75 protein-coding genes, 1 tRNA gene and 2 pseudogenes are annotated in these 90,430 nt (G+C 63.5%); 42 read left to right on the top strand and 36 right to left on the bottom strand.

Annotation, left to right across the window (positions count from 1 at the left end; translation table 11 throughout):
• Positions 1-311 precede the first annotated feature (311 nt).
• Positions 312-1,499, top strand: coding sequence for a Na+/H+ antiporter NhaA (gene nhaA, locus NKH38_RS23120; RefSeq protein WP_023713557.1), 1,188 nt, complete (start codon positions 312-314; stop codon positions 1,497-1,499).
• 52 nt (positions 1,500-1,551) lie between these two features.
• Here nhaA and NKH38_RS23115 read toward each other — a convergent pair whose 3' ends face one another.
• Entirely contained in the window at positions 1,552-2,052 is a 501-nt protein-coding gene (locus NKH38_RS23115; RefSeq protein ID WP_023713558.1) for an MmcB family DNA repair protein, read from the bottom strand.
• A 662-nt stretch (positions 2,053-2,714) separates the two neighbouring features.
• Positions 2,715-3,134, bottom strand: a complete 420-nt coding sequence (cueR, locus tag NKH38_RS23110; protein ID WP_023703112.1) for a Cu(I)-responsive transcriptional regulator — start codon at positions 3,132-3,134, stop codon at positions 2,715-2,717.
• A gap of 238 nt (positions 3,135-3,372) precedes the next feature.
• Here cueR and NKH38_RS23105 point away from each other — a divergent pair, with 238 nt between their 5' ends.
• Complete coding sequence (locus NKH38_RS23105; protein ID WP_023692663.1) at positions 3,373-3,990, top strand: L,D-transpeptidase; 618 nt, start codon at positions 3,373-3,375, stop codon at positions 3,988-3,990.
• Between the two features lie 182 nt (positions 3,991-4,172).
• On the opposite strand, the gene NKH38_RS23100 is transcribed toward NKH38_RS23105, so the two are convergent.
• The 6 genes from NKH38_RS23100 to NKH38_RS23075 all read right to left on the bottom strand — a co-directional run bounded on the left by NKH38_RS23100 (position 4,173) and on the right by NKH38_RS23075 (position 12,132).
• Positions 4,173-4,742, bottom strand: coding sequence for a NifU family protein (locus NKH38_RS23100; protein ID WP_023685140.1), 570 nt, complete (start codon positions 4,740-4,742; stop codon positions 4,173-4,175).
• A gap of 201 nt (positions 4,743-4,943) precedes the next feature.
• The gene (locus tag NKH38_RS23095; RefSeq protein ID WP_023672856.1) at positions 4,944-5,435 is read right to left on the bottom strand and encodes a universal stress protein; all 492 of its coding nucleotides are present in this window, start codon (positions 5,433-5,435) and stop codon (positions 4,944-4,946) included.
• Between the two features lie 101 nt (positions 5,436-5,536).
• Positions 5,537-6,604, bottom strand: coding sequence for a tryptophan--tRNA ligase (gene trpS / locus NKH38_RS23090; protein ID WP_023672858.1), 1,068 nt, complete (start codon positions 6,602-6,604; stop codon positions 5,537-5,539).
• Between the two features lie 172 nt (positions 6,605-6,776).
• On the bottom strand, positions 6,777-8,384 hold the full coding sequence (gene murJ / locus NKH38_RS23085) for a murein biosynthesis integral membrane protein MurJ (RefSeq protein ID WP_352763686.1): 1,608 nt from the start codon (positions 8,382-8,384) through the stop codon (positions 6,777-6,779).
• A 76-nt stretch (positions 8,385-8,460) separates the two neighbouring features.
• A complete protein-coding gene (locus tag NKH38_RS23080) occupies positions 8,461-11,256 on the bottom strand; it encodes a [protein-PII] uridylyltransferase (protein WP_352763683.1) in 2,796 nt (931 codons plus the stop codon).
• Positions 11,257-11,289: 33 nt separating this feature from the next.
• Positions 11,290-12,132, bottom strand: a complete 843-nt coding sequence (locus tag NKH38_RS23075) for a glycosyltransferase family 25 protein (RefSeq protein WP_023685136.1) — start codon at positions 12,130-12,132, stop codon at positions 11,290-11,292.
• Positions 12,133-12,308: 176 nt separating this feature from the next.
• Here NKH38_RS23075 and NKH38_RS23070 point away from each other — a divergent pair, with 176 nt between their 5' ends.
• The 4 genes from NKH38_RS23070 to NKH38_RS23055 all read left to right on the top strand — a co-directional run bounded on the left by NKH38_RS23070 (position 12,309) and on the right by NKH38_RS23055 (position 16,999).
• Positions 12,309-14,822: a heavy metal translocating P-type ATPase gene (locus NKH38_RS23070; protein WP_023715571.1), complete on the top strand. Its 2,514-nt coding sequence runs from the start codon at positions 12,309-12,311 to the stop codon at positions 14,820-14,822.
• A gap of 43 nt (positions 14,823-14,865) precedes the next feature.
• Positions 14,866-15,249, top strand: coding sequence for a CopM family metallochaperone (gene copM / locus NKH38_RS23065; protein ID WP_352545555.1), 384 nt, complete (start codon positions 14,866-14,868; stop codon positions 15,247-15,249).
• Between the two features lie 96 nt (positions 15,250-15,345).
• On the top strand, positions 15,346-16,191 hold the full coding sequence (locus NKH38_RS23060; protein WP_352763676.1) for an aldo/keto reductase: 846 nt from the start codon (positions 15,346-15,348) through the stop codon (positions 16,189-16,191).
• A gap of 52 nt (positions 16,192-16,243) precedes the next feature.
• A complete protein-coding gene (locus NKH38_RS23055; RefSeq protein WP_352763673.1) occupies positions 16,244-16,999 on the top strand; it encodes an MBL fold metallo-hydrolase in 756 nt (251 codons plus the stop codon).
• Positions 17,000-17,003: 4 nt separating this feature from the next.
• Here the strand turns inward: NKH38_RS23055 and NKH38_RS23050 are convergent, their stop codons facing one another.
• The 3 genes from NKH38_RS23050 to mutS all read right to left on the bottom strand — a co-directional run bounded on the left by NKH38_RS23050 (position 17,004) and on the right by mutS (position 20,892).
• Complete coding sequence (locus NKH38_RS23050; protein ID WP_352763670.1) at positions 17,004-17,558, bottom strand: TetR/AcrR family transcriptional regulator; 555 nt, start codon at positions 17,556-17,558, stop codon at positions 17,004-17,006.
• Between the two features lie 66 nt (positions 17,559-17,624).
• Positions 17,625-18,089 carry a nuclear transport factor 2 family protein gene (locus NKH38_RS23045; RefSeq protein ID WP_023729603.1) on the bottom strand — a complete coding sequence of 155 codons (465 nt, stop codon included), beginning with the start codon at positions 18,087-18,089 and terminating at the stop codon, positions 17,625-17,627.
• Positions 18,090-18,162: 73 nt separating this feature from the next.
• Positions 18,163-20,892: a DNA mismatch repair protein MutS gene (gene mutS, locus NKH38_RS23040; RefSeq protein WP_352763666.1), complete on the bottom strand. Its 2,730-nt coding sequence runs from the start codon at positions 20,890-20,892 to the stop codon at positions 18,163-18,165.
• 165 nt (positions 20,893-21,057) lie between these two features.
• Here mutS and NKH38_RS23035 point away from each other — a divergent pair, with 165 nt between their 5' ends.
• The 3 genes from NKH38_RS23035 to NKH38_RS23025 all read left to right on the top strand — a co-directional run bounded on the left by NKH38_RS23035 (position 21,058) and on the right by NKH38_RS23025 (position 25,860).
• Complete coding sequence (locus NKH38_RS23035) at positions 21,058-22,239, top strand: glycosyltransferase family protein (protein WP_352763663.1); 1,182 nt, start codon at positions 21,058-21,060, stop codon at positions 22,237-22,239.
• Positions 22,240-22,382: 143 nt separating this feature from the next.
• The gene (locus NKH38_RS23030) at positions 22,383-24,662 is read left to right on the top strand and encodes an NADP-dependent malic enzyme (protein WP_023745223.1); all 2,280 of its coding nucleotides are present in this window, start codon (positions 22,383-22,385) and stop codon (positions 24,660-24,662) included.
• A gap of 124 nt (positions 24,663-24,786) precedes the next feature.
• Positions 24,787-25,860 (top strand): GGDEF domain-containing protein, encoded by a 1,074-nt coding sequence (locus tag NKH38_RS23025; protein WP_023746643.1) that lies wholly within the window; start codon positions 24,787-24,789, stop codon positions 25,858-25,860.
• A 71-nt stretch (positions 25,861-25,931) separates the two neighbouring features.
• On the opposite strand, the gene NKH38_RS23020 is transcribed toward NKH38_RS23025, so the two are convergent.
• Positions 25,932-26,924: an adenosine kinase gene (locus NKH38_RS23020; RefSeq protein WP_023823800.1), complete on the bottom strand. Its 993-nt coding sequence runs from the start codon at positions 26,922-26,924 to the stop codon at positions 25,932-25,934.
• A gap of 215 nt (positions 26,925-27,139) precedes the next feature.
• Here NKH38_RS23020 and NKH38_RS23015 point away from each other — a divergent pair.
• Together NKH38_RS23015 and NKH38_RS23010 are read left to right on the top strand one after the other, a co-directional pair.
• A pseudogene (locus NKH38_RS23015) lies at positions 27,140-28,041 on the top strand (DMT family transporter).
• A 198-nt stretch (positions 28,042-28,239) separates the two neighbouring features.
• The gene (locus tag NKH38_RS23010; RefSeq protein WP_352763657.1) at positions 28,240-28,941 is read left to right on the top strand and encodes a sulfate transporter family protein; all 702 of its coding nucleotides are present in this window, start codon (positions 28,240-28,242) and stop codon (positions 28,939-28,941) included.
• Between the two features lie 5 nt (positions 28,942-28,946).
• Here NKH38_RS23010 and NKH38_RS23005 read toward each other — a convergent pair whose 3' ends face one another.
• From NKH38_RS23005 to NKH38_RS22980, 6 genes are all read right to left on the bottom strand, one after another.
• On the bottom strand, positions 28,947-29,945 hold the full coding sequence (locus NKH38_RS23005; RefSeq protein ID WP_352763654.1) for a proline racemase family protein: 999 nt from the start codon (positions 29,943-29,945) through the stop codon (positions 28,947-28,949).
• Positions 29,946-29,958: 13 nt separating this feature from the next.
• A complete protein-coding gene (locus NKH38_RS23000; protein ID WP_352763651.1) occupies positions 29,959-30,762 on the bottom strand; it encodes an isocitrate lyase/PEP mutase family protein in 804 nt (267 codons plus the stop codon).
• Positions 30,763-30,838: 76 nt separating this feature from the next.
• The gene (locus tag NKH38_RS22995) at positions 30,839-31,657 is read right to left on the bottom strand and encodes a hypothetical protein (protein ID WP_245264494.1); all 819 of its coding nucleotides are present in this window, start codon (positions 31,655-31,657) and stop codon (positions 30,839-30,841) included.
• A gap of 176 nt (positions 31,658-31,833) precedes the next feature.
• A complete protein-coding gene (locus tag NKH38_RS22990; protein ID WP_023729595.1) occupies positions 31,834-32,493 on the bottom strand; it encodes an HAD family hydrolase in 660 nt (219 codons plus the stop codon).
• 1 nt (position 32,494) lies between these two features.
• Positions 32,495-32,980, bottom strand: coding sequence for a dUTP diphosphatase (gene dut / locus NKH38_RS22985; RefSeq protein ID WP_023672879.1), 486 nt, complete (start codon positions 32,978-32,980; stop codon positions 32,495-32,497).
• An 85-nt stretch (positions 32,981-33,065) separates the two neighbouring features.
• Positions 33,066-33,536 carry an Lrp/AsnC family transcriptional regulator gene (locus NKH38_RS22980; RefSeq protein ID WP_023672880.1) on the bottom strand — a complete coding sequence of 157 codons (471 nt, stop codon included), beginning with the start codon at positions 33,534-33,536 and terminating at the stop codon, positions 33,066-33,068.
• 113 nt (positions 33,537-33,649) lie between these two features.
• Here NKH38_RS22980 and NKH38_RS22975 point away from each other — a divergent pair, with 113 nt between their 5' ends.
• From NKH38_RS22975 to NKH38_RS22965, 3 genes are all read left to right on the top strand, one after another.
• Positions 33,650-33,904, top strand: coding sequence for a DUF6356 family protein (locus tag NKH38_RS22975; protein ID WP_023685117.1), 255 nt, complete (start codon positions 33,650-33,652; stop codon positions 33,902-33,904).
• A 15-nt stretch (positions 33,905-33,919) separates the two neighbouring features.
• On the top strand, positions 33,920-34,714 hold the full coding sequence (locus tag NKH38_RS22970) for a class II glutamine amidotransferase (RefSeq protein WP_023685116.1): 795 nt from the start codon (positions 33,920-33,922) through the stop codon (positions 34,712-34,714).
• Positions 34,715-35,015: 301 nt separating this feature from the next.
• A complete protein-coding gene (locus NKH38_RS22965; RefSeq protein ID WP_023729594.1) occupies positions 35,016-36,389 on the top strand; it encodes an amidase in 1,374 nt (457 codons plus the stop codon).
• On the opposite strand, the gene NKH38_RS22960 is transcribed toward NKH38_RS22965, so the two are convergent.
• On the bottom strand, positions 36,383-37,456 hold the full coding sequence (locus NKH38_RS22960) for an NAD(P)/FAD-dependent oxidoreductase (protein WP_352763642.1): 1,074 nt from the start codon (positions 37,454-37,456) through the stop codon (positions 36,383-36,385). The genes NKH38_RS22965 and NKH38_RS22960 overlap by 7 nt on opposite strands.
• A gap of 138 nt (positions 37,457-37,594) precedes the next feature.
• Here NKH38_RS22960 and NKH38_RS22955 point away from each other — a divergent pair, with 138 nt between their 5' ends.
• Positions 37,595-39,187 carry a peptide chain release factor 3 gene (locus NKH38_RS22955; protein ID WP_023685113.1) on the top strand — a complete coding sequence of 531 codons (1,593 nt, stop codon included), beginning with the start codon at positions 37,595-37,597 and terminating at the stop codon, positions 39,185-39,187.
• Between the two features lie 177 nt (positions 39,188-39,364).
• On the opposite strand, the gene NKH38_RS22950 is transcribed toward NKH38_RS22955, so the two are convergent.
• Complete coding sequence (locus tag NKH38_RS22950) at positions 39,365-39,835, bottom strand: VOC family protein (RefSeq protein ID WP_023685112.1); 471 nt, start codon at positions 39,833-39,835, stop codon at positions 39,365-39,367.
• Positions 39,836-40,105: 270 nt separating this feature from the next.
• Here NKH38_RS22950 and ilvD point away from each other — a divergent pair, with 270 nt between their 5' ends.
• Complete coding sequence (gene ilvD, locus NKH38_RS22945; RefSeq protein WP_352763637.1) at positions 40,106-41,950, top strand: dihydroxy-acid dehydratase; 1,845 nt, start codon at positions 40,106-40,108, stop codon at positions 41,948-41,950.
• Positions 41,951-42,016: 66 nt separating this feature from the next.
• Here ilvD and NKH38_RS22940 read toward each other — a convergent pair whose 3' ends face one another.
• On the bottom strand, positions 42,017-43,774 hold the full coding sequence (locus NKH38_RS22940) for an ABC transporter ATP-binding protein (RefSeq protein ID WP_023685110.1): 1,758 nt from the start codon (positions 43,772-43,774) through the stop codon (positions 42,017-42,019).
• A gap of 175 nt (positions 43,775-43,949) precedes the next feature.
• Between NKH38_RS22940 and NKH38_RS22935 the strand changes: the two genes are divergently transcribed.
• A complete protein-coding gene (locus NKH38_RS22935) occupies positions 43,950-45,230 on the top strand; it encodes an amidohydrolase family protein (RefSeq protein ID WP_023692642.1) in 1,281 nt (426 codons plus the stop codon).
• Positions 45,231-45,302: 72 nt separating this feature from the next.
• Positions 45,303-46,226: a DMT family transporter gene (locus NKH38_RS22930; RefSeq protein ID WP_023692641.1), complete on the top strand. Its 924-nt coding sequence runs from the start codon at positions 45,303-45,305 to the stop codon at positions 46,224-46,226.
• 1 nt (position 46,227) lies between these two features.
• Here the strand turns inward: NKH38_RS22930 and NKH38_RS22925 are convergent, their stop codons facing one another.
• Positions 46,228-47,130: a phosphotransferase family protein gene (locus tag NKH38_RS22925; protein ID WP_023692640.1), complete on the bottom strand. Its 903-nt coding sequence runs from the start codon at positions 47,128-47,130 to the stop codon at positions 46,228-46,230.
• 106 nt (positions 47,131-47,236) lie between these two features.
• On the opposite strand from NKH38_RS22925, the gene NKH38_RS22920 reads away from it, so the two are divergent.
• Positions 47,237-47,869, top strand: a complete 633-nt coding sequence (locus tag NKH38_RS22920) for a class I SAM-dependent DNA methyltransferase (protein ID WP_023692639.1) — start codon at positions 47,237-47,239, stop codon at positions 47,867-47,869.
• Between the two features lie 12 nt (positions 47,870-47,881).
• Here the strand turns inward: NKH38_RS22920 and NKH38_RS22915 are convergent, their stop codons facing one another.
• Positions 47,882-50,335: a GcvT family protein gene (locus tag NKH38_RS22915; RefSeq protein ID WP_352763631.1), complete on the bottom strand. Its 2,454-nt coding sequence runs from the start codon at positions 50,333-50,335 to the stop codon at positions 47,882-47,884.
• Complete coding sequence (locus NKH38_RS22910; RefSeq protein ID WP_352763628.1) at positions 50,332-51,216, bottom strand: phosphotransferase; 885 nt, start codon at positions 51,214-51,216, stop codon at positions 50,332-50,334. The genes NKH38_RS22915 and NKH38_RS22910 overlap by 4 nt, the downstream gene beginning before the upstream one ends.
• 420 nt (positions 51,217-51,636) lie before the next feature.
• On the opposite strand from NKH38_RS22910, the gene NKH38_RS22905 reads away from it, so the two are divergent.
• The 10 genes from NKH38_RS22905 to NKH38_RS22860 all read left to right on the top strand — a co-directional run bounded on the left by NKH38_RS22905 (position 51,637) and on the right by NKH38_RS22860 (position 61,373).
• Positions 51,637-52,401, top strand: a complete 765-nt coding sequence (locus NKH38_RS22905; protein ID WP_023685103.1) for a DeoR/GlpR family DNA-binding transcription regulator — start codon at positions 51,637-51,639, stop codon at positions 52,399-52,401.
• 157 nt (positions 52,402-52,558) lie between these two features.
• Entirely contained in the window at positions 52,559-52,744 is a 186-nt protein-coding gene (locus tag NKH38_RS22900; protein WP_352763624.1) for a hypothetical protein, read from the top strand.
• 55 nt (positions 52,745-52,799) lie between these two features.
• Positions 52,800-53,411 (top strand): DedA family protein, encoded by a 612-nt coding sequence (locus NKH38_RS22895; RefSeq protein ID WP_023692634.1) that lies wholly within the window; start codon positions 52,800-52,802, stop codon positions 53,409-53,411.
• An 80-nt stretch (positions 53,412-53,491) separates the two neighbouring features.
• A complete protein-coding gene (locus NKH38_RS22890; RefSeq protein ID WP_023673412.1) occupies positions 53,492-54,403 on the top strand; it encodes a LysR family transcriptional regulator in 912 nt (303 codons plus the stop codon).
• A 211-nt stretch (positions 54,404-54,614) separates the two neighbouring features.
• Positions 54,615-55,769 (top strand): ABC transporter substrate-binding protein, encoded by a 1,155-nt coding sequence (locus NKH38_RS22885; protein WP_023692632.1) that lies wholly within the window; start codon positions 54,615-54,617, stop codon positions 55,767-55,769.
• A 210-nt stretch (positions 55,770-55,979) separates the two neighbouring features.
• Positions 55,980-56,978 carry an ABC transporter ATP-binding protein gene (locus tag NKH38_RS22880; RefSeq protein WP_023692631.1) on the top strand — a complete coding sequence of 333 codons (999 nt, stop codon included), beginning with the start codon at positions 55,980-55,982 and terminating at the stop codon, positions 56,976-56,978.
• Between the two features lie 220 nt (positions 56,979-57,198).
• Positions 57,199-58,164 (top strand): ABC transporter permease, encoded by a 966-nt coding sequence (locus NKH38_RS22875; RefSeq protein WP_023692630.1) that lies wholly within the window; start codon positions 57,199-57,201, stop codon positions 58,162-58,164.
• The gene (locus NKH38_RS22870; RefSeq protein WP_023673416.1) at positions 58,154-58,969 is read left to right on the top strand and encodes an ABC transporter permease; all 816 of its coding nucleotides are present in this window, start codon (positions 58,154-58,156) and stop codon (positions 58,967-58,969) included. The genes NKH38_RS22875 and NKH38_RS22870 overlap by 11 nt, the downstream gene beginning before the upstream one ends.
• 105 nt (positions 58,970-59,074) lie before the next feature.
• A complete protein-coding gene (locus tag NKH38_RS22865; RefSeq protein ID WP_352763616.1) occupies positions 59,075-60,502 on the top strand; it encodes a gamma-aminobutyraldehyde dehydrogenase in 1,428 nt (475 codons plus the stop codon).
• A 154-nt stretch (positions 60,503-60,656) separates the two neighbouring features.
• Complete coding sequence (locus NKH38_RS22860) at positions 60,657-61,373, top strand: hypothetical protein (protein WP_352763613.1); 717 nt, start codon at positions 60,657-60,659, stop codon at positions 61,371-61,373.
• Here the strand turns inward: NKH38_RS22860 and NKH38_RS22855 are convergent.
• A pseudogene (locus NKH38_RS22855) lies at positions 61,301-61,747 on the bottom strand (SAM-dependent methyltransferase); the annotation flags it as partial. The gene NKH38_RS22860 and the pseudogene NKH38_RS22855 sit on opposite strands and share 73 nt — an antisense overlap.
• 105 nt (positions 61,748-61,852) lie before the next feature.
• Between NKH38_RS22855 and NKH38_RS22850 the strand changes: the two are divergent.
• Positions 61,853-62,863, top strand: a complete 1,011-nt coding sequence (locus NKH38_RS22850) for a ligase-associated DNA damage response exonuclease (protein WP_023731394.1) — start codon at positions 61,853-61,855, stop codon at positions 62,861-62,863.
• A 239-nt stretch (positions 62,864-63,102) separates the two neighbouring features.
• A complete protein-coding gene (locus NKH38_RS22845; RefSeq protein ID WP_023731392.1) occupies positions 63,103-64,701 on the top strand; it encodes a cisplatin damage response ATP-dependent DNA ligase in 1,599 nt (532 codons plus the stop codon).
• Between the two features lie 7 nt (positions 64,702-64,708).
• Here the strand turns inward: NKH38_RS22845 and NKH38_RS22840 are convergent, their stop codons facing one another.
• Positions 64,709-65,932, bottom strand: coding sequence for a hypothetical protein (locus NKH38_RS22840; RefSeq protein WP_023731391.1), 1,224 nt, complete (start codon positions 65,930-65,932; stop codon positions 64,709-64,711).
• Between the two features lie 353 nt (positions 65,933-66,285).
• Here NKH38_RS22840 and NKH38_RS22835 point away from each other — a divergent pair.
• From NKH38_RS22835 to NKH38_RS22810, 6 genes are all read left to right on the top strand, one after another.
• Positions 66,286-66,361, top strand: a tRNA-Thr gene (locus NKH38_RS22835).
• Between the two features lie 492 nt (positions 66,362-66,853).
• A complete protein-coding gene (locus NKH38_RS22830; RefSeq protein ID WP_023682045.1) occupies positions 66,854-67,042 on the top strand; it encodes a hypothetical protein in 189 nt (62 codons plus the stop codon).
• Positions 67,042-68,223 (top strand): acyltransferase family protein, encoded by a 1,182-nt coding sequence (locus NKH38_RS22825; protein WP_352763608.1) that lies wholly within the window; start codon positions 67,042-67,044, stop codon positions 68,221-68,223. Before NKH38_RS22830 ends, NKH38_RS22825 begins: the two co-directional genes overlap by 1 nt.
• Entirely contained in the window at positions 68,220-69,332 is a 1,113-nt protein-coding gene (locus tag NKH38_RS22820; RefSeq protein ID WP_023669498.1) for a glycosyltransferase family 2 protein, read from the top strand. The genes NKH38_RS22825 and NKH38_RS22820 overlap by 4 nt, the downstream gene beginning before the upstream one ends.
• Positions 69,329-70,375 (top strand): glycosyltransferase family 2 protein, encoded by a 1,047-nt coding sequence (locus tag NKH38_RS22815; RefSeq protein ID WP_352763604.1) that lies wholly within the window; start codon positions 69,329-69,331, stop codon positions 70,373-70,375. The genes NKH38_RS22820 and NKH38_RS22815 overlap by 4 nt, the downstream gene beginning before the upstream one ends.
• On the top strand, positions 70,375-72,171 hold the full coding sequence (locus tag NKH38_RS22810; RefSeq protein WP_352763601.1) for an ABC transporter ATP-binding protein: 1,797 nt from the start codon (positions 70,375-70,377) through the stop codon (positions 72,169-72,171). Before NKH38_RS22815 ends, NKH38_RS22810 begins: the two co-directional genes overlap by 1 nt.
• Positions 72,172-72,294: 123 nt before the next feature.
• Here NKH38_RS22810 and NKH38_RS22805 read toward each other — a convergent pair whose 3' ends face one another.
• From NKH38_RS22805 to NKH38_RS22785, 5 genes are read right to left on the bottom strand one after another with little or no spacing between them, the layout of a single operon-like run.
• Positions 72,295-73,125, bottom strand: a complete 831-nt coding sequence (locus NKH38_RS22805) for a dipeptide ABC transporter ATP-binding protein (RefSeq protein WP_023682050.1) — start codon at positions 73,123-73,125, stop codon at positions 72,295-72,297.
• Complete coding sequence (locus NKH38_RS22800) at positions 73,125-73,970, bottom strand: ABC transporter ATP-binding protein (protein ID WP_081839785.1); 846 nt, start codon at positions 73,968-73,970, stop codon at positions 73,125-73,127. Before NKH38_RS22800 ends, NKH38_RS22805 begins: the two co-directional genes overlap by 1 nt.
• Positions 73,970-74,854 (bottom strand): ABC transporter permease subunit, encoded by an 885-nt coding sequence (locus tag NKH38_RS22795; RefSeq protein WP_050485757.1) that lies wholly within the window; start codon positions 74,852-74,854, stop codon positions 73,970-73,972. The genes NKH38_RS22800 and NKH38_RS22795 overlap by 1 nt, the downstream gene beginning before the upstream one ends.
• A 26-nt stretch (positions 74,855-74,880) precedes the next feature.
• Positions 74,881-75,888, bottom strand: coding sequence for an ABC transporter permease subunit (locus NKH38_RS22790; RefSeq protein WP_023669492.1), 1,008 nt, complete (start codon positions 75,886-75,888; stop codon positions 74,881-74,883).
• A gap of 47 nt (positions 75,889-75,935) precedes the next feature.
• Entirely contained in the window at positions 75,936-77,534 is a 1,599-nt protein-coding gene (locus NKH38_RS22785) for an ABC transporter substrate-binding protein (protein ID WP_023669491.1), read from the bottom strand.
• 476 nt (positions 77,535-78,010) lie between these two features.
• On the opposite strand from NKH38_RS22785, the gene NKH38_RS22780 reads away from it, so the two are divergent.
• Positions 78,011-80,002 carry a long-chain fatty acid--CoA ligase gene (locus NKH38_RS22780; RefSeq protein ID WP_352763594.1) on the top strand — a complete coding sequence of 664 codons (1,992 nt, stop codon included), beginning with the start codon at positions 78,011-78,013 and terminating at the stop codon, positions 80,000-80,002.
• Between the two features lie 29 nt (positions 80,003-80,031).
• Entirely contained in the window at positions 80,032-80,739 is a 708-nt protein-coding gene (locus tag NKH38_RS22775; protein WP_352763591.1) for a class I SAM-dependent methyltransferase, read from the top strand.
• Between the two features lie 84 nt (positions 80,740-80,823).
• Here NKH38_RS22775 and NKH38_RS22770 read toward each other — a convergent pair whose 3' ends face one another.
• The 3 genes from NKH38_RS22770 to pgi form a co-directional block, all read right to left on the bottom strand.
• Entirely contained in the window at positions 80,824-81,045 is a 222-nt protein-coding gene (locus tag NKH38_RS22770) for a hypothetical protein (protein WP_155923253.1), read from the bottom strand.
• A gap of 69 nt (positions 81,046-81,114) precedes the next feature.
• Entirely contained in the window at positions 81,115-81,846 is a 732-nt protein-coding gene (locus tag NKH38_RS22765; RefSeq protein ID WP_352763587.1) for an HAD family hydrolase, read from the bottom strand.
• The gene (gene pgi, locus NKH38_RS22760) at positions 81,843-83,486 is read right to left on the bottom strand and encodes a glucose-6-phosphate isomerase (RefSeq protein ID WP_502896641.1); all 1,644 of its coding nucleotides are present in this window, start codon (positions 83,484-83,486) and stop codon (positions 81,843-81,845) included. Before pgi ends, NKH38_RS22765 begins: the two co-directional genes overlap by 4 nt.
• Positions 83,487-83,912: 426 nt before the next feature.
• On the opposite strand from pgi, the gene pdxR reads away from it, so the two are divergent.
• Together pdxR and NKH38_RS22750 are read left to right on the top strand one after the other, a co-directional pair.
• Positions 83,913-85,406 (top strand): MocR-like pyridoxine biosynthesis transcription factor PdxR, encoded by a 1,494-nt coding sequence (pdxR, locus tag NKH38_RS22755; RefSeq protein ID WP_023669484.1) that lies wholly within the window; start codon positions 83,913-83,915, stop codon positions 85,404-85,406.
• A 205-nt stretch (positions 85,407-85,611) separates the two neighbouring features.
• A complete protein-coding gene (locus tag NKH38_RS22750) occupies positions 85,612-87,231 on the top strand; it encodes a trimethylamine methyltransferase family protein (protein ID WP_352763584.1) in 1,620 nt (539 codons plus the stop codon).
• Positions 87,232-87,248: 17 nt separating this feature from the next.
• Here NKH38_RS22750 and NKH38_RS22745 read toward each other — a convergent pair whose 3' ends face one another.
• Positions 87,249-87,647: a hypothetical protein gene (locus NKH38_RS22745; protein ID WP_352763581.1), complete on the bottom strand. Its 399-nt coding sequence runs from the start codon at positions 87,645-87,647 to the stop codon at positions 87,249-87,251.
• 140 nt (positions 87,648-87,787) lie between these two features.
• The gene (locus NKH38_RS22740) at positions 87,788-89,593 is read right to left on the bottom strand and encodes an IlvD/Edd family dehydratase (protein ID WP_023821502.1); all 1,806 of its coding nucleotides are present in this window, start codon (positions 89,591-89,593) and stop codon (positions 87,788-87,790) included.
• Between the two features lie 143 nt (positions 89,594-89,736).
• On the opposite strand from NKH38_RS22740, the gene NKH38_RS22735 reads away from it, so the two are divergent.
• Positions 89,737-90,195, top strand: a complete 459-nt coding sequence (locus NKH38_RS22735) for an SRPBCC family protein (protein WP_023696771.1) — start codon at positions 89,737-89,739, stop codon at positions 90,193-90,195.
• Positions 90,196-90,430: the final 235 nt, after the last annotated feature.

Below are 90,430 nucleotides of genomic sequence, written 5' to 3'. Positions count from 1 at the left end.
ATGCCAGTCTCTCGTCAAACCATCGCCGGTCCTCCCGGCGAAGGAGAAAACTGTCACCCATGCTATCGGTCCATTCTGTTACCTATCTATCCGGTTCGGACACTGCCTCTTTCTCCCCGTCGCTATGTGGGGAGTTGAGGAATGGTCCGCGAAGCGGACGAAAAGCCAACTGCTTGGCTTTTCGAATGACGAACGTCCGGCAGGACAATGAGGGGCGGCGCCAACGCTGGAAACAGTTGCGCTTGCCGTGCCATCGACCTTTGCCCATCATCGGCAATAACGCCGCCGGAAAACCCGGCAACGGAGCACAGATGCGCGACAAGCAGCCGAAATCCATCCTTCGCGAATTCCTCGACGGCGAGGCGGCGGGCGGCATCATCCTTATGGTTGCGGCAGCCCTTGCGCTGATCGTCGCCAATTCACCATTGGCCGAAACCTATTTCGCCGCTCTCCACGCCTATCTCGGCCCGCTCAGCGTGTCGCACTGGATCAATGATGGGCTGATGGCGGTGTTCTTCCTGCTGGTCGGCCTCGAGATCAAGCGCGAGATGCTCGACGGTCAGCTCTCGACCTGGCCGCGCCGCGTGCTGCCGGGCGTCGCCGCCGCCGGCGGCATGCTGGTTCCCGCACTCGTCTATGTCGCCATCAACCGCAACAACGCCGCCGCGCTCTCCGGCTGGGCGATCCCGACCGCCACCGACATCGCCTTTGCGCTCGGCGTGCTGTCGCTGCTCGGCAACCGCGTGCCGGCGTCGCTCAAGATCTTTCTCACCGCGCTCGCCATCATCGACGATCTCGGCGCCGTCATCATCATCGCCATCTTCTACACAAGCGGCCTATCGCTGGCCTATCTCGGTGCGGCCTTCGCCGTCATCGTGGTGCTCATCGTGCTCAACCGCATGCGGGTGACGAGGCTGACGCCCTACCTCGTGCTCGGCGCCGTGCTGTGGGTGCTGGTTCTGAAATCGGGCGTGCATGCCACGCTGGCCGGCGTCGCGCTGGCTCTCACCATTCCGCTGAAAATCTCTGCCGATAGCGGCCACGATCTCAACCATTCGCCGTTGCACCGGCTCGAACACGGCCTGCACAAGATCGTGCCCTTCGTCGTCATCCCGATCTTCGGCTTTGCCAATGCCGGCGTGTCGCTGGCCGGCCTCAGCGCCGCAGTCCTGGTCGAGCCGCTGACGCTCGGCGTTGCCGCCGGCCTGGTGCTGGGGAAGCTGGCCGGCGTCTTCGGCTCGTCCGCGCTTGCCATCCGGCTCGGCTTCGCCGACCTGCCGGTCAATGCCGGCTGGCTGCACATGATCGGCATTTCGCTGCTCTGCGGCATCGGCTTCACCATGAGCCTGTTCATCGGCCTGCTTGCCTTTGCCAACGACATGGCGCTGCAGGACGCCGTCAAGGTCGGCATCCTGGCGGGCTCGTTCGTTGCAGCGCTGCTGGGGGCAACCGTGCTGTTGGTGGCGCCAGCTGCGGGGGCGGAGGAAGAGGTGGAGTAGGTGTTCTTGGGTTCCTCGCCCCACTTCGTGGGGCGAGGAACTTGAGCTTCGTCTACTCGCTCTCCCCCGCCAGCGCCGGCACCGCCACACCCGCCAGCTCCGCCGCCAGCAGCCGCGCCGCACCCGCCCGTGCAATGCGCAGCATCAGCGCCTTGCGCGTTGCTGCGGCCATGCGGTGCTCGGGCGCCTCGCGCAAAATCTCGGCGCCGTAGCCGTCGGACAGGATGAAGCCGCATTCCTCCGGAAAAATATCCGAGGGCACGCCGGGATGCGTGGCGAAGAAGAAGCGGTCGGAGTGCAGCCGGTAATCAGGCCATTTGCGGTCGACGCGAAAATCCTCGATCGAGGATTTGATCTCGATGATCCAGATGTCGCCCTGCCTGGTCAGCGCCACAAGGTCGGCGCGCCGCCCGGTGGCCAGCGACAGTTCGGGCAGCACATGCATGCCCATTTGCATCAACAGCCTCTGCACGCCGCGCCGCACCAGCATGGCGCGTTCGGACTGGCGGCCGTCGATGAGGGGATTGAGGGGAATCGGCGAAATGATCGGCATGGCAGCCACCATGCCAGATTTTGTTCACGGTTTGAACCCTGTGTGCCATGGCGATGTATGATTGACAAACCATAGGCGAATTTTCTCTCGCAATGATAAGAAGCACGGTCCTTGGCACGAGGGGAGACATCATGGGATTTTGGGATTCATCAACCGGCTTTTTCCCGCGACCGAAGAATTGCGCCGGTACTCAGTGACCGCAGGTCCCTATTCATTCATGTTTCTGGTGAAGCGCATCCCAGCCGAAAACCAGAAATTCGTACGCTTCCGCCTCAGCCATATGGGAGCGGTCCAGGATAGTTGCACATTCAGCGTCGAGGAGTTCGGTTCCCTCGTTGATGCCGTCCTGAAGATAAAGGCAGAGCTAGATGACCCACTGCTCACTAGCGCTACCCAGCCGTAGGGGAATGGCGGCGATTATACGGTTGACATAACTGAGGCTACAACTTGATCCGAGCGCCTTCCGCGATCGCACCATATCTGTATTGGCGCGGTCTGGTATTGCTCCGGAACGCCCCTGCGTCCGCCGATCAACTTCCGTTCTTAGCTATAAGGCGGCCGGACTAAAGTCTTGCGCCGTGAACGCAAAGGTCTGATGTAACCGCTTTGGTTCCGTTCTTGTCCCTTGGACGTTCCCGTATTTTAGTCAGTCGAGATACTACTTATATGGCCGAAGCCGGCCTGTTCTCGAGCAGCGCAGCCCCCGCAATATCATCCAAAATCGGGCAGTCCGGCCGGTCGTCACCATGGCAGGCCTGGATCAGCGTCTGCAAGGTCGTGCGCATCGACTGCAGCTCGCGCACCTTCTCCTCGATGGCGCTGACATGGGCGGCGGCAATCTCGCGCACATCGTGGCTGGCGCGGCTGCGGTCCCGGTAGAGCGCCATCAGCTGCCGGCAATCGTCGATTGAAAAGCCGAGGTTGCGAGCGCGGCGCAGGAAGGCTAGCCGATGGATGTCGTCGCTGGAATAATCGCGATAGCCATTGCCGGCGCGCGCCGGGGCGATCAGGCCGATCTCTTCATAGTAGCGGATGGTCTTGGCCGGCAGGCCGGACCGCGCCGCGGCATCGCCTACATTCATTGTGATTCCTCGATGTGGTTCCCTGATTCTAGGCTATCCGACAGGACCGACCATTGTTTTTCCTTCACAATCCCGTGAGTCCTGTTGCCGAAATGCCATAGTTGCCGGCTTACCGGCACGTAAGCTCCTGCATATAGGCATCGCGCGCTTGGCAAGCAAAGCAAATGCCAGCATGAATGATTTCAGGAAAAGCGGCCGTAACGTGTCGCGACATCTTGGCGGGGCATCGGACCATTTCATGCGCATGAAGTCATTTGCAATCGTCGCCGCACTTGCGTTGTCGGCCGCGATCTCGGGTTGCAGCACGATCGGCTCGCAACTGTTCACCAACAACTACGGTTCGGTGAACGATGCAGGCTACCAACTGCCGCGCATCCCGATCGAGAGGGTGCCGCTGAAGTACCACCGGCAAGAGGTGAACTACGACACCTCGGAAAAGCCGGGCACCATCGTCGTCGATACCCAGAACAAGTTTCTCTACTTCGTCGAAGGCGACGGCCGGGCGATCCGCTACGGCATCGGCGTCGGCCGCGAAGGCTTTGAATGGCACGGGACCGCCCATATCGCGCTGAAGCGCGAATGGCCGACCTGGACGCCGCCGCGGCAGATGATCCAGCGCCAGCCGGAGCTAGCCAAGTTCGCGAGCGGCATGGAGCCGGGCTTGAAGAACCCGCTCGGCGCGCGCGCCATGTATCTGTTCAACAAGGGCGGTGATATGGGCTACCGCCTGCACGGCAGTCCGGAATGGAATTCGATCGGCAAGGCGATGTCGTCAGGCTGCATCCGGCTGATGAACCAGGACATCATCGACCTCTACGACCGCACGTCGGTCGGCGCCAAGGTCATCGTGATGTAGGACCATGATCCGGAACCGAGGTCCACGAAAGCGAAAAGTGGAACCGGTTTTCGGGAAGATCATGGTCAAAATAGGCGTTACCCTTCGTACGCGGACCGTCTAGGCAACAACGGACGTCCAAAACAGAAAACCGGGCAATCTGGCCCGGTTTTTTGTTGCTCGCTCGAATGCGTGAAGGGGTCTTAGGAGACCTGCTCGACCTGCTGTACTTCCGGCACGAAGTGGCGGAGCAGGTTCTGGATGCCGTGCTTCAGCGTCGCCGTCGAGGACGGGCAGCCGGCGCAGGCGCCCTTCATGTGCAGGAACACGGTGCCGTTCTCGAAGCCGCGGAAGGTGATGTCGCCGCCATCCTGGGCAACCGCCGGGCGCACCCTGGTGTCGAGCAGTTCCTTGATGGTGATGACCAGTTGCTCATCGGCCTTGTCGTAGAATTCGCCGGTCTGGCTGGTCTCGGCGGCGGGGCCGGCGTTGACCATCACGGGCGCGCCCGACATGAAATGCTCCATGATGGCGCCGAGGATGGCCGGCTTCAGGTGCTGCCAGTCCGGGCCGTCCTTGGTCACGGTGATGAAGTCATAGCCGAAGAAGACGCCGGTCACGCCGGGGATCTCGAACAGGCGGCCGGCCAGCGGCGAGGCGCTGGCTGCACTGTCGGCGTCGCGGAAATCGGCGGTGCCTTCGACAAGCACTTCCTTGCCGGGCAGGAACTTCAGCGTTGCCGGGTTCGGCGTCGATTCGGTCTGGATGAACATGGCCGTCTCCGTGCCCCAGTCGGGCAGCTAGTTTGGAATAGTTCTAAATAGGCTCAATCGGCTGTACATTCAAGCGAAACGCGTCGCTCAAAATGGCTGGCTGGCGGAATGTTTTTGCTGGCTGGGAATGAATCCCGCGCGGGCTATAAATCCAGGATCGTGATGTTATCCGAAACCGCTTCACACTTCCGGCATCACTCTCTATGCGAGGCTGTCGATCTCCTCGTCAGACAGGTTCTGCGGCACCACTGTGACCGGAATAGGGAAGGCGGCGCCCTTGCCGGCAACAGCCCCGACCAGCGGCCCGGGTCCTTCCTTGCCGGCACCTGCCGCCAGCACCAGGATGGCGATGTCCTGGTCTTCCTCGATCAGCTTGTGGATCTCCTCGGTCGGCTTGCCTTCGCGCACCACCATCTCGGGCTCGATGCCGAGCTTCTGGCGCACCTTGTTGGCGTAGCCGTCGAGTGCCGCGCGTGCCGTGGCATTGGCTTCCTCGCGCATGATCTTCTCGACGCCCAGCCAGTGCTGAAAGTCGTCCGGTGTGATGATGTAGAGCAGCACCAGCGTGCCGCTGGTGCTCTGCGCCCGCTTGGAGGCGTACGCGACGGCGCGCTCGCACTCCGGCGTGTCGTCGATGATCGTCAGGAATTTCCTGCGATGGCCGGCTTCGCGACTGAGGCGTTTGGAGACCATGTCTATCTACTCGATGTTTTCGGCCGCAATCTGCCACCGCGACAGACCGGCGGCAAGCCGCCGGCCTTGGGCCAGAATGGTGCGGTGCACTGACGGTAGGATCAGCCCTGCAACAGGCCGATAATGTCGCGTACCGTCTTCATGGTGGTCTCAGCCAGCGCGCCGGCGCGTTCGCCGCCGTCTCTCAGCACCGCGTCGACATAGGCGCGGTCGCCCTCGATACGGCGCATCTCGCCGGCGATCGGCGCCAGTTTTTCCACAGCAAGGTCGGCGAGCGCCGGCTTGAACACGGAAAACTGCTGGCCGCCGAATTCCTTCAGCACGTCCGCCTTCGACATCTCGGCCAGCCCGGCATAGATGCCGACCAGGTTTTCCGCTTCCGGGCGGCTTTCCAGTCCGTCGACTTCGCTTGGCAACGCTTCCGGGTCGGTCTTGGCCTTGCGGATCTTCTTCGAGATGGTGTCGGCATCGTCGGTCAAATTGATGCGCGACAGGTCGGACGGGTCCGACTTCGACATTTTCTTCGAACCGTCGCGCAGGCTCATGATGCGCGCCGCCGGCCCGCCGATCACCGGTTCGGTTATCGGGAAGAACCCGTTTACCGTCTCCTCGCCAACCTGCATCTCGACGCCGACGCCAAGACTGGCGATGCGGCTCGAAAAATCATTATTGAACTTTTGCGCGATGTCGCGGGTCAGCTCCAGATGCTGCTTTTGGTCCTCGCCCACCGGCACATGGGTCGCGCGGTAGAGCAGGATGTCGGCCGCCATCAGCGAGGGATAGGCAAGCAGGCCCAGCGAGGCGTTCTCGCGGTCCTTGCCGGCCTTGTCCTTGAACTGCGTCATCTTGTTCATCCAGCCGATGCGCGCCACGCAATTGAAAATCCAGGCAAGCTCGGCATGCTGCATCACCCGCGACTGGTTGAAGACGATGTGCTTCTTCGGGTCGATGCCGGAGGCGAGGAAGGCGGCGGTGATCGAGCGGGTCTGGTCGGCGAGGTCGTCATGGACGAGTTGTGCCGTCAGCGAATGCAGGTCGACGACGCAATAGATGCAGTCTGACGTGTCCTGCAGGGCGACGAATTTCTTGATGGCGCCGAGATAGTTGCCGAGATGCAGATTGCCGGTCGGCTGTACCCCGGAAAAGACGAGCTGTTTGAAGGCGGTCATGGGTTCCTCATGGCTTGTGGAGGGCCGTATAAGCGTGATTCCGAAAAGTTGCAGACTTTTCGGAGCCAATCACGCGGCTGGAAACCGCGCCCGGCGAAAGTCTTTCGACGGCGCGCTTATGGACGAAGGGGCGGAGAGGATCAAGACCGGTGTTGCTGTTAGCTCGCCCGGACTATTCGTCCAGATCGGCGTTTGGCGCTGGCGCCGCTGCCTTGCCCGAGCCGCGTTTCACATTGCGCCGGATCATTCCGAAATCGGCGCCGCCGGTGGCGAAAGCCGTGACGAAGTAGAGCAGCGCCCCGCCGGCTACCAATGAGAGAAGCGTTACGGCCTTGATCACCAGTGGCGAGCCGGGGCCGAGCCTGATGGCCAGCCAGTGCTCGGCGAAATAGAGTGCTGTCGCCATCACCGCCGCCGACAGCACAAGACGCGGAATGCGCTTCAGCAGCGGCGCGTCGCGGCCCCAATGGCCGCGCCGGATCAGGACGGCGAGCAGCATCACCGCGTTGACCCAGCCGGCGACGGCCGAGGCTACCGCAATGCCGGGCGCGCCCATTTTCGGGAACAGCGTCAGCGCGGTGATCACGTTCACGCCGACCGAGATGGCGGCGAACATCATCGGCGTGCGCGTGTCCTCGCGGGCGAAATAGCCGGGGGTGAAGGCCTTGATCAGCACGAAGGCCGGCAGGCCGAGGCCAAAGATCGCCAGGATCGCCGCCACCGTCGGCGTCGAGCCGGTGGCGGCGAAGGCGCCGCGCTCATAAACCAGCCGCACGATCGGCTCCGCCATTACCCAAAGGGCCGCCGCCGCCGGCAAGGTCATGAACAGCGTGAACTCGACCGAGCGGTTCTGCAGATTGGCCGCCTCGACCAGATTGCCCGATTTCAGCGCCCGCGACAGCTCCGGCAACAGCACGATGGCCACCGCGACGCCGACGACGCCGAGCGGCAGCTGGTAGATGCGGTCGGCGTAAGCAAGCGAGGACACGGCGCTGTCCTGCGCCGACGCGATCGCCGTGCCGATCAGCTGGTTGATCTGGGTGATGCCGCCGGTGATCGCCGCCGGCAGCGCCAGGATCAGCAGGCGCTTGATGTTGGGCGTCATCTTCGGCCGGCGAAAGCCGACGGCGATGCCGGCATTGCGCACCGCCACCCAGACGATGGCAAGCTGCACCAGCCCCGCCGCCAGCACGCCCCAGGACAGGCTGAAACCGACCTCACGGGCATCCATGCCGTGGTACCAGGCGTAGCCGAGCACGCTGATCAGGATGATGTTGAGGAAAGCCGGCGCCACGGCAGCCGCGAAATAGCGGCGCAGCGAATTCAGCATGCCGGCCATCATCGCTGCGAGCGACATGCAGATGAGATACGGGAACATGATCGTCGCCAGCAGGACGGTCGTCTCGAATTTGCCCGGCGTGTCGGCAAAGCCCGGCGCCACGAGATAGCGCACGATCAGCGGCATCGCCAATTCCATGACGATGGTCAGCGCCAGAAGTGCGGTGAACAGGACGCCGAACACTTCCTCCGAAAAACGCTTGGCGCCGTCGGTGCCGTGAGTCTCGATCTCCTTGGCAAACAGCGGCACGAAAGCGGCGTTGAAGGCGCCTTCGGCAAACAGCCGGCGAAACGTGTTGGGAAACTGAAAGGCGGCGTTGAAGGCGTCCGCCACCGGCCCGGTGCCGAGTGCGGCCGCCATCAGCATTTCGCGGCCAAAGCCAAGGGCGCGGCTCATCAGCGTGCCGGACGCAACCGTGGCGAATTTCTTGACGAGGCTCATGCGCGGGGAGATTGCCTGGATGATTGGGACAAAGGGGATGATTGGGACAAAGGGGGTGATTGGGACAAAGTGATGGTCACTCGGCCGCCGCCTTGGTCTTGCCGCCGCGCTCCGGGACAACGCCTTCAAGTGCCGCGATCAGCCTTGTGTGGATGGCGGCGGTGCGCGCCGGATTGTCGATCTTCTGCCCCGTCAGGTCGGTGACATAGAAAGTGTCGATCACCTTCTCGCCGAAGGTGGTGATGTGGGCCGAGGCGATGTCGAGCGAGAGATCGGACAACGCACTGGTGATTTCCGACAACAGCCCAGGCCGGTCCAGTCCCTCGACCTCGATCACCGAAAACCGGTTCGACAGCGTGTTGCGGATTTCGGCGCGCGGCGGAATCTTGAACACCTTGGCGCCGCGCCGCGGCCGGGTGCGCTTCTCGATCATCTCCGGCAACCAGCTCTTGCCCGACAGCACGTCCTCGATCAGCCGGCCGACGCGCTCGGCGCGACGGCGCTCATCCTCGTCGCGGTCGAATTCCCGTGAGATCAGGATGATGTCCAGCGCGCGGCCGTCGGACGTGGTGAATATCTGCGCGTCGACGATGTTGCCGCCGGCGCCGGCACAGGCGCCGGCAATAACCGAAAGCAGGCGCGGATGATCCTGCGCCAGCACGGTGATCTCGGTCACCGCCTCGAATTGGTGCGTCCTGACCACGGTGGCGAGCTTCTTGCCTGCCGCGTCGGCTTCGCGGATGAATTCGGCATGACGCAGCTGATCGGGGAGGTCGACCGTCAGCAGATAGTTCTCGTAATGCAGGCCGACATAGCGCTTGCGGGCCTTGTCCGGCCAATCGGCCAGCGCCTCGGCCAGCCGCTCGCGCGCCGCCGCCGTCCGCTTGGCGCGCGACACTTCCGAGAAGCCGCCGGTCAAAAGCAGTTCGGTCTCGTAGTAGAGCGTGCGCAGGAGCTGGCCCTTCCAGCCGTTCCACACGCCCGGCCCGACACCCCTGATGTCGCAGACGGTCAGGATCAACAGCATTTTCAGCCGCTCGACCGATTGCACGATCGAGGCGAAATCCTCGATCGTCTTGCGGTCGTTGAGGTCGCGCGTCTGCGCCGTCATCGACATCACCAGATGGTTCTCGACCAGCCAAGCGACGGTCTCGGTGTCGGCGGCCGACAGCCCCATATGCGGGCAGATGCGGCGTGCGATCCGGGCGCCGGCCTCTGAGTGATCCTCCGGCCGGCCCTTGGCGATGTCGTGCAGCAGCACCGCGACATAGAGCGCCTCGCGGCTCTTCTCTAGCCCCGGCATCAGCGTGTGCGACAGCGGATGCACCTTTTCGCCATCGCCGCGCTCGATCTCGGCCAAGACGCCGATGCAGCGGATCAGGTGCTCGTCCACCGTATAGTGGTGGTACATCGAGAACTGCATCATGGCGACTATTCTGCCGAAATCGGGGATCAGCCTGCCGAGCAGGCCGGCCTCGTTCATGCGCCGCAAATTGAGCTCGGCATTGCGGTCCGAGGTCAGGATGTCGAGGAACAGCCGGTTGGCCTCCTCGTCGCGCCGCAGCGACTTGTTGACCAGACCGAGCGAGCGGGTGAGCAGCTTCAGCGCATCGGGATGGAACTCCAGCCCGTGCTTGTCGGCGAACCAGAACAGCCTGAGCAGATTGACCGGGTCGCGCTCGAACACGCTGTCGTCGGCGACGTTGATGCGGTGATTGTCGACAATGAAGTCCGACGTGCCTGCCAGCTTGCGCTTGCGGCGCTGGAAGGTGAGGAAGATGCGGTTGAAGCCGGGCACATGCTTGGCCTGCTCTTCCTCGAGCGCGGCGCAGAAGATGCGGGTGAGGTCGCCGACATCCTTGGCGACGAGGAAGTAGTGCTTCATGAAGCGCTCGACCGCCGACAGACCGGGATGCGTGGTGTAGCCCAGCCGTTCGGCGATCTCGCGCTGGATATCGAAATGCAGCCGTTCCTCTGGCTTGCCGGTGAGGAAATGCATGTGGCAGCGCACCGCCCACAGGAAGTCTTCGGCCTTCTGGAATTCGCGGTACTCGGCTTCGGTGAAGACGCCCTTTTCGACCAGTTCCTCGCCGGTGCGCACGCGATAGAAGTATTTGGCGATCCAGAACAGCGTCTGCAAATCGCGCAGGCCGCCCTTGCCGTCCTTGACGTTGGGCTCGACCAGATAGCGGCTTTCGCCGGCCTTGGCATGGCGATCATCGCGTTCGGCGAGCTTGGCCTGCACATATTCCGGTCCGGTGGTGCGCACCACTTCATGGTCGAAGCGGGTCAGCAATTCGTCGAAGAGCTTCTGTTCGCCCCACAGGAACCGCGCTTCCAGGATCGTGGTGCGGATGGTGATGTCGCTGCGCGACAGCCTGAGACACTCGTCGATGTTGCGGGTGGCGTGGCCGACCTTCAACCCGAGGTCCCACAGCATATAGAGCATATATTCGACGATCTGTTCGCCCCACGGCGTCTGCTTGTAGGGCAGCAGGAACAACAGGTCGATGTCGGAGCCCGGCGCCAGCGTGCCGCGGCCATAGCCGCCGACGGCAACGACCGCCATGCGCTCTGCGGTCGAGGGGCTTTTCACCCGGTAGACGTGGGTCGCGGCGAACTCGTAGAGGGCGCGGATGATCTCGTCCATCAGATGCGACAGCCGGGCGGCGCAGGCCGTGCCGCTGCCATCGTCCATCAGCATGCGCTCGGCAACCTTGCGGCCCTCGGTCAGCCGATCCTTCAGCAGCCGGAGCGCGCCGACGCGCGCGCCGGGCTCGATGCCGCTGGCCGCCGAGATCAGCGCCGTCATGTCGCGGCGCAAAGCCTCGCTGTCGATCAGCGCGTCGAGCTTGAGGGAGATTTTTGCCATGGATTGCCGGTGGGCCTCGCCTTTGCGCGGCGTCTATAGCGCGTTTTCACGGCGCTGTGTATGGGGCGGACGGACGCGTCGGCCGCGATACCAGAAAGGGATGATCATCTCGCGCCGGAGCCGGAAGAGATCGGCGATCTGCCGCGTCAACCGCCTGGTCTCGATCCTTACCTTGGCGGTGATTGGCCTGGGGCGCCGTTTACCTATCCCGCTTGCCACCCATTCCTCTGTTCGCTCCTGCTTGAGCAGGCTTGGCAATCTCACCGGACTGTCGCCGAGGAATTGTGCCTGCAGGCACAATGCTGGGACGAGTTGGTAAATGACCTTGTCGGACGAGGTCGCAAAACGCGGATTGAAGATGAGGTGATCGACGGGAATGCTGATCTCATTCGTTGCCGCAAGAAGGTCCCGCGCGGCCTGTCTGGACAGGATGTATCCCGCCGTACCGATATGGAGCCCGTGCAGTCTGCTCGCAGAAAAACCGTGGCCGCAGGCAACTTGCTTGCGTGAAATTACGGTCCGGTTGAAGAACGTTTCAAGCTTGACGATGTCCGCATCGGCGGGAATCCAGCCCGCATCGGCAAGCAAAGCGCCGGCTTTGTCCGGGAAAACGACATCGTCCTCGAAAATCGCCGCGTAAGCATCCTCACCTGCAGCGATCATCGACCAACACTGTTGGTGGCTGAGCAGGCATGCAATCTCGGCGTCGGCCAGACGCAAATGCTTCTTGCCCTGCGGCATTTCGGCCAGATCCGGCCGATCTCGCGCATCGATGGCGGCGACCCGCTCAAACGCGATGCCGATGCGGGCGAACTCCGCCGTTACATGGGCGAGGCGATCGCGGGACCGATCGAGATTGATAATCAGGCATTTCATTTGGGTGGGATCGATGCAGTGGGACGCGCGTCCATAGCATGGGAACAAAGTTGCGTAAGCGATTTTCCCTCGATGTGCGCGATGACGGCCACGATCGAAAAGTGGAAATCGCCCCTTGACCTTCCAGTTACTGGAAGCACTACCTCCTCACCCAGACAGATATAAGGCACTTTTCGATGGCGCATTCCGAGCATCACCACCACGCGCACGCGGCCGATGGCAACTGCTGTACGGCAAAGGCTGCTGAGCCGGCCGCCGAAGCCGTGGTGCGCGATCCGGTGTGCGGCATGAGCGTCGATCTGGCAGCCGGCAAGCCGACGGCCGAGCATGGCGGCCGTCTTTTTCACTTCTGCAGCGAGGGTTGCCGTACGAAATTCGTCGCCGGGCCTGAAAAATACCTGACCGCCACCGACCCCGTCTGTGGCATGAGTGTCGACCGCGCTACCGCCAGGCATTTTTTCCGCCACGAAGGCCAGGGTTTCTATTTCTGCTCGGCCGGCTGCCGGGCGAAGTTCGAGGCCGAGCCGCAAAACTATCTCGGCGATAGGCCGGCGGCGTCGCCAGTGCCGAAAGGCACTCAATACACCTGCCCGATGCACCCCGAAGTGATAAGAGACAAGCCCGGCTCCTGCCCGATCTGCGGCATGGCGCTTGAGCCGATGGGCGTTCCCACTGGCGATGAGGGCCCGAACCCCGAACTGGTAGACTTCACCAGACGGTTCTGGGTCAGCGCGGTGCTGTCCCTGCCGCTGCTGATCGTTGCCATGGCGCCGATGCTCGGCCTGACGTTCCAGGCGTTTGTCGACGGGCGAACGATGGTCTGGCTGGAATTGGCGCTGGCCAGCCCAGTGGTGCTGTGGGCGGCCTTCCCCTTCTTCCACCGCGGCTGGGAGTCGCTGGTCAACCGCAGCCCCAACATGTGGACGCTGATTTCGCTGGGTGTGGGTGCGGCCTACCTCTACAGCGTCGTCGCCGCACTGTTTCCGGACATCTTTCCGCATCAGTTCCGTGGCCATGGCGGCACCGTCCCGGTCTATTTCGAGGCAGCTTCCGTCATCGTCGCGCTGGTATTCCTCGGTCAGGTGCTCGAATTGCGGGCGCGCGAAAAGACCGGCTCGGCCATCCGTGCGCTGCTCGACCTGGCGCCGAAGACGGCACGGCTGATCGGGGAGGACGGCTCCGACACCGACGTGCCGCTCGATGCGGTCAAGACCGGCGACCACCTGCGCCTCCGTCCAGGCGACGCCGTGCCGGTCGACGGCATCGTAACGGAAGGCCGTTCCTCCATCGACGAATCGATGATCTCGGGCGAGCCGCTGCCGGTCGAAAAAACGAAAGGCGATGCCTTGACCGGCGGCACGCTCAACAAGAACGGTTCGCTGATCATGCGCGCCGAAAAGGTCGGCTCCGAAACGACGCTTTCGCGCATCGTCGAGCTGGTCGCAAAGGCGCAGCGTTCGCGCGCGCCGATTCAAGGTCTGGCCGATCGCGTCTCCTTCTACTTCGTGCCGGCCGTCGTGCTGGTCGCGCTCGCGGCCTTTGCCGCCTGGGCGATCCTCGGTCCCGAACCCAGCTTGATCTTTGCCATCGTCTCGGCGGTCTCGGTGCTGATCATCGCCTGCCCCTGCGCGCTCGGCCTGGCGACGCCGATGTCGATCATGACCGCCACCGGGCGCGGGGCGCACGCGGGCGTGCTGATCAAGGACGCGGCCGCGCTTGAGCGCTTCGCTTCGGTCGACACGTTGATCGTCGACAAGACCGGCACCTTGACCGAAGGCAAGCCTCGCTTGACCGATGTCGTCGCTGCCGAAGGCCTGTCTGAGAATGTATTGCTGGCGCTCGCCGCCGGCCTGGAAAAAGGCTCGGAGCATCCGCTGGCCGAGGCCATTGTCGGCGGCGCCGGCGAACGCGGCCTGACGCTCGTTGAGGCCGGCGGCTTCGACGCCGTCACCGGCAAGGGCGTATCCGGCACGGTGTCTGGCAGGAAGGTTTCGCTCGGCAACGCCGCCATGATGGCCGATGTCGGCATCGACACCGCTTCCCTTTCGGCGAAAGCTGAGGCGCTGCAGGCCGAGGGCAAGACGGCGATGTTCGTTGCGGTGGACAAAAGACTGGCCGGCATTGTCGCGGTCGCCGATCCGGTCAAGGCAACGACAGCCGAGGCGATCAGGGCGCTGCACGACAGAGGGTTGCGGATCATCATGGCGACCGGCGACAATGAACGCACGGCGCGTGCCATCGCCAAAAGCCTTGGCATTGACGAGGTGCGCGCCGGCCTTCTGCCGGAACAAAAAGCAGCCCTTGTCGAGGAGTTGCGTGCGAAAGGTGCGGGCGTCGCCATGGCCGGCGACGGCGTCAACGATGCGCCGGCCCTGGCCAGCGCCGATGTCGGCATCGCCATGGGCACCGGCGCCGATGTCGCTGTCGAGAGCGCCGGCATTACGCTGGTCAAGGGCGATCTCAACGGCATCGTCAGGGCGCGAACGCTCGCCCAGGGGACGATCCGCAACATCCGCCAGAATCTGTTCTTCGCCTTCCTCTACAATGTGCTTGGCGTGCCGGTTGCCGCCGGCGTGCTCTATCCGCTGACCGGCACGCTTTTGTCGCCGATGCTGGCTGCGGCGGCCATGAGCCTGTCTTCGGTTTCGGTCATCGCCAACGCATTGCGGCTGCGGACGTTGAAACTCTGAGCAAAGCCCCCAGATACGAATTTCAATCAACAGGAGATCATGGATGACCTTGGCTAAGAAAATCGTGCTTTTGATGATGGCGGCGGGAATGCTGCTTGCCGTTTTCCTCGAAAGCGTCCCGGCGCAATCCGAAGAGATGAAACACGACATGGGCGCGATGGGCGCGCAAGGTCCTTCGACCGACGGCTACAAGGCGGCGATGGACAAGATGCACACCGACATGATGATCGATTATTCCGGCAATGCCGATGTCGACTTCGTGCGCGGCATGATCCCGCATCATCGGGGCGCGATCGACATGGCCAAGGTGGAACTCGCCAATGGCAAGGATCCCGAAATCCGCAAGCTGGCCGAAGATGTCATCGCCGCGCAGGAAGCCGAGATCACCAAGATGCAGGCCTGGCTCGCCGCCCATCCGGCGAAGTAAGGCAGCAACGACTGCGGAGAAGAATGCGGGATCTATTGTGGATTTCTCCCTGTGCTTGTGATGCCATGCGCATTGACCGCCATACGAGGAGCCTCCATGCCCACGACCATAAGAACCACCACGTTGCCTTCGGGCGAGGCCGTCCAGGTGCTGGGACAGGGCACATGGAAGATGGGCGAGGATTCCCGCCGCCGCGCCGGGGAGGTCAATGCCCTGAAGCTCGGGCTGGACCTCGGCATGACGTTGATCGACACCGCTGAAATGTATGCCAGCGGCGGCGCCGAGGAGGTGGTGGCGGAAGCCATTGCCGGGCGCCGCGACAAACTCTTTCTCGTCTCCAAGGTATTGCCGTCCAATGCCTCGCGCGCCGGCGTGGCCCGGGCCTGCGAAAACAGCTTGAAGCGCCTGCGCACCGACCGCATCGATCTCTATCTCCTGCATTGGCCGGGCAGTGTGCCTCTAGGCGAAACGGTCGAGGCTTTCGAGGCGTTGAAGAAGGCCGGCAAGATCCGTCACTGGGGCGTCAGCAATTTCGACACCGACGAAATGGAGGAGCTGACCGGTCCGTCGTCTGGAGATCATGTCCAGACCAACCAGGTACTCTACAATCTGTCGCGGCGCGGCCCCGAATTCGATCTCGCGCCATGGAGCCGGCAGCGCGGCATCCCGCTGATGGCCTATTCGCCGGTCGAGCAGGGCGCGCTGGCGCGCAATTCCAGGCTGGAAACCATCGCCGCCCGCCACAACGCAACGCCGGCACAGATCGCCCTGGCCTGGGTGATGGCGCAGCCCGGTGTCATCGCCATCCCGAAGGCGAGCAGCCAGGAGCACGTCCGCCAGAATGTTGCCGCGCTCGACATCGAGCTGGAGGCTGAGGATTTCGTCGAACTCGACCGCGCCTTTCCACCGCCGACGCGCAAGCGCGGCCTGGAGATGATCTAGATTGGAACGGATTTCGACCGGGTATAATCATACGGCGTATAGAGTCGGAGCCATGACGGTCACGTCGCTGCGCGACGGTTACGTCGACATGCCAATCAGGCGGCTGCGCCAGCCCGGAGACCGGACATTCGGTGACAACCTGCCCTCGCATGTACCGCTCGTCGACGGTGCGCTCAGGCTGTCGGTCAACGCCTTCGCCATCGATGACGGCGACGACATCACGCTGATCGACACAGGGGCTTCGAACGCCTGGCACCCGACAATGGGGCACCTGCCCGAGGCGCTGCGCGAGGCGAAGATCGCCATCGAGCGGATTCGGACTGTTGCTTTCACCCACACCCATCTCGACCATATACACGGGCTCATCCTTGCCGATGGTGGCGACGGCTTCCCGCAGCTCTCTCGGCTGCTTGTCCCGCGCGCTGAGCTCGGCAGTCGCGACGTGGCGAGGCTGGAACGCTTCCACGATCGCGCCCAGCCTCTCGATGCTGGACAGCGCGTCAGCGCTGACATCGATACGATCGGCTCCGCTGGCCATGAAGCCGGCCACAGTTGCTTTCGCGTTGTGAGCGCAGGCGAAACACTGTTGATCTGGGGCGACATCGTACATGTGCCGTCGCTTCAATTCGATCGACCCGAGATCACGTGGGAATTCGACGCAGACCAGCAGCAGGCGAGGGAAAGCCGGTTGCAAATGCTGGCGCTTGCGGCCAACAACGACTGCTACGTCGCCGGCGCGCATCTTGATTCGCCCGGCGTCGGCCGGGTTTTTCGAACCGAGGCGGCTTTCCGCTTCGAGCCCTTATAGCACTCTAGCCGAGCGCCGCCCGCGCTCGTTGCAGGGCGCGGGAAAACACTGCCGTGTCGTCGAAGGCGCGCGCCAGCGTGAGCGCGCCCAGGATGGCGCCGACCGTCTCTGCGGCGATTTCATCCGCCTTGGCCGGGTCGTGTCCGGCGCGCGTCAGCGCTTCGGCAAGATGCGCCACCCAGCGGCCGAAATAGCTTTTGATCGCGATGGCGAAGAGGTCGCGGGATTCGTCCAGCGCGAAGGCGCCGATCAGGCACACCCGGCGTCCCGAGCGGAAATAGCTCTCCGTCGCTTCGAACATCCGATCGATGCCCGTACGAGGGTCGGCCCTGTCCTGCAACGGCACGAAGACATTCTCCTCGAACCAGCCATCTATATGGGCAATGACAGCCGCCGCCATCTCTTCCTTGCCGCCGGGGAAGAAGTGGTAAAGGCTGCCTTTGCCTAGGCCGGTCGCCGCACCGATCCGCGCCAGGCTCGCCCCTTCATAGCCGTGTTCGCGGAAAACCTCGCCGATGATGGAGAGCAAATCGGCGCGATCGGGCGCGATCCTGCGCATGCGCTAGTTTTTCCGCTTGAGCATGATCTTTGCCGAAAACCGCGACACAGCTCTAGGGATCATATTCTAAAGTCCGAGTTCGGACAGGCCGGGATGGTCGTCCGGCCGGCGGCCGAGCGGCCAGTGATATTTGCGCTCACCCTCGGCGATCGGCAGGTCGTTGATGCTGGCGACGCGCCTACGCATCAGCCCGGCCGCGTCGAATTCCCAATTCTCATTGCCGTAGGAGCGGAACCAGTGGCCACTGTCGTCGCGCCATTCATAGGCAAAGCGCACCGCGATGCGGTTGTCGTTCCAGGTCCAGACCTCCTTGATCAGGCGGTAGTCGAGCTCGCGAGCCCATTTGCGCGTGAGGAAGGAGACTATCTCATTTCTGCCCGAGACGAACTCGGCGCGGTTGCGCCAGGTGCTGTCCTGCGTATAGGCGAGCGAAACCCGTTCGGGATCGCGGCTGTTCCAGGCGTCTTCGGCAAGCCGAGCCTTCTGCGCGGCGGTCTCGGCGGTGAAGGGCGGCAGCGGCGGACGGCTCATGTTATTCTCCCATCGGCAAAGGCGATGGCGAGCATTGTACCAATCGGTACAATTGGTCAAGGCCGAAATCGGGCTAGGTTTTCCCCGCCAGCCCCTTCAGCCGGTAGAGCGCTTCCAGCGCCTCGCGCGGCGTCATCTCGTCTGGATTGATCTCACCCAGCGCTGCGCCCAATGCGTCGCTCTTCGCAGGCTTTGCCGCTTCCCGCTTCATTGCCACCGAAAACAGCGGCAGATCGTCGACCAGTCGGTTGGCCTTGCCGGAGACATCGCCTTCCTCGAGCTGATGCAGCACCTCTTTGGCGCGGCCGACCACCGCTTCCGGCAGACCGGCAAGGCGAGCGACCTGAACGCCATAGGAGCGATCGGCGGCACCCTTGCCGACCTCGTGCAGGAAGACGACGTCGCCTTCCCATTCCTTGACCCGCATGGTGACGTTGGAAAGGCGCGGCAGTTTGCCGGACAGCGCCGTCATCTCGTGGAAATGGGTGGCAAAGATCGCCCGGCAGCGGTTCTTCTCGTGCAGGTACTCGACCGCCGCCCAGGCGATCGACAGGCCATCGAAAGTGGCGGTGCCGCGGCCGATTTCGTCGAGGATCACCAGCGCCCGCTCACCGGCCTGGTTGAGGATCGCCGCCGTCTCGACCATCTCGACCATAAAGGTGGAGCGGCCACGCGCCAGATCGTCCGAGGCGCCGACGCGCGAGAACAACCGGTCGACGACGCCGATATGGGCCGATGTCGCCGGCACGAAGGAACCGGTTTGGGCGAGGATGGCGATCAGTGCGTTTTGCCGCAGGAAGGTCGACTTACCGCCCATATTCGGACCGGTGAGCAGCCAGATCGCGCCGGCCTTGGCCCCGTCTTGCGGCGACAGATCGCAATCATTGGCGACGAACCGCCCTTCGCCCGAACGCCGCAGCGCCTGTTCCACCACAGGATGGCGCCCGCCCGAGATGTCGAAGGCGAGGCTGGAATCGACCAGCGGCCGGCACCAGGCTTCGCTCTCCGACAACAGCGCGAGCGCCGCCGACACGTCGAGCACGGCGAGCGCATCGGCGCCGGCGCGGATCTTCTGCGCCTCGCCGACCGCCTCAGCCGTCAGCGTATCGAAAGCGGCAAGCTCGATGCTCAGCGCCCGGTCGGCGGCATTGGCGATCTTGGTCTCGAGTTCGGCAAGTTCGGTCGTGGTGAAACGCATGGCATTGGCCATGGTCTGGCGGTGGATGAAGCGCGCCTTGGCGCCGTCGCTTCCGGTCATGATCGAATGGTGGTTGGCGGTCACCTCGATGTAGTAACCCAGCACATTGTTGTGCCGGATTTTCAGCGAGCGGATGCCGGTCTCCTCGATCAGCGAGCGCTCCAGTCCGGCGATCACCTTGCGCGATTCGTCGCGCAGCGCCCGCATTTCGTCGAGTTCGGCATGGTAGCCGCCACGCACGAAGCCGCCGTCGCGCCTCAGCAGCGGCAGTTCCTCGCCAAGAGCCTGGGTCAGATGCTCGGCCAGCGCGCGCGGCAGCGCCTTTATCGCGGCAAGTGCCGCGGTCAGCTCAGCGGGCAGGACGGTCGTTCCGAACAGTTCGGCAATGGCGCCCGCCGCTTCAAAGCCGGCACGCAGCGCGCCGAGGTCGCGCGGGCCGCCGCGGTTGAGCGCCAACCGCGACAGCGCTCGCGGCATGTCGGCGACGCTCTTCAGGCTTGACCGCACCGCCTGGCAGAGCCGCGTCTCGGCGCGGAAGAACGATACCGAATCAAGCCGGGCGGCAATCGCCGCCGGATCGGTCAGCGGCGCCATCAGCCGGTCGGCGAGCAGCCTGGCGCCGCCGCCGGTGACCGTGCGGTCTATAGCCTTGAACAGCGAGCCGTCGCGGCTGCCCGACAGCGTGCGCAACAGTTCCAGATTGCCGCGTGTCGCAGGATCGATGAACAGCGTCGAGCCCTGCTCCTCGCGTTCGGGACGCGACAAAGGCGGCCGCTCGGCCTTCTGCGTCTTTTCGACGTAGGCGATGGCGCCCGAGATCGCCGACAATTCGGCGCGCGAGAAGGCACCGAAACTGTCAGGCGTCGCCACTTCGAAGAAGCGCGCGATCCGCCCCGCTGCCGAAGCCGAATCGAAAAGCGACGGCGGCTGCGGGCTGGCGACGCGGCCGATGACGTCGAACACCGGCTTCAGCTCGGGATCGTAAAACACCGGCTCGGCGACGATCAGCTCGCGCGGGTCGACGCGGAAGACATCGGCCAGCAGGCGGTCGGCCGTGGTTTCGGCGACGCGGAAGACGCCGGTCGAGATCTCGATCCAGGCCATGGCGAAGGCGTCACCGCTGTTGCCGCCCTTCACCCGCCCTAGCGCCATCAGGAAGCTCGATTCCGACGGCGCCAGCAATTTATCCTCGGTGATGGTGCCTGGCGTCACCAGGCGCACCACGTCACGGCGTACGACCGATTTGCCGCCGCGCTTCCTGGCTTCCGCCGGGTCCTCGATCTGCTCGCAGACGGCAACGCGAAAACCCTGGCCGATCAGCTTTTGCAGATAGTCGTCGGCCGCATGCACCGGCACGCCGCACATCGGAATGTCGTTACCCTGGTGCTTGCCGCGCTTGGTCAGGACGATGCCCAGCGCCTTGCTCGCCTTCTCGGCGTCGTCGAAGAACAGCTCGTAGAAATCGCCCATGCGGTAGAACAGCAGAGAATCCGGGTTCGCCGCCTTGATCTCGATATATTGCTCCATCATCGGCGTGACGCTGCCGACGGGCGCAGGCGGTGTCACCTCGGGGGCGTCGGTTTCTGCTGAAGTGTGCATGTTCATGCCCGCACGCTAGCAGATGTGGGTGCGGGGTTTAATGCCGGCGGCCCGAAAAGCAGGGGACGACCGGCCTCGACGGCGGCTTGTGCTCCCTCTACGCCGGGTGAAGCCGTTGGTTGCTTCGGGCGCCAACCAGACCCTATGATCGCCATGGCGGGGATAAGCGGCATGGATCAGGACAAACAGGAGGCGTTCGAAGAGCTGGTCGGTCCGGCTGGATCGGCGCTTGAGCGCCTGCTGCTGTTGGCGGCGCGGCGCGTCCACCGCACCAAAGGCAAGCTCAGGGGGACAGTGCGCAAGCGCGTCCCCTTCCTCCTGCCGACACGCGGGCCGCTGTCCGATGTCGATGGCGGCATCGACATCTCGCTGCATGTGCTCAGCCGCGACCCGCTGGTGCTCTATGTCCCGATTGGCGGAGCCCGTCCGCTCTATCCGCTGGCGGCCCTTGGCCGGCGCCTGGCGGGACGGCGCGTCACCTTCCTGACGATGCAGACCTGGACCATGGAGCGGCCGGCGGTCATCTCCCGGATGGGCCGCGACCTCGCCTGGTACGCCGGCCGGTTTCCGCTGCACGAAATCATCTTCCTGTGCAACACCGAGGAAGAGCGCCGTCTCGTCGCGGCTGCGGGCGGCAATGCCTTCTTCTCCAACCACAATCTGATGGTATCGGAGGATATCTTCCGGCCGCTGCCGGACGTGCCGGTCGAATTCGACGCCGTCTACAATGGCCGCATCTCGCCGATCAAACGCCATCACCTGGCCTTCGACATAGAGCGGCTGGCCCACATCACCTATTCGATCGGCGAATTGCCGCCGGTTGCCGCCCGCGCCTTTGTCCGGCGACTGCAGGCGCAATCGCTGCTCCACCAGATCGCCAATCCGCTCGTCGACGGCTGGCCGGGCAAGCTGACGGCGCAACAGGTCAACCACGTCTACAACCAGGCCGCCGTCGGGCTGTGCCTGTCGGCCGTGGAAGGAGCGATGTACTCCTCGATGGAATATCTGATGGCCGGCCTGCCGATCGTCAGTACGCCGAGCCTTGGCGGTCGCGACGTCTATTTCGATCCGGATTATTGCATCGTCGCCGATCCGGAGCCGGCTGCCATTCGCCGCGCCGTCGAGACGCTGCGGGATCGTGCCATACCGCGTCAGCAGATCCGCCGCCGCACGCTGGAGAAGGTTCACGCCCAGCGCATCGAACTCATGGCGTTCCTGACTGCATTGCTGCGGCGCAAGGGAAGCCGTGCGCCACGCATCGAGACGTGGCCTTTCCCCGGCACAGACGGCATGATGCGTCGGGGAACGGTGCGCGAAATCGCTGCCTTCGTCAGCGAGCCAGAGCCGACGTGACGCCGTTCGACCTCGGGAGATTTCGCTGCGGGCGTGAAGATTGCTTGGCGGTTTACAGCGGTGGCGTGTAGCCTTGATTCAGAAGTTTCAAAAACACACACCCGTCTCAAGGGTGCGGCACCGGCGAGGAAATCAAAAGCATCATGGCCAAGAAAACCGAAAACAGCGGCCCCTCCGTCAGCGCCGAGGAGGCGCTGGAATTCCACGCCATGGGCCGCCCCGGCAAGCTGGAGATCGTCGCCACCAAGCCGATGGCGACGCAGCGCGATCTGAGCCTCGCCTATTCGCCGGGTGTCGCGGTTCCTGTGCTGGCCATTGCCGAAGACCCCAGCCGCGCTTTCGACTACACGACGCGCGGCAACATGGTCGCCGTCATCTCCAACGGCACCGCCATTCTCGGCCTCGGCAATCTCGGCGCGTTGGCCTCCAAGCCGGTGATGGAAGGCAAGGCGGTGCTGTTCAAGCGCTTCGCCGATGTCGATTCCATCGACCTCGAGGTCGACACCGAGGATGCCGACGAATTCATCAACTGCGTGCGCTTTCTCGGGCCGTCCTTCGGCGGCATCAACCTGGAAGACATCAAGGCGCCGGAATGCTTCATCATCGAGCAGCGGCTGCGCGAACTGATGGACATCCCGGTCTTCCATGACGACCAGCACGGCACCGCCATCATCTCGGCCGCCGGGCTGATCAACGCGCTGGAGATCACCGGCCGCGACATGAAGACCACGAAAATGGTCTGCAACGGCGCCGGCGCCGCCGGTATCGCCTGCATCGAACTGATGAAGGCGATGGGCTTTGCCCCCGAGAACATCATCCTGTGCGACACCAAGGGCGTCGTCTACCAGGGCCGCACCGAAGGCATGAACCAGTGGAAGTCGGCGCATGCGGTCAAGACCGACACGCGCAGCCTGGCCGAGGCGCTGGACGGCGCCGACGTCTTCCTCGGCCTGTCGGCCAAGGGCGCATTGACCACCAGGATGGTGCAATCGATGGCCAAGAACCCGATCATCTTCGCCATGGCCAATCCCGACCCGGAGATCACGCCGGAGGAAGTGGCCGAAATCCGCACCGACGCCATCATGGCCACCGGGCGTTCCGACTACCCCAACCAGGTCAACAATGTGCTGGGCTTCCCCTACATCTTCCGCGGTGCGCTGGATGTCAGGGCCACCACCATCAATGACCACATGAAGATCGCCGCAGCGAGAGCGCTGGCCGACCTGGCGCGCAAGGACGTGCCCGACGATGTCGCCGCCGCCTATCAGGGCAACCGGCCGAAATTCGGCCCGAACTACATCATCCCGGTGCCGTTCGATCCGCGCCTGATCTCGGCCATCCCGCTCGCGGTGGCCAAAGCGGCGATGGAGTCAGGCGTCGCCCGCAAGCCTATCCTCGACCTCGACCGCTACGCGCAGGAGCTGTCGGCCCGCCGCGACCCGATCGCCTCGACCTTGCAGCGCATCTACGATCGCGTCCGCCGCCAGCCCAAGCGCATCGTCTTTGCCGAGGGCGAGGAAGAACAGGTGATGCGCGCCGCCGTCTCCTATGTGAACCAGAAGCTCGGCACCGCGATCCTGCTCGGCCGCGACGATGTCATCAAGGAAAACGCCAGGCACGCCGGCATCGACCTCAACAAGCAAGGCATCGAGATCATCAATGCCAGGCTGTCGCGCCGCAACGGCATCTATACCGATTATCTCTACGAGCGCATGCAGCGCAAAGGCTTCCTGTTCCGCGACTGCCAGCGCCTGATCAACAACGACCGCAACCACTTCGCCGCCTGCATGGTGGCGCTGGGCGATGCCGACGGCATCGTCACCGGCGTGACCCGAAACTATTCGACGGCGCTCGATGACATCCGCCGCATCATCGACGCCAAGCCCGGCCACCGCGTCATCGGCGTCTCGATCGTGCTCGCCCGGGGCAAGACCGTGCTCGTCGCCGACACCGCCGTGCACGATATGCCCAATGCCGAGCAGATCGCCGATATCGCCGAGGAGGCGGCGGGCTTCGCCCGCCGCATGGGCTATGAGCCGAGGCTCGCCATGCTTGCCTATTCGACCTTCGGCCACCCGCAGGGCGAGCGCTCGGAACGCGTCCAGGAAGCGGTACGCATCCTCGACAAGCGCCGCGTCGATTTCGAGTATGATGGCGAGATGGCCGCCGACGTTGCGCTCAATGCCCGCGCCATGGCGCAGTATCCATTCATTCGCCTGACCGGCCCGGCCAATGTGCTGATCATGCCGGCGTTCCACTCGGCCTCGATCTCGACCAAGATGCTGCAGGAACTCGGCGGCTCCACCGTCATCGGCCCGCTGCTGGTCGGCTTGAACAAACCGGTCCAGATCGTCTCGCTCAACGCCAAGGATTCGGACATCGTCAACATGGCTGCGATCGCGGCCTATAGCGCGGGAGCCTGATTGGCGGCAAAATAGCCAACCCATAAGAGATTGATCATATTCGGCTGCTATAGGGAACGTTCTCGCCCCCTATGGCCTTATGGCATTGGCGGCGCGCTCAGACCGCCAAAACGGGGGTGCGGCCATGAAGCATGACACGGCATCTGTGGTCGGCCAGGGGGTCTATCACGACGAGCGCCTGGATGCGCTGCTCAGCATCACCGGCCGCATGGACGGTTATCTCTACCGTTGCCGCAACGATGCGTCCTACACCATGCTCTACATCAGCGACGGCATTTTCACCGTCAGCGGTTATCGGCCGAGCGACTTCATTCAAAATGCCGTGCGCGACTATGTCTCGGCCATCCACCCGGATGATCTCGCTGCCGTCTATGCCGCCGTCGATACCGCGCTCGAGGCGCGCTGCAACTGGAACGTCGACTACCGCATCGTGCCGCAGGTCGGCGAGCCGCTCTGGGTGCGCGAGATCGGCGGCGGCGTCTGGGACGAGGCCGGCGAACTCGAATTCCTCGAAGGTTTCGTCGTCGACATCAGCGACCGCAAGGTCGTCGAGGATCTCAACGCCGAGCTGCTGCTCGAACTCAAGGCCGCCAATGAGGAACTCTCCGTACAAAAGCGCGAGATCGAGCTGGCCAAGCAGCACAGCGACCACTCGGCCAACCACGATGCATTGACCGGCCTGCCCAACCGGCGCGCCTTTCACAACGAGCTGAGGTCGGTGATCGACCGCTGCGACAGCACCGGCCAGGCGGCCGGCCTGCTGTTCATCGACCTCGATAGGTTCAAGAAGGTCAACGACACGCTCGGCCACGAGGCCGGCGACGCGCTGCTGCATGAGGTGGCGGGTCAGCTTCGCACCGTCCTGCGCAGCGCTGATTTCGTGGCGCGGCTCGGTGGAGACGAGTTCGCATTCCTGTTTTCAGGAGAGGCTAGCCGGGCCCGACAGAAGGCCGTGGGCGTCGCCGAACGTATCCTGGAAAAGCTGCGGATCAAGGTGCCGACGCCGAATGGTGCCATCCATGTTGGTTGCACCGTTGGCGTCGCCATCTACCCGGCGGAAGCGTCCGATTCGGAGGCGCTGATAACGCTCGCCGACCGACTGATGTACATCGGCAAAAAGAGCGGCCGGAACCGGCTGGTCACCGCCGGGGCTTTGGAACCCGGGCCTACGTCCGACGACCTTCGCCGCACCGCCTGAGCGGAGCGCCGGACAGCCTGAACCGGCGGGCACCCCTCATCTGGCTCGGCGCTGCGCGCCGAAAGACGGCCCTACAGCAACCCCGCCAGTTGGGCCGCGCTGCGCAGGTTCTGCCGCGGCCGCGGCCCGAGCTGCTGGATCACCAGCCCGGCTGCCAGCGAGCCGAGATCACCGCAATCCTGCAGGCTGCGTCCGGTCGTGTAGCCGTAGAGGAAGCCGGCGGCGTAGAGGTCGCCGGCGCCGGTGGTGTCGACCAGTTCGCGGATCGTCGTCGCCTGAATGGTGACGGTCTCGTCGCCGCGCACGATCACTGAGCCTTTTTCGGAGCGGGTGACGGCGGCAATCTTGCAGTCTTTGCGGATAGCCGCCAGCGCCTCGTCGAAGGATTTTGTCTGGTAGAGCGACTTGATCTCGTGGCTGTTGGCAAAGACGATGTCGACAGTGCCCGAGCGCATCAGCTCGAGGAACTCGTCCCGGTAGCGGTCGACGCAGAACGAATCCGACAACGTCATCGACACTTCGCGCCCGGCCTCGTGTGCGAGCTTCGCCGTCTGCCGGATCGCCTCCTTGGCGCGCGGCGGATCCCACAGATAGCCCTCGAAATAGGTAACCTTGGCGCCGGATGCCTTGTCGGCCTCGACGTCTTCCGGGCCGAGTTCGACGCAGGCGCCGAGATAGGTGTTCATCGAACGCTCGCCATCGGGGGTGACGAATATCATCGAGCGCGCCGTCGGCGGCTGTCCCTCAAGCGGCCTAGTGTCGAAGGCAACGCCCTGGGCATGGATGTCATGGGCGTAGATCTCGCCGAGCGGGTCGTTCGATACCTTGCCGAAGAATGCGGCGCGGCCGCCGAAGCTGGCGACGCCCGCCGCCGTGTTGCCGGCGCTGCCGCCCGAGGCCTCGATCGCCGGCCCCATGCGGCTGTAGAGCAGCTCGGCGCGCTTGGTGTCGATGAGGTTCATCGCACCCTTGATGATGCCGTTGGTCTCGAGAAAAGCGTCGTCGCACTGGGCGATGATGTCGACAATGGCATTGCCGATGCAAAGCACGTCAAAATCCGGCATCAATGTCTCCGCCTCGGAACCTGCCGGCTTTCTGCCGCGCCCGGGCGGGTCTACAGCATCACCCCGAAAAATGGCAACCGATTTCCATCCTTTGCCGGCCCAAGCCGGCGCGCGCGCCTGGGACGAGGCTCCATCACAGTTCGACCGTGGCCGAAGCATCTGACCGCCGGGTCGCCTACAAGCTTGGCCTCAAATCAAGCGCTGGAAGCACCCGCATGCAAGCAAAGACCGACATGACCACCGAACTGGCGCTGCTTGGCGTGCTGGCCGCCCTGTGGGGCGCGTCCTATACCTTCATCAAGATCGGTGTCGAGACGATCCCGCCGATATCCTTCATCGCTGCCCGCACCTTGATTGCCGGCGCCATCCTGCTCGCGCTGATCCGCTGGCGCGGCCCGCCATGCCCAAGGACAGCGCGACCTTGTGGCGGTTCATGGTCCAGGCCTGCCTCAACAGCGTCGTGCCGTTCACGCTGATCGCCGCCGCCGAGCGCTCCATCGACGCCGGTCTGGCCACCATTCTCAACGCGACCTCGCCGATCTTCACCTTCCTGCTGACCGCGCTTATCACCCGCCATGAATCCGTGACCGCACGCAAGCTGTTCGGTGTCGGTGCCGGCATTGCCGGCATTTGCCTGATCGTCGGCACCCAGGCGCTTGGCGGGCTCGGCCATCAATTGTGGGCGCAGCTTGCCGTCATTGCCGCCACGGTCTGCTATGCCGGCGCCGCCATTTTCGGCCGCAGCTTTAGGGGACTCGACCCGATGCTGCCGGCCGCCGGCTCGATGCTGTGCGGCGCGGTCATCCTCGTCCCCTTGAGCCTGGCCTTCGACCGCCCGTGGACGCTGTCGCCTTCAATGGCGTCGATACTGGCCTTGTTGGCATTGTCGGTGTTCTCCACGGCGCTGGCCTTCTGCATCTTTTTCCGCCTCATCCACACGCTTGGTTCGGTCGGCACGACGTCGCAGGCCTATCTGCGCGTGCCGATCGGCGTCGGCATCGGCGTCCTGTTCCTCGGTGAAAGCGTTGGGCCGACAGCTTTCTGGGGCATGGGCTGCGTCGTCGCCGGCGTTGCGGCAATGACCATCCCCGCCCGCTCCCGGGCGCTGGCGCGCTAGATCATGATGAGATTTGGTTGAAATCTCATCATGATCTAGCCCTTTGTTGGAGCATGATCTTTTCCAAAAACCGGTACCCACTTTTTGGGATCATGCTCTAGTTCCCGTCCGGAATTGCGCCCGCTCCAGCAGGCTTGCGGCTGACAGGGTCTCCGCCTATGTCGGAGATATCCGTTTGTTCCTGGGGGTGGAAACGCCGTGATCTCCAACGCTGCCCGCGCCGCCTTCAGCCGGCTGTTTTCTCCCGAATTCCGCGCGGTTTTCCTGAAGACGCTGGGCTTGACCGTCCTGGCGCTGGTCGCCTTGTGGTTCGTCTTGACCGGGCTTGTCGATTGGCTGGCCCTGCCATGGGTTCACTCCTTGCTGCCCGGCCTGCCGTCCTGGGCCGGATGGCTGAGCGGCATCATCGCTGCCATCGCGCTTGCCTTCGGGATGGCGCTGCTGATCGCGCCGGTGACGGCAATCGTGGCCGGCCTGTTTCTCGACGACATCGCCGAAGTGGTCGAGCGCACCGACTATCCGGCCGATCCCGTCGGACGCGCCATGCCGGCGCTGCGCTCGCTCGTGTTGTCGGTGAAATTCTTCGGCGTCGTCATCCTGGGCAACATCGTCGCCTTGCTCCTTCTGTTGGTTCCGGGCGTCAACATCGCCGCCTTCTTCATCGTCAACGGCTATCTGCTCGGACGTGAATTCTTCGAATTCGCCGCCATGCGCTTCCGCCCGGAAGATGAGGCGAGGGCGTTGCGCCGGAAATATGCCGGCACCGTCTTTCTGGCCGGGCTGCTCATCGCTGTCTTCCTCGCCGTGCCCCTGCTCAACCTGCTGACGCCGCTCTTTGCCGCCGCCATGATGGTGCATCTGCACAAGGCGGTCGGCGCGCGGGAGAGCGCCGGGCGATAGGCCTATCAACGCAGAAGAAAACCGCGTCCCAATTCGTCATCCGGCTCGACGGTGAATTCCGCCCGGCCCGAATAGTAGGCGCGGCCGCCGACGCGGGCGATGATCGCATCATGCGGGCCGGCCATGGTCGTGCGCGCCACCGCTCCGGAAAAGCGCGAGCCGGCGATGCTTTCGAAGGACCGCCCCTGACCAGGGTTGATCTCACCCTTGGCATGCATTGCCGCCAGCCGCGCGGTGACGCCGGAGCCGGTCGGCGAGCGGTCGACCTCGGCATCGGCAAAGACGCAGATGTTTTTTGTTGCCTCGCCGGAGAACGCATCGTGTCCATCGGTGAGGATGGTGCCGTAGAGGAAAGCGAGATCGGCATGGTCGGGATGCGATAGAGGGAACGCCGCCTTCAGCCGCTCGGTCAGCGCGGTTGCCGCGTCGACGAAATCGCGCACCCGGCTGCGGCCGAACTCCAGGCCGAATTGATGGCAGTCGGCCAGCGCGTAGAAGGCGCCGCCATAGGCGATGTCGAACGCAATCTTGCCGTATCCCCCCAATTCGATTTGTTGGTCATGGGCAAACAGAAAGGCCGGCACGCTTTCGAACGACACCGATCCCGCTTTGCCGTCCCTGACCTCGACCGAGGCGACGACCATGCCGCACGGCGCCTCGATGTTGACGGTGGTGATTGGCTCCTGCTTGACCACCAGCCCTTCGTCGACGGCGTAGCGGCCAAGCGCAATGATGGCGTGGCCGCACATCGTCGAATAGCCCTCGTTGTGCATAAACAGCACGGCCAGCTCGGCGCCGGGCAGGTCGGGCTCCACCAGCAGCGCGCCATACATGTCGTAGTGGCCGCGCGGCTCGAAGATCAGCAGCTTGCGCAAATGGTCGAGGTGGTCGCGCACATAGGCGCGCTTTTCCAGGATCGTGCCTTTGGGAATGTCTGGATAGCCGTCGGTGACGATCCTGAGCGGCTCGCCGCCGGTGTGCATGTCGACGACGGTGAGCGTCATGCGCCGGGACCCCCTAGCCTGAGGATTTGGAAAACAGCGCCTGCAATTTGCCGAACGGGATGGCGGCCCGGGTGAAGCCGAACGTGCCGTCCTGCTGGATCTCGCGCGCCGCGGTTTCCAGCATGCCGAAGGCGAAATTGGTCAGCCACGGACCGAGCGAGATGCGCTTGACCCCGGCCATGGCAAGGTCGGCGATGGTGAAGGCCGGGAGTGCCATGACATTGACCGGCCTGCTCACCGCCGAGCAGACTTTCTGGATGGTCTCGACATCTTTGAGGCCGGGCGCATAGAGCACATCGGCGCCGGCCTTTTCGAAGGCCTGCAGCCGCTTGATCGTGTCGTCGAGATCCGGTTTGCCCCAAAGGAAATTCTCGGCCCGTGCGGTGAAGACGAAATCATGCTTGAGCGCCCGTGCGGCCTCAGCAGCAGCTGCAACGCGCTCGACGGCGTGTGAAAACTCATAGATGGGCTTGTCGGGATCGCCGGTATGGTCCTCGATCGAGCAGCCGGCGAGACCTGCCGCTTCGGCCGCAAAAACCGTCTCGGCGGCACTCGTCGCGCTGTCGCCCTTGCCTTTCTCGAGATCGGCCGACACCGGCAGGCTGGTTGCCGCCGTCAGCTCGCGGCAATGGTGGATCATCGCCTCGAAGGTCACTGCGCCATCGGGCAGGCCGCGCGAGAAGGCAAAACCGGCGCTGGTCGTCGCCAGCGCCTTGAAGCCGAAGGAGGCCAGGAGCTTGGTCGTGCCGACATCCCAGGGGTTGGGCATGACGAAGGTCGAGGCGTGCAGGTCGCGAAAGATCTTGCCCTTGTCCATGAGTGCTCCCTTCAGATGCGGAATATCGGCAGATTCTATCGTGCAGAAATGCACCGGGCAAACGAATGCGGTTGGCTCAGAAGCGTTTGGCGTTCTCTCCTGCCAATCTGTCCAGCGCGTCGGAATCCTTGACGTAGTGCAACGTTTTTTTGTCCCAATGATAGGTAACGGAAATTGCGTGGGCTTCAGGCTTGGGGGGCTGGTCGTCGCAGCTCTCGCCGTTGAGCACCGTGGCGTCGGTCACCGTCACTTTGACCGCGGCATAAGGCTGTCCGTCAGCGATCGTCTGGAAAGCAACGTCCTGCTTCCGGCTGTAGGCGCACAGGTTCTCATCGAAGGTGAAGATCATGTCGATCAGTTGGAATTTGTCGTCGCGCACCATGATCAGCGGCGTGATTGCGTAGTTTTGGCTTGAATTGAAATGCGCGCTCATGGTGATCACGATGTCGTCGTTCGGCCCAACGGAAAGCTTGCCCGGTTCACGGAAATAGGTGCCGCGGTCGAGCGCGACATTGACGGCGTCGAGCAGCTTCGGCTTGTCTGTGATGTCGTAGAGCGCCAGCACGGCATAGCCTTCGGCGCTGTCGGGAGAGTCGCCGAGGTCGTAGAGCATCGCCAGCCGGTCCTTGCCCCCGGCCTTGATGGCGAGCACGCCGGCGTTGGAGAGGCCCGATGTCTCAGGCGGCGAACCGCCGCCATCCGGTCCCTCGATGTGGCGCATCCCGATCGGCAATCCACCCCGGTAGAAACCGTTGCTGTTACCTGCGAGGCCGGGAATGACCATCCTTGCGAGGTCCAGATAGGTCACATCCATGTGGCCGGGGATGGCGCTGCCGAATTCCGGGAAGCTGACGGCTTGCGCGCCGGCTGCGGTCCAAAGCCACGGCAGCAGCACAAGCGCTAGAGCAATTTCAGGAAAAGTGTGTGCGGTTTTCCGGCCGGAAATTGCGACAAAACAAAAAGATAGAGCGGTTCGCCGTTTCCATGAAACGGTGAAACGCTTTAGGATGGAGCGAAGCAGGTTCGTTGGCATGGGCGCCTCAGGCTGGCCGCGCGGAACCTAACACAGCTTCAGTGGATCGGCACCAGCCCGGCAAGTTCGCGCATGTCGTCGAACAGGACGCCGCCGGCGCTGGCCAGGCCATCGCGGTCGGAATAGGGATCGCCATGATAGGAATAGACACGCATGCCGGCGGCAATGCCGGCCTGCGTGCCGGCAACGCTGTCCTCGATGACGATGCAGTCGGCGGGCACAAAGCCCATGGTCTTTGCCGCATGCAGGAACAGGTCCGGGAACGGCTTGCCGCGGCTGACCATGGTCGAAGAGAACATGCCATGCTCGAACAGCGGCAGCAGCCCGGTCTGGCCGAGCGTGATGTGCATCTTCGAGATACGCGCGGAAGTGGCGACGCAATAGGGAATGCCGGCCGCGCGAACCGCCTCGATGAAGTCGCGCACATAGGGGATCGCCTCGACGCCATGCGCAAACAGTTCGGGCAGGCCGGCATTCCAGCGATCGACGAAATCGGCGCCGAGCCGCACCGTGGTCGTCTCTTCGATTTCCTTCTGCACCGAAGCCATGCTGCGGCCGGAAAAATATTTGCGGCAATATTCGAATGTGGTGGGATAACCGGCGGCAACAAACCACTCGGCAAGCCGCCGGTTGGCAAGGTTCTCGGTGTCGACCAGGATGCCGTCGCAGTCGAAGATGACCAGTTTCGGTATGCTCATTTCAGGCGGTGCCGGTCGATCCGAACCCGCCCGCGCCGCGCGTCGTGGCGCCGGCCAGCGAGCGCTCCTCAACCGTCACCTGCGTCACCGCGGCAAAGACGATCTGGGCAATGCGCATGCCGCGCGTCACCGCGAAATCCTCGTCGCCAAGGTTGATCAGCAGCACCTTGACCTCGCCGCGATAGTCGCTGTCGACCGTGCCCGGTGAATTGAGGACGGTCAGCCCATGCTTGAAGGCAAGGCCGGAGCGCGGCCGCACCTGGCCTTCCATTCCTTCGGGAATTTCCAGGATCAGACCGGTCGGCACCAAGGCGCGCTTGCCAGGCAGGATCAGCAGCGGCCGGTCTTCCGGCACCGCGGCGCGCAGATCCATGCCGGCGGCGCCGGTGCTTTCATAGGCGGGAAGGGGAAGTCCATCTCCATGCGGCAACCTGACGAAGCCGACAGTGGGACCAATGACGGAGGAATTTTGGAAGGCTGCGCGCATAAAATCGATCCTATCGGCGCGAACGGCGATTCGGTCAACTCGTCCGCAGGCCTATCAACGGCTTTCTTTCAGGCGTCAGTGTGACCTAGCGCAATTCCATCGGAACGACGGTCGTCTCCTTGATCTCCTCCATGACGAAGGAGGCCGAAACGTCCGACAGCGCCACCTTGGCGATCAGCCGCTGATAGAGCCGGTCATAGGCCTTCATGTCAGCGACGCGGGCGCGCAGCACGTAGTCGAGATCGCCGGACATGCGATAGACCCCGGTGATCTCGGGAAAACCGGTCACCGCCGCACGGAACTTCTGCAGCCAGTCCGGGTCATGATTGGAGGTGCGGATCAGGATGAACACCGAAAGTCCGAGCCCGAGCTTGTCGGCATCGACCAGCGCCACCCGTCCGGTGATGACGCCGTCCTCTTCCAGCCGCTTGACCCGGCGCCAGCAGGCGTTGCGCGACAGCGACACTTTTTCGGAGAGCTGATCGACCGATAGTGTGCCGTCGCGTTGCAGCTCGGCCAGCAATCTTCGGTCGATTTCATCAAATTCAAGCGCCATGTGGGATGAATGTCCCGAACCACGGCGTTAGACAAGGACAAATTGAGACCGATGAACCTTTACCCCGTGGCAGGATACCCACATCGGGGCTTATCCCGGCAGGAGGGATCACCATGACGACGCTGTTTTCGAAGCTGTTCACCTCTCACCCGGCCAAGGTGGGCGAGACCTATTTCAGCCATATGGCCTTTGCCGCCTGGTTCTGCTCGCGCCTCCTGATGGCCGCTGGTGCGGCACTCGTTCACGCTTTCTTGCCGTTTCTCTTCGAAACTACGGCAAGCCGAATCGTTCGCGAACTCTACGAGCGGACGCACAACAGAGGCTCGCACGCGGTCAAGGAGCCCCAGGCTCTCTTGGATCGCGCCTAGGATTGGTTAGAAGCCATGTGCCGATGGGCGGCCTATCTGGGTGAAGCGGTCTTCCTCGAAGACGTCGTCACCGCACCTTGCCACTCGCTGATCGCCCAGAGCCATTGCGCCCAGGAAGCCAAGTCGCCGACCAATGGCGACGGTTTCGGCCTTGCCTGGTATGGCGACCGGCCCGAGCCCGGCCTCTACCGCGACATCCTGCCGGCCTGGTCGGATCCCAATCTGAAAAGCCTATGCCGGCAGATCAAATCCGGCCTGTTCCTCGCCCATGTCAGGGCGTCGACCGGCGGCGCCACCAGCCGCATGAACTGCCATCCCTTCATCTCCGGCAACTGGTCGTTCATGCACAACGGCCAGATCGGCGGCTTCGAAAAGATCCGCCGCGCGCTGGAGAACTCGCTCTCTGACGCCGTCTTCGACCAGCGCGAGGGCACCACCGATTCCGAATTGTTTTTCCTGCTGATGATCGACGAGGGTCTTGCTGGCGACCCGCAAGGGGCAGTATCGCGCGCCACCGCTCGGGTTCTGGAGGCGTCACGCCACGCCGGTCTCGAACCGGCCTTGAAACTCACTGCGGCCCTTTCGGATGGGCGCGCGCTCTATGCCGTGCGCTACGCAAGCGATGCCCACGCACCGACCCTGTACACGTCGCTCCGCAACGGCGGTCGTTGCATCGTGTCCGAACCCTTCGACCGCGAAGGCGGCGATTGGCAGGCGATCCCGCCGGCGAGTTTTGTCACGATCACTGGCGATGGGATGAGCATTCGGCCGTTCGTGCCGGCTGTGGCAAGGCTGGCACTGGTCGTCTAGGCCCTAGTCTAAGCCGCATTCCTTCGCGCCCCCCTCTGTCCTGCCGGACATCTCCCCCACGAGGGGGGAGATTGGAGGTCACGGCGGCCTTCGCCAATTTTCAACGCAGGAAAAGGGGCGCCGAAGCCAAAGCTGCCAATCTTCCCCCAAAGTGGGGGAGATGTCCGGCAGGACAGAGGGGGGCGCCGTAGAGCGCCAACCTCAACCGACCGGCAAGCGCAATTTTGATCAAGCGCCGATGATCTCCGAATGCTGAACTTGGTTTTAAACCGCGATACGTTTGGCAGCAGCCGGAGCAATCATGGACCTCGCCTTTTCCTCGACCATCGATCTCGCCGCCGCAATCGCGGCGCGAAAGATCTCCGCCGTCGAAGCTCTGGACGCCCATCTGACCCAAATCGACCGACACAGCGAGGCGGTCAACGCGGTCGTCAATCTCGATCGGGAAGGCGCCCGCGAGCGCGCGAAACAAGCCGACGCGGTGCAGGCGCGCGGCGATGCGCTCGGACCGCTGCATGGCGTGCCTTTCACGTTGAAGGACATGCACCAAACCGCTGATATGAAGACCACGGTTGGTTTCGCACCATTCGCCGACTATGTGGCAAAGGCAGACAGCCCGGTCGTCGCCCGATTGAAAGCCGCAGGCGGCATCCTGATTGGAAAGACCAATGTCGCGACGATGCTGGGCGACTGGCAATCGGACAATCCGCTGTTCGGTCGCACCAGCAATCCGTGGAACCGATCGCGCACGTCAGGCGGGTCCAGCGGTGGCGCAGCGGCAGCGGTGGCGACCGGCGTGACGCCGTTCGATGTCGGCACCGACATGCAGGATTCGATCCGCCTGCCGTCGGCTTTTTGCGGCGTCTACGGGTTGAAACCGACCGAGCACCGCGTGTCCCTGGCCGGCGCCTTCCCCGATCCGAACGGCGCGGCGCGTAGCGTGCGGCTGATGTCCTGCCTCGGCCCGCTGGCGCGCAGCGTGGAGGATCTTGCGCTGATCTACAAAATCATCGCCGGCCCGGACGGAGCAGACACCGACCTCGCGCCGGTGCCCGTAGAGGCCATGCCCAGGCTCGACCTCAAGACATTGCGCATCGCCGTCGCGCCGTCCTTCCCCGGCTTTCCGGTGGCTGGTAAAATCGCTGCCGCGGTCGAAAGCCTGGCCAAGCGGTTGCAATCAGCAGGGGTGATTGTGGAAGAAGCGAACTTGCCTGAGATCGATCTGCATGACGATCTGGAGCAGGGCGGCGATCTGATCGGCATGATGCTGGAGGCAGCGCAGCCCGAACCGCCGGAGCAGCCAACGCCGATCACCAATTGGTTCGAGGCGCTCGCTCGCCGCGACCGCTCGATCCTGGCCTGGGACAGGTTCTTCGAAACCTGCGATGCCTTGCTGTGCCCGGTCGCCATGACCACGGCCTTCGCGCATTGTGAGCCCGGCACGCCGATCGAAGTCGACGGCAAGGAGCAAAGCTATTGGATGCTACCGGCCTATGGCGCGGTCTTCAATTATTCCGGCCATCCGGCACTCTCGCTGCCCTGCGGGCAAGACCGCGACGGCCTGCCTATCGGCCTGCAACTGGTCGGCAAGCGCTGGTCGGAATCGCGGCTGCTCGGCATCGCCAAGGCGATCGAAGCGCTGACCGGCGGCTTCAAGCGTCCGCCGGGCTACTGAGCAAACCGACCCAACCCATAAGGCGTCAGCAGCGGATCACGCTCGCCGTCGAGAATTTCGCGCGTGGCGAACAGCCCGACCGCGGGCGCCAGCGTTATGCCGGAATGCATGACGGCGACATAGAGACCTTCCGTGCCCTCGGCGCGGCCGATGATCGGAAAGCCGTCGATCGGCGTCGGCCGGTAGCCAACCGTGTGGAAATCGAATTCCAGTTCGTCGGCGCCGCGCAAAGCCGCCTTCATTGCTGCAAACAGCTCGCGCGCCGTGGCGTCGGGATTCTCACCGGGATCGCTCCCCGCGAAATCCGAGCCGGCGATGATGCGGCCCTCCGCCGTCTGGCGCATATGCAGCTTTTCGGCATGCACCAGCCCGTTGAGGAGCTTCTTGTAGGGCTGCGAGTGGACGATCAGACCGGGCGGCGTCTCGATTGGCAGCTTGATGCCGGCGGTAGCGGCAATATCGGGCGCCCCGACACCGGCTGCGATCACCACCTCTTCGGCTGGCATCAGCCCATGCGATGTATCGACACCGGCAATCCTGCCATCGGTCTGGACAAGTGCGGTTACAGAACTGGAGAGAACGCGCGCACCTTGCCGTTCTGCGTGGGCCAGCAGCGCCTTGGCCGCTGCGACCGGTTCGGCCACGCCTTCCTCCGCGACATAGACAGCGAATTCCGGCGGCTCGACGAGATTGGGCTCGATTTGCGCTGCCCGCCCGGCGTCGACGCGTTCGATGCCGTAACCCCAGCAAGCGTGCTCAGCCGCGTAGGCTTCGAGCCTGTCGGCCGGCAGACCCCAGCACAGCCCGCCGCACCAGGCGAGCGGCAGGCCGGGCAGCTCGTTTGCCAGCCGCTTCCATTCGGCCATCGCACGGATGCGCAGCCGGAAATAGATTTCGGGATTGCCCCAGCTGGCGTTGATCCAGGCAAAGGAGTTTGGCGTGGCGACGCCGCCGGCACCACTATCGGAAATCACAGTCACCCGCGCCCCGGCCTTGGTCAGGTGCCAGGCGATGGACGCCCCGATAATGCCGGCGCCAATGACGATGACTTCTTTAGCGCTGCTCATACCGGACCTCTCAGAATGGGCTCCTCTGATGCCACCGTAACGATTCAAGCTCAAGTGTGGTCGGCCTGCCGGCCCGAAACTGTCGACAGGCCAGCAATGCGCTGCTAGAAGCCCGCGCCACAGACAGGATTCCAGAAATTGGCTGAAGACATCGAACAGGCGGTATCGCGCCGCCGCACTTTCGCGATCATCGCCCACCCCGACGCCGGAAAGACGACGCTCACCGAAAAGCTGCTGCTGTTCGGCGGCGCCATCCAGCTTGCCGGCGAGGTCAAGGCCAAGAAGGATCGCATCCAGACCCGGTCCGACTGGATGAAGATCGAGCGCGAGCGCGGCATTTCGGTCGTCACCTCGGTGATGACCTTCGAATATGAGGACAATGTCTTCAACCTGCTCGATACGCCCGGCCACGAGGATTTTGCCGACGACACCTACCGCACCCTGTCGGCGGTCGATAGCGCCGTCATGGTCATCGACGCCGCCAAGGGTATCGAGCCGCGCACGCTGAAACTGTTCGAAGTCTGCCGGCTGCGCGACATCCCGATCATCACCTTCATCAACAAGATGGACCGCGAAAGCCGCGACCCGTTCGAAATTCTCGACGAGATCGAGCAGAAGTTGGCGCTGGACACTGCCCCCATCACCTGGCCGATCGGCCGCGGCAAGACTTTTGCCGGCACCTACCACCTGGCGCTCAACGCTGTGCGCAGGGGCGATGCCGAGAAAGACCGCACGCCGGTCAACGGCCCCGACTCCAACCGCGTCGCCGGCCTGCTGCCGGAAAACGAGCGCGAGGCCTTCATCGAGGAGCTGGAGCTCGCGCGCGAAGCTTGCCGCCCGCTCGACATCGACGCCTTCCGCGAAGGCCATCTGACACCGGTCTATTTCGGCTCGGCGCTGCGCAATTACGGCGTGCGCGACCTGATCGAGGCGCTCGGCGCCTTCGGCCCGCCGCCGCGTGCGCAGGACGCAGACACCCGCAAGGTCGAGGCGACGGAGGAGAAGATGACGTCCTTCGTGTTCAAGATCCAGGCCAATATGGACCCCAACCATCGCGACCGCATCGCCTTCGTGCGCGTCTGTTCGGGCAAGCTCGAGCGCGGCATGAAGGCCAAGCTGGTGCGCACCGGCAAGCCGATGAGCCTGTCGGCGCCGCAGTTCTTCTTTGCCCGCACCCGCGTCACCGCCGACGAAGCGTTTGCCGGCGATGTCGTCGGCATTCCCAACCACGGCACGCTGCGTATCGGCGATACGCTGACCGAAGGCGAGGAGATACTGTTCCGCGGCGTACCCAACTTCGCGCCGGAAATCCTGCGCCGTGTGCGCCTCGGCGACGCGATGAAGGCGAAAAAACTCAAGGAAGCGCTGCACCAGATGGCCGAGGAAGGCGTCGTGCAGCTGTTTTCGCCGGAAGACGGCTCGCCGGCCATCGTCGGCGTTGTCGGCGCGCTGCAGCTCGACGTCTTGAAGGAAAGGCTGAATTTCGAATACACGCTGCCGGTCGAATTCGAAATGTCGCGCTTCTCGGTCTGCCGCTGGATCTCTGCCGACGACAAGGCCGAAACGCTTCGCTTCATTGAGGCGCATCGCGGCGACATCGCCCGCGATCTCGACAACGACCCGGTGTTTCTGGCCCAGAACGCCTTCTCGCTGAACTACGAAGCCGAACGCTGGAGGGCGATCCGCTTCGCCACCATCAAGGACTACCAGGTCCGCGACAAGGCGGCGTAAGGCGCCCCTTTTCCTTCTGCCCGCTTACGCGGAGAAGGTGCCCGAGGGCGGATGAGGGGCAGCGCCGACCTTGAAGGGTCAATTGGCTCCAACGCGCGCCGGCCGTTCGCGTGGCTCAGGGCGTTCGAAGCTCGAAAAGCAAAGCAATTGGCTTTTCGTCCGCTACGCGGCCGCTTCTCACCCCTTCGCAGCTTCCTCGATCTTGGCAATATCGATCTTGCTCATCTGCATCATCGCCGACATCACCCGCCCGGCCTTGGCCCGGTCCGGATCCAGAAGCAGGCGCGGCAGTTGCTCCGGCACGACTTGCCAGGAGACGCCGAACTTGTCCTTCAGCCAGCTGCATTGCGACGGTTCGCCGCCGCCTTCGATGAGCTTGTCCCAGAAATAGTCGACCTCTTCCTGCGTCTTGCAGTCGATCGACTGTGACATCGCCTCGTTGAACTTGAATTGCGGTCCGCCGTTCAGCGCCTGGAACTGCACGCCGTCGAGTTCGAACGTGGTTACCAGCGCCTTGCCGGCATCGGTATGGCCTTCGGGCCAACGCAGCACGCTCAGTACCTTCGAGTTCTTGAAGATGGAAACGTAGAAATTCATCGCCTCTTCGGCCTGGCCATCGAACCACAGGCAGGTGGTGATCTTTTGCATGTCATGCTCCTCGGGTGTTTGGTTGCGGTTACAGGTGAAGCGGCTGACTTATAGAAATGGTGCCATTCCCTTGCCGTCGTCCAAGGACGGATGCCGGGCTAGCGATCCGACACTGGCCGGCAATCTTTTTCGAAACCCTGATTTTCAGCGAGACTCTGGCGCATTGCAAAAAAGTGGCCAGACCATACTTGCCGGTCTATAAACCCTGCGATCCAAGTTCCGCGCCGCCACGCTCCGCACCGGGCGCAGCCAGCCAGCCAAGGAAAATTCATGCCTGCCTATCGCTCCCGCACCACCACCCACGGCCGCAACATGGCCGGCGCCCGCGGCCTGTGGCGCGCCACCGGCATGAAGGATTCGGATTTCGGCAAGCCGATCATCGCGGTGGTCAATTCCTTCACCCAGTTCGTGCCGGGTCATGTCCATCTCAAGGACCTTGGCCAGCTGGTGGCGCGCGAGATCGAGAAGGCCGGCGGCGTCGCCAAGGAATTCAACACCATCGCCGTCGATGACGGCATCGCCATGGGCCATGACGGCATGCTCTATTCGCTGCCGTCGCGCGAGCTGATCGCGGACTCGGTCGAATATATGGTCAACGCGCATTGCGCCGATGCCATGGTCTGCATCTCCAATTGCGACAAGATCACGCCCGGCATGCTGATGGCCTCCTTGCGCCTCAATATCCCAAGCGTCTTCGTCTCCGGGGGGCCGATGGAAGCCGGCAAGGTGGTGCTCGCCGGCAAGACACAAGCGCTCGACCTGGTCGACGCCATGGTTGCCGCCGCCGACGACAAGATCTCCGACGAGGACGTCAAGGTCATCGAACGCTCGGCCTGCCCGACCTGCGGCTCGTGCTCCGGCATGTTCACCGCCAATTCGATGAATTGCCTGACCGAGGCGCTCGGCCTGTCGCTACCCGGCAACGGCTCGACGCTGGCAACCCACGCCGACCGCAAGCGGCTGTTCGTCGAGGCGGGTCACCTTATCGTCGATCTCGCCCAGCGCTACTACGAGCAGGATGATGAGTCGGCGCTGCCGCGCAGCATCGCCTCGAAGGGCGCCTTCGAGAACGCCATGATGCTCGACATCGCCATGGGCGGCTCGACCAATACCGTGCTGCACATCCTTGCCGCCGCGCACGAGGGAGAAGTCGACTTCACCATGGAAGACATCGACCGGCTGTCACGGCGGGTTCCGGTGCTATGCAAGGTCGCACCGGCCAAGTCCGACGTGCATATGGAAGACGTCCACCGCGCCGGCGGCATCATGGCGATCCTCGGCCAGCTCGACAATGCCGGGCTGCTCAACCGCAACCTGCCCACGGTGCATACGGCGAGCCTCGGCGAAGCGCTCGACCATTGGGACATCTCCCGCACCTCGAGCCAGAGCGTCCGCGACTTCTTTCTCGCCGCTCCGGGTGGCGTGCCGACACAGGTCGCCTTCAGCCAGGACCGCCGCTGGGACGAGCTCGACCTCGACCGCGAGAAGGGCGTCATCCGCTCAGCCGAGACGCCGTTCTCGAAAGACGGCGGCCTTGCCGTGCTGAAAGGCAATCTGGCGCTCGACGGCTGCATCGTGAAGACGGCCGGCGTCGACGAGTCGATCCTGAAGTTCACCGGCCCGGCCCGCGTGTTCGAAAGCCAGGACGCTTCCGTGAAGGCGATCCTGTCCAACGAAATCAAAGCCGGCGATGTCGTCGTCATCCGCTATGAAGGACCGCGCGGCGGTCCCGGCATGCAGGAAATGCTCTACCCCACGAGCTATCTAAAGTCGAAAGGCCTCGGCAAGGCCTGCGCGCTGGTCACCGACGGCCGCTTCTCCGGCGGCACATCAGGCCTGTCGATCGGCCATGCCTCGCCCGAAGCAGCGGAAGGCGGCACGATCGGACTGGTGCAGGAAGGCGATACGATCGAGATCGACATCCCCAACCGCACGATCCGGCTTGCTGTCAGCGACGCTGAACTCGACGCGCGCCGCGCGGCCATGGAGGCGAAGGGCGCCATGGCCTGGAAGCCCGAGGAAAAGCGCAAGCGCAAGGTGACGACCGCGCTGCGCGCTTACGCCGCCTTCGCCACCAGCGCCGACAAGGGCGCGGTGCGGCACGTGCCGGAGTGAGGGTGCGGCGCCGACCCCCACCCCGCTGCTGCGCAGCGACCCTCCCCACAAGGGGGAGGGTAAAGCTCACGGCATCAGCTGATATTCGTAAAGCTTCTGATACAGCCCGCCCTGGTTGAGCAGCGTGCGATGCGCGCCGCTTTCCACCACCTTGCCGGCCTCCAGCACCACGATCGTGTCGGCCTGGTGCACGGTCGACAGGCGGTGGGCAATGACGATGGTGGTGCGCCCGACCGTCAGCTGCTGCAGCGCGTCGCGGAACAGCGCCTCGGATTCGGCGTCGAGTGCGCTGGTCGCCTCGTCCAGAAGCAGGATTTCGGCATTGCGTAGCATGGCGCGTGCGATCGAGATGCGCTGGCGCTGGCCGCCTGACAGCAGCGCGCCATTCTCGCCGACATCCGTGTCGTAGCCTTTCGCCTGGGCGCTGATGAAGTCATGTGCATTGGCGGCCCTTGCGGCGGCCATCACTTCCTCGTCCGTGGCGCCCTCGCGCCCGAGCCTGATGTTGTGCATGATCGTGCCGGCAAACAGGAACGTGTCCTGGCTGACATAGGCGATCTTTTCCCTGACCGAGGTGAGCGTGGCACAAGAAATGTCCTGCCCGTCGAACATCACCCTGCCGCTCTGCGGGTCGTACATGCGCATGATCAGGTTGAGGATGGTCGACTTGCCGCTGCCCGAGGGTCCGACCAGCGCCGTCATCTTGCCGGCGGCAAGCGTCAGGTCCAGTCCCTCGAACACCGGCGCGCTTTCGGGGTAGGCGAAGCTGACATTGTCGAAATGGATCTCGCCCGGCCCGGCCCGCAGCGGCTTTGCATCCGGCTTTTCGGCCAGCGTCAGCGGCCGGTCGGCGAGCTGGAACATCATGCGCACGCCGACAATGCCGGTTTCAAGCGAGATGCGTACGCGGGCCAGGCGCTTGGCCGGCTCATAGGCCAACAGCAGCGCCGCGATGAAGGCCATGATGTTGCCCGGCATCTGACCGCCGCCGCCCAGAACCAGGAAGCCGCTGACAAAAACGGCGCCAGCGATGGCCAGCCCCGCAAGCGTTTCCATCACCGGGCTGGTGGCGGCCTCCAGCGTGGCGATGTTGTTGGCGCGGCTCTCCACGTCCGACACGGCCTTGTACATGCGCTTGCGCATGGCGCCTTCGAGGCCGAAGGATTTGACGACGCGCACGCCGATCGCAGTTTCTTGCATCACCTGCACGATCTGGCCGAGCGAACGGAATTCTTGCGAGGCAATTTTTCGGACGCGCTTCAGGATACGATTGACGCCGTAAATGGCGATCGGCCCGATCACCAGACAGATGAGGGACAGCGCCGGCTGCTGCCAGACCATCACACCCACCAGCGCAGCCAGCGTCACCAGATCGCGAACATAGGACGTGACGATTTGGTCGAGCACGCTGCGCGCGGCCTGGGCATTGTTCGTCATGCGCGAAATCAGTTCGGACGAAGAGGTCGAATGATAGAATTCGATGCCTTGCGCGAGAATGCTGTCATAGATCTTGCGCTGCCGGTCGGCGATGATGGCATTGCCGACCCTGCTCATGAAGTAGGCCTGGATGAAGTTTGCGAAGCCCTTGAGAATGAAAATCGCTCCGGTCGCCGCCGCGATCAGATTGACCTGCCCAATCCTCTTGTAAACCACGAATTCATTGGTGATTTCGCGCAGCATATAGGCGCTGGCTGCTGTCGTTGCCGCCACCACCAGCATCGACAGAATGGCCGCAGCGTAGCCAAATCTATGTGCGTGAAAGGATTCCCGCAAAAGCCTTGCGATAAGGCGCTGGTTTTCCGTCGAACGGAAGAAGCGAAACAAATGGCCGATCCCATGCCTGACTGACGAATTTCGGATTCGCCACCGGGGCGAAAGGCGGCTTATAGAGCGAGTTGTGACCGGATGGAACCTTTCGCTGTCGCGGAGACAATCGGCTGCGGCACGGTGTCTTTTGCGCCACGATTGCGGCGACTGATCTGCAGGGAGATGACGACAGATGGATTTCGATCTTGTTGTGCGCGGCGGAACGCTGCCCGACGGCACCGTCGCCGACCTAGGCATCATCGGCGAGACGATCGTCGCCATCGAGTCCGAACTGCATGTCAGCGCCGGCACGGCGATCGACGCCCGTGGCAATCTGATCTCGCCGCCCTTCGTCGATCCGCATTTCCATATGGACGCCACGCTGTCCTACGGCATTCCACGCATCAACGCTTCGGGCACGCTGCTGGAAGGCATTTCGCTGTGGGGCGAACTGAAGCCGCTCTTGACCCATGACGCGGTGCGCGAGCGGGCGCTCGCCTATTGCGACTGGGCGGTCTCGATGGGCCTGCTCGCCATCCGTACCCATGTCGATGTCTGCGACGACCGGCTGCTGGCGGTCGAGGCGCTGCTCGACGTCAAGAAGATTGTCGCGCCCTATATCGATCTGCAACTGGTCGCTTTCCCGCAGGATGGCTTCTACCGTTCGCCGACGGCGCGCCAGAACACGCTGCGCGCGCTCGACATGGGCGTCGACATCGTCGGCGGCATCCCGCATTTCGAACGCACCATGGCCGACGGCACGCGCTCGGTGACCGAATTGTGCGAAATCGCGGCGAAGCGCGGGCTGATGGTCGACCTGCATTGCGACGAGACCGACGATCCGCTGTCGCGCCACATCGAGCAGCTTGCCTATGAGACGCAGCGCCTTGGCCTGCAGGGCAAGGTAGCCGGCTCGCATCTGACTTCAATGCACTCGATGGACAATTACTACGTCTCCAAGCTGCTGCCGCTGATTGCCGAGGCCGGTGTGTCGGCGATCCCCAATCCGCTGATCAACATCATGCTGCAGGGCCGCCACGACACGTTTCCCAAACGCCGCGGAATGACCCGGGTGAAGGAGATGCTGGCGCTCGGCATCCGCGTCGGTTGGGGCCAGGATTGCGTTCTCGACCCCTGGTATTCGCTGGGCACCGCCGACATGCTCGACGTCGCCTTCATGGGGCTTCACGTCGCTCAGATGTCGAGCCCTGCCGACATGGCACGCTGCTTCGACATGGTCACCAATGTCAACGCCGCCATCATGGGCCTCGATCATCTCGGCCTTGCCGTGGGCAAGCGCGCCAGCTTCGTCATCCTCGATGCAGGCAACCCGATCGAGGCCTTGAGGCTGCGTGCCGAACGGCTGTGCGTCGTCGCCAGGGGCAAGGTGGTGGCCGAGCGCACGAAACAGGAGACACGGCTGTCGATCGCCGGCCGTCCCGGACAGGTGAACCGGCGGCACAAAACTGCGTAGAAACAGCCGATTTCCGCCGCTGGTCTTACCGATTTGCCTCGTCAAAGCGACCGCTTGCAGCTAGGGAGCCGCATGGCCCAGTCGCTCGTCCGCACCTTCACTATCAGGAACGCGCTTCTGGCCGGCATCCTCTTGATGCTGGCCGGCGACTTCATGTTCGCGCTGAACGACGCGATGGGCAAATGGCTGGTCGCCAGCTTCTCTGTCGGCCAGGTGGTGCTGATCCGATCCATCGGCGCCTTCATCGTGCTCGGCCCGATGATCGCCAACCAGGGCGCCCGCAGACTGTTCCGGATGGAGCGGCCGGTCCTCCAGATTCTGCGCGTGCTGGCGACCACGGCGGACACGGCGCTGTTCTATGCCGCCGTCGTCTATCTTCCGCTTGCCGACGTGATGAGCTTCTACATGGCCGGGCCGATCTATGTAGCGGCGCTGTCGCATTTCCTGCTCGGCGAAAAGGTCGGCTGGCGCCGCTGGGCCGCCATCATGGTCGGCTTCTGCGGCGTGCTGATCATCTTGAAGCCGTCTTCGGCGGCGTTCTCGCAGTCCTCGCTGTTCGCACTGGTCGGCAGCATTGCCTTCGCCTTCGCCATCATCCTCAGCCGCCGCCTGCGCGGCACCAGCGACACAACGCTGGTCACCTGGCAGACTATCGGCACGCTGCTCGTCGGCGGCGTGATGACCATAGGCGCCTGGCAGACGCCCTCGGCACTCGATTTCGGCGCCATGCTCCTGCTCGGCATCGTCTCCTGCAGCGCGCATCTGATGATTACCAGGGCGCTGAAACTGGCCCCTGCCTCGACGCTGGCGCCGCTGCACTACAGCCTGCTTCTATGGGCGGTGATCTTCGGCCTGGCCTTCTTCGGCGACCTGCCGGGACCGCGCATCCTGATCGGCTCGGCCATCGTCGTGCTCGCCGGCCTGTTCATCTTCCACCGCCAGAAGGTGGTCGAAACAGTCGTGCCGCCGGAGAACGTGCCGAAAGGCGTGAATTGACCTAACCTTGGCGCACCGCCGCCAGATGCCGTAAAAACTCAGGCGTTTCCATCAGCGCCTTGCAACGGGCGAAGCGGCCGTCGGCATAGGCGCGGAAGTCCTCGACCGGGTTGTTGTTGGCAAGCTGGATCAGCCCCCACAGCGTCCACAACAGGTCGCACATCGCCTTGTAGATAACGACGCGGCCGCGCTCGGCCGGTTTCGCCTCGCCGCCGAAATAGGCGCGCATCATCTCTTCCTCTTGCGCGGTGTGGAACCGGCCTTCGACCGAGAGGTCGCCGAGGTCCCAGAGCGGATCGTTCATCCCCGAATATTCCCAGTCGACGATCCACATCCGCTCGCCCGTATCGAGAAAATTCTCGCACAGCGGATCGCAATGGCAGGCCGCAAGCGGCAGTCTATGCGCGGCAAGGGCGGCACGCACGGTGTCGGATTCGCGCACCACGTCGTGGTAGCCCGGCGGCAAGGCGACGTCCTTGGTCGATAAGACCTTGAGATAGTCGTCGATCATCGCAAACAGCTCGAAGCGGAACGGAAACACCGCACCGGACGCGTGCAGCCTGCGGAAGGCTTCGCCGGCGCGGGCCGGGCTGCCGGCGCGCAGCTTGAACTTTTCCGGCGACATCGTCACGGCGCCGGCAACGAAGCGGCTCGCCAGCACGCCTGTCGCGGGGTCGACATGCAGCACCTCGGGACTGACGCCCGCTTTGGCCGCCTCACGCGCCGCCACCGCCTCATTAGCGCGGTTGATATACTCCTCGGTGCCTTTGCCGGGGATACGCAGGCAGATATCGCCGGCCCGAAAGACGAGATTGGTCATCCCGCCCAGCCGCTCCAGCGGTCCGTCGTAGCCCGCTAATGCCGGAATTGCCGCAAGTGTTGCGCGTGCCTCGTCGGTCCCCATGCCTGTTGCCCCTGGCGTGTTATTTCTTGCGACAACGGTTCCACAGTTTTCGCCGTTTGGCTATCATCCGATCGAGGGTGAGCAGCGAGCTGGCGGAGAAACAGCCATGGCGGGCAACAAGGATCATGGCGGGCTTGGCGCCGCCTATGCGGCGCAACGGCCCGAGGACGTCGCCGCGATCTATGACAGTTGGTCGGAAACCTACGATGCCGACATGTCGGCCGCCGGCTACCGCCATCCGACGATCTGCCTGGCCCTGCTCGCACGGCATCTGCCGCGCGGCGCCGCACCGCTTCTCGACGCCGGCGCCGGCACCGGGCTGATCGGCGAGTGGCTGGCCATCACCGGCTATCCACAGGTCGAAGCGCTCGATATTTCGCAAGGCATGCTGTCTAAAGCGGCGGCAAAGGGCGTCTATTCGGCGCTGCATTGCCTGGCGCTCGGCGGGCCACTGCCCTTTGCCGACAATGCCTATGCCGGCATCGTCTCGGCCGGCGTTTTCACCTCCGGCCATGTCGGCGCCGAGGGGCTGGACGAACTGATCCGCGTCTGCCGTCCCGGTGGCGTCATCGTGCTGACCATCAAGAACACGCTGTGGAACGCCGGCTTTGCCGATCGCATCGCTGCGCTCGAGGCTGAGGTCAGGGTCGTTCGTGCCGAGGAGACTGCGCCTTATGTTTCGATGCCGGGCGAGGCTGACACCGTGCCCAGCCGCGGCCTTGTACTCCGTGTGAGCTAATCCAGGTTTCGTCTACGCCTTGATCCTGCTCATCGAAGAATCGTACATCGGTTCGAGATGAATGTTGGCCGGCGTCCGTTCCATCGCGACCACCAGCTCATAGTCCCCTGAGCTGAGAAAATCGTCGCTGACGCCATCGGCGTTGCGGACATAGCCATAGCCGATGTTCTTAGCCAGCGTGTAGCCATAACCGCCGCTGGTGAGATAGCCGACCGGTTCGCCATTGCGCAAAATCGTCTCGCGCCCGACCAGCACGATATCGGGATCGTCGACCGTGAAGCCGGCAAAGCGTTTCTTCAGGTCGGCGCCGCTGATCTTTTCGAGCGCCCGCCGGCCGACGAAATCGGTGTTCTTCCTCAGCTTCACCGCCCAGCCGAGGCCGGCCTCCTGAGGCGTGTCGTTGGGGGTGATGTCGGAGCCCCAGGCGCGGTAGCCTTTCTCCAGCCGAAGTGATTCCAGCGCCCGGTAGCCGATCGGCCGGATGCCGTGCGGCTTGCCTGCCGCCATCAGCGTGTCGAAAATCTCGCCGGTGGCGGCGATCGGCACATGCAATTCCCAACCAAGCTCGCCGACATAGGTGACGCGCAGCGCCCGAACCGTATGGCCGGCAGTCGTGATCTCGCCGATATGGCCGAACGGGAAGGCGGCGTTCGAGACATCGGCATCGGTCACGGCAGCCAGAACGTCGCGGGCCCGCGGCCCCATCAGTGACAGCGTGCCGAAATCCTCGGTGACATCTTTCAGCGTCACGTCGAGACCCTTGCCGACATGGTCGCCGATCCAGGAGAGATCATGCGTGCGGAAGCCGGTGCCGGTCACGACGTAGAATTTGTCTTCGGCGAGCCTGGCCACCGTCAAATCGGCCTCGATGCCGCCGCGCGTGTTGAGAAGCTGCGTGTAGGTCAGCCGTCCCACCGGCTTGGCGACATCGTTGGCGCAGATCCAGTCCAGCGCCTTAGCCGCATCCGAACCCGTCATTTCGTATTTGGCGAAGGACGACTGGTCGAAGATGCCGACTTTCTCGCGCACATGGCGATGCTCCTCGCCGACCGGGCCAAACCAGTTCTGCCGGCCCATGGAATAAATGTCTTCGGATGTGGCGCCCCGCGGCGCGAACCAGTTCGGCCGTTCCCAGCCGAGCTTGGAGCCGAACACCGCGCGGTGCGCTTTCAGCCGCTCGTAGAGCGGCGAGACGATGCGCGGCCGGCCCGAGACGTACTCCTCATGCGGAAAGCCGATCGTGTAATGCTTGCCATAGGCTTCCAGCGTGCGATCGCTGACCCATTGCCGGTCGCGGTGCAAATTGGAAAAGCGCCTGATGTCGACCACCCAAAGGTCGAGCGGCGCTTCACCATCGACAACCCATTGCGCCAGCACCCAGCCGGCGCCGCCGCCGGAAGCGATGCCGAAGGCGTTGAAGCCGGCGCCGACGAACATGTTGGCGCATTCGGGCGCGACACCGAGGATGAAATTGCCGTCCGGCGTAAAACTCTCCGGCCCGTTGATCATCTGCTTGACGCCGACCGTCTCCAGCGCCGGCACGCGCGCGATCGCCTGGCTCATATGCTGTTCGAAATGATCGTAGTCGTCGTCGAACAGGCGGAACTCCCAGTCATCGGGGACATCGCCGCCGGGCAGGCCGGTCGCCCAGGCCTGCGGGTTCGGCTCATAGCCGCCCATCACCAGCCCGCCGACCTCTTCCTTGAAATAGGTGCGGCGGTCGGGATCGCGGATTGTCGGCGCGTCGGTCGCCAGCCCGTCGATCTTCTCGGTGATGATGTACTGGTGCTTGACCGGTTGCAGCGGCACGCAAATGCCGGCCATCGCGCCGACCTGGCGTGACCATTGCCCGGCGCAGTTCACCACCTTGTCGCAAGCAATGTCGCCCTTGTTGGTCTTCACCGCGGTGATGTGCCCGTCCGTCATGTCAAAGCCGGTAACGCGGACGTCCTCGAACAGCTTGGCGCCATGCATGCGCGCGCCCTTGGCCAGCGACTGCGTGATGTCGGAGGGGCTGGCCTGCCCATCGGTCGGCAGCCAGGAGGCGCCGACGAGGTCGCCGGTCTCCAGCAGCGGCCACATCTTTTTGACCTCCCCCGGCGACAGCAACTGCATGTCCATGCCGAAGCTCCTGGCCGTCGTCGCCAGCCGTTTATATTCGGTCCAGCGGTCGGCATTGGTCGCAAGCCTGAGGCACCCGGTCATCTTCCAGCCGGTAGCGAGCCCGGTTTCGGCTTCCAGCCCCTTGTAGAGCTCGACCGAATATTTGAGCACGCGGGTGATCGAGGCGGACGAGCGCAGCTGGCCGACCAGCCCGGCCGCGTGCCAGGTCGAACCCGAGGTCAGCTTCCCCTGTTCCAGCAGCACGACATCGGCCTTGTGGTCGCGTGCCAGGTGATAGGCCGTCGAACAGCCGATAATGCCGCCGCCGATGACGACGATGCCGGCATGTGTAGGCAATGTCATGACTGTGTCCCGTACTTCGTGCGGTAATTGTCCAGCGCCCCGTCGAGCCGCGTCAGGTTCTCCGCGGTGTAGGCGACGTAGTCGATGCCGGGCGCGTCGAGGTAAAGTTCGGAAACCATGCTCCACATCGCCTCGCGCAGCAGCGAGGCGCATTGCATGGCCGCGTGCGAGCGGCGGATCGCCTCATCCGGCTCGCGCATGAAATACGCCGTGAGGAAAGTGAAGGACTCCGCGTCGCTCATCTCGGCGTTGGAGGCAACGCCGGCAAGATCGAACATCGCGGTGTTGAAACCGGCATATTCGAAATCGATGAGCCACAACCTGTCGCCATCGTCGAGGATATTTGCCGGCAAAAGATCATTGTGGCCGAACACGATCGGCAGCAGCTTCTGCGCCCGCTCCAGTTCGTCGGCCAGCGCCAGCAGCCTGGGCAGCTCGTCCCGCTTGCGGCTGCCGCCTTCGCTCAGCGTTCGCGCATAGTCGCGGATGACATGGAAGACCCAGAACATGAAGCCGGCGCCGGAGATGTGATTGGGCATCTCGCGATGGAACCCGCGCATAAGGGCTGCGACGCGGCCGATATTGGCGCGCACATCCTCGGCGACAAAGGTTTTCGCGCCGAGGAATTCCGTGACCATAATGCCGGGTTCGGAATGGCGGACCGCCGGCGCGAAGCCTGCGGCGTGCGCCGCGCGGGCCGTCATCACCTCGCGGTCGCGAAAGACGTGGTGAAATGGATAGTCCTGGCCGAAGCGCACGACATGCCGCCCGGCTGCGTCCTTGACCAGATAATTGGCGTTGCTGAGGCCGCCCGGCAGCGGCGCAATGTCGATGTTGCCGTTCCAGCAGGGCAAGGCCCGGATGCGGTCTTCAGCAGTCACGGGACCATCCCTGACTTTTGCGGAGCTTTCTTGGGCGCCATGCGCCGCGCAACGAGCGTTGGGAAACGCAAAAAATCTCGTCGGTGCGGGACGCAGGAACTCCTATCCCGCGCCGCACCGACGAGCCCCTCTGGCCAGGTTTTGATACCCGGTCTCCGCCCCCGCGGATTTGAGAAACTTTTGTGCCAGTTCAAACCCAGACGGTCTGGCCAGACGGTCCGGTCCGTGAATTGCGGCTCTGCCATCACCCTCCCGTGGCAGTTCCGAAGCTGTCACGCCGTCAATGTCACGCCAGTGCTACCTAACTGTCAATGAAATGTTGTGACTTTTTTTGGGTGTTTTGCCCGAAACCACGAGCAATTCCTTTAAAAACGGCGGCATTGCCCTAAAACCGGGCAGGCCGCAAATTGAGGAAGCCAGATGATCCATTCGAAACGGCATGGCGAAATCCTCCGCCTCCTCAAGGAAGAGGGCACCGTCACCATTGCCAGCCTCGCCGACCGGCTGGGGGTTTCGCTTGAAACGGTGCGCCGGGATGTCAAGCCACTGACCGGCAATGGCTCGGTGCTCAAGATGCATGGCGCCATCGGCCTGCCGTCGATGGCCGGCGAAGCGCCCTTCGAGCGGCGCATGCGCGACAATGCCGAGGCCAAGCGGCTGATCGCCCGCATGGTCGCTGCCACCATTCGCGACGGTGAATCGGTCATGCTGGACACCGGCACCACGACCTCGTTCCTGGCCCGCGAACTGCTCGGCCACCGGCGGCTGACGGTCGTCACCAACTCGTCCGATATAGCCCGCACGCTGGCCACCGTCAACGGCAACAAGGTCTATATGGCCGGGGGCGAATTGCGCAGCGATTCCGGGGCCGCCTTCGGCGCCTCGGCGATCGATTTCGTCAGCCGCTTCTCGGTCAGCCATGCGGTGATTTCGATCGGCGCCGTCGATGCCGCCGCAGGCCTTGCCGACTACGATCTGGAAGAGGCGGAGTTCGCCCGCATGGTGCTGTCGCGCGGCCAGCGCTCGCTGGTCATCACCGACCACACCAAGTTCGGTCGCCAGGGTCTGGTCCAGGTCTGCGGCTTCGACGGTTTTTCCGAACTCGCCACCGACCAGCCGCCGCCGCGCGACATTGCCTCGGCACTTGCCGAGGCTGGAGCGCGCCTCAGCATCGCTGCGGCCTAGCCAAACACCAGCGACTGGCGCGCCGCGATCCCGGCCCATGCCGCCACCCGATACCACGAAGGCGATGTTGTGCATCATGCGCGCCGCGTCGCCGGCCGCATAAGATGTCGTTCTGGTGAAAAATTGTTTTTCAATCATCCCGCTCTTCGCAATGTCCATGCAACTTGGCAGCCGCAAACAGCGCCTCGTCGAAATGCGGGCCGGGCGAATCGCCCGCATCAGCAATGAGGCCACCATGCTGCAAACGACGCCTTGTCTTTCCTGGACGCTTGCGCGCTCCGACCTGGAAGCGGACCCGGCTTGGCCGGACATTCCGCAACTTTCCGCCGGCGACGGTGTATGACGGTGCATAAGGTGTCCAGGATCAAGAACCTCAAAACCTATGACTGGCGCTTCGCATGACTGATCCACTGTCGGCGATCCTGGGCTTCGGCCTGCTTGGTGTCGGCTGTCTCGCCTTCACTGAAAAGATCCTGCCGCTGCCGCCCTCGCATGTGCTGCTGCTGTTCCTCGGCATGACGGCAGCCTCCGATCTCCTGGCGCTGGCGATCCTGCTTCTGGTGACGACGCTGTCCGCCATCACAGGCTGCCTTGTCTGGTATAGTGTGGGCCGTAGGATTGGATTGGATCGTGCCGACAGGCTGGTCGAGCGTTTCGGCAAATATGTCTGCTTGCGCTATGCGACCTACAGCAAGCTTGGTCAGGCCTACCGCCGCCATCATGTCCGGGTCTCCTTGCTGGCGCAGTTCATCCCGACGGTTCGCAACTATCTGCCGATCGCGGCCGGCGCGCTCCGTCTTCCACTCTTGCCCTTCGCGGCGGCGACGCTGCTCGGCGCCACGCTATGGAACACCGGCTTCCTCGTCACCGGCTACCTTATGCGCGGCAGCGGCCGGGATTCCTATGCCATCGGCTTTCGCATCATCGTCATCGTCCTGGCGCTGGAGACGGCGTTCATGCTCGCGCTTCGCTACGGTCCTGCCTGCCGGCGGCGCCTCGGGTTCGGCTGACCAGGAGGCGCCTCAAGCCGTATGGGTATAAGCTCCGCCTTCGGCTTTCCTTCCCCGGCGCGCCGGTGTTTAGTCCGGCCATGGCTTTCACCATCCGCCAGCTGCAGTTCTTCATTGCCGTCGCCGAGCAAGGCACGGTGTCGGGCGCCGCACAAAACCTCTCCATCTCGCAATCCTCGGTCACCGAGGCGATCAAGGAGCTGGAGAGCGATCTCGGCGTCGAATTGTTCGAGCGCCATCCGCGTGGCCTCAACATTACCCACAAAGGCCACCAGTTCCTGCGCCATGCGACCAAGATCCTGGCCGACGTCTCCGACGCGCGCCGCGCTTTTTCCGACGACCAGGTGGTGGCCGGCGGGCGGCTGCAGCTCGGCGTCACCTCGCTGGTCGCGGGCTATGTGCTGTCCGATCTGCTGGCGCGCTACCGCCGCGCCTATCCCGGCGTCGATGTCTCGGCCATCGAGGACAATGGCGACTATCTCGAACATCTGCTGATCGGCGGCAAGCTCGACATTGCCGTCATGGTCACCTCCAATTTGCGCGACCGCACCGCTCTGCAGTCGGAAATCCTCGAGGTCTCGGCCTACCGGCTGTGGGTCCCGCTCGGCCACAAGCTGGCCAGCGCCGACATTATCGGCATAGGCGACATTGCCGGCGAGCCGCTGATCATGCTGACCGTCGACGAGATCGAGGAGAACACCGGCAAGCTTCTGGCGGCGATCGGCGCCAGGCCGCATGTCGCCTTTCGCACCCGCTCGGTCGAAGCCGTTCGCAGCCTCGTCGCCACAGGTGCGGGCGTGGCGTTGCTGCCCGACCTAGTCTACCGGCCGTGGTCGCTGGAAGGCGACCGCATCGAATCGCGCGACATTTCGGGTTCCCTGCCGGTCGTCCAGGTCGGCATGGTCTGGCGCCGCGGCTCCGGTCTGCCGCAGGCGTCGCGCGACTTCATCGGCCTTGCCCAGTCGCAGCGTATGGTACGCCAGCAGCGTTGATAGGGTGCGTGGTTATCTATCGGAAAAACCGATATCGCGTTTCTGATAAATGAATTTGCGAAACCGGAATTTTCCGAGCACTTTTCATGTCAGGGACGAAAGCCGCCATCAGAGCGGCAACGTGCCATCGGATGAACTGACGCTTTTCAGCCTGCGGCTGACCGCGGCGGCGACTCGCTTCGCAGTCAGGCGCCAAAATGGGAGATTGACGATGAATTCATTCCTGAAGACGTGCACCGCCTTGACGGTCGCGCTGACCTTTTCCGGTCAGGCCGTCGCCCAGGTCAAGGAACTTGGCAAGGGCGAAGGGGAGGTCAGCATCGTTGCCTGGCCGGGGTACATCGAGCGCGGCGAAACCGACAAGGGCTATGACTGGGTGACCTCCTTCGAGAAGGAGAGCGGCTGCAAGGTCAACGTCAAGACCGCGAACACCTCCGACGAGATGGTCTCGCTGATGAATGAGGGTGGGTTCGATCTAGTCACCGCTTCGGGTGACGCATCGCTGCGCCTCGTTGCCGGCAAGCGCGTGCAGCCGATCAACACCGATCTCATCCCGAGCTGGAAGGCGGTAGACGACCGTCTGAAGGATGCGCCCTGGTTCACCGTCGACAAGGTGCATTACGGCGTTCCCTATCAGTGGGGCCCGAACATCCTGATGTACAACACCGATGTCTTCAAGGAAGCGCCCAAGAGCTGGAACGTCGTCTTCGAGGAAATGAACCTGCCGGACGGCAAGTCCAACAAGGGCCGCGTCCAGGCCTATGACGGCCCGATCCACATCGCCGACGCCGCCAACTATTTGATGTTCCACAAGCCGGAACTCGGCATTAAGGACCCGTACGAATTGAACGAAGACCAGTACAAGGCAGCGCTCGAGCTGCTGCGTGTTCAGCGGACGCTGGTCGGCCGCTACTGGCATGACGCCGCCATCCAGGTCGACGATTTCCAGAACGAAGGCGTCGTCGCTTCCGGTTCGTGGCCTTACCAGGTCAACACGCTGGTTGCCGCCAAGAAGCCGGTCGCCTCGACCGTGCCGGAAGAAGGCGTCACCGGCTGGGCCGACACCACCATGATGGAGGCCGACGCCGCGCATCCCAACTGCGCCTATATGTGGCTTGAGCATTCGCTGTCGCCCAAGGTCCAGGGCGATGTCTCGGCCTGGTTCGGCTCGCTCCCCGTGGTGCCCGCTGCCTGCAAGGGCAACGAGCTGCTCGGCGAGGAAGGCTGCAAGACCAACGGCTACGAGAACTTCGACAAGATCAAGTTCTGGAAGACCCCGGTCTCCAAGTGCGCAACCCAGAACGACCAGTGCGTGCCTTACTACCGCTGGGTGTCCGACTATATCGGCGTCATCGGCGGGCGTTGAGCTCCCTTTAACCCACCCCCTTGTGGGGAGGGTCGACGCGCAGCGTCGGGGTGGGGGCAGCGCTGACGTCCGGTGCTAGTCACCCCCACCCGCGGCTTCGCCGCGACCTCCCCATCGAGGGGGAGGTGAAGTGCCGTGCCCGCTGGCCTGATTGGTGGCGGCAAGAGCTATTTCGACGAACCACAAACCGGCAACAGATCAGGACAGCCCATGACCTCGGCCGTTTCCTTCCAGAAAGTCTCTCGCCATTTCGGCAGCGTGCGCGCCGTCGATGCGGTCGATCTCGACATCGTGCCGGGCGAGTTCTTCGCCATGCTTGGTCCGTCGGGGTCCGGCAAGACTACCTGCCTGCGCCTCATCGCCGGCTTCGAGCAGCCGACATCGGGCTCGATCTCGATCTTCGGCGACCGCGCCGAGGGCGTGCCGCCCTATCGCCGCAACGTCAACACGGTGTTCCAGGACTACGCGCTGTTCCCGCATTTGAACGTGCTGGACAATGTCGCCTACGGGCTGATGGTCAAGGGCATCGCCAAGCCGCAGCGGCAGAAGGCGGCGGAAGAGGCATTGTCACTGGTGCGGCTTCCCGGCTATGGCGCCCGCCGTCCCGGCCAGCTCTCCGGCGGCCAACGCCAGCGCGTCGCGCTGGCCCGTGCGCTGGTCAACCAGCCCAAGGTGCTTTTGCTCGACGAGCCGCTCGGCGCGCTCGACCTCAAGCTGCGCGAGAACATGCAGGAAGAGCTGAAGTCGCTGCAGAAGGCGCTCGGCATCACCTTCGTCTTCGTCACCCATGATCAGGGCGAAGCGCTGTCGATGGCCGACCGCGTTGCCGTCTTCAATGACGGCAAGATCATGCAGATCGGCACGCCGGAAGACATCTACCAGCGGCCCAGGACACGCTTCGTCGCCGATTTCGTCGGCTCCTCCAATGTGTTGCCGCCGGATTTCGTCCAGCGTTATTCCGGCCAGGACCGCTGGGGCAGCTTGCGCCCCGAATCGATCCGCATCGGCAGCATTGCGAAAGGCGAAGGGGTTGCCGCGCGCCTGGTCGGAACCAACTATCTCGGCGCCACGACCAGGCTGGCGCTCGACGCCGACGGCTTGAGGCTGCACGCCATCGTGCCGGCCGGGACAAAGCTGCCGGCGGAAGGCGAAGCGGTGGTGCTGACGTTCAACCGCGAGCATTTGCATTTGATGGACGAGCCGGCATGATTGAGGTTTGCGCCAAGCACCCCCCTCTGTCCTGCCGGACATCTCCCCCTCAAGCGGGGAGATTGGCTGTTCCTCCCGGTTTCGCCAATCTTCAACGTTGGGGATTTGGCGAGGCAGCGAAACTGCTGATCTCCCCCCTTGAGGGGGAGATGTCCGGCAGGACAGAGGGGGGTGTGAAGGAACCCGGCTTCTCAGGGTTCCTTCAGCACGCGGTCTCCCCATGACCATCGCCGCGCTCAACTCAACCTCCGCCCCCGCCATCCTGCCCGGCAGCGGCGGCGTGCGCGGTGCGCTGTCCGACCTGTTCTGGCGCAAGCCGCAACTGCTGCTGTTCCTCATGTTGGCGCCGCCGGTGCTGTGGCTCGGCGTCGTCTATATCGGTTCGCTGTTCGCGCTCTTGGCACAGAGTTTCTTCTCGATCGACGAATTTTCCGGCCTCATCAACCATGAGTTCACGCTGAAGACCTATGGCGACCTGTTCCAGCCCGCCAATCTCGACATCATCCTGCGCACGGTGACGATGGCGGTGCTGGTCACGCTGGCCTCCGCCGCCATCGCCTTCCCGATCGCCTATTATGCGGCGCGCTATGCCCGGGGCCGCTGGAAGGCGCTGTTTTATCTCGGAATCATGCTGCCGCTGTGGTCGAGTTATCTGGTGAAAATCTACGCCTGGAAGTTGATCCTCGCCAAGGAAGGCATTCTGACCTGGCTGCTGGCCAAATTGCATCTGCTCTGGGTGCTCGACGGCTGGCTGTCGCTGCCGGTCGTCGGCGGCAACTCGCTGTCGGTCTCCGCCACCGGCACCTTCATCGCCTTCGTCTATGTCTGGCTGCCGTTCATGATCCTGCCGGTGCAGGCGGCATTGGAGCGCGTGCCCGGCAATCTGGTCGAGGCGTCCTCCGATCTCGGCGCATCGCCGGGCCAGACCTTCCGCAACGTGCTGTTCCCGCTGGCGCTGCCCGGCATCGTCGCCGGCTCGATCTTCACCTTCTCGCTGACGCTGGGCGACTACATCATCCCGCAGATCATCGGCACGTCGCGGCTGTTTATCGGCCAGGCCGTCTATTCGCAGCAGGGCACCGCCGGCAACATCCCGCTCGCCGCCGCCTTCACCGTCGTGCCCATCGTCATCATGGGTTTCTATCTCTGGGGCGCCAAGCGCATGGGGGCCTTCGATGCGCTCTGACGGTTCGCAATCCGCCCCGCTCGGCCTCAAGATCGCAGCCGCTTGCGGCCTGCTCTTCCTGCACCTGCCGATCCTGCTGATCTTCGTCTATGCCTTCACCACGGAAGAGAAGAGCTTCGTCTGGCCGCCGCCGGGGCTGACCACACAATGGTTCGCCGTCACCTGGAACCGGCCGGATGTCTGGCAGGCGCTGTCGCTTTCGGTCCGCGTCGCCGCAATCTCGACCGCGATTGCCTTGATACTGGGCACGCTGTGCGCCGCCGCCGTGTCACGGACGAAATTCTTCGGCCGCGAGACGATCTCGCTGCTCGTCATCCTGCCGATCGCGCTGCCCGGCATCATCACCGGCATCGCGTTGCGCTCGGCCTTCTCGCTAGCCGACATCCCGTTCTCGTTCTGGACGATCGTGCTCGGCCACGCCACCTTCTGCGTTGTCGTCGTCTACAACAATGCGGTCGCCCGTTTCCGCCGCACTTCCGGCTCAATGATCGAGGCCTCGATGGATCTCGGCGCCGACGGCTTCCAGACCTTCCGGCACGTCGTGCTGCCCAACATCGCCACCGCTCTGCTTGCCGGGGGGATGCTCGCCTTCGCGCTGTCCTTCGACGAGGTCATCGTCACCACCTTCACCGCCGGCCAGCAGCAGACCGTGCCGATCTGGATGCTGGAAGAGCTGATCCGCCCACGCCAGCGTCCGGTCACCAATGTCGTCGCCATGGTCGTGGTGCTGGTGACGCTGCTGCCCATCCTTGCCGCCTATTACCTGACCCGCGACGGCGACCAGATCGCCGGTTCGGGCAAATGAAGAACAGCGAATAGGGAGTAGCGAATAGCGAATAGGGGAGATTGCACGACCAGCCCTATTCGCTACTCGCTATTCGCTACTCGCTCCTGACCGAGGAGAACCTGCATGGACACCCAAATGCTGATCGGCTCGAGCTTCGAGAACGGCACCGAGACCGAGGAGCCGATTCTGAATCCAAAGACCGGGGCGACCATTCTCAACCTGCCTGAAGCCAGCCAGGCGCAGATCGAGGCGGCTGTTACTGCCGCCGAGCGAGCGTTCGTCTTGTGGTCACGCACAACGCCGGCGCAGCGCTCCGGCTATCTCCTCAAGATCGCCGACCGCATCGAGGCCAACGCGCGGGGGTTCGCGGCGCTCGAGGCGCTGAATTGCGGCAAGCCGATCAACGCCGTGCTCAATGACGAAATCCCGGCGATCGTCGACTGCTATCGCTTCTTTGCCGGCGCGGTACGTTCGATGCCGGGCGTGGTCGCCGGCGAATATCTGCCCGGCCACACCTCGATGGTGCGGCGCGACCCGATCGGCATCGTCGCTTCCATCGCGCCGTGGAACTATCCACTGATGATGATGGCCTGGAAGCTGGCGCCGGCCATTGCCGGCGGCAACACCGTCGTCTTCAAGCCGTCGGAGCAGACGCCGCTGACGGCGCTGAAGCTGGCCAGGATCCTGGCCGAGGTGCTGCCCGAGGGCGTCGTCAATGTCGTGCTCGGCCGCGGCGACAGCGTCGGCAACACGCTGATCAATCACGCCAAGGTCAACATGATTTCGATCACCGGCGACGTCGCCACGGGCAAGAAGGTGCTGCAGGCCGCCGCCAAGTCGGTCAAGCGCACGCATCTGGAACTCGGCGGCAAGGCGCCGGTCATCGTTTTCGACGATGCCGACCTCGGCGCCGTGGTCAACGGCCTGCGCGCTTTCGGCTACTACAATGCCGGGCAGGATTGTACAGCCGCCTGCCGCATCTATGCCGGCAAGAAGATCTACGACAAGCTCGTCGCCGATCTCTCATCTGCCGTCTCGACCATCAAATACAACCAGCCCGACGACACCGAAAACGAGATCGGGCCGCTGATCTCGCGCCGCCAGCGCGATCGAGTCTCGAGCTTCGTCGAGCGCGCTTCGGAACTGAAGCACATCGAGATCACCACCGGCGGCAAGCCGGGCGCAGGCTCCGGCTTCTACTACCAGCCGACGGTGGTTGCCGGCGCGCTGCAGGAAGACGAGATCGTGCGCCGCGAAGTGTTCGGCCCGGTCGTTTCCATCACCCGCTTCTCCGAAGTCGATGAAGCTGTGAACTGGGCCAATGACAGCGACTACGGCCTGGCATCCTCGGTGTGGACCAAGAACGTCTCGCGCGCCATGGCGACGGCCGCCCGTCTGCAATATGGCTGCACCTGGATCAACACCCATTTCATGCTGACCAACGAGATGCCGCATGGCGGGCTGAAGCAGTCCGGCTACGGCAAGGACATGTCTCTCTATGCGCTGGAGGATTATACCGCCGTTCGTCATGTGATGGTGGCGCATGGGTAGAGGCCGCCACTATTCTCTAAAATATTCGCCACCGCGTTTTCTGTATATTAAGCGTGAGTTACCTTTGCGGTACGGCGGGAGTTCACGATTTACTGAATATTCAACCTGAACGAGCAGCCTCTTGCCGGGAAACCGCGCGGCGAGGGGTTTGCGCATGAACACGACCAAGATCAAGCTGGTACTCATTGGCGGCTTCTGTCTGCTGATCGCTGTGTTCGGCGGCAAGGACATGATCAAGAAGAGGGGCTGGCCCGAGGCGCCTGCTGAAATCCTCGCGGTCAATGTCGAATGCGACATGGAATCGACCGCCCACAAGATTGTCTACAAGACCGTCAGCACCGCCACGATCCCGTGCGAACTGGTGGATGCGTTCAAGACGGTTCATGCTGACAAAGAGTGGAAGGTGACCCAGAAATTCACCGGCACCTTGCGCGTCGGCACCGGCGCCGACGCCGTCGAGGCCACGATGGAGCTGAACAAGAACGGTGCCCGCGAACCGCAGGTCGGCGACAAGCTCACCGTCGTCCAGAACCCCGCCAACCCCACCCAGATCGAACGCACCGGCATGACCGGCACGCGTTTGACGATCGTCATTGGGGCTGGACTGCTCGGCGCGTTGCTTCTCTATCTTGCTTTCAAACCCCGCCGGCGGATGTCGAGCTCCGCCGTGGCGGGCAACCCTGCCGGAGATGCCGGCGCGGACCAGCGCGCGCGCCAGGCCGACGCCTTGATAGCGGCGGCCCTGGCCAAGCAGGCCACATTGCCCAATCAGCCAGCACGTGTCGCGGCTGCCGGATTGTCGAGCGCCAGCGAAAAGCGGCCCGGTCTTGCCGCGCGAATGGCGCGATCGAGAAACTCCGGCAGCCGGTAGCCGAGCTTGTCGACCAGCGAGTCCTCGAAAGTCTCGGCATAGTGGTCGAACAGCGTCTCGACGAATGCGCTGGGTGGCGCTGCGGCAGCCGGCGCCTTGCCGATCAGCTGCAGCTTCAGCGCAGCACCCAGGCGATCCGCCGGGTCCAGTTTCAGCACCGTCGCCCAGGCCTGCGTCGCCAGGTCGAGCAGCCCCGTTGCCTCCTGCATCTCGCCCAGGCGGAACCAGCCCGCCGCCCATTGCGGCGCCAGTTCCAGCGCGCCGAGCAGCAGCTCCGCCGCTGCCGCGTGCTCGCCCGAGCCGAAAAGCATCTCGGCATAGTCGGCGCGACGGTCGGCGGTCAGGTCGCCGGACGAGATTTTCAGCGGTTGCATGGCGATGGCCCCGCCGGCTGATGCGGCCGGTGGCTGGCTGTAGGCCGAGTCAGCAGTCTCTTGCAACAGGCTTCCCGCGCTGGAATTAGCCACTATCTTCAGTGGATGCGCGCCAGCGACCTGCTCCATCCCCGGCCTGAAGGCCTTTATTGCCCATGCGGCGATTTCTTCATCGACCCGGTGCGGCCAGTCAACCGGGCGTTGATCACGCATGGCCATTCCGACCATGCCCGATCCGGCCATCGTTCGGTGCTGGCGACGCAGCAGACGCTCGACATTATGGGGTTGCGTTATGGCGAGGATTTTGCCGGGACAACGCAAGCGGCCGTGCTTGGCGAAGCGATGGCGCTGAACGATGTCAGCGTCACCTTCCATCCGGCCGGCCATGTGCTGGGCTCGGCGCAGATCGCGGTCGAGCACAAGGGCAGGCGCATCGTCGCCTCCGGCGACTACAAGCGCCAGAAGGACGCGACCTGCGCACCGTTCGAACCGGTCCAATGCGACGTCTTCATCACCGAGGCGACCTTCGGCCTGCCGGTGTTTCACCATCCGCCCGACACGGAGGAGATCGCCCGGCTGCTCAAATCGGCGGCGCAGTTTCCCGAGCGATCGCATCTGGTCGGCGCCTATGCGCTGGGCAAGGCACAGCGGGTGATGCGGCTGCTGCGCGATGCCGGTTATGACAGGCCGATCTATATCCACGGCGCGCTGGCCAAGCTCAGCGAATATTACCAGAGCCAGGGCATCGACCTCGGCACGCTGGAGCCGGCAACCGTCGACAGCGGCGGCAAGCAGGATTTCACTGGGGCCATCGTTGTCGGCCCTCCATCGGCCTTCGCCGACCGCTGGGCGCGGCGCTTTCCCGACCCGATCTCATGCTTCGCCTCGGGCTGGATGCGCATCCGCCAGCGCGCCAAGCAAGGCGGCGTCGAACTGCCGCTGATCATTTCCGACCATGCCGACTGGGATGAACTGACCGCTACCGTCAAGGAGACGGGCGCCGGCGAAATCTGGGTGACGCACGGCCGCGAGGAAGCGCTGGTGCGCTGGTGCGAGCTGGAAGGCATCGCCGCCAGGCCACTGCACCTTGTGGGCTATGAGGACGAGGGCGATTGAATGGTGATTTTTGATCCAGAAATCGCCGGCGCGGCGATCCTTCCCACCCCCCTCTGGCCTGCCGGACATCTCCCCGTCAAGGGGGCATATTGGCAGCTCCAATGCCGGCTCATCTCCGCCAATATCGGAGATTGGCCAAGGCCGGCGCGACATCCGATCTTCCTCCTTGAGGGGGAGATGGCCGGCAGGCCAGAGGGGGGTGCCTCGCGCCGGTTTTCACCATTGGCGTGGGGCGACGCATGAACCGTTTCGCCGAACTCCTCGACCGCTTGGTGCTGACGCCGTCGCGCAATGGCAAGCTGACGCTGCTCGTCGACTATTTCCGCAGCGTCGAGGACCCCGACCGCGGGCTGGCGCTGGCGGCGATCACCGGCGACCTCAACATTGCGGCGGTCAAGCCGGCGATGCTGCGCACGCTGGTCACCGAGCGCATGGATCCGGTGCTGTTCGGCTATTCCTACGACTATGTCGGCGACCTCGCTGAAACCGTGTCGCTGGTCTGGCCGCAAACGCCGGGACATATCCCCAACCGGGAGCCGACGCTTGGCGACGTCGTGACAAAGCTGCAGGCGGCGAGCCGCTCGGACGGACCCAAGGTGCTGGCCGGGCTGCTCGACAGCGCCGGCATTTCGGCGCGCTTTGCCATCATCAAGCTGGTCACCGGCGGCTTGCGCATCGGAGTTTCGGCGCGGCTGGCCAAACAGGCGCTGGCCGATTTCGGCAAGGTCGATGTCGCCGAGATCGAGGAGCTGTGGCACGGGCTGACACCGCCCTATATCTCGCTGTTCGCCTGGCTGGAAGGCAAGGCCGAGAAGCCGAAGCGGACCGCACTTGCCCTGTTCAGTCCGGTGATGCTGTCGAACCCGGTCGGCGACGGCGACCTCGAAAAGCTCGATCCGGCCGACTATGCCGCCGAATGGAAATGGGACGGCATCCGCGTTCAGGCGGTGTGCGAGGGCGGCGTGCGCCGGCTCTATTCGCGCACCGGCGACGATGTGTCCGGCGCATTCCCCGATCTCGCCCAGGCAATGGATTTTTCCGCCGCGCTCGATGGTGAATTGCTGGTCGGCGAGCCGGTGGCGACCGGCACCTTTTCGGACCTGCAACAGCGGCTCAATCGCAAGAGCGTGGCCCCGAAGATACAGCAGCAATACCCGGCGTTCATGCGCTGCTACGATGCGCTGCAGATCAACGGCGAAGATTTGCGCGCGCTACCTTTCCGCGAGCGGCGGGCCCGTCTTGAGGCCTTCATCACAACGCTGGACCCGCACCGTTTCGATCTGTCGCCATTCGTCGAATTCCGGGATTGGCAAACGCTGGAGGAACTGCGCCGCGCGCCGCCGCACCCGATTATCGAAGGCGTGATGCTGAAGCGCTGGGATTCGCCCTATCTCGCGGGACGGCCGAAAGGGCCGTGGTTCAAGTGGAAGCGCGATCCGCACACGGTCGATGCTGTGCTGATGTATGCGCAGCGCGGCCATGGCAAGCGGTCGAGCTTTTATTCCGACTATACGTTCGGCGTCTGGTCGGGGCCGGAAGGCGCGGAGGAATTGGTGCCGGTCGGCAAGGCCTATTTCGGCTTCACCGACGAGGAGTTGAAGCAGATCGACAAATTTGTCCGCGACAATACGGTCGAGCGTTTCGGCCCGGTGCGCTCGGTGCGCGCCGACCGCAGCCAAGGCCTGGTGCTGGAGGTGGCGTTCGAAGGTCTCAACCGTTCGACCCGCCACAAATCCGGCGTTGCGATGCGATTTCCCCGCATCTCACGGCTGCGCTGGGACAAGCCGACCGCCGAAGCCGACCGCATCGAGACGCTGCAGGCGCTGCTTGATCGCTAGGCGGCGCTTACGGTTCGATCGAGACGCGGATCTCGTAGATGTCGACCGCCTTGCCCTGCTTGTCGAAGTCGGAGTTGATGGCGATGCTGCCGGCCGCGCCCGGGGGCTTGTCGGGGAATTTCACGTCGAACAGATATTCGTTACGCTGCTGGCCGACCGCATAGCGCTTGCGGCCGCAGTCGCCGAGATCGCCGAAATTGCAGTCGACGGAGATCTGCGTGTCCTTGCCGTCCTCGGCGCGGGCGACGATGTCGAACACGGCATGTTTGCCGGCAAGCTTCTCCAGCACGCCCTGCCCGACATCGAAGCTGATGGCCGAGCCGGAAGCACCGGAGCGGATGCGCAGGAAGGAGCCGGTGTCGTCCTGCACGACATCGGCCTTGGCGTCGGACGGGGTCGCCACATCCGTTGGATCGGTGGGTGTAAACACGTTGATCCAGTCGCGCGTCTGTTCGGCGACACCAGGCTGCTGCGGCGCGCCAGGCTGCTGCGGCTCAGTTGTATCGGCAGGCGGCGTGAAGTCGTCATCGTCGACGGTCGGCGGCGCTTCGGGCGGCGCCGTGTCGAGCTGCGCCGGCGTCTTGAAGACCCCGGTCTGCACGGCGAAATAGAGGCCGATGCCGGCGGCGGCGAGCAACGTCACGCCAAAGAAGATCGCCGTCAGCGGCAGGCGGCGGCCCCTTATCCGCCTTTCATCGCGATCAGGCGCCACTTCCGCCGCGGCCTCGGCCGGCGCGGAATCGGCCATATCGATCGCCGGGGCGCCGGGCAGCGTGGCGTCAGGCATGATGTCGGGGACGACCGGCAGCACGCGCGAACGCGGCGCGTCGGATGCCTCGGGCTGAACCGGTTCATCAACGACGATCGCCGGCGACGGTCCGGCCGCGACACCTGTCGGGGCATCGACCGCGGGCGCTTCGGCGGCGCCCTGTACGGCGTCTTGCGCCTGCGCAACGCGTTGCGTCAGCGCGGTATCTTGTGTCTGCGCAGCGCTCTGCGTCGGCGCGGCGACATCGGGGACCGCGGGCAGGAATTCGGATTCGATCTCGGCGATCTTTTCCTGCACCGCCTTGCGGCGCTTGATGGCGGCTTCCACCGTCACGCCGGGATTGGCCTGGAGCACGCGGTCGAGCGCCGCGAAAGCCGACCGATAGACCCTCTCGCGAAATGCCCGGTCCTCGGCGTTGCCTTTCTCGAAGGCGTTGCGGATCGCTTTTTCGATCGCGTCCAAGCGAATTTCCCCTGTCCGTTCGCTTACATTGCCATGATCGTTAGCCGCAGGCGACCAATCAATCAACGGGCGAGCGCCCGCATTCTGCCTTACAGGCCTGTTCAAGGCCCATTTCGATGCGTTTTGGCAATAAAATCAGTCCGTTTTTGCCGCCTTGCCGGGCAGTTTGTGCGCAGTCCGCCGCGACGTCTCCGCGTAGCCGAAAAAGCAAATGAGGCGGTGGCTCATTGCGCGCCAATGGAAAATGCCGGGACGAATTGCCGGATGCCGGCTCGAAATCGCGGTTGCCCATCTTGAATTAGCGGCCGGTTGAGTCTATCACCCTGCCGATCCTGGAACCTCGCGCTTCCCGGGCCGCTTTAGCTCAGTTGGTAGAGCACATCATTCGTAATGATGGGGTCAGGTGTTCGAGTCACCTAAGCGGCACCAGTTCTCCATCCGACGCAAGCGTGACGGCAGGTGCAAGGCTAATGCACGTCACTCCCTACGCCAACACCGGCACTTCCTGTCTGCCTCGTCGACATGCGCCATATGGCCGCCGCCACAGGATTGCGTCGTCAGACGCTTGACCATCGACTATGCTGCATTGCGCAAGATCGACAGCCTAGAGAACCCGACAATACAAGCATAATTTATAAGATACAAAACCGCTACCTTAGAATAATCTTCGTCAATTTTGACCTATATCAGACACTCCGGATTATAGTTGTGTAATTAAACCGTGTCTTTTCTGACATGGTACTACTGTTCATACAGCATTGCGGACGTGAAAAACCCTCAGCGACGCAACGCACTCGCAAATCATACCCATTTTTAGCACTAACTCACACAAATATTACAGCTCGATAGATATTTTGTGTTGCACTGCACCATTGCCCGGTTGCACCATTTCTTGGGGGATTTGGTACTGGGAAGTGCGCCGTGGAGGATTCCGCCAAGTTGATCAGCTTGAATTTTTCGCTGGCCAGCACCGATTTCGAGGCTGCCCCGCGCACAAGGCGCGGGTTTGATGTTGTCGGCGCACTCTCGACGCTGGCAGGCCTCGACCTGAGGCCCGGAATGCAGGGCCGCTGGCTTCATCGGAGATTTCAGACCGGCGGAAATGGCTGATGGCGGTCGCGCGTGACAATCAGTTGGACGCTCTGCGCGCCATCGCTGTCACGATGGTTCTCTATTCCCATTTCCTTGCACCCAACGGGTCCTCCTTTTGGGGCCACATCGGGGTGCGGCTTTTTTTTGTGCTGAGCGGCTTCCTGATCACACGACTGCTGCTCGAAGCGCGCGCCGCGGCCGAATTCAAAGCCGGCCCTGCATTGAGTTCCTTCTACATCAGGCGCGCGCTGCGCATATTTCCGCCCTATTTCGCCGTGCTTGGGTTCGTCTGGCTGACCGATCTGGAGCAGTCCAGTGGATCGCTCGTCTGGCATGCGCTTTACCTGTCGAATTTTTGGTACGCGCTGCGCAACGAATGGACGCCCTGGCTACTCTGCCATTTCTGGAGCCTGAGCATCGAGGAGCAGTTCTATATCGCCTGGCCGCTGGTCGTGCTTCTCGCACCCCTCCGGCGGGTGGAAGCGATCACTATCGGCGTCATCCTGTTGTCGCTGGCCTATCGCTTCTACTGGCCGATCACCGCCACCCCGGCGCTAGCGCGCGACCTGCTGCCGCCAGCATCGATGGACGCGCTGGCGTTTGGTGCTTTGCTTGCCTGCCGGCGGACCAGAGGCGCCGGCCTGCCGCAATGGATGCGGCTAGGCTGGCCAGCCCTTGCGGCTGTCTTCCTGGCGATTGAGTGGCTTATCCCTGCGCCGGCCGATCCTATGCTGGAATGGGCCCGCTGGGCGTTGCTGCAGATCCTGCCCCTAGTGCCGCTGGTGGCCGTTGTCGCCGCCTGTTCAGCCGGCCTTGGCGGCGTCCTCGGCAGGGTTTTCGAACTGCCACCGCTGCTGTCACTGGGCCGCATCAGCTACGGCGTCTATCTTTACCATCCGATCCTTCTGTCGCTCGCCGTCAAGTCACAGCCCTGGATCCCGCTCAACGTCTCGGAGCAGGGGCCAGGGCGTTTCCTGGTCGCGAGCGCCGCCACGATCGCCGTCGCTTCGATCTCGTGGACGGCTTTCGAAAAGCCGCTCAACGGCCTCAAGCGCCGCTTTCCCTATGTAGCGCGCCGCCGCTCCCAGGCACGCTCTGGCGATGCCGGCTGGCTCGGCAGGGCGGCGGACGCCTATTCCGGCGGATCCCCCGATGGCCGCGCCGCACTCGAACTCCGGCGAACGGATGCGCAGAGATGACCACCGCGCCGCTCGTCTCCGTCCTGCTGCCGGTCTACAATGCCGGGCCTTATCTCACCGCTGCGCTGGAGAGCATTCTGCGGCAAGACTACGATCGCCTGGAGGTCATCGCTATCGATGACGGATCGACTGACAACTCGCTCGAGATTCTCGAACGATACCGCCGGGCAGACAATCGCGTTTCTGTCATCTCGCGTGAGAACCGCGGCCTCGTCGCCACCCTCAATGAAGGGCTACGACTGGCCCAGGGCGAGCTTGTTGCGCGAATGGATGCGGACGATGTCGCCTATCCCCGGCGCCTCTCGCGCCAGGTCGCACTGTTCGAGCGGCGGCCCGATCTCGGCTTCTGCGGCGCCTGCGTCGATACCTTGCTTCACGGCCGTATCGCCAAAGGCAGGCTAGACCCGGTGTTCCGGCTCGGCCGGCTCGACATATTGTCGATGTTCTTTACGATATTCTTACATCCGACGGTGATCTACAATAGGAATGTCATTGGGAACAACGATCTCTATTACGATCCCAAATATAGACATGCCGAGGATTTTGATCTCTTCAGACGGCTTGCCGGCCGTTTCCCGGCGACCATATTGCCCGATAGCCTGCTCGTCTATCGCATCCATGCGGGAAGCGTGACCATGCGGCATGCCAAGGAAATGCGCAGGACGCATTTGCGGATCGTGGCCGAAAATCTCGAGCGTGAGGGGCTTGCGGAAACCACAGCGGATCTGCGCGACATCGGCGAGGCCGTCTCTTTCGACACGGTTTCGCGCGCAGCCGATTTCATCCGTGCGCTCGAAGAGCGGATTTCCGAGCTGCCGACCGACACACGGCCAAGCTTCGAGGCAGGCGCGCTGAACCTGTTCTATTTCCTCTACCAACTCGTCGGCGACGAAGGAGAACCGCCGCTGACCCACGAATTGCTCACGCGGACGGCGAGATGGAATTTCATCCGGCGCCGCGAACAATATGCGCTGCGTCCCGGCGTCTGGGCGCCTTGGCTCAGCCTGCTCTCGATAAGGGCCGGAAAGCGGGCGGACGCGGTGGCCTACTTCTTCAAAACCACGCCGGCCGAAGCGGTGCTTGCGCGTTATCAGCGGGGACTGGTATGACCGACAGGCCCCACCCGCTCCTGCGCGATCACCAGTTTGCGAGTGCGCCTGTCCCGACATCTCCCCGATCGGAGCGGCCGTCGCTCGAGGTCAGTTTCATCGTCTGCACGCGCGACCGCGCCGCTGTGCTGGAGGCTTGCATAGCCTCGATCCAGGCCGCATGCCGGGTGCACGCCACCTTCGCGGCAGAGTTGGTGGTGGTCGATAATGGTTCACGGGACGGCACGTCAAAGCGGCTGGCCGCTATCGCCGAAACTTCCGACATCCCAGTCACAGCCGTCTCGGAGACTCGCCCCGGACTAGCCGCTGCCCGCAATGCCGGATTGGCGCGAGCGCGAGGCCGCGTGCTGGTCTTCGTCGACGACGACTGCAAGCTCGACCGCGACTATCTCCGCGACCTGGAGCGGCACTACCGGAGTGGCGAGAAGTGGCTGATCCGCGGCGGCCGGGTCGAGCTCGGTGATGCCCGGGACCTGCCCTTCACCATAAAGCTCTGCGAGGCGCGCGAGCGGCTGACCCCGGCGGTCCACCCGGGCGGCTTCGTGCTCGGCTGCAACATGACCATGCACCGCGACGTCGCGGCCCGCATCGGGTCGTTCGACGAACGCTTCGGCGCTGGCGGCCCGCTACGCTCGGCTGAAGATACTGATTATCTCGTGCGGGCGATGCTGCTCGGCATGCCGGTCGAGTACGTGCCCGACATGACGGTGTTGCATCATCACGGCCGGCGAGACCGCAAATCGATCGACAGGCTGCACCGCGACTATAGCCTCGGTAATGGTGCGCTGTGCCTGAAACATGTCCGCCACGCCCCTTGGCTGCTTCGCCATGTCTATTGGTCCGCGCGGGCCGCGTTCAGGGAACTGGCGGGCCGTCCTCGCTTTGACCGCGACCTCGATCTGTCGCACTGGCCTATTGTCGTTATGAATCTGGCAGGTGCCGCCAGATTTGCGCTGCTCGTCATGATGGGATGGCCAAAACGGCTGCCGCTGCGCCACGACCGAGAAGCCAGCGAAGCCAATGCGGAGGCCAGAGCGCGATAATGTCACTGATTCCGTCAGCCCTGCCAATGCTGCGCCGCGCGCTTGGTGGCAGGCTGTTGCGGCTCGTTCCCGTCGTGGTGGGGCTCGGGCTTGCGGGCGCCGCGCTGGAAGGCCTCGGCATCGGTCTCATCATTCCGCTGCTCGGCATCATTATGGGACGTGGCGAAACATCAGGCATGGCCGGTTTCTCCGCCCTCCTCCAGCAGGTTGGAGCGGACCTCGGCGAGCGCCAGCGGCTGATCGCCATTTCGGCCGCGATCCTCGGTTCGATCGTACTGAAAAATGTCTTTGCCTTCGCCAACACTCTGCTGACCAGCTACATCTACGGCAAGGCAGGTTATTCGATCCGTAGCGCACTGTCGGAGCAGTTGCTCAGGGTCGGCTACCCCTTTTTCCTGCAGCAAAGCCCCGGGCGGCTGCTCAACATCATCTCCAACGAATCCTGGCGAGCATCCGACGCTATCCAGGCCCTGCTCGGCGCGATCGTCAGTGCCTCGGCCGCCGTCATCCTGCTCGCCTTCCTCCTGCTCCTCTCTTGGCAGATGACGCTGCTGGTGACTCTAGGGCTGGCGCTTGTCCAGCTGGCGCACGGGGTTTTGTCGTCCAATCTGAAGGCGCCGAGCCGCAGCGTCGTCTCGCGCAACAGCGCACTGGCGTCGCAGATGCTGCATCTGGTGCATGCCGGGCGCCTGATTCGCATCTTCGGGCAGGAGAACCGCGAAAAGGCGGTCTTCGCCAAAGCGTCCGACGGGGTGCGGCGGGCGGCTTTCGTGCTTTCAATCCGCCAGGGCGTCTTGCCGCCACTGACCGAGGTATTGCACGCGATGCTGTTCCTGGCGGTGGTGATCGGAGCCTGGCTGGCGAATGTAAGCTTCCCGCTGACCGTCGCCTTCCTCATCCTGCTCTACCGACTGCAGCCGCATATGCGCGCCTTGCAGATGTCCTGGAGTCAGTTGCAAGGCATGAGCGGCTCGCTGGAAGAGGTACAATGGCTGCTCGATCCTTCCGACAAGCCCGAGGCGCCGCAGGGCAGCCTGCCGTTCGACGGCTTGCGCCAAGGGATCAGCTTCGATGATGTGAGCTTCGCCTATTCCGGTCCCCTGTCAGGCCCCGACGCGCGCGAGGCGGTGCTGCATAAGGCGGTGTTCGACATCCGCAGCGGCCGCTCGACGGCGCTGATCGGCCGCTCGGGCGCCGGCAAGACGACGATCGTCAATCTCCTGTGCCGCTTCCTCAAACCCGACAGCGGCAGGATCCTCGTCGATGGGGCACCGCTCGATGAAGTCGACCCAAGCCAGTGGCGGCGGAACATTGCCCTGGCCAGTCAGGAGTTGGAACTGGTCGATGGCACCATTTTTGAAAACATTATCTACGGCTACGACACGGCGTCGGCCAGCGACGCCATGCGCGCCGCAAGGCTGGCCGAGGCACATCAATTCATCGAGCACCTGCCGCAGGGTTACGCGACGCTGGTCGGATACCGGGGCATCAACCTGTCAGCCGGACAAAGGCAAAGGATCGCCCTGGCGCGGGCGCTGGTGCGCGATCCCGATATTCTCATCCTCGACGAAGCCACCAGTGCGGTGGATGGGTTGTCAGAAGCCGCTATTGTCGAGACGCTGAAGTCGCGGGCCGGCCGCCGCACCACCATTGTCATCAGTCATCATTACAGCACCATATCGTTCTGCGACGACGTGGTGATCTTGAGCCGCGGTCGGGTGAAAAAACAGGCCCCCTTCGCAACCCTGGCAATGCTCAGCATGGACGAGCTTTACCAGCACGGAGCGGGTGAGTGATGGGGCGCACCCCAACCTGCGACGCGGCTTGCGCCCGGCAGCTCGCAGATCGCGATCAATCCTGCCGGCAAACCACCGCCGCGACGCATTTCCGATTGTTCAAAAACAATTCTCGGTGAGAGGTCAGGCGGCCTTCTTCTTCGCCAGCCGCGCCTTGATCGAGGCGACGTCGGCGCGCGGCGTCGCGGCGAACAGCGTCCTGGTGTAGTTGTGCTTGGGGTCGGCGAAGACCTCCTCGCGCGAGCCGTATTCGACGGCTTCGCCGAAATACATCACCATCACATCGTCGGCGATGTAGCGCACGACCGACAGATCGTGGCTGATGAAGACATAGGTCAGCTGGAATTCGTCCTGCAGGTCGGCGAGCAGGTTGAGCACCTGCGCCTGCACCGAAAGATCGAGCGCGGAGACCGGTTCGTCAAGCACCAGCAGGCTCGGGTTCAGCATCAGCGCGCGGGCAATGGCGATGCGCTGGCGCTGGCCGCCCGAGAACATGTGAGGATAGCGATTGTAGTGCTCGGTTCCGAGGCCGACTTTCTTCAGCATCCTCATGGCGAGGTCGCGCCGCTCTTCGGCCGGCTTGTCGGTGTTGATGAGCAGCGGCTCGCCCAGCACGTCGCCGATCTTCTGGCGCGGATTGAGCGATCCGTAAGGGTTCTGGAAGACGATCTGCACCTTGCGGCGCATCTCCCTGGTCAGGCCGTTCCTTGCGATGTCGACCTTGTTGCCGTCGATGAACAGCTCGCCCGACGTTGCCGGATCGATCAGCGTGATGATGCGCGCCAGCGTGGACTTGCCGCAGCCCGATTCACCGACGATGGCCAGCGTCTTGCCCTTGTCGACGCTGAACGAAACGCCCTTGACCGCATGCACGGTGCGCGCGCCGCGAAACAGGCCGCCGCCGACGTGATAGTCGCGCACGATGTCCTTGCCTTCGACGACCTTGATGCTCATCAGAAGCCCCCGGCAGCTGGTTCGAACAGCATGTCCGAGACGGTCGGCAGCCGGTCGCCGACGGCATTATCCGGCAGCGCCGACAAAAGTGCGCGGGTGTAATTGCTCTTCGGCGATTCAAACAGCGACAGCACGTCGGCCTCTTCCATCTTGCGGCCCTTGTACTGGACGATGACGCGGTCGGCCGTCTCGGCGACCACGCCCATATTGTGGGTGATCATGATCAGGCCCATGCCGTATTTGACCTGGAGCGACACGAGGAGGTCGAGGATCTGCTTCTGGATGGTGACGTCGAGCGCGGTGGTCGGCTCGTCGGCGATCAGAAGCTTCGGATTGCAGGCGATGGCGATGGCGATCATCACTCGCTGGCACTGGCCGCCCGACATCTGGTGCGGAAACGAGTTCAGCCGTTCGGCCGGCTCGGCAATGCCGACCTGCGTCAGCAATTCGATGGCGCGCTCGCGACGCTGGGCCTTGTCCATGCCCATATGGAAGCGCAGCACCTCCTCGATCTGAAAGCCGACGGTGAAGCACGGATTGAGACTGGCCATCGGCTCCTGGAAGATCATCGACATGTCCTTGCCGACGATCTTGCGCCGGTCGGCCGGGCTCATCTTCAGGAGATCGCGGCCGTTGAAGCTCATCTCGTCGGCAGTGACCGTCGCCGTCCACGGCAACAGCCCCATCACAGCCAACATCGACACCGACTTGCCGGAGCCGGATTCGCCGACGATGGCCAGCACTTCACGTTCGTTCACATGGAGCGAGACGCCATCGACCGCGCGGAACGGGCCGGATGCGGTCTGGAACTCGACGACGAGATTGCGGATGTCGAGCAGCGCCATTACGACCTCCTCAGCTTCGGATCGAGCGCATCGCGCAGACCGTCGCCGATCAGGTTGATGGCAAGCACGGTGATGAGGATGGCCAGACCGGGGAAGGTCACCACCCACCAGGCGCGCAGGATGAATTCACGCGCCGAGGCGAGCATGGTTCCCCATTCCGGTGTCGGCGGCTGGGCGCCAAGGCCGAGAAAGCCGAGAGCGGCCGCCTCCAGGATGGCGTTGGAGAAGGACAGCGTGCCCTGCACGATCAGCGGCGCCAGGCAGTTGGGCAGGATGGTGCGCAGCATAAGCCTTATATGGCCGGCGCCGGCGACCTTGGCGGCGACCACATATTCGCGGCTCTTTTCGGCCATGACGGCAGCGCGCACCAGACGGGCAAAGTGGGGTTGCAGGACAAGCGCGATGGCCAGCATGGCGTTGAACAGGCCGGGGCCGAGGATGGTGACCAGAACCAGCGCCAAGAGCAGCGACGGGAAGGACAGGATCAGATCCATGACCCGCATGATCGCCACGTCGACCCAGCCCCGGAAATAGCCAGCCAAAAGGCCGAGCGTGATGCCGCCGACAAGCGCCAGCGTGACCACGACGGCGCCGATGAGCAGCGAGAAACGCGCGCCATAGAGCAGGCGCGAGAGCATGTCGCGGCCGACCGCGTCGGTGCCAAGCAGATATTCCATGCTGCCGCCTGCCTGCCAGGCCGGCGGACGCAAGAAAGCGGTCTTGTCCTGGATGTCGGGCGCATAGGGCGCGAGCAGCGGTGCAAAGAGCGCGGCCAGCACCAAAAGGATGAAGACGAACAGGCCGATGACGGCGCCGCGGTTTACCGAGAAATAGTGCCAGAAAGTCCTGAAGCCGGTCAGTCGGTCAGGGTTGCCGGCGGCCATCGGGGCGATTTCGGTCGACTGGCTCATCACGCCGCCCTGATGCGCGGGTTGATGACGGCATAAAGCACGTCGACGATCAGGTTCACCGCCATGACGATAAGGGCGATCAGCAGCAAGCCTGACTGCACGACGACATAGTCGCGCTTGGATATGGATTCGACCATCCACTTGCCGATGCCCGGCCAGGCGAAGATGGTTTCTGTGAGAATGGCGCCGGCGAGCAGGGTACTGACCTGCAGGCCGATGGTGGTGACCACCGGGATCAGCGCATTGCGCAGCGCATGCACGCCGATGACGCGGGACGACGACAGGCCCTTGGCGCGGGCGGTCCGCACATAGTCTTCGCCCAGCACTTCGAGCATGGCCGAGCGCGTCTGGCGCGCGATCACCGCCAGCGGGATGGTGCCGAGCACAATTGTCGGCAGCACCAGGTGGCTCAATGCCGAGCGGAAAGCATCCCATTTGCCGTAGAGCAGGCTGTCGAGGGTCAGGAAGCCGGTGATCGGCTTGATAAAGAACTGAAGGCCGATGCGTCCTGAAACCGGGGTCCAGCCGAGATAGCCGGAGAAAAAGATGATCAGCAGCAGACCCCACCAGAAAATCGGCATGGAATAGCCGACAAGGGCGGTGCCCATCAGCCCCTGGTCGAACCAGGAGCCGCGTTTGACCGCAGCAATGATGCCGGCCGGGATGGCCAGCACCATGGCGAAGATCATGGCGAAGACTGAGAGCTCGATGGTTGCCGGGAAGAGCGTCATGAAATCTTCGATGACCGGCCGCTTGGACGAAATCGACACGCCGAAATTGCCGGTCGCGGCATCGCGGACATAATGCGCGTATTGCTGCCAGATCGGCAAATTGTAGCCGAACTGTTCCTTCAGTTCCGCGTAACGCTCGGGCGACACGCCATGCTCGCCGGCCATGGCAAGAATGGGATCGCCGGGCAGCAGCCTGACAAAAGCGAAGGCGCAGATGGTGATGCCGATCAGCGTCGGCAGCACCAAGACGATTTTGTTTAGGAGATATCGGAGCATCTTGAAAAGCGGGCGGCGCCTGATTGCGCGCCGCCCGCCTAACAGTTCTATTCGGCCTTGTCGACGCCGTCGAAGCGATGAATGCCGAGCGGGTCCATCATGAAGCCGCTGACATTCTTGCGCACGACTGCGTAGACCTGGCTGTGTGCCATGAGGAAGGCCGGAGCCTGCTTCTGGAAGACAACCTGCGCCTCTTCATAGAGCTTGGTGCGTTCGGCCTGGTCGCTGGTCTTCTTGGCCTTCTGGATCAGATCCTCGAAGTCCTTGTCGCACCAACTGGAGTAGTTCGACACGCCGATGGCCGAGCAGGCGAACAGCGTAGCGAAGAAATTGTCCGGATCGCCATTGTCACCGGTCCAGCCGATCTGGAAGGCGCCCGGACGCTCCTTCTTCTTGCCTTCTTCGCGGTACTTCGTCCACTCGTAGCTGACGATCTCCGCCTTGACGCCGACCTTGGCCCAGTCAGCCTGGATCAGTTCGGCGGCGCGCTGGAAGTTCGGGTTGTAGGGACGGACGCGGTCGGAGGCCCAAAGCTGGATCTCCTTCAATCCGGCATCGGCCAGCACCTTCTTGGCGGCTTCCGGATCATAGGCGTCGGACTTCACGTCCTTGTTCCACGACCACATGGTCGGCGGGATCAAGTTTACGGCCGGCGTGGCGCCGGCGTCCTGGAACAGCGACTTGATGAGCGATTCCCGATCGATCGCCTGGTTGAGCGCATGGCGCACTTCAGGCTTGTCGAGCGGCGGGATGGTGGTGTTGTAGCTCATATAGCCGATGTTGAGGCCAGCCTGATCCATCAGGGTCACGTCGGCGTTGGCCTTGATCGTGCCGATGTCGGCAGGATTCGGATAGGGCGCGATATCGCATTCGCCGGCGAGCACCTTCTGGATGCGGGCGGTGGCGTCAGGCGTGATCGCGAAGACGAGATCGTCGATCTTTTCCTTGCCCTTGAAGTAGTCCGGGTTGGCCGCATAGCGGATGACCGAATCCAGCTGGTAGTCGACGAACTGGAACGGACCTGTACCGACCGGCTTGGTCGAGAAGTCGGCCATCTTGCCGTCTTTTTCCAGCTGGTCGGCATATTCCTTCGACACGATCGAGGCGAAGTCCATGCCGAGATTGGCCAGCATCGGCGCGTTCGGCTCGGTCAGCGTCAGCTTCACGGTCAGGTCATCGACCTTTTCCCACTTGGCGACGTATTTCGGCATGTCCATGCCGGTGTAGTAGTCCCAGGTCAGGTTTGGCAGGTACTTCTCGCCGTTCCAGGGGTTTTCCTTGTTGAACTGGCGATCGAACGAAAAGACGACGTCGTCGGCATTGAAATCACGCGTCGGCTTGAAGAAATCCGTCGTCTGGAACTTCACGCCCGGATGCAGGTGGAAAGTATAGACCAGGCCGTCGTCCGAAATCTCCCATTTGTCGGCGAGACCGGGCACAACTTCGGTGCCGCCATGCTTGAACTCGACCAGGCGCGAATAGACGGTGCGCGACGAGGCGTCGAAGTCGTTGCCGCCCGTCGTGGTACCCGGGTCGAAGTTGGCCGGTGAGGCCTCCGAGCAATAGACCAGCGTCTTGGCATTGGCCACACCGCCGAGGACGCTTGCAGCCAGCAACGCGGCTGCAAAAGTCAGTTTCTTTTTCATTGAGCACTCCCTGATGTTCTTCCAAGCCCCTCTATAGGCTCGCGAAGCGCGCATATAAGCACCGTTTTTCCGGCTTTGGAACACCCTGTTTGCCTACCCCACCGTAAGCAGAAAATATTTCTCGGTCTTTGACGAACTGCAGAAACAAATAGCAAAATCTGCTAATCACGGGATTGTTAACGACCGCATTTTTTCATTGATCGCAGCAATCGTAAGCCAAAAATCCACAAGCCTGGGTTTCGCCACCGAGATGACCGGACGGCATTGCCTGAGCTGGCATCGCGGGAAGGATTTCGACGGCAAATCTTTGCCGTCCTGCCGCTGGGGCAAGACTTGCACGGCCGCCGATAGTCGCAATAGATAGATGACACGCTGGATTTTCCGGGAATCCGCGACATCGCTGCAGCGGAGGACGCCTCACCACATCGAGGCGGCGCAGCAGGAGCAGGCAACAGAACGACCGAGGGAGGCTAGAGGTGGCGAAAGCAACAAAGACAACGGCCCCGGCGAAAGCAAAAGCGGCGAAAGCTTCAAAACCGGCCGCCGCTGCCGCCAAGTCGAAAGCGCCACCGGCCAAAGCCACTCCCGCCGTCAAGCCAACGGCAACCTCGACGCCGGCGAAGGCAAGCGCCAACCCGGCAGCGAAACCTGCGGTCAAGCGCGCGGCGAAGACAACACCCGCTGCAAAGCCCGCCCAGCCGCCAGCCGCGAAGACAGCCGCGGCGAAGCCCGCCTCGAAGCCGTCGCCGGGCGCGGCCAAAAAACTGCCGAATACGCTGACGGCGCTTGCCGCGGGCTTGCCGGAAAAGCCATGGCTAAAAAGCTATTCGAAAGTCGTGCCGGCGGAGATCGGCGCCCTGCCCTACAGTTCGATCGGCGACTTCCTCGTCGGCGCCTGCAAGCAGTTTTCCGGCCAGCCGGCATACGTCTGCATGGGCAAGTCGATCTCCTATGCCGAACTCGAGCGGCAATCGGCCGCCTTCGGCGCTTATCTGCAATCGAAGGGCCTGCAGAAAGGCGCACGCGTGGCGCTGATGATGCCGAATGTGCTGCAATATCCGGTGGCGATGATGGCCGTGCTTCGCGCCGGCTATGTCGTGGTGAACATCAATCCGCTCTACACGCCGCGCGAGCTCGAACATCAGCTCAAGGATTCCGGCGCGCAGGCGATCGTCATTCTGGAGAATTTCGCCAGCACCCTGGACGCGGTGATTGCCAGGACGGCGGTCAAGCATGTGGTGGTCGCGGCGATGGGCGACATGCTCGGCGCCCTCAAGGGCACGATCGTCAACCTCGTCGTGCGCCGGGTGAAGAAGATGGTGCCGGCCTGGTCGCTGCCCGGCCATGTCAAATTCAATGCGGCGGTGAAAGCCGGCGCCGGCATCGCCTTCAAACCGGCCAAGATGGAGGCCGGCGACGTCGCCTTCCTGCAATATACCGGCGGAACCACGGGGATTTCCAAAGGTGCTGTGCTGCTGCACTCCAATGTGCTGTCCAATGTCGCGCAGAACACGCTGTGGCTGCAGGACGCCTATGCGATCAAGCCGAAACCGGCGCATCTCAACTTCATCTGCGCACTGCCGCTCTACCATATCTTCGCGCTGACGGTGAACGCGCTGATGGGCATGCAGCAGGGCGCCCAGAACGTGCTCGTTCCCAACCCGCGCGACATTCCCGGCTTCGTCAAGGAGCTGCAGAAATACCCGATGCACATTTTCCCCGGCCTCAACACGCTGTTCAACGCGCTGCTCAACAACGAGGATTTCCGCAAGATCGACTTCAAGCCGCTGATCATGACGCTGGGTGGTGGCATGGCGGTGCAGAAGGGGGTTGCCGAGCGCTGGAAGGCGCTGACCGGCAATTCGATCACCGAGGGCTACGGGCTGTCGGAGACCTCGCCGGTAGCCACCGCCAACAAGTTCAGCGACAGCAATTTCACCGGCACGATCGGCCTGCCGCTGCCGTCGACCGAGATCGTCATCCGCGACGATGACGGCAACAACCTGCCGCTCGGCGAGGTCGGCGAGATCTGCATCCGCGGGCCGCAAGTCATGGCCGGTTACTGGAACCGGCCGGACGAGACCGCCAGGGTGATGACCAAGGACGGTTTTTTCAAATCCGGCGACATGGGCTTCATGGACGAGCGCGGCTACACCAAGATCGTCGACCGCAAGAAGGACATGATCCTGGTCTCCGGCTTCAACGTCTATCCGAACGAACTCGAGGAAGTCGTCGCCCAGCATCCGGGCGTGCTCGAAGTGGCGGCGATCGGCGTGCCGGACGAGCATTCGGGCGAGGTGCCGAAGCTGTTCGTGGTCAAGAAGGACCCGGCGCTGACCGTCGAGGCACTGACCGCCTATTGCCGCGAGAACCTGACCGGCTACAAACGGCCGAAATACATCGAGTTCCGAACCGAACTGCCGAAGACGCCAGTGGGCAAGATTTTGCGCCGGGCGCTGCGGGAATAAATTTGAACGGCGAGCCTGGCGACGGCGGGATGGCGGACGATAGTCGGCGTCCCGATGCAGTAGTGTTCATCAGGGCGAACCTGCGGCTTGCGCCCGTTCCCGCGCTCCCTGAAATCCAGCTCTATACGGCTCATCCCGGCAGCGGCCTGAGGCGGCTTGTCGAGTGGCGAGCTCATGGACCGGAAGACGGCAGCCAAACCGAGGAGCACGAAGCTGAGCCGCAGCCGCCCTACTGGGCCTATGCCTGGGCCGGCGGCGCCGTGCTGGCGCGCTATATACTCGACCATCCGCAAATCGTGGCCGGCCGCCGCATGCTCGACCTCGGCGCCGGCTCGGGCCTCGTCGGCATCGCCGCCGCCAAGGCCGGCGCCAGCGCGGTGATCGCCGCCGAGATCGATCGCAACGGCGTCGCCGCGATCGGCCTCAACGCGTTGGCCAACGGCGTCGAGATCACCATTGTCGACCAGGATATCACCACGGGCCCGCCGCCAGCGGTCGATCTCGTGCTTGCCGGCGACGTGTTCTACGGCCGCGAGGTTGCTCTGCGGGTGATCCCGTTCCTCGACCGCTGCCTGGCAGCCGGCATCGAGGTGCTGGTCGGCGATCCCCGCCGCGCCGATCTGCCGCTGTCGCGGCTACGATTGCTCGCCGAATATCAGGTGCCGGATTTCGGCGACGCAAAGGGTGATGTGACCAAGCCGAGCGGTGTGTTTTGGTTCGAGCCGGAAGATTGCTAGCGCGACGCGGCAAAGCCCAGTCGCTCTGAATGGCCGGATTCTACTCATTGTGGACAAACATCAAGGGGCAGAAAATAGATTGGATTAGCCGTTGATAGGAGAAGTCGAATGGCGTGGATTAAAGTTGTTCAACGTATCGGCTTCATAGTTTGCCCAAAGTGCGAAAATCGCGGCTTCGAGCTTCAGCCTGGCGAAGACATCGATAACGCAAGCGCCAAGATCAGGTGCGGCAAATGCGGGTACGTTTGCTCTGCTGATGAGTAGCCCACTGTGTCCGAAAACAAACCAGAAGCTCCATAGTTTCATGGCTGCTTCCCCCAACTCGGCCATTGGCGGGGAAATCCCGAGCCGAATTGAGTTTGCCCCAGGCCCCCGTCAGACCGTCTCCTTGACCCGCGCCGACAGAAAGTCCGGCAAGTCGGCAACCGAATCCAGAACGACATCGGCGATCGACGCCAGCGATTCCCGCGTGCCGGTGCCGGAGAGCACGCCGACCGCCAGGCCGCAGCCGCCGGCACGCGCCATCTCCAGGTCGTGGCGGTTGTCGCCGACCATGGCGATCTCTGACGGCCTCAGCCCGGTCAGGTCGCAAAAGGCGACGATCGTGTCCGGCGCCGGTTTCGGATTGGCGACCGCGTCATAGCCATAGGCGGCGGTGAACAGCTGGGCGACGCCGAGCGTGACCATGGTCTTTTCGGCACCGGCGGTCGAATCGTTGGTGGCGACGCCGAGCCGGTAGGCACGCTTGTGCAGAGCCGTCAGCGCCGCGACGACGCCGGGCAAGGCCACCGCCATCGATGAGCCTTGCACCGAGGTGATCTCGTTGAAGCGGGCGACGGCCAGCATCTGGTCCTCGTCGGACAGGCGCGGGAACCATAGTTCGACGACATCCATGTTGGTGCCCGAGGCGAAGATGGAATCCGGCTTGAAACGCTTGGCGACAAAATCGAAGCCCGCCGCCGAAAGCAGCCTGTCGGCTTTCCAGCGATCGCCCTCGGCAGCATCCATGGCCATGAAATCGGCGATCCCGAGCCAGGTCGCGTTGAAATCGACAAGCGTGCCGTCCTTGTCGAACAATATGCCCTTGATGTCGGCCGGATTTTTCATTGCGCCCCCCGCAGTTGCTGGATGCGCGCCACCAGCCCGGCCGTCGATGCGTCGCGCTTGGCGGCGCTCTCCTTGCCTTCCACGACTGGCAACAGGCCGGTCGCCAGCTCCTTGCCGAGCTCGACGCCCCATTGGTCGAAGGAATTGATGTTGAACAGAGTGCCTTCGACGAAGACGCGGTGCTCGTAAAGCGCGATCAGCCGGCCGAAGGTGCGCGGGTCGAGCTTGCGGTAGAGGATCGTCACCGATGGGCGGTTGCCGGAGAAGACGCGGTGCGGGGCTATTCTGTCGACATCGGCCGGCTTCATGCCCTTGGCCAGCATCTGCGCGCGCGCCTCGTCCAGCGTGCGGCCCTTCATCAACGCTTCCGATTGGGCCAGGCAATTGGCAAGCAGTAGATCGTGCTGGTGCTTGAGATCAGGCTCATGGCCGACGGCAGCGGCAAGGAACTCGACCGGGATGAAATCGGTGCCCTGGTGCAGCAGCTGGAAGAAGGCGTGCTGGCCATTGGTGCCGGGCTCGCCCCAGACCAGCGGTCCGGTCGGCGTCGTCACCGGCGTGCCGTCGAGGGTGACGCCCTTGCCGTTCGATTCCATGTCGAGCTGCTGTAGATAGGCCGGCAACCTGGACAGTCGCTGGTCATAGGGGATGACGGCACGCGCCGGATAACCGCAGATCACGCGATGCCACCAGCCGACCAGCCCAAGCAGCGCAGGCAGGTTCTTCTGCAGGGGTGCGGTGCGGAAGTGCTCGTCCATCTCATGCGCGCCATCGAGGAAGGCGCGGAAGTTGCGCGGGCCGATGGCGATCATCACCGGCAGGCCGATGGCGCCCCACAGCGAATAGCGGCCGCCGACCCAGTCCCAGAAGCCGAACACGCGATCGGCCTCAATCCCAAATTTCGCCACCAGGTCGAGCGCGGTCGAAACGGCGGCGAAATGCTTGCCGACTGCTTCCTTGCCGAGCGCCTTCTGCACCCATTTGCGTGCGGTCTCGGCGTTGGTCATCGTCTCGACCGTGGTGAAGGTCTTGGAGGCGATGATGAACAGGGTGGTTTCGGCCGACAGGCCCTTCAGCGTGTCGTGGATATGGGCGCCGTCGATGTTGGAGACGTAGTGCGCGCGCGGGCCGTCGTGATAGGGCGCCAGCGCCAGCGTCGCCATGGCCGGGCCGAGATCGGAGCCGCCAATGCCGATGTTGACAATGTCGGTGATTTTCTTGCCGGTGGCGCCGGCGGCCTTGCCGGAGCGAATGGCGTCGGCGAAAGCGCCCATCGCGTCGAGCACCGACAGCACATCCGCCTTGACGTCCTGGCCGTCGACCGTGACGCCCTTGCCCGAGAGGTTGCGTAGCGCCGTGTGCAGCACGGCGCGATCCTCGGTGATGTTGATCTTCTTGCCGGAAAACATTGCGGCCCGGCGACCTTCGAGATCGGCGGCGGCGGCGAGCTTCTCGAGCAGTTCCATCGTGCGCTGGTCGACCGCGCATTTCGACCAGTCGAGCAAAAGGTCGCCGTCGCTGGCCGAAAATGTCTCGAAGCGCTTGGGGTCCGCGGCAAACGCCTCGCGCATCGTGCCCGATGCCGCCGCGCGCGCAGCACGCAAGGCGACAAGCTGTTTGTCGAAGGAGGAATGATCCACTGCCGGCTCCTGATCGTTTTTCACGACATCTTATCAGACCGGATGTTTCCGGCGCGTGTCGTCGCGCTGATCTTATTGAGCCGAATTCCGCATGTTTCAATGCGTGGGGATGACGCAGTGCAGCATAGTGCGACGTGATGGAGCTACGACGCTGCGCGTCGCGCTGGATGATGTGATGGGAGTAGCGACGACGCTGCGCATCGCGCTGGGGATAATGAGGCGCGACGACGCTTCGCGTCGCGCGGGCGTCGCGCTGCGGGATGACGCAAGCGTCACCCGGGGATGCGACGACGCTGCGCGTCGCGCATAGATCACTGGCATAAATCCCAGCGATCAGAAAAATTGATTGGCGCAACCCCTTGTGCCACGGTTACCTTCCGCTGGTCCAGCCAAGCAAAAAAGACTGGCCATCGAGGAACACCTTCCATGCCACAGCGTAACGACACGGCCATATGGTCCGGCCTGTTCCGGATTTCGGCGGAATCGGGCCAGACCCTGCAGGCGCAGATCCGTCAGGCGATCGTCGCCGCCATTCTCGACCGGCAGATCGCCGCTTCGATGCCGCTTCCGTCCTGCCGCATCCTGGCCGAGAAACTCGGCGTCGCGCGCGGCACTGTGGTGCTGGCGTTCCAGCAATTGGTCGATCAAGGTTTCCTGGTCGCGCGCGAACGGCGCGGCCATTTCGTCAATCCGGATGTGCTGGCCACCCCCGCCAAGCCGCACCAGAAGGCGCCGGACCAGCAAAACGAGATCGACTGGAAGGCACGCCGGCAGATCGCCGCCAGCGACATGCCGCCGCCGGCCAAGCACGACAACTGGATCAAATCGTCCTACCCCTTCGTCTACGGCCAGTTCGACCCGGCGCTGTTCCCGACCGCCGAATGGCGTGAGTGCAACCGCATGGCGCTGGCCGTGCTCGAAATCCGCAACTGGGCCTCCGACATGGTCGATCGCGACGATCCGCTCTTGATCGAGCAGATCCAGGCGCGGCTGTTGCCGCGGCGCGGCATCTTCGCCAATCCGGACGAGATCATCGTCACGCTCGGCGCCCAGAACGCGCTCTATATGCTGGCGACACTGCTGATGACAAAGGGCTCCAAGGTCGCGATGGAAGACCCGGGATACCCCGACGCGCGCTCGATCTTCCGCCTGGCGGGCGCCGAAATCCAGCCGGTTCCGGTCGATCAGTCCGGCATCGTCACCTCATCCATCCCCAACGATTCCGGCTTTGTCTTCGTCACCCCCAGCCACCATTGCCCGACCATGGTGCCGCTGTCGGCAGAGCGGCGGCAGGACCTTCTGGCGCGCGCCAACCGCCACAACCAGATCATCATCGAGGACGGCTATGACAGCCAGCTTCTCGACGAGGCGCCGCAGCAGGCGCTGAAGAGCCTCGATCGCTCGGGTCGCGTCGTCTATGTCGGCTCGATGTCGAAGACGCTGGCTCCGGGCCTACGGCTTGGCTACATCGTCGCTTCGGCTGGACTAATCTCCGAGCTCAGGGCGCTGCGCCGCTTCATGCTCAGGCACCCGCCGGCCAACAACCAGCGCGCGGTTGCGCTGTTCCTGTCGCTCGGCCATCACGAAGCCCTAGTGCGGCGGCTGTCGTCGGCCTTCGACGAGCGGCGCAAGCGTCTGGTCCATGCGATTTCCGCATTCCTGCCGGAATGGCGCTCGACCGATTCCGCCGGCGGCACATCGCTCTGGCTGGAAGGCCCGCGCGGCACCGATTCACGTGGACTGGCCGAGGCCGCGGCGTCGCGCAGCGTCATAATCGAGCCCGGCGATCGTTTCTTCGATCGCACCGAAAAGCCCTCGCGTTTCATGCGCTTGGGCATTTCCTCGATCGCGCTGCAGCACATCGAGCCGGGTATTCGCGAGCTCGCGACCGCAGCCGGACGCAGGCCCGCTGCAGCCTGATTTGCCTGTGCCGGGGCTTTGAACAGCCCCGGCGCTTGGCATCATCACCAACATTCTGCATTAGCCCCCTGGCATACTCGGCTGCGTTGACTGGCCCATAGGCTGGGCCAATGGCAGCGGCATAGTCGGCTGACAGAGGGACGAAGCAAGCCGACGGTGACCAATCATCGCGTCGTGTTTCGCAAGTTAAAGGTGGAGTGCCCCCATGTCAGTGGCTGTTGAGCAGCAGGATGCGGCTCTTAAGGATGCGGCTCCTAAAGATACATCAGCCGACCAGCGTACGCGACGATCCGGCGGGCGCGAAGCGCGCCGCGCCATGCGGGCCGCACCGCTTGCCGACGATATCCGGCCGGTGCGCGCCGGCCTCGAAGGCGGCAGCTACGGGCCGCTCAACCAGAACGACCAGGAGCGCATCCATGAAGCGGTGCTGACGCTGCTGGAGACCGTCGGCTTCGCCAATGCCATTCCCTCCTGCATCGAGGCGCTGACCGGGGTCGGCGCCGTCTATGGCGATGACGGCCGCGTCCGTTTCCCACGTGGGCTTGTGATGGACACGATCAGACGAGCCGCGCGGAATTTTACGCTGCACGGCCAGGACCCGAGGCATGACATGCTGATCCAGGGCAAGCGCGTGCATTACGGCACGGCGGGTGCGGCGGTGCATCTGGTCGATGCCGAAAAGCGCGAATACCGCGAGTCGCTGGTGCAGGACATTTATGATGCCGCTCGCCTCGTCGAAGGGCTCGACAACATCCATTTCTTCCAGCGGCCGATGGTGCCGCGCGACATTCCCGATCCGCTCGAAATGGACTTCAACACGCTCTACGCCTGCGTGATGGGCACGTCTAAGCATGTCGGCACCTCGTTCACGGTGCGCGAGAACGTGCAGCCGGCGCTGGAAATGCTTTATGCGATCGCCGGCGGCGAAGAGAACTTTCGCGCGCGGCCGTTCGTATCCAATTCCAACTGCTTCGTCGTGCCGCCGATGAAATTCGCTGAGGACGCCTGCGGCGTGCTCGAAGCCTGCGTCGAAGGCGGCATTCCGATCCTGCTTCTATCGGCCGGCCAGGCCGGCGCCACCGCTCCGGCGGCAATTGCCGGCGCTGTGGTGCAAGCGGTGGCCGAAGTGCTGGTCGGCCTCATCTACGTCAACGCCATCAAGCCCGGGCATCCAGCGATCTTCGGCACCTGGCCGTTCGTCTCCGACCTCAGGACCGGCGCCATGTCGGGCGGCTCGGCCGAGCAGGCAGTGTTGACTTCGGCCTGTGCGCAGATGGCGCAGTTCTACGATCTGCCGGGCGGTTCGGCCGCCGGCATGACGGATTCGAAACTGCCCGACATCCAGTCCGGCTATGAAAAGGGCATCACCGATGTGATGGCCGGTCTTGCCGGCCTCAACTTGGTCTATGAATCGGCGGGTATGCATGCCTCGCTGCTCGGCTTTTGCCTGGAGAGCCTGATCATCGACAATGACATGCTGGGCCACTGCCTGCGCTGCGTGCGCGGCATCGAAGTGACCGACGAAGCGCTGTCGATCGACACCATCACCGAAGTCTGCATGAATGGCCCAGGCCACTATCTCGGCAATGAGCAGACGCTGCGCCTGATGCAGACGGAGTATTTCTATCCTGCCGTCGGCGACCGCTTTTCGCCCAAGGAATGGAACGAGAAGGGCCGGCCCGACATCTTGCAGCGGGCGATCATCGAAAAGAAGCGCGTGCTGGCCGAGCGCTTCCCTCGCCATGTGCCGAAGCTGCTCGACGACAAATTGCGTGCCCGCTTCGGCGAGATGATCAAGCTGCCACGCAGCGGCATGGGCGGGTAAGCTTCACCTTACGAAGGTCAGTCCGCGCTTAGCCCAAAGCGCTCGACGACTTCGGCGCTGATCAGCTTGCCATGCAGCGCCATCAACACGATCTGGGCATCCAGGCTGTCGCCGGTTTCAAGCGCAGCCTCGATGCGGCGCTCAGCCTCCAGCCGCCGCTCCGGCCCATTGGCCTGCTCGAAGGTTTGTGGGCCCGCGATGCAAAAGCCGAACAGCAGCGCCACGGACCGGTAGGCGTCGGGCGGCGGCTCGTCCGGCCAATGATCCTTCATCAAATTGACGATGGTGAGCTTTACCCCCTCGGGAACAAGCGCCGGATGAAGATCGGCGCCGCGCAGCGCGTTGTCCAGTTCCCGCAAATCACCCGAGCGGCCGAACATGCCGAGGAAACCGAGGGAAGAGCGCCGCTTCGTCATTGATGGGTGTTATCCCTTGTGCAGGACCTATCGACACGACGTATCTGTAGACTTGGCCCAATCGATACAAGAGCGTTGCCATAAGAAAAGGCGGCCTGCCCGATGGCAAGCCGCCTTCGATTTCACCAAACTTGCAACGCTCAGTGGTTGTCCCTCGGCACGCCGCTGGTGTGCGCGACGTCCTGGTATTTCACCGCCGGCTTCAGCACCATGCCCTCCGAGAACTGGTCGACCATGGAGCGCTGGATTTCCTGCCATGGCGTCTGGTGCTTGGGATAGTGGTAGCCGCCATCGTCCTGCAGTTCGGCACGGCGGCGCGTGATTTCCTCGTCGGTGACGAGGATGTTGGCAGTGCCTTTGCGTAAGTCGATGCGCACACGGTCGCCGGTCTTGAGCAGCGCCAGGCCGCCGCCAATGGCGGCTTCCGGGGAAGCGTTGAGGATAGAGGGCGAGCCCGATGTGCCCGACTGGCGGCCATCGCCGATGCAGGCCAGCGCGTGAATGCCCTTCTTGATGAGATAAGCGGGCGGCTGCATGTTGACCACCTCGGCGCCACCGGGATAGCCGATCGGGCCGGCGCCGCGCATGAACAGGATGGTGTGCTCGTCGATGCCTTGCGCCGGATCGTCGATGCGGGCGTGGTAGTCCTCGGGACCATCGAAGACCATGGCATTGCCCTCGAAGGCTTCCGGGTCGTTCGGGTTGGAGAGATAGCGTTCGCGGAATTCCGGCGAGATGCCGCTCATCTTCATGATGGCGGAATCGAACAGATTGCCGCTGAGATTGATGAAGCCGGCATTGGCCTTCAGCGGCTCGGCAACAGTGCGGATGACATCGGTATTCTCGTTGGCGACCCCCTTGCAATTGTCGCCGATCGATTTCCCGTTGACGGTCATGGCTTCGGGATAGGGCAGCAGCTTGGCCTTCATCAGTTCGGCAACCACAGCCGGCACACCGCCGGCATGATGATAGTCCTCGCCGAGATATTCGCCAGATGGCTGCAGATTGACGATGAGCGGCACATGGAGGCCGACCGTCTGCCAGTCGTCATTGGTGAGCGGCACGCCGAGATGGCGGGCAATCGCGTTGAGGTGGATCGGCGCATTGGTCGAGCCGCCAATCGCCGAATTGACGACAATGGCGTTCTCGAACGCCTTGCGCGTCATGATGTCGGACGGCTTCAGATCCTCATGCACCATCTCGACGATGCGCTTGCCCGTCTCATAGGAGATCTGGCCGCGCTCGCGGTAGGGTGCCGGAATGGCAGCCGAGCCCGGCAATTGCATCCCGAGCGCCTCTGCCAGCGAGTTCATCGTGGTGGCGGTGCCCATGGTGTTGCAATAGCCGGTCGACGGCGCCGATGAGGCGACGATGTCCATGAACTCGTCATAGTCGATCTCGCCGGCGGAGAGCCGCTGGCGCGATTCCCAGACGATGGTGCCGGATCCCGTGCGCTTGCCTTTGTGCCAGCCATTGAGCATCGGTCCGACCGAAAGTGCTATGGCCGGAATATTGACGGTGGCCGCCGCCATCAGCAGCGCCGGCGTGGTTTTGTCGCAGCCGATGGTCAGCACGACGCCGTCGAGCGGATAGCCGTAAAGCACTTCGACCAGGCCGAGATAGGCAAGGTTGCGGTCGAGTGCCGCGGTCGGGCGCTTGCCGGTCTCCTGGATCGGATGGCACGGGAATTCGAAGGGGATGCCGCCCATCGAGACGATGCCTTCGCGCACGCGCTTGGCCAGTTCGATATGATGGCGGTTGCACGGCGACAGATCCGAGCCGGTCTGGGCGATGCCGATCAGCGGCTTGCCCGACATCAACTCGGCCCGCGTCAGGCCGTAGTTCAGGTAGCGCTCGAGGTAGAGCGCGGTCATGCCTGGATTGTCGGGATTGTCGAACCACTCCTGCGAGCGAAATTTCTTCTTTCCGGTGGGGGCGCCTGCCATCGTGGTCTCCGTATTTGTAAGACAAATCGATATGGCAACGCGCGGAAGCAGGCAAGAGGGCGCACCGTCGCAACCGGACTTTGGTGCGATAGACACAGACCAGACCGTGCGTTAGGCCTTCGAAGTCTGTCCGGGAGGTGTCGATGGCTTTGGTGATCGAAGGCGAGGAACGCATTGCCGCCCCCCTGCAGAAAGTGTGGGACGCGCTGAACGATCCGAAGGTTTTGCAGGCGACCATTCCCGGCTGCCAGCACCTGGAGATGAAATCGCCGACCGAAATGGCGGCGACGGTGGTGTTGAAGATCGGACCGATCAAGGCGACATTCAACGGCGAGGTGACGTTGAAGAACCTGAAGCCGCCGCACTCCTACACCATCCAGGGCGAGGGCAAGGGCGGTATTGCCGGCTTCGCGAAGGGTGGCGCCGACGTGACGCTGACGGCGGACGGGCCGGATGCGACGGTCCTCAAATACGCGGCCAAGGCCGAAGTCGGCGGCAAGATCGCCCAACTCGGCAGCCGGCTCATCGAATCGACTTCGAAGAAGCTGGCCGGGCAGTTCTTTTCAAGCTTTGGCGAGAAGGTGGGTTCCCCTCCCCCTTGAGGGGAGGGTGCCTCGCGAAGCGAGGCGGGTGGGGTCGCCTCAACCGCCTCAACCTGAGTTGAGCTGCCTCGACTTGTAAAGAAATAGCGTCGAGCGTGTCACCGCGGACCCCACCCGGCCCTTCGGGCCACCCTCCCGTCAAGGGCATAGGCGCTAAGATAGCTTTGGCATGGACTGAAACTTGCGCTTTCGTGGTGGTTCGCGCCAGCGATATCGCAAGGCATGGAGATTTTGG

Origin of the sequence: Mesorhizobium sp. M1078, from assembly GCF_040318615.1 — a bacterium.
GTDB lineage: Bacteria > Pseudomonadota > Alphaproteobacteria > Rhizobiales > Rhizobiaceae > Mesorhizobium.
The sequence above is the reverse complement of the archived record's forward strand: the minus strand, read 5'-3'. Positions and strand labels throughout refer to the sequence as shown.

What these genes read in the sequence shown, in the direction of transcription:
- nhaA (WP_023713557.1), top strand. Translation starts at nt 312, where the DNA reads ATGCGCGACAAGCAGCCGAAATCCATCCTTCGCGAATTCCTCGACGGC.
- NKH38_RS23115 (WP_023713558.1), bottom strand. Translation starts at nt 2,052, where the DNA reads ATGCCGATCATTTCGCCGATTCCCCTCAATCCCCTCATCGACGGCCGC.
- cueR (WP_023703112.1), bottom strand. Translation starts at nt 3,134, where the DNA reads ATGAATGTAGGCGATGCCGCGGCGCGGTCCGGCCTGCCGGCCAAGACC.
- NKH38_RS23105 (WP_023692663.1), top strand. Translation starts at nt 3,373, where the DNA reads ATGCGCATGAAGTCATTTGCAATCGTCGCCGCACTTGCGTTGTCGGCC.
- NKH38_RS23100 (WP_023685140.1), bottom strand. Translation starts at nt 4,742, where the DNA reads ATGTTCATCCAGACCGAATCGACGCCGAACCCGGCAACGCTGAAGTTC.
- NKH38_RS23095 (WP_023672856.1), bottom strand. Translation starts at nt 5,435, where the DNA reads ATGGTCTCCAAACGCCTCAGTCGCGAAGCCGGCCATCGCAGGAAATTC.
- trpS (WP_023672858.1), bottom strand. Translation starts at nt 6,604, where the DNA reads ATGACCGCCTTCAAACAGCTCGTCTTTTCCGGGGTACAGCCGACCGGC.
- murJ (WP_352763686.1), bottom strand. Translation starts at nt 8,384, where the DNA reads ATGAGCCTCGTCAAGAAATTCGCCACGGTTGCGTCCGGCACGCTGATG.
- NKH38_RS23080 (WP_352763683.1), bottom strand. Translation starts at nt 11,256, where the DNA reads ATGGCAAAAATCTCCCTCAAGCTCGACGCGCTGATCGACAGCGAGGCT.
- NKH38_RS23075 (WP_023685136.1), bottom strand. Translation starts at nt 12,132, where the DNA reads ATGAAATGCCTGATTATCAATCTCGATCGGTCCCGCGATCGCCTCGCC.
- NKH38_RS23070 (WP_023715571.1), top strand. Translation starts at nt 12,309, where the DNA reads ATGGCGCATTCCGAGCATCACCACCACGCGCACGCGGCCGATGGCAAC.
- copM (WP_352545555.1), top strand. Translation starts at nt 14,866, where the DNA reads ATGACCTTGGCTAAGAAAATCGTGCTTTTGATGATGGCGGCGGGAATG.
- NKH38_RS23060 (WP_352763676.1), top strand. Translation starts at nt 15,346, where the DNA reads ATGCCCACGACCATAAGAACCACCACGTTGCCTTCGGGCGAGGCCGTC.
- NKH38_RS23055 (WP_352763673.1), top strand. Translation starts at nt 16,244, where the DNA reads ATGACGGTCACGTCGCTGCGCGACGGTTACGTCGACATGCCAATCAGG.
- NKH38_RS23050 (WP_352763670.1), bottom strand. Translation starts at nt 17,558, where the DNA reads ATGCGCAGGATCGCGCCCGATCGCGCCGATTTGCTCTCCATCATCGGC.
- NKH38_RS23045 (WP_023729603.1), bottom strand. Translation starts at nt 18,089, where the DNA reads ATGAGCCGTCCGCCGCTGCCGCCCTTCACCGCCGAGACCGCCGCGCAG.
- mutS (WP_352763666.1), bottom strand. Translation starts at nt 20,892, where the DNA reads ATGAACATGCACACTTCAGCAGAAACCGACGCCCCCGAGGTGACACCG.
- NKH38_RS23035 (WP_352763663.1), top strand. Translation starts at nt 21,058, where the DNA reads ATGGATCAGGACAAACAGGAGGCGTTCGAAGAGCTGGTCGGTCCGGCT.
- NKH38_RS23030 (WP_023745223.1), top strand. Translation starts at nt 22,383, where the DNA reads ATGGCCAAGAAAACCGAAAACAGCGGCCCCTCCGTCAGCGCCGAGGAG.
- NKH38_RS23025 (WP_023746643.1), top strand. Translation starts at nt 24,787, where the DNA reads ATGAAGCATGACACGGCATCTGTGGTCGGCCAGGGGGTCTATCACGAC.
- NKH38_RS23020 (WP_023823800.1), bottom strand. Translation starts at nt 26,924, where the DNA reads ATGCCGGATTTTGACGTGCTTTGCATCGGCAATGCCATTGTCGACATC.
- NKH38_RS23005 (WP_352763654.1), bottom strand. Translation starts at nt 29,945, where the DNA reads ATGACGCTCACCGTCGTCGACATGCACACCGGCGGCGAGCCGCTCAGG.
- NKH38_RS23000 (WP_352763651.1), bottom strand. Translation starts at nt 30,762, where the DNA reads ATGGACAAGGGCAAGATCTTTCGCGACCTGCACGCCTCGACCTTCGTC.
- NKH38_RS22990 (WP_023729595.1), bottom strand. Translation starts at nt 32,493, where the DNA reads ATGAGCATACCGAAACTGGTCATCTTCGACTGCGACGGCATCCTGGTC.
- dut (WP_023672879.1), bottom strand. Translation starts at nt 32,980, where the DNA reads ATGCGCGCAGCCTTCCAAAATTCCTCCGTCATTGGTCCCACTGTCGGC.
- NKH38_RS22980 (WP_023672880.1), bottom strand. Translation starts at nt 33,536, where the DNA reads ATGGCGCTTGAATTTGATGAAATCGACCGAAGATTGCTGGCCGAGCTG.
- NKH38_RS22975 (WP_023685117.1), top strand. Translation starts at nt 33,650, where the DNA reads ATGACGACGCTGTTTTCGAAGCTGTTCACCTCTCACCCGGCCAAGGTG.
- NKH38_RS22970 (WP_023685116.1), top strand. Translation starts at nt 33,920, where the DNA reads ATGTGCCGATGGGCGGCCTATCTGGGTGAAGCGGTCTTCCTCGAAGAC.
- NKH38_RS22965 (WP_023729594.1), top strand. Translation starts at nt 35,016, where the DNA reads ATGGACCTCGCCTTTTCCTCGACCATCGATCTCGCCGCCGCAATCGCG.
- NKH38_RS22960 (WP_352763642.1), bottom strand. Translation starts at nt 37,456, where the DNA reads ATGAGCAGCGCTAAAGAAGTCATCGTCATTGGCGCCGGCATTATCGGG.
- NKH38_RS22950 (WP_023685112.1), bottom strand. Translation starts at nt 39,835, where the DNA reads ATGCAAAAGATCACCACCTGCCTGTGGTTCGATGGCCAGGCCGAAGAG.
- ilvD (WP_352763637.1), top strand. Translation starts at nt 40,106, where the DNA reads ATGCCTGCCTATCGCTCCCGCACCACCACCCACGGCCGCAACATGGCC.
- NKH38_RS22935 (WP_023692642.1), top strand. Translation starts at nt 43,950, where the DNA reads ATGGATTTCGATCTTGTTGTGCGCGGCGGAACGCTGCCCGACGGCACC.
- NKH38_RS22930 (WP_023692641.1), top strand. Translation starts at nt 45,303, where the DNA reads ATGGCCCAGTCGCTCGTCCGCACCTTCACTATCAGGAACGCGCTTCTG.
- NKH38_RS22925 (WP_023692640.1), bottom strand. Translation starts at nt 47,130, where the DNA reads ATGGGGACCGACGAGGCACGCGCAACACTTGCGGCAATTCCGGCATTA.
- NKH38_RS22920 (WP_023692639.1), top strand. Translation starts at nt 47,237, where the DNA reads ATGGCGGGCAACAAGGATCATGGCGGGCTTGGCGCCGCCTATGCGGCG.
- NKH38_RS22915 (WP_352763631.1), bottom strand. Translation starts at nt 50,335, where the DNA reads ATGACATTGCCTACACATGCCGGCATCGTCGTCATCGGCGGCGGCATT.
- NKH38_RS22905 (WP_023685103.1), top strand. Translation starts at nt 51,637, where the DNA reads ATGATCCATTCGAAACGGCATGGCGAAATCCTCCGCCTCCTCAAGGAA.
- NKH38_RS22900 (WP_352763624.1), top strand. Translation starts at nt 52,559, where the DNA reads ATGCAACTTGGCAGCCGCAAACAGCGCCTCGTCGAAATGCGGGCCGGG.
- NKH38_RS22895 (WP_023692634.1), top strand. Translation starts at nt 52,800, where the DNA reads ATGACTGATCCACTGTCGGCGATCCTGGGCTTCGGCCTGCTTGGTGTC.
- NKH38_RS22890 (WP_023673412.1), top strand. Translation starts at nt 53,492, where the DNA reads ATGGCTTTCACCATCCGCCAGCTGCAGTTCTTCATTGCCGTCGCCGAG.
- NKH38_RS22885 (WP_023692632.1), top strand. Translation starts at nt 54,615, where the DNA reads ATGAATTCATTCCTGAAGACGTGCACCGCCTTGACGGTCGCGCTGACC.
- NKH38_RS22880 (WP_023692631.1), top strand. Translation starts at nt 55,980, where the DNA reads ATGACCTCGGCCGTTTCCTTCCAGAAAGTCTCTCGCCATTTCGGCAGC.
- NKH38_RS22875 (WP_023692630.1), top strand. Translation starts at nt 57,199, where the DNA reads ATGACCATCGCCGCGCTCAACTCAACCTCCGCCCCCGCCATCCTGCCC.
- NKH38_RS22870 (WP_023673416.1), top strand. Translation starts at nt 58,154, where the DNA reads ATGCGCTCTGACGGTTCGCAATCCGCCCCGCTCGGCCTCAAGATCGCA.
- NKH38_RS22865 (WP_352763616.1), top strand. Translation starts at nt 59,075, where the DNA reads ATGGACACCCAAATGCTGATCGGCTCGAGCTTCGAGAACGGCACCGAG.
- NKH38_RS22860 (WP_352763613.1), top strand. Translation starts at nt 60,657, where the DNA reads ATGAACACGACCAAGATCAAGCTGGTACTCATTGGCGGCTTCTGTCTG.
- NKH38_RS22850 (WP_023731394.1), top strand. Translation starts at nt 61,853, where the DNA reads ATGCGCGCCAGCGACCTGCTCCATCCCCGGCCTGAAGGCCTTTATTGC.
- NKH38_RS22845 (WP_023731392.1), top strand. Translation starts at nt 63,103, where the DNA reads ATGAACCGTTTCGCCGAACTCCTCGACCGCTTGGTGCTGACGCCGTCG.
- NKH38_RS22825 (WP_352763608.1), top strand. Translation starts at nt 67,042, where the DNA reads ATGGCGGTCGCGCGTGACAATCAGTTGGACGCTCTGCGCGCCATCGCT.
- NKH38_RS22820 (WP_023669498.1), top strand. Translation starts at nt 68,220, where the DNA reads ATGACCACCGCGCCGCTCGTCTCCGTCCTGCTGCCGGTCTACAATGCC.
- NKH38_RS22815 (WP_352763604.1), top strand. Translation starts at nt 69,329, where the DNA reads ATGACCGACAGGCCCCACCCGCTCCTGCGCGATCACCAGTTTGCGAGT.
- NKH38_RS22810 (WP_352763601.1), top strand. Translation starts at nt 70,375, where the DNA reads ATGTCACTGATTCCGTCAGCCCTGCCAATGCTGCGCCGCGCGCTTGGT.
- NKH38_RS22805 (WP_023682050.1), bottom strand. Translation starts at nt 73,125, where the DNA reads ATGAGCATCAAGGTCGTCGAAGGCAAGGACATCGTGCGCGACTATCAC.
- NKH38_RS22800 (WP_081839785.1), bottom strand. Translation starts at nt 73,970, where the DNA reads ATGGCGCTGCTCGACATCCGCAATCTCGTCGTCGAGTTCCAGACCGCA.
- NKH38_RS22795 (WP_050485757.1), bottom strand. Translation starts at nt 74,854, where the DNA reads ATGGCCGCCGGCAACCCTGACCGACTGACCGGCTTCAGGACTTTCTGG.
- NKH38_RS22790 (WP_023669492.1), bottom strand. Translation starts at nt 75,888, where the DNA reads ATGCTCCGATATCTCCTAAACAAAATCGTCTTGGTGCTGCCGACGCTG.
- NKH38_RS22785 (WP_023669491.1), bottom strand. Translation starts at nt 77,534, where the DNA reads ATGAAAAAGAAACTGACTTTTGCAGCCGCGTTGCTGGCTGCAAGCGTC.
- NKH38_RS22775 (WP_352763591.1), top strand. Translation starts at nt 80,032, where the DNA reads ATGGCGGACGATAGTCGGCGTCCCGATGCAGTAGTGTTCATCAGGGCG.
- NKH38_RS22770 (WP_155923253.1), bottom strand. Translation starts at nt 81,045, where the DNA reads ATGAAACTATGGAGCTTCTGGTTTGTTTTCGGACACAGTGGGCTACTC.
- NKH38_RS22765 (WP_352763587.1), bottom strand. Translation starts at nt 81,846, where the DNA reads ATGAAAAATCCGGCCGACATCAAGGGCATATTGTTCGACAAGGACGGC.
- pdxR (WP_023669484.1), top strand. Translation starts at nt 83,913, where the DNA reads ATGCCACAGCGTAACGACACGGCCATATGGTCCGGCCTGTTCCGGATT.
- NKH38_RS22750 (WP_352763584.1), top strand. Translation starts at nt 85,612, where the DNA reads ATGTCAGTGGCTGTTGAGCAGCAGGATGCGGCTCTTAAGGATGCGGCT.
- NKH38_RS22745 (WP_352763581.1), bottom strand. Translation starts at nt 87,647, where the DNA reads ATGACGAAGCGGCGCTCTTCCCTCGGTTTCCTCGGCATGTTCGGCCGC.
- NKH38_RS22740 (WP_023821502.1), bottom strand. Translation starts at nt 89,593, where the DNA reads ATGGCAGGCGCCCCCACCGGAAAGAAGAAATTTCGCTCGCAGGAGTGG.
- NKH38_RS22735 (WP_023696771.1), top strand. Translation starts at nt 89,737, where the DNA reads ATGGCTTTGGTGATCGAAGGCGAGGAACGCATTGCCGCCCCCCTGCAG.